The sequence below is a fragment of the Pseudoxanthomonas spadix genome (assembly GCF_003703395.1).
Taxonomy (GTDB): Bacteria; Pseudomonadota; Gammaproteobacteria; order Xanthomonadales; family Xanthomonadaceae; genus Pseudoxanthomonas_A; species Pseudoxanthomonas_A spadix.
The window spans coordinates 113,364-226,909 of the sequence record NZ_RDQN01000002.1 but is presented as its reverse complement, the minus strand read 5'-3'; the positions used below and the strand labels follow the sequence as shown (position 1 = coordinate 226,909).

Annotated in this window: 100 protein-coding genes, 1 tRNA gene, 2 pseudogenes and 1 riboswitch (2 of these 104 cut by a window edge); of the genes and pseudogenes, 69 read left to right on the top strand and 34 right to left on the bottom strand. The window is 66.9% G+C overall.

What is annotated here, in order from left to right; all coding sequences use genetic code 11:
• The 20 genes from D9R12_RS03640 to D9R12_RS03545 form a co-directional block, all read left to right on the top strand.
• On the top strand, positions 1–271 hold the 3' portion of the coding sequence (locus D9R12_RS03640; RefSeq protein WP_210538779.1) for a DMT family transporter. The gene continues 599 nt to the left of window position 1, outside the view; only the last 271 of its 870 coding nucleotides appear in the window; the start codon falls outside the window, past its left edge; its stop codon occupies positions 269–271.
• A 37-nt stretch (positions 272–308) separates the two neighbouring features.
• Positions 309–647: a non-heme iron oxygenase ferredoxin subunit gene (locus D9R12_RS03635; protein ID WP_122228131.1), complete on the top strand. Its 339-nt coding sequence runs from the start codon at positions 309–311 to the stop codon at positions 645–647.
• A 211-nt stretch (positions 648–858) separates the two neighbouring features.
• Positions 859–1,842, top strand: a complete 984-nt coding sequence (locus D9R12_RS03630; RefSeq protein ID WP_122228128.1) for an amidohydrolase family protein — start codon at positions 859–861, stop codon at positions 1,840–1,842.
• Between the two features lie 197 nt (positions 1,843–2,039).
• Positions 2,040–2,708, top strand: coding sequence for an NUDIX hydrolase (locus D9R12_RS03625; RefSeq protein WP_210538777.1), 669 nt, complete (start codon positions 2,040–2,042; stop codon positions 2,706–2,708).
• Positions 2,709–3,642: 934 nt separating this feature from the next.
• Positions 3,643–4,683, top strand: a complete 1,041-nt coding sequence (locus D9R12_RS03620; protein WP_122228122.1) for an SDR family oxidoreductase — start codon at positions 3,643–3,645, stop codon at positions 4,681–4,683.
• A gap of 38 nt (positions 4,684–4,721) precedes the next feature.
• A complete protein-coding gene (locus D9R12_RS03615) occupies positions 4,722–6,104 on the top strand; it encodes an aromatic ring-hydroxylating oxygenase subunit alpha (RefSeq protein WP_122228119.1) in 1,383 nt (460 codons plus the stop codon).
• A gap of 25 nt (positions 6,105–6,129) precedes the next feature.
• Positions 6,130–6,642: an aromatic-ring-hydroxylating dioxygenase subunit beta gene (locus D9R12_RS03610; protein ID WP_122228116.1), complete on the top strand. Its 513-nt coding sequence runs from the start codon at positions 6,130–6,132 to the stop codon at positions 6,640–6,642.
• Positions 6,643–6,704: 62 nt separating this feature from the next.
• Positions 6,705–7,667 (top strand): DODA-type extradiol aromatic ring-opening family dioxygenase, encoded by a 963-nt coding sequence (locus tag D9R12_RS03605; RefSeq protein ID WP_122228113.1) that lies wholly within the window; start codon positions 6,705–6,707, stop codon positions 7,665–7,667.
• A 268-nt stretch (positions 7,668–7,935) separates the two neighbouring features.
• Positions 7,936–8,814 (top strand): alpha/beta fold hydrolase, encoded by an 879-nt coding sequence (locus tag D9R12_RS03600; protein WP_122228110.1) that lies wholly within the window; start codon positions 7,936–7,938, stop codon positions 8,812–8,814.
• 133 nt (positions 8,815–8,947) lie between these two features.
• Positions 8,948–9,865, top strand: a complete 918-nt coding sequence (locus D9R12_RS03595) for a SphA family protein (protein WP_122228107.1) — start codon at positions 8,948–8,950, stop codon at positions 9,863–9,865.
• Between the two features lie 38 nt (positions 9,866–9,903).
• Positions 9,904–10,626 carry an SDR family NAD(P)-dependent oxidoreductase gene (locus D9R12_RS03590; RefSeq protein ID WP_170159129.1) on the top strand — a complete coding sequence of 241 codons (723 nt, stop codon included), beginning with the start codon at positions 9,904–9,906 and terminating at the stop codon, positions 10,624–10,626.
• A 13-nt stretch (positions 10,627–10,639) separates the two neighbouring features.
• On the top strand, positions 10,640–11,443 hold the full coding sequence (locus tag D9R12_RS03585; protein WP_170159128.1) for an SDR family NAD(P)-dependent oxidoreductase: 804 nt from the start codon (positions 10,640–10,642) through the stop codon (positions 11,441–11,443).
• A 426-nt stretch (positions 11,444–11,869) separates the two neighbouring features.
• The gene (locus tag D9R12_RS03580; protein WP_122228098.1) at positions 11,870–14,188 is read left to right on the top strand and encodes a S9 family peptidase; all 2,319 of its coding nucleotides are present in this window, start codon (positions 11,870–11,872) and stop codon (positions 14,186–14,188) included.
• Between the two features lie 368 nt (positions 14,189–14,556).
• A complete protein-coding gene (locus D9R12_RS03575) occupies positions 14,557–15,234 on the top strand; it encodes a TetR/AcrR family transcriptional regulator (protein ID WP_122228095.1) in 678 nt (225 codons plus the stop codon).
• 18 nt (positions 15,235–15,252) lie between these two features.
• The gene (locus tag D9R12_RS03570) at positions 15,253–15,840 is read left to right on the top strand and encodes a hypothetical protein (protein WP_122228785.1); all 588 of its coding nucleotides are present in this window, start codon (positions 15,253–15,255) and stop codon (positions 15,838–15,840) included.
• 108 nt (positions 15,841–15,948) lie between these two features.
• The gene (locus tag D9R12_RS03565) at positions 15,949–16,386 is read left to right on the top strand and encodes an ElaB/YgaM/YqjD family protein (protein ID WP_043290696.1); all 438 of its coding nucleotides are present in this window, start codon (positions 15,949–15,951) and stop codon (positions 16,384–16,386) included.
• A gap of 99 nt (positions 16,387–16,485) precedes the next feature.
• A complete protein-coding gene (locus tag D9R12_RS03560; RefSeq protein WP_244671759.1) occupies positions 16,486–17,583 on the top strand; it encodes a ferritin-like domain-containing protein in 1,098 nt (365 codons plus the stop codon).
• Between the two features lie 31 nt (positions 17,584–17,614).
• Positions 17,615–17,980, top strand: coding sequence for a hypothetical protein (locus D9R12_RS03555; protein ID WP_210538773.1), 366 nt, complete (start codon positions 17,615–17,617; stop codon positions 17,978–17,980).
• A gap of 20 nt (positions 17,981–18,000) precedes the next feature.
• Complete coding sequence (locus D9R12_RS03550; RefSeq protein WP_210538772.1) at positions 18,001–20,616, top strand: MGDG synthase family glycosyltransferase; 2,616 nt, start codon at positions 18,001–18,003, stop codon at positions 20,614–20,616.
• The gene (locus tag D9R12_RS03545) at positions 20,613–20,828 is read left to right on the top strand and encodes a patatin-like phospholipase family protein (protein ID WP_210538771.1); all 216 of its coding nucleotides are present in this window, start codon (positions 20,613–20,615) and stop codon (positions 20,826–20,828) included. Before D9R12_RS03550 ends, D9R12_RS03545 begins: the two co-directional genes overlap by 4 nt.
• Positions 20,829–21,123: 295 nt before the next feature.
• Here D9R12_RS03545 and D9R12_RS03540 read toward each other — a convergent pair whose 3' ends face one another.
• Together D9R12_RS03540 and D9R12_RS03535 are read right to left on the bottom strand one after the other, a co-directional pair.
• Positions 21,124–21,618 carry an aromatic-ring-hydroxylating dioxygenase subunit beta gene (locus D9R12_RS03540; RefSeq protein ID WP_170159127.1) on the bottom strand — a complete coding sequence of 165 codons (495 nt, stop codon included), beginning with the start codon at positions 21,616–21,618 and terminating at the stop codon, positions 21,124–21,126.
• On the bottom strand, positions 21,615–22,811 hold the full coding sequence (locus D9R12_RS03535; protein ID WP_244671758.1) for an aromatic ring-hydroxylating oxygenase subunit alpha: 1,197 nt from the start codon (positions 22,809–22,811) through the stop codon (positions 21,615–21,617). Before D9R12_RS03535 ends, D9R12_RS03540 begins: the two co-directional genes overlap by 4 nt.
• A 178-nt stretch (positions 22,812–22,989) precedes the next feature.
• Here D9R12_RS03535 and D9R12_RS03530 point away from each other — a divergent pair, with 178 nt between their 5' ends.
• The 10 genes from D9R12_RS03530 to glgX all read left to right on the top strand — a co-directional run bounded on the left by D9R12_RS03530 (position 22,990) and on the right by glgX (position 37,783).
• Complete coding sequence (locus tag D9R12_RS03530; protein ID WP_014161711.1) at positions 22,990–23,352, top strand: glycine zipper 2TM domain-containing protein; 363 nt, start codon at positions 22,990–22,992, stop codon at positions 23,350–23,352.
• A 298-nt stretch (positions 23,353–23,650) separates the two neighbouring features.
• Positions 23,651–24,565, top strand: coding sequence for a DUF808 domain-containing protein (locus tag D9R12_RS03525; protein WP_122228083.1), 915 nt, complete (start codon positions 23,651–23,653; stop codon positions 24,563–24,565).
• Between the two features lie 121 nt (positions 24,566–24,686).
• Entirely contained in the window at positions 24,687–24,812 is a 126-nt protein-coding gene (locus D9R12_RS16115) for a hypothetical protein (RefSeq protein WP_280518398.1), read from the top strand.
• A 467-nt stretch (positions 24,813–25,279) separates the two neighbouring features.
• On the top strand, positions 25,280–26,860 hold the full coding sequence (glgA, locus tag D9R12_RS03520) for a glycogen synthase GlgA (RefSeq protein ID WP_425479033.1): 1,581 nt from the start codon (positions 25,280–25,282) through the stop codon (positions 26,858–26,860).
• 26 nt (positions 26,861–26,886) lie between these two features.
• Positions 26,887–29,109 carry a 1,4-alpha-glucan branching protein GlgB gene (gene glgB, locus D9R12_RS03515; RefSeq protein WP_122228078.1) on the top strand — a complete coding sequence of 741 codons (2,223 nt, stop codon included), beginning with the start codon at positions 26,887–26,889 and terminating at the stop codon, positions 29,107–29,109.
• Complete coding sequence (gene treZ / locus D9R12_RS03510) at positions 29,109–30,875, top strand: malto-oligosyltrehalose trehalohydrolase (protein WP_122228075.1); 1,767 nt, start codon at positions 29,109–29,111, stop codon at positions 30,873–30,875. Before glgB ends, treZ begins: the two co-directional genes overlap by 1 nt.
• The gene (gene malQ / locus D9R12_RS03505) at positions 30,872–32,794 is read left to right on the top strand and encodes a 4-alpha-glucanotransferase (protein WP_122228072.1); all 1,923 of its coding nucleotides are present in this window, start codon (positions 30,872–30,874) and stop codon (positions 32,792–32,794) included. Before treZ ends, malQ begins: the two co-directional genes overlap by 4 nt.
• Positions 32,791–35,403: a malto-oligosyltrehalose synthase gene (gene treY / locus D9R12_RS03500; protein WP_014161705.1), complete on the top strand. Its 2,613-nt coding sequence runs from the start codon at positions 32,791–32,793 to the stop codon at positions 35,401–35,403. The genes malQ and treY overlap by 4 nt, the downstream gene beginning before the upstream one ends.
• 8 nt (positions 35,404–35,411) lie before the next feature.
• Positions 35,412–35,609 carry a DUF2934 domain-containing protein gene (locus tag D9R12_RS03495; protein ID WP_043291390.1) on the top strand — a complete coding sequence of 66 codons (198 nt, stop codon included), beginning with the start codon at positions 35,412–35,414 and terminating at the stop codon, positions 35,607–35,609.
• Positions 35,606–37,783 (top strand): glycogen debranching protein GlgX, encoded by a 2,178-nt coding sequence (glgX, locus tag D9R12_RS03490; protein ID WP_122228069.1) that lies wholly within the window; start codon positions 35,606–35,608, stop codon positions 37,781–37,783. The genes D9R12_RS03495 and glgX overlap by 4 nt, the downstream gene beginning before the upstream one ends.
• A 217-nt stretch (positions 37,784–38,000) precedes the next feature.
• Here the strand turns inward: glgX and D9R12_RS03485 are convergent, their stop codons facing one another.
• Positions 38,001–38,897, bottom strand: coding sequence for a TIGR01777 family oxidoreductase (locus D9R12_RS03485; RefSeq protein WP_122228066.1), 897 nt, complete (start codon positions 38,895–38,897; stop codon positions 38,001–38,003).
• A gap of 196 nt (positions 38,898–39,093) precedes the next feature.
• Between D9R12_RS03485 and D9R12_RS03480 the strand changes: the two genes are divergently transcribed.
• The 3 genes from D9R12_RS03480 to gnd all read left to right on the top strand — a co-directional run bounded on the left by D9R12_RS03480 (position 39,094) and on the right by gnd (position 41,616).
• Positions 39,094–39,873 (top strand): DUF2242 domain-containing protein, encoded by a 780-nt coding sequence (locus D9R12_RS03480; RefSeq protein WP_425479032.1) that lies wholly within the window; start codon positions 39,094–39,096, stop codon positions 39,871–39,873.
• 511 nt (positions 39,874–40,384) lie between these two features.
• The gene (locus tag D9R12_RS03475) at positions 40,385–40,588 is read left to right on the top strand and encodes a hypothetical protein (protein ID WP_014161700.1); all 204 of its coding nucleotides are present in this window, start codon (positions 40,385–40,387) and stop codon (positions 40,586–40,588) included.
• A 122-nt stretch (positions 40,589–40,710) separates the two neighbouring features.
• The gene (gene gnd / locus D9R12_RS03470; protein ID WP_122228781.1) at positions 40,711–41,616 is read left to right on the top strand and encodes a phosphogluconate dehydrogenase (NAD(+)-dependent, decarboxylating); all 906 of its coding nucleotides are present in this window, start codon (positions 40,711–40,713) and stop codon (positions 41,614–41,616) included.
• A gap of 126 nt (positions 41,617–41,742) precedes the next feature.
• Here the strand turns inward: gnd and D9R12_RS03465 are convergent, their stop codons facing one another.
• Together D9R12_RS03465 and D9R12_RS03460 are read right to left on the bottom strand one after the other, a co-directional pair.
• Positions 41,743–42,933, bottom strand: coding sequence for a PQQ-dependent sugar dehydrogenase (locus D9R12_RS03465; protein WP_122228060.1), 1,191 nt, complete (start codon positions 42,931–42,933; stop codon positions 41,743–41,745).
• A gap of 277 nt (positions 42,934–43,210) precedes the next feature.
• Positions 43,211–43,711 (bottom strand): hypothetical protein, encoded by a 501-nt coding sequence (locus D9R12_RS03460; RefSeq protein ID WP_170159125.1) that lies wholly within the window; start codon positions 43,709–43,711, stop codon positions 43,211–43,213.
• Between the two features lie 94 nt (positions 43,712–43,805).
• On the opposite strand from D9R12_RS03460, the gene D9R12_RS03455 reads away from it, so the two are divergent.
• The 8 genes from D9R12_RS03455 (at position 43,806) to gph (ending at position 48,997) form a co-directional block, all read left to right on the top strand.
• On the top strand, positions 43,806–43,994 hold the full coding sequence (locus tag D9R12_RS03455) for a CPXCG motif-containing cysteine-rich protein (protein ID WP_148268215.1): 189 nt from the start codon (positions 43,806–43,808) through the stop codon (positions 43,992–43,994).
• A gap of 72 nt (positions 43,995–44,066) precedes the next feature.
• Positions 44,067–44,468, top strand: a complete 402-nt coding sequence (locus tag D9R12_RS03450) for a hypothetical protein (protein ID WP_043290682.1) — start codon at positions 44,067–44,069, stop codon at positions 44,466–44,468.
• A gap of 214 nt (positions 44,469–44,682) precedes the next feature.
• A complete protein-coding gene (locus D9R12_RS03445) occupies positions 44,683–45,069 on the top strand; it encodes an EF-hand domain-containing protein (RefSeq protein WP_014161694.1) in 387 nt (128 codons plus the stop codon).
• A gap of 201 nt (positions 45,070–45,270) precedes the next feature.
• Positions 45,271–45,561: a hypothetical protein gene (locus D9R12_RS03440; protein ID WP_122228054.1), complete on the top strand. Its 291-nt coding sequence runs from the start codon at positions 45,271–45,273 to the stop codon at positions 45,559–45,561.
• 143 nt (positions 45,562–45,704) lie between these two features.
• Positions 45,705–46,430 (top strand): HAD family hydrolase, encoded by a 726-nt coding sequence (locus D9R12_RS03435; RefSeq protein ID WP_122228051.1) that lies wholly within the window; start codon positions 45,705–45,707, stop codon positions 46,428–46,430.
• Positions 46,427–46,912: a hypothetical protein gene (locus D9R12_RS03430; protein ID WP_244919623.1), complete on the top strand. Its 486-nt coding sequence runs from the start codon at positions 46,427–46,429 to the stop codon at positions 46,910–46,912. Before D9R12_RS03435 ends, D9R12_RS03430 begins: the two co-directional genes overlap by 4 nt.
• Before the next feature lie 215 nt (positions 46,913–47,127).
• A complete protein-coding gene (dinB, locus tag D9R12_RS03425) occupies positions 47,128–48,228 on the top strand; it encodes a DNA polymerase IV (RefSeq protein WP_122228048.1) in 1,101 nt (366 codons plus the stop codon).
• Positions 48,229–48,346: 118 nt separating this feature from the next.
• Positions 48,347–48,997, top strand: coding sequence for a phosphoglycolate phosphatase (gph, locus tag D9R12_RS03420; RefSeq protein WP_122228045.1), 651 nt, complete (start codon positions 48,347–48,349; stop codon positions 48,995–48,997).
• Positions 48,998–49,104: 107 nt separating this feature from the next.
• Here gph and btuB read toward each other — a convergent pair whose 3' ends face one another.
• From btuB to D9R12_RS03395, 5 genes are all read right to left on the bottom strand, one after another.
• Positions 49,105–50,991: a TonB-dependent vitamin B12 receptor gene (gene btuB, locus D9R12_RS03415; protein WP_122228042.1), complete on the bottom strand. Its 1,887-nt coding sequence runs from the start codon at positions 50,989–50,991 to the stop codon at positions 49,105–49,107.
• Positions 50,992–51,133: 142 nt separating this feature from the next.
• Positions 51,134–51,362, bottom strand: a riboswitch (cobalamin riboswitch).
• A 113-nt stretch (positions 51,363–51,475) separates the two neighbouring features.
• Positions 51,476–51,853: a TfoX/Sxy family protein gene (locus D9R12_RS03410; protein ID WP_122228038.1), complete on the bottom strand. Its 378-nt coding sequence runs from the start codon at positions 51,851–51,853 to the stop codon at positions 51,476–51,478.
• Positions 51,850–52,335, bottom strand: coding sequence for a GAF domain-containing protein (locus D9R12_RS03405; RefSeq protein WP_014161686.1), 486 nt, complete (start codon positions 52,333–52,335; stop codon positions 51,850–51,852). The genes D9R12_RS03410 and D9R12_RS03405 overlap by 4 nt, the downstream gene beginning before the upstream one ends.
• 334 nt (positions 52,336–52,669) lie before the next feature.
• Entirely contained in the window at positions 52,670–53,035 is a 366-nt protein-coding gene (gene queD, locus D9R12_RS03400; RefSeq protein WP_122228035.1) for a 6-carboxytetrahydropterin synthase QueD, read from the bottom strand.
• Between the two features lie 60 nt (positions 53,036–53,095).
• A complete protein-coding gene (locus D9R12_RS03395; protein WP_014161684.1) occupies positions 53,096–54,466 on the bottom strand; it encodes a DEAD/DEAH box helicase in 1,371 nt (456 codons plus the stop codon).
• Positions 54,467–54,849: 383 nt separating this feature from the next.
• Between D9R12_RS03395 and D9R12_RS03390 the strand changes: the two genes are divergently transcribed.
• A complete protein-coding gene (locus D9R12_RS03390) occupies positions 54,850–55,617 on the top strand; it encodes a Crp/Fnr family transcriptional regulator (RefSeq protein WP_122228032.1) in 768 nt (255 codons plus the stop codon).
• A 184-nt stretch (positions 55,618–55,801) separates the two neighbouring features.
• Here D9R12_RS03390 and cydC read toward each other — a convergent pair whose 3' ends face one another.
• On the bottom strand, positions 55,802–57,454 hold the full coding sequence (gene cydC, locus D9R12_RS03385; protein WP_170159124.1) for a thiol reductant ABC exporter subunit CydC: 1,653 nt from the start codon (positions 57,452–57,454) through the stop codon (positions 55,802–55,804).
• A complete protein-coding gene (gene cydD, locus D9R12_RS03380; protein ID WP_122228026.1) occupies positions 57,451–59,133 on the bottom strand; it encodes a thiol reductant ABC exporter subunit CydD in 1,683 nt (560 codons plus the stop codon). Before cydD ends, cydC begins: the two co-directional genes overlap by 4 nt.
• A gap of 126 nt (positions 59,134–59,259) precedes the next feature.
• Between cydD and D9R12_RS03375 the strand changes: the two genes are divergently transcribed.
• The 3 genes and pseudogenes from D9R12_RS03375 to cydX all read left to right on the top strand — a co-directional run.
• Entirely contained in the window at positions 59,260–60,840 is a 1,581-nt protein-coding gene (locus D9R12_RS03375) for a cytochrome ubiquinol oxidase subunit I (RefSeq protein ID WP_122228023.1), read from the top strand.
• A 19-nt stretch (positions 60,841–60,859) separates the two neighbouring features.
• On the top strand, positions 60,860–62,002 hold the full coding sequence (gene cydB, locus D9R12_RS03370) for a cytochrome d ubiquinol oxidase subunit II (RefSeq protein ID WP_122228021.1): 1,143 nt from the start codon (positions 60,860–60,862) through the stop codon (positions 62,000–62,002).
• 15 nt (positions 62,003–62,017) lie between these two features.
• A pseudogene (cydX, locus tag D9R12_RS15995) lies at positions 62,018–62,110 on the top strand (cytochrome bd-I oxidase subunit CydX); the annotation flags it as partial.
• Between the two features lie 215 nt (positions 62,111–62,325).
• Here the strand turns inward: cydX and D9R12_RS03360 are convergent.
• A tRNA-Met gene (locus D9R12_RS03360) sits at positions 62,326–62,402 on the bottom strand.
• Positions 62,403–62,522: 120 nt separating this feature from the next.
• On the opposite strand from D9R12_RS03360, the gene D9R12_RS03355 reads away from it, so the two are divergent.
• From D9R12_RS03355 to bfr, 3 genes are all read left to right on the top strand, one after another.
• The gene (locus tag D9R12_RS03355) at positions 62,523–63,134 is read left to right on the top strand and encodes an RNA pyrophosphohydrolase (protein ID WP_122228018.1); all 612 of its coding nucleotides are present in this window, start codon (positions 62,523–62,525) and stop codon (positions 63,132–63,134) included.
• Between the two features lie 66 nt (positions 63,135–63,200).
• Positions 63,201–63,410: a (2Fe-2S)-binding protein gene (locus D9R12_RS03350; RefSeq protein WP_122228015.1), complete on the top strand. Its 210-nt coding sequence runs from the start codon at positions 63,201–63,203 to the stop codon at positions 63,408–63,410.
• Between the two features lie 111 nt (positions 63,411–63,521).
• On the top strand, positions 63,522–63,992 hold the full coding sequence (bfr, locus tag D9R12_RS03345) for a bacterioferritin (RefSeq protein ID WP_014161675.1): 471 nt from the start codon (positions 63,522–63,524) through the stop codon (positions 63,990–63,992).
• On the opposite strand, the gene D9R12_RS03340 is transcribed toward bfr, so the two are convergent.
• From D9R12_RS03340 to D9R12_RS03330, 3 genes are all read right to left on the bottom strand, one after another.
• Positions 63,989–66,376, bottom strand: a complete 2,388-nt coding sequence (locus D9R12_RS03340) for a hybrid sensor histidine kinase/response regulator (RefSeq protein ID WP_122228012.1) — start codon at positions 66,374–66,376, stop codon at positions 63,989–63,991. The two genes, bfr and D9R12_RS03340, sit on opposite strands and share 4 nt — an antisense overlap.
• A 29-nt stretch (positions 66,377–66,405) precedes the next feature.
• A complete protein-coding gene (locus D9R12_RS03335; protein ID WP_122228009.1) occupies positions 66,406–68,298 on the bottom strand; it encodes an EAL domain-containing response regulator in 1,893 nt (630 codons plus the stop codon).
• Between the two features lie 64 nt (positions 68,299–68,362).
• Positions 68,363–68,962: a DUF4126 domain-containing protein gene (locus tag D9R12_RS03330; RefSeq protein ID WP_122228006.1), complete on the bottom strand. Its 600-nt coding sequence runs from the start codon at positions 68,960–68,962 to the stop codon at positions 68,363–68,365.
• A 227-nt stretch (positions 68,963–69,189) separates the two neighbouring features.
• On the opposite strand from D9R12_RS03330, the gene D9R12_RS03325 reads away from it, so the two are divergent.
• Genes D9R12_RS03325 through D9R12_RS03310 form a run of 4 tightly spaced genes read left to right on the top strand, consistent with a single transcriptional unit; the run spans position 69,190 to position 72,244 of the window.
• Positions 69,190–69,951, top strand: a complete 762-nt coding sequence (locus tag D9R12_RS03325; RefSeq protein ID WP_244671757.1) for a DUF6776 family protein — start codon at positions 69,190–69,192, stop codon at positions 69,949–69,951.
• A 31-nt stretch (positions 69,952–69,982) separates the two neighbouring features.
• Positions 69,983–70,369, top strand: coding sequence for an iron-sulfur cluster insertion protein ErpA (gene erpA / locus D9R12_RS03320; RefSeq protein WP_122228003.1), 387 nt, complete (start codon positions 69,983–69,985; stop codon positions 70,367–70,369).
• Complete coding sequence (gene nudC, locus D9R12_RS03315; RefSeq protein ID WP_122228000.1) at positions 70,369–71,292, top strand: NAD(+) diphosphatase; 924 nt, start codon at positions 70,369–70,371, stop codon at positions 71,290–71,292. Before erpA ends, nudC begins: the two co-directional genes overlap by 1 nt.
• Before the next feature lie 58 nt (positions 71,293–71,350).
• The gene (locus D9R12_RS03310) at positions 71,351–72,244 is read left to right on the top strand and encodes a hypothetical protein (RefSeq protein ID WP_122227997.1); all 894 of its coding nucleotides are present in this window, start codon (positions 71,351–71,353) and stop codon (positions 72,242–72,244) included.
• Between the two features lie 67 nt (positions 72,245–72,311).
• Here D9R12_RS03310 and D9R12_RS03305 read toward each other — a convergent pair whose 3' ends face one another.
• The 5 genes from D9R12_RS03305 to D9R12_RS03285 form a co-directional block, all read right to left on the bottom strand.
• Positions 72,312–72,734 carry a DUF2752 domain-containing protein gene (locus tag D9R12_RS03305; RefSeq protein ID WP_014161667.1) on the bottom strand — a complete coding sequence of 141 codons (423 nt, stop codon included), beginning with the start codon at positions 72,732–72,734 and terminating at the stop codon, positions 72,312–72,314.
• Entirely contained in the window at positions 72,731–73,120 is a 390-nt protein-coding gene (locus D9R12_RS03300; protein ID WP_014161666.1) for a CD225/dispanin family protein, read from the bottom strand. The genes D9R12_RS03305 and D9R12_RS03300 overlap by 4 nt, the downstream gene beginning before the upstream one ends.
• A 199-nt stretch (positions 73,121–73,319) precedes the next feature.
• Positions 73,320–73,601: a CD225/dispanin family protein gene (locus D9R12_RS03295; RefSeq protein ID WP_014161665.1), complete on the bottom strand. Its 282-nt coding sequence runs from the start codon at positions 73,599–73,601 to the stop codon at positions 73,320–73,322.
• 76 nt (positions 73,602–73,677) lie between these two features.
• The gene (locus tag D9R12_RS03290) at positions 73,678–75,564 is read right to left on the bottom strand and encodes an MFS transporter (RefSeq protein ID WP_122227994.1); all 1,887 of its coding nucleotides are present in this window, start codon (positions 75,562–75,564) and stop codon (positions 73,678–73,680) included.
• 164 nt (positions 75,565–75,728) lie between these two features.
• Positions 75,729–77,873: an alkaline phosphatase D family protein gene (locus D9R12_RS03285; protein ID WP_122227991.1), complete on the bottom strand. Its 2,145-nt coding sequence runs from the start codon at positions 77,871–77,873 to the stop codon at positions 75,729–75,731.
• A 194-nt stretch (positions 77,874–78,067) separates the two neighbouring features.
• Here D9R12_RS03285 and D9R12_RS03280 point away from each other — a divergent pair, with 194 nt between their 5' ends.
• Positions 78,068–80,377 (top strand): TonB-dependent receptor, encoded by a 2,310-nt coding sequence (locus D9R12_RS03280; RefSeq protein WP_122227988.1) that lies wholly within the window; start codon positions 78,068–78,070, stop codon positions 80,375–80,377.
• Between the two features lie 36 nt (positions 80,378–80,413).
• Here the strand turns inward: D9R12_RS03280 and D9R12_RS03275 are convergent, their stop codons facing one another.
• The 8 genes from D9R12_RS03275 to prmA form a co-directional block, all read right to left on the bottom strand.
• Entirely contained in the window at positions 80,414–81,208 is a 795-nt protein-coding gene (locus D9R12_RS03275) for an SDR family NAD(P)-dependent oxidoreductase (RefSeq protein ID WP_014161661.1), read from the bottom strand.
• 126 nt (positions 81,209–81,334) lie between these two features.
• Positions 81,335–83,566, bottom strand: coding sequence for a YccS family putative transporter (yccS, locus tag D9R12_RS03270; protein ID WP_122228773.1), 2,232 nt, complete (start codon positions 83,564–83,566; stop codon positions 81,335–81,337).
• Between the two features lie 134 nt (positions 83,567–83,700).
• Complete coding sequence (gene purD, locus D9R12_RS03265) at positions 83,701–84,990, bottom strand: phosphoribosylamine--glycine ligase (RefSeq protein WP_122227985.1); 1,290 nt, start codon at positions 84,988–84,990, stop codon at positions 83,701–83,703.
• A gap of 74 nt (positions 84,991–85,064) precedes the next feature.
• A complete protein-coding gene (locus D9R12_RS03260) occupies positions 85,065–86,138 on the bottom strand; it encodes a calcium/sodium antiporter (protein WP_122227982.1) in 1,074 nt (357 codons plus the stop codon).
• Between the two features lie 12 nt (positions 86,139–86,150).
• Positions 86,151–87,737, bottom strand: coding sequence for a bifunctional phosphoribosylaminoimidazolecarboxamide formyltransferase/IMP cyclohydrolase (gene purH, locus D9R12_RS03255; RefSeq protein ID WP_122227979.1), 1,587 nt, complete (start codon positions 87,735–87,737; stop codon positions 86,151–86,153).
• Positions 87,738–87,970: 233 nt separating this feature from the next.
• Positions 87,971–88,243: a DNA-binding transcriptional regulator Fis gene (gene fis / locus D9R12_RS03250; protein WP_014161656.1), complete on the bottom strand. Its 273-nt coding sequence runs from the start codon at positions 88,241–88,243 to the stop codon at positions 87,971–87,973.
• 138 nt (positions 88,244–88,381) lie between these two features.
• Positions 88,382–89,092, bottom strand: a complete 711-nt coding sequence (locus D9R12_RS03245) for a DUF3426 domain-containing protein (RefSeq protein ID WP_170159123.1) — start codon at positions 89,090–89,092, stop codon at positions 88,382–88,384.
• Positions 89,093–89,422: 330 nt separating this feature from the next.
• Complete coding sequence (gene prmA / locus D9R12_RS03240) at positions 89,423–90,346, bottom strand: 50S ribosomal protein L11 methyltransferase (protein ID WP_122227974.1); 924 nt, start codon at positions 90,344–90,346, stop codon at positions 89,423–89,425.
• 244 nt (positions 90,347–90,590) lie between these two features.
• Here prmA and D9R12_RS03235 point away from each other — a divergent pair, with 244 nt between their 5' ends.
• From D9R12_RS03235 to D9R12_RS03180, 12 genes and pseudogenes are all read left to right on the top strand, one after another.
• A complete protein-coding gene (locus tag D9R12_RS03235) occupies positions 90,591–91,235 on the top strand; it encodes a transporter (RefSeq protein WP_170159122.1) in 645 nt (214 codons plus the stop codon).
• Between the two features lie 102 nt (positions 91,236–91,337).
• Positions 91,338–92,024: an SDR family oxidoreductase gene (locus tag D9R12_RS03230; protein WP_244919622.1), complete on the top strand. Its 687-nt coding sequence runs from the start codon at positions 91,338–91,340 to the stop codon at positions 92,022–92,024.
• Positions 92,025–92,213: 189 nt separating this feature from the next.
• A pseudogene (locus tag D9R12_RS03225) lies at positions 92,214–92,397 on the top strand (3,4-dihydroxy-2-butanone-4-phosphate synthase); the annotation flags it as partial.
• Positions 92,398–92,521: 124 nt separating this feature from the next.
• The gene (locus D9R12_RS03220; protein ID WP_014161650.1) at positions 92,522–92,770 is read left to right on the top strand and encodes a type II toxin -antitoxin system TacA 1-like antitoxin; all 249 of its coding nucleotides are present in this window, start codon (positions 92,522–92,524) and stop codon (positions 92,768–92,770) included.
• Positions 92,760–93,200, top strand: a complete 441-nt coding sequence (locus D9R12_RS03215) for a type II toxin-antitoxin system VapC family toxin (protein WP_122227968.1) — start codon at positions 92,760–92,762, stop codon at positions 93,198–93,200. Before D9R12_RS03220 ends, D9R12_RS03215 begins: the two co-directional genes overlap by 11 nt.
• Positions 93,201–93,281: 81 nt before the next feature.
• The gene (locus tag D9R12_RS03210) at positions 93,282–93,524 is read left to right on the top strand and encodes a hypothetical protein (RefSeq protein ID WP_122227965.1); all 243 of its coding nucleotides are present in this window, start codon (positions 93,282–93,284) and stop codon (positions 93,522–93,524) included.
• Positions 93,525–93,669: 145 nt separating this feature from the next.
• Complete coding sequence (locus D9R12_RS03205) at positions 93,670–94,059, top strand: hypothetical protein (protein WP_122227962.1); 390 nt, start codon at positions 93,670–93,672, stop codon at positions 94,057–94,059.
• 730 nt (positions 94,060–94,789) lie between these two features.
• Positions 94,790–96,499 carry a potassium-transporting ATPase subunit KdpA gene (gene kdpA / locus D9R12_RS03200; RefSeq protein WP_122227959.1) on the top strand — a complete coding sequence of 570 codons (1,710 nt, stop codon included), beginning with the start codon at positions 94,790–94,792 and terminating at the stop codon, positions 96,497–96,499.
• A gap of 10 nt (positions 96,500–96,509) precedes the next feature.
• Positions 96,510–98,549: a potassium-transporting ATPase subunit KdpB gene (gene kdpB / locus D9R12_RS03195; RefSeq protein WP_122227957.1), complete on the top strand. Its 2,040-nt coding sequence runs from the start codon at positions 96,510–96,512 to the stop codon at positions 98,547–98,549.
• A 10-nt stretch (positions 98,550–98,559) separates the two neighbouring features.
• Positions 98,560–99,219, top strand: a complete 660-nt coding sequence (kdpC, locus tag D9R12_RS03190; RefSeq protein ID WP_122227954.1) for a potassium-transporting ATPase subunit KdpC — start codon at positions 98,560–98,562, stop codon at positions 99,217–99,219.
• A gap of 167 nt (positions 99,220–99,386) precedes the next feature.
• Complete coding sequence (locus D9R12_RS03185) at positions 99,387–102,128, top strand: sensor histidine kinase (RefSeq protein ID WP_122227951.1); 2,742 nt, start codon at positions 99,387–99,389, stop codon at positions 102,126–102,128.
• On the top strand, positions 102,112–102,843 hold the full coding sequence (locus tag D9R12_RS03180; protein ID WP_122227948.1) for a response regulator: 732 nt from the start codon (positions 102,112–102,114) through the stop codon (positions 102,841–102,843). Before D9R12_RS03185 ends, D9R12_RS03180 begins: the two co-directional genes overlap by 17 nt.
• A gap of 158 nt (positions 102,844–103,001) precedes the next feature.
• Here the strand turns inward: D9R12_RS03180 and accC are convergent, their stop codons facing one another.
• From accC to D9R12_RS03155, 5 genes are all read right to left on the bottom strand, one after another.
• Positions 103,002–104,369 carry an acetyl-CoA carboxylase biotin carboxylase subunit gene (gene accC, locus D9R12_RS03175; protein WP_122227945.1) on the bottom strand — a complete coding sequence of 456 codons (1,368 nt, stop codon included), beginning with the start codon at positions 104,367–104,369 and terminating at the stop codon, positions 103,002–103,004.
• Between the two features lie 138 nt (positions 104,370–104,507).
• Positions 104,508–105,017, bottom strand: a complete 510-nt coding sequence (gene accB, locus D9R12_RS03170; RefSeq protein ID WP_122227942.1) for an acetyl-CoA carboxylase biotin carboxyl carrier protein — start codon at positions 105,015–105,017, stop codon at positions 104,508–104,510.
• 246 nt (positions 105,018–105,263) lie between these two features.
• A complete protein-coding gene (locus D9R12_RS03165) occupies positions 105,264–105,878 on the bottom strand; it encodes a TlpA family protein disulfide reductase (RefSeq protein ID WP_122227938.1) in 615 nt (204 codons plus the stop codon).
• Complete coding sequence (locus D9R12_RS03160) at positions 105,875–108,163, bottom strand: protein-disulfide reductase DsbD family protein (RefSeq protein ID WP_122227935.1); 2,289 nt, start codon at positions 108,161–108,163, stop codon at positions 105,875–105,877. The genes D9R12_RS03165 and D9R12_RS03160 overlap by 4 nt, the downstream gene beginning before the upstream one ends.
• Before the next feature lie 98 nt (positions 108,164–108,261).
• Complete coding sequence (locus tag D9R12_RS03155) at positions 108,262–108,684, bottom strand: helix-turn-helix transcriptional regulator (RefSeq protein ID WP_170159120.1); 423 nt, start codon at positions 108,682–108,684, stop codon at positions 108,262–108,264.
• A 611-nt stretch (positions 108,685–109,295) separates the two neighbouring features.
• Between D9R12_RS03155 and groES the strand changes: the two genes are divergently transcribed.
• The 4 genes from groES to D9R12_RS03135 form a co-directional block, all read left to right on the top strand.
• Positions 109,296–109,583 (top strand): co-chaperone GroES, encoded by a 288-nt coding sequence (gene groES / locus D9R12_RS03150; RefSeq protein ID WP_014161640.1) that lies wholly within the window; start codon positions 109,296–109,298, stop codon positions 109,581–109,583.
• 64 nt (positions 109,584–109,647) lie between these two features.
• The gene (gene groL, locus D9R12_RS03145; protein ID WP_014161639.1) at positions 109,648–111,288 is read left to right on the top strand and encodes a chaperonin GroEL; all 1,641 of its coding nucleotides are present in this window, start codon (positions 109,648–109,650) and stop codon (positions 111,286–111,288) included.
• Between the two features lie 391 nt (positions 111,289–111,679).
• Positions 111,680–112,753: a 3-deoxy-7-phosphoheptulonate synthase gene (locus D9R12_RS03140; RefSeq protein ID WP_014161638.1), complete on the top strand. Its 1,074-nt coding sequence runs from the start codon at positions 111,680–111,682 to the stop codon at positions 112,751–112,753.
• A gap of 81 nt (positions 112,754–112,834) precedes the next feature.
• Positions 112,835–113,546: the start of a hypothetical protein gene (locus D9R12_RS03135; RefSeq protein ID WP_122227932.1), read on the top strand. Its footprint extends 1,505 nt past the window's final position; the window shows 712 of its 2,217 coding nt (coding positions 1–712); the start codon lies at positions 112,835–112,837; its stop codon lies beyond the right edge, outside the window.

The window sequence follows — 113,546 nt, the reverse complement described above, 5'->3', positions numbered from 1 at the left end:
GGCAAGGCAGATCCGCTGCAGTCGACGCGAGTTGGGCTTCTTCGTCCTCGCCGGGATCTTCTCGGGTCTCGGGCCGGTACTGCTGTACGCGGCTCTGCAGCGTGAAAGCCTGGTGGTCATCGCGCCGCTGGGCGCGACCACGCCGCTGTTCGTCCTGCTGGTCTCTTACCTGTTCATCCGCGCGGATGAAATCTTCACGCCCTTGGTCATCGCCGGAACAGTCGCCACCGTCACAGGGGTGATCCTGGTGACGGCCTACGGGCTGGCATGAAAATTCCTACAAAGAAGCCGATATGGAGGATCTTGTAATGGGCACGTCCCACTTCTACGTTTGCGACACCGATGCGATGGTCAACGGCGAGATTCGCCAGGTAACCCCGCCCGGTGCCGGCCCGGTGGCGGTGTACCGGGTTGCCGATGCCTTCTACGCCACCGATGACACCTGCAGCCACGGTCAGGCGCTGCTTTCCGAGGGCGAAGTCGACGAGGACTGCGTCGTGGAATGCCCTTGGCATGGCGGCACCTTCGATGTGCGTACTGGCCAGGCGCTGTCGTTTCCGTGCGTGCTGCCCATCAGGGCGTATCCGGTCGCAGTCGAAAGCAACAAGGTCTATCTCGACCTGGACGCTGGCACAATCAAGCCCTAGGAGCCTGTCGGACTTTGGCCGGCCGGGCTGCAAATCCGGCTGTGCGGTCCATATTTCCGTCGCTTCTTGCCCCATAGAACCACTATGGGGCGGCGAATCGGCGAAAGTCTGTCCTCGCGCAGCCGAATTTGACCAGCTTCGCTGTTGTGAAGCTCTTCGCCTCGACCGCCAAAGCCCGACAGACTCCTAGCCAGAGCGCAGGAAGCAAGACATGATCGACATGCATACCCATGTGGTGCCGGCAGATTTTCCTGCCTATCCGGGCCGGGAAAAGAACCACGGTTGGCCATGCATGCGCTGCGGGCAGGGGCACCACCGCACGGTGATGATCGGCGGGAAGCCGTTTCGTGAGGTGACCGATCAGTCCTGGGACGTCGGCCGGCGGCTGGAGGATATGGCCGCCGAAGGTGTGGATCGGCAGGTTCTGTCGCCGATGCCGGAGCTGCTGTCCTACTGGTTTGATCTCGATGATGCCCTGGCCTTCGGCGGCTACATCAACGGCTGTATCGCCGAGATGGTCGCCCAGGCGCCGCAGCACTTCCATGGCCTGGGCATGGTGCCGTTGCAGGATCCAGAGCGGGCCGCGCGCGAGGTCCGCGCGCTCAAGCATGAATATGGCCTGCTTGGGATCGAGGTGGGGTCGAACATCAACGGCATCGCCATGGGGGACCGGCGTTTCGACCCCGTCTTCGCCGCCCTGCAGGAAGAGGGCATGTGCCTGTTCGTGCATGCATTGCACCCGACCCGCGAGCGCCTCTACGGGCCGCCGCTGATGGAGGCAATGGTCGCCTTTCCCAACGAGAACGGCCTGGGGATCGCCGCTTTCATCGCCAACGGCGTGCTCGATCGCTTTCCACGCCTGCGCATCGCCTTCAGTCATGGCGGTGGTTCCTTCCCGATGATCCTGCCGCGGTTGCAGCACGGTTGGGAAACCAGCCCGCCCCTGCGCGAGGCGATTCCACGTTCGCCGCAGGAGGTCGCACGGCAGTTCTGGTACGACACCCTGGTCTACAGCGTGCCGGCGCTGACTTACCTGATGCAGGTCTATGGCACCAGCCAGCTGATGATTGGCACCGACTACCCGTTCGTCATTCGCGAAACCCACCCCGGCCGGCGCCTGCAGGAGCTGGCGCTCGATGCGGTTGAACGTGAGGCCTTGGTGGCCGGCAACTGCCGACGTTTTCTGGGCCTGTAGCGCGTCGCGCGTGGCGCCAGATCGATCATTCCAAAAAAAGCAAACGCCCGCGGGGCAGATCATTGAACGCAGGGAGGGTGATGACTGACTTGGGCGGTCGGCTTCATCCACGCATGACTGGCCAAGGGCGCGGCTGCATTGCGCGCAGCACCAGTGCGAATGGGCTGACCGCCACCGCGGGAAAAGCAAGCGCCGGGATGCTGCTGTTCGAGCAGGACCTGCCCACCGAACAGGTGCGTTCTGCCGGATTCTCCCAATGGCGCAGAACAAGACGCGGAGGACATTCAACGATGGAATCAAACCTTTTGGAATTGCTCACTCGCCTGGGGCCGGCGGGACAGGCGCCGCGCCTGGACGCCGGCGCCGAGCGAGTGGCGGCAGTACTGATCCCGCTGCTGGCGAGTGAACCGGGGCATCCGGTGCTGTTCACCCGACGGGCAGCCAGTATGCGTCGGCATGCCGGGGAGATCTGCCTGCCTGGTGGCCGGCTCGAGCCGGCGGACCAGGGCTCGGTCATACGCGCAGCATTGCGTGAGTCCTACGAGGAGATCGGTCTGCCACCGGCGAATGTGTCGTCGTGCTGGGCACTGCCGCCATGTCAGAACAGCCGGGGGGACCTGATTCATCCCGTCCTGGGGGTGGTGAATCGACCGCGGCGCTGGCGGCTGCAGGCCGAAGAGGTCGCCGGGCTGCTCGAGGTGCCCCTGGCGCATTTTCTCCAGCCACAACATTACAAATTGGAACGCCGCTGCTATGAAGGACAGGACAAGCAGAGCCTGGTGCTGGACTATGGGGGCGAACAGATATGGGGACTGACAGCGCGCATCATGGATGCGTTGCGGTTGCTTCTGCTGGCCGAAGGCTAGAGGCGTCATCCGAGCGCGTGCTTCAAGGCTGACCGCGCCACCAAGCGCCGGTGCGCACCGGCGTGCTGCACTGCAGCGGGAAGGCTGCGCGCGGTTGATGAGGACCCAAGTGCAACACCTGTCGCCCGCAATGCGCGTTCACTGTGCTGGCCAAGCTAAAGGCTTGGCTGGAAACCTGCTGATCCAAAGCCACTAAGGCTGAGCTAAAACGGCCGGTCCACCGACACCCCCGGCCAAAGGCACAGGCGCAGACGCCCAGCGACTAAAAACCGCCTTGCCGGCCTCAAGTCGCGATGGGCCGACGCCACCGATACGTCAGGACCGATTGCCAGCTGCGGACGCCATCGATTGCAGCGCTCCATCATTTTTTTCCCAGCTGGCAGCCCCTGACCAGGCTGAGCTCTCGCCACCGCCGACCCGGATTCGGCCCGCGAGACATCCGCCTGAGCCTTCACCCGGCCTGTTTTGGAGGAGGTGAAGTTTTGCTGCGATGCAACTTGACCCTCGGCTGAGGAGCTCTATATTCGCAACCAAACTTAGGCATCTAAGGAACCTCTGAACAACGCGCGCTCGACCCCCCGGCGCCACCACCAACAAAGGCACCGAAAGCCTCCAGAAGATACCAATCTGAGCCCCCCGACGCCGGAGTGTTCGGTGAACAAGAGCAGCCTCGCGGGCCGCGCTGTTTATGGACCAGTCCGAGCAGGTTGTGCCTTGCAACGCATTGCTTTTTTGTCGATTGAGCCGAACTACCCAAACCGGACCTGGCTGGAGCTTGCAGGATGGCATGAGGCCCAGGCCACCCTTTCACCCTCGCACAATTCGTCAGTGGAGAAATCTCGGCCACCACCTTGATCTTGCCGCACGTCAGATCAAACGAGAGACGCCTCGGTGCACGAAATTGTGGTTAACAGCAACAAGCAGGAGCAGCGATATGCAAAGAAAAGATATACAGGAGCGGCAAAAAATCTTGGTCGGGAACGCAATCGACCAATGGAAGAGTCAGGTCGAGAACAAAGTGGTGGTTGTGACTGGCGGTGCGCGGGGTATCGGAAAGACACTCGTCGAAAATCTTTTGAAAAGCGGCGCGAAAGTCGTCGCGGCAGACATAAACTGGAATAGCTCCCAGGATTTCAAGAAACATCTGGAAGGCACTGAGGAAGCGATGTCCGTACAGATGGACATCGCGGACGACGCGTCGCTGGATGCTGCCTATGAATCGGTCATGGAAAAGTTTGGCACGGTGGATGTGCTGATAAACAACGCCGCGCTTGTATCAGAAACACTTTTCTTCCCCAGAGGACAGGTCAAGACGCTGGACACCAAGGACAGTGACTGGGAAAAGATGTTCAGTGTCAATACCTTCGGCGTGCTGAAGACGATTCGACGGTTCATCCGGCCGATGCTCCAAAAGGGTAGTGGCAGCATCATCAACATGGTGAGCAGCGGAATATTGCCGATGCATCAGGGCGGCTCGCTCTTTTCGATGCGGCCCTGGACTGTGGAAATGCCTTATCAGGCATCCAAAGCAGCCACGATGGCAATGACGTTCTATCTCGCTGAAGAGGTCCGCGAAACAGGTGTGGCCGTCAACGGAATGATGCCGTTCCATACACGCGCATCATGGTTCGACGCCACCGAAAAGACCTGGCGTGACCAGGGCATGGTCTATTTCATGCGTCCTTCTGTGGCAGAGCACGTCGTGCCGGCGACCCTGTTCCTGTCTGGGCAGGACGGACATGGCGTGACCGGGCGACTTATCTATGTGCCTGAATGGAACTATGACCATGGCTTTGGAGATACCAAGGTCTGGGATGACTTTTCCCTGCCGCCCGAAATGGAAGAGATGTACAGCAAATTGGAAGCGGCGCTCCCCAAGTATGAGCGATCCGGCGTGTCTCACCTGCCGTTTGATGCGTGGGCGGCACTGTGGACGGCTGGCATGGAAAAACTTGCTGGAAAAGGCGAGAAATAACAGCGGCTGGCGTAATTTCAAAGACCCAGGAGAATAAAATGTTTAACGTCAATGAAGCGGTCAAGGACCGGGAAGGATATATCGACCCAAACATCTTTCTCGATGAAGATCTGTACCGACAGGAACTGAACAAGATTTTTAGAAAGACGTGGCTCTATGTGGGTCACGAATCCTCGATTCCGAAGCCAGGCAGCTACATTCTCAACTACATGGGTGAGGATGAAGTCATCGTCATTCGAGACCGCAACAGCCGGCTGCGGGTCTTCCTGAACCGGTGTCCACATCGAGGAAACAAGTTGTGCCTGTTCGACCGAGGGACGCAGAACGGATTTACCTGTTCTTTCCACGGCTGGAGCTTTGACACGGAAGGGCGTCTGAGGGGCGTCGCGGACAGCGAGGCATATGCAGACACCCTGCACCCCGAAAAGCTCGGGCTCAAGGAGGTTCCGCGTGTCAGCAGTTACGGCGGACTGATTTTTGCGAGCTGGGACGACGAAATCTCATCCCTGGATGACTATCTCGGAGATATACGCTGGTATCTCGATCGTTTGCTCATCAAGGACTTTCTCGGCGGCATCGAGGTATTGCCGGGCCGCGGAAAATACTTGATGCCGACAAACTGGAAGATGATGGCGGATAATTTCATGCACGATGGAACACACGTGCCGATTACCCATACATCATTCTTTCAGGCCGTGCAGGAGATGATGAAAACCCAGGGGATAGGGTGGTTTGGAGGCAATTTGTTCGATTCAGCACTGAATGTGCTGACCACTTCTCCAACCGGTGTTCCGCATGCTTGTGGATTCTTCGAATTCCTTGGCGATACCAGGCCCGATTCATCGGCGCAGGTGCAGCCAATCTTTGATCGGAGGATGGCTGAGCGCCTCGGTCAGGAAGCAGTGGATTGGCTGGATGATCGGACCAAGCGGCTGCAGAGCTTCGCCAAGGAGGACAAGTCCATGGTGCTGGGCAGCGCGAACTGGACCATTTTCCCAAATCTGAGCTTCATCATGTCGCCCAGCGCAATGCGGGCGAACGGAATTATCCAGTGGCACCCGCGCGGCCCCAAAATGCTGGAGGGTTGGCAATGGACCGCAGTGGAAAAGAATGCACCTGATGTAGTGAAGCGATTCGCAGCCGGCCTGCTGGCATCCGATCAGGCGCCGGCCGGAATGATCACGATCGACGACACAGAAAATTTTGACCGGATGGCCAGGAACTTCGGTTCAAGTACGGCTGAAGATCGTCCTTTTGACTATTCCATGCCAGGCATGGACAAGCAACGGTTCTTGGAAAAATTCAAGCAAGCGGGAATTGATCTGCAAGGCGTGCCCGGCTCCCTTGAGCCCTTGTTCACAGAAGAGATGGCGCGAGCCTATTACGGATACTACCGGCAGCTCATGACCGAAAGCCGCTGAAACCAGCGCCCAGGAGAGTAAATGTATGATTGACGCGTCAACGATTGAGACACAATGGCAGATCGAACAGTTCTTGTATCGAGAAGCCCGCTTGCTCGACACTTATAGGGTCCGCGATTGGTTTGCTCTTCTCACCGAGGACATCCGTTACCGTATCCCGGTCATAGAAAGGGTGTACGGGCGAGTCGAGCAGTACAGGGATGACACGCCTTCTGCGGTTTACGTTGACCATGACCGCATGTTTATCGAGATGAGGCTCACCCAGTTCGAGTCGGGCATCCAGCACAGCGAGACGCCCGTATCGGTGACCCAACGCATCGTTACCAATGTGCTTGTCGAGCCGGCGCCTGCCGAGAATGAGTTGCTGGCATATTCCCATATACAAACCACGCAGATACGCCATGGTGATATGGAGACCGTGTGGCGCGCCAGGCGTGAAGACAGGATGCGTCGGGTAGATGATCAATGGCTGTTGGCTGAGCGCAACGTCATTTTGCTCAGCTCGGTGCTCCCGCGCACATTGGGGATATTTCTCTAACGAGGAAGAAGGTGCAGTGCACCTTCTTTCCCGCCCAGTCATGTAACAGTACGGGAGGTCACATGGGCAAAATAGTTACGGCACTGGCATCATCGCATGCGTTCACGCTGGTGGAGCCGGATAAATGGGATGAGTTTCGGGAAAAAAATCGAGAGTATTACGCCCAGCTGTATGGTGAAAAGCCCCCGGTAAACCCAAGGATGGACAACGAAGACCCAGTCAGCAATGAGGTCAGGTATGGGCGAATTAGGGATGGGTTGAGCGCGATGCGACGGGCGCTGGTGGATTCGCGTCCCGATGTGCTCCTTGTCATTGGCGATGATCAGAACGAAAACTACACGGTTGAAAACATCCCGCAGTTCGCCATCTATACGGGCAAAGAGGTAAAGGTCTTCGACCGGGGAAGGAAAGAAGAGAAGCTCTACAAATGTGATCAGGCGGCTGCTCAAATACTGTTGGAAGGACTTCTGGAGAAAGACTTCGACGTATCCTTTTCCGAGCGCTTTGCCAACGATCAGTTGCGCTCTCACGCGCATGCTGAGCCGCTTAATCGCGTGCTGGTGCCGGATGCCGACATTCCGATCATCCCGCTGTTCGTCAATGGCATTCACTGGCCTGCGCCGAGCCCGGCGCGCTGCTATGCGTTTGGTCAGGCGCTATCCAATATCATCAGCGAACGAATGCAGGGAAAGCGGGTCGCGATATATGCATCTGGTGGGCTGTCGCATTTCTCTGCAGGGTACCCTTATGCCGCATATGAAGGGCCGTTTGGCTATGGGCACATCAGTGAGGAATTCGACCGCAAGATGCTTGAGTATCTGTCGGCAGGCGAGGGAAAGAAGCTCTCCGAATTCACCAATGATGATTTACTTGACAACGGCGATCTCGAATTGCGCACTTGGATAATTCTGCTTGGCGCTGTTCAAGGGGCGAAAGCCGACGTGCTGGCTTATGAGCCTTTCTACCGGGCAATAATGGCAATGTGTGTCGCCAGGTGGAACGAGCAGGACATCGTTTCTGCATGAAGCCTTGAATTAGTGTTCCGCCCATGCGCGGCGCTGATGATGCAGGGGCGATTGCACGTTACGCCGGCGGAGATTGTCCTCAGGTAATTATATTGGCGCTTGGCTCTCCTCGTCACCGCGCGTGGAAGTGGGCCTGCACGTGCAGATGCGCACGAGGGGCCGGCTCCCTAAAACAGGAAACGCAGGTGCGCTTGCCGACGGCGAGGAATCCGGCGTGTGCAGCTTAGCGCTGAGAAATTTTAACTATTTATGGCTCAAATGACAGGAGATGGCGATGAGACTGGGTGAAGGATATTATGATGGTTGGGTTTTGGCTAATGGAGTAAGGACGCATTATTCGTGGGCCGGGACCGAGGGGCCGGTAGTTATCCTCTGTCATGGCGGCGGCCCTGGTTCGTCAGGTGAAGCAGGATGGCGATTCATGCTGCCAGCGCTGGCGAAAGCCGGATTTCGTGTTTTTGCGCCAGATCAGATATCCATGGGTTTGACTGATGCCAGGCCGCACGCGTGGCCGGTGCTGGGCCATCAGAGCCTGGTCGACCATGTTCGGGACTTTATCGACGCCTTGTGTCTCGACGATGTGCATATGGTTGGTAACTCCCAGGGAGCCTATGTCGCCGCAAAATATGCGATAGACCATCCTGAAAAGGTGCGTAAATGCTTTTTCATTGGAAGTGCCACGATCGCCATGTCCATGGGGTTACCCCGGCCGGACGGTGGCAATAACGCGGCGTTTCAGGCCCTGGTGAGCTACGACTTCACTGAAGAGGCGATGCGCCGGTTCTTGGTTGCAATCATCAGTGATCCGTCCAAGGTCAGCGATAACTTGGTGAGGTCACGTCACGAAGCTGCCAATCGGCCTGGCATTCGGGAGTCCCTCCAGGCGTTTCACGCCTACCAGGAGCGCATGCGAAATGATCCCAAGTTGTGGGATCGCTTCAGTCTGATCGATTCACTGCCAAAGCTCAAAGTGCCTTCGAAGTTCATCTGGGGCGTTGATGACAGCTTTGCTCCAGTGCAGATGGGGCATGAACTGGAAAAGCTTCTTCCCAACATTCCTTTTGAATATATCGCTGGTGCCGGACACCAGTGCCAGACCGACCAGCCGGAGCTGGTCAACAACATGGTTATCGACTTCCTCCGCTGACGTTTCGTTGCGCGAGGACCGGCGGTCGAGCTTCGTTAGCCACTCGGGAGGGTGCCAATTCTTACTTTCTGGAAGAATTGATTAGATAGCGAAACGATGAAAGCCACATCAAATACAATACGGGGAGATAGCGATGAAAAGCAGCAGGAAACTTGCTCGTTCTATTTACTTTGCCTTGGCCGCCAGCTTTTCGCACGCGGCATGCGCCACCGAGCTGGGATTGACGAACTACCCGATTGGTGTCAACGGCATTCTGGATGGCATATTGCCCAGGCCAGGCGGTACCGTGTTGCTCAATTATTATTTCTATGACAAGTCAACCAAGTACATCAATGATAAGGGCGACAGCGGAATTCCGGACTTCGAGAACACGACGTTCGTCGGGGCATTTCGAACTATCCATACTTGGAATTATAGCAATGGGGGATGGACAATTTCCTCGGCCTTCAATGTGCCGATCGTCAGGTCGAAGACCTCGATCATGGGCATGTCGGACACCGATACAGGTATCGGTGCGATAGATCTGGAGCCGATCCACGTCAACTACGTGAATCCATCAAATACGTTCTTCTCCTCGTTCTTTGTCGATATTTTCATCAAGAGTGGCGGCTATGATTCTCGCCGGCTGGCTAATGTTCATCAGAACTACAACGCCATAACGCCGCTTTACAGCTATACGTGGTTCATAAACAGGAATTGGTCAACCTCGGCCACGACCGGCATTGAATTCCCTCTGGAGCGAAATGACGAGACGTTATATAAGAGTGGCGATGTATTCTTCATTCACCCGAGCGTGGAGTATACTCCCACCTCCAATCCGAAGCTGCATTTCGGATTTTCGCCATACTACATAAAGCAGCTGAGCGACGACAAGCTTCCCGGTGTGAGGATCGAAGGAGGTGGTCAAACCCGCGCTACCGGTCTGGGGGCCTCGGTTCGCTATGACTTCAGCGAGAAGGTTTCTGCCGTTCTTAAATACAACAACGAGGTGAGCGCGCGGAACAGAAGCGAGTCCGATCCGCTGTGGTTTCAGATTGGGTATATTTTCTAAGGATGCCGGCGAACCTTAATAACAATGGAGAGAGAAGAATGCCCGGTTTACTGGATGGTCATCGCGTCCTCGCATTCATAGGGGACGACGGCCTGGGACAGGCGGTGGTAGGACGTCTGACGAAGGAGGGTGCCCGTGTGTTCGTTGCCGGTCCTGGTGGGAACACTGCGTACCACTACAAACCCGCAGAAGTGGCCGGAATTTTTGATCAGGCGGCCGAGTACCTTGGCGGCATTGACGATGTGATCAATGCGGTCACTTACTGGTGGGTGGGTAAGCCTGAGGACGCTGACAAGGCGGTGTGGGATGAGTTGACCGCTGTTAATTCGACTGCGGCGGTGGTGATCGCCCAGGAGAGTGCGCGGCGAATCGCAGGAAAAGGGAGTCTCTGTAGCCTGGGGTGTCTGTGGGCGATGGCAACCAGCCCCGAGGTGGGCTTGACCGGTGCGTCCAAGGCGATCTTGGGGCCGCTCACCAAGGCACTGGCACTGAGTGGGGCCAAGCGGGGGTTTCGCGCAAACTTGGCGTGTGTGGGGCTGATCGATACGCCCCATATGCGTGACATTGCGGCAAGGCGGGCCACGGTGGTGGGTACCGATGATCCCTCGGCCGCGTTCGATCGCGCGGTCGGACGGGTGGCCCTGCGACGTGGTGGGAGCCCCGATGAAGTAGGCAAGGTGGTCGCGTTCCTGGCCTCTGATCACGCCCGTACGATAACCGGCGCCACTGTTCTGGTCGATGGCGGCCTTTTGTGGACTTAATGAGGGGGACACCATGGGTTTATTGGATGGAAAACGCGCATTGGTCATTGGCGCCGCTTCGGGAATCGGCCGGGAAACCGCCAAGCTCTTTGCCCGCGAGGGAGCCAAGGTCGCCGTTGCTGACATCGACACCAGTGGCGCCGAGGCAACGGCAGCCCAGATTTCGGCGTTGGGTGGGGGCAGTTGCTTTGTTGGCGTTGATGTGACCAAGAAGGCGTCCGTGAGCGGAGCCGTTGATGAAGTCGCAGGAAAACTTGGAGGTATCGATGTCCTGGTGGTCACGCCCTTCGTGAGTACCGGAATGACGGTCATGGAGATGACCCAGTCCGATTGGGAGCGGCAGTATGCCGTGATGGCGACCGGCACGCTGTTTGCGTTTCAGGCGGTCATTCCCTACATGCAGAAGCAAGGAGCTGGAAGCCTGATTGCCACCTCGTCCTCGCATTTTGGAGATTATGGATCAATGACGCATCCGGCAATGATGCCTGCCTATGGTTCGGCGAAGGCTGCGGTGGAGCTGCTGGTTCGGTCAACCGCAACCCTTCACTCCCCCCAGGGCATTCGCGTCAACGCGGTGGCGCCAGGATTTACTGTCACCCAGGGCTCGCTCAATACCCTGGAGGAACATGGGGTCAAGGATATGGCCATGATCGAGGGCATGCTTGGCCCTGGAATGCCCATGGGCTTGGGCAAGCCTGAGGATGTGGCCGAGGGCTTTCTCTTTCTCGCTTCAGATTATTCTTCTTACATCACAGGTTATTCGCTGCCAGTGGATGGCGGTTCCCTGGCGAATGCGGGTGGCAAATTGGCGCCCTGATCCTGAGCGGCCGTCGGGCTTTCAGCCCCGTACCAGTGGGTTTCGAGAATGAAAGGTGGCCACCGATCCAACGGTGGCCGGCTGGGCACGCGCTCTGACAGCGCCATGCTTGAGAACAGCGGCCCGGCGCCAGCAGCATTGCGAAGCGGTAGAGCTCGGTGACCGTGGCGGGATCCAGCGGTTCCAGGGCAGGCATGCAGCAGTAAGCAAACGCGCCGGCGTCACCCGACGACGCAGGACGCCATGCTGATCACCAGTGGCGACGCTGCCGGCTGTCGTCTGGAGCCAGACCCGTGCGCCCAGGCGTTGCGCAACCCCGAGCGGGACCTCTGGCAGGGGAAGCCGGGACGCGGCGGCGGTACGATCGGCCGTTCGCAAACGCGCTGGTCCACGCCGGCGTGTCCCATCTTCGCCTGGGGAATCTCCATGCTCCTGAATACCCGCACGCCGCGCCTGTTGTGCGCCCTGTTGCTGGCCGCGCTGTCGCTCGGCGTCTACGCGCAGACGCCGACCGTGAGCCAGGCCGACTATGCCCGGGCCGACAGGCTGCTGTTCGCCCAGCCGCTGGTCGACCACGCCGTGACCCGGGTGACCTGGCTGGATGCAAGCCACTTTGTCTACACCGACCACGACGCCAGCGGCGACCGCCTGCTGCAGACCGACGTGGCCACCGGCAGGACCGCGCCGTTGTTCGACGCGCAGGCGCTGGCGGCTGCGCTGAACACCCTGCTGGCCACAGGCGACAAGCCGATCAAGGCCGAGAAGCTGGGCCTGGGCAAGATCGCGCTGACCGCCGATCGCCGTTACCGCTTCACCGTGCGTGACACCCAGGTGGTCTGCGATGCCAATGCCCGCTGCGCCAAGGTCTACGCCAAGGCCAATCCGGAGCCCGGCGCGCTGTCCCCGGACAAGCGGTCCGAGGCGTTCGTTCGCGACTGGAACCTGTGGGTGCGCGAGCTGGCCACCGGCGCCGAGACCCAGCTGACCACCGACGGGGTCCAGGATTACGGCTACGCCACCGACAACGCCGGCTGGAAGCACACCGATAAGGCGATCGTGGAGTGGTCGCCGGATTCGAACAGGATCGCCACCTTCCAGCAGGACCAGCGCAAGACCGGGCAGATGTATCTGGTCAACACCCAGGTGGGCCACCCGAAGCTGGAGTCATGGAAATATCCGTTGCCCGGCGACAAGGAGGTGACCATGATCGAGCGGGTGGTGATCGAGGTGCCCACCAGAAAGGTCATCCGGCTGAAGATGGCCCCGGACCAGCATCGTTCCACGCTGTGCGATGACATCAGTTGCGGCCCGGATGGCGGCTGGGACGATGTGAAGTGGGCACCGGACAGCAAGACGCTGGCCTTCGTCTCCACCTCGCGCTTCCACAAGGATGCCTGGTTCCGGATCGCCGATGCGGCCACCGGCCAGGTGCGCACGGTGTTCTCCGAGCACGTCAAGACCCAGTACGAAAGCGGCAACGGCACGGCCAGCTGGGCCTACCTGCCGCAGACCAACGAGGCGGTCTGGTTTTCCGAACGCTCCGACTGGGGCCAGCTCTACCTGTACGACCTGACCACCGGCCAGCTCAAGCACGCCATCACCACCGGCGAAGGCAACGTCACCGAGTTGCTCAAGGTCGATCCGGTTTCGCGCACCGTGTGGTTCCGCGGCGTCGGCCATACCCCCGGCATCAACCCGTACTACCAGCAGTTCTGGAAAGCCAGCCTGGACGGTGGCGCGCCGATCCTGCTCACGCCTGAACCCAGTGACCACACCGTGTCGCTGTCCCCGGACGGCAAGCTGTTCGTCGATGCCTATTCGACCACCACCGTGCCGCCGGTGACGCTGCTGCGCAGCGCGGCCGACGGGACCGGGGTCTCCGAAGTCGCCCGCGCCGACATCACCCGCCTCAAGGCTGCCGGCTGGGTGCCGCCGGTGCCGTTCACGGTCAAGGCGCGCGACGGCAGGACCGAGCTGTACGGGGTGATGTTCAAGCCCTCCAACTTCGATCCGTCCAAAAAGTACCCGATCGTCAACTACATCTACCCCGGCCCGCAGACCGGCTCGGTGCGCGGCCGCAGCTTTTTGGCCACCCATGTCGACAATCAGTCGCTGGCCGAACTGGGCTTCATCGTGGTGGCCATTGACGGCATGGGTACGCCGTGGCGCTCCAAGTCCTTCCACGATGCCTGGTATGGCGACATGGCCGACAACACGCTGCCCGACCAGGTGGCGGGTATGAAGGAACTGGCCGCGCGCCATCCGTGGATCGACCTCTCACGCGCCGGCATCTGGGGCCACTCCGGCGGCGGCAATGCCTCCACCGCGGCCATCCTGCGCTATCCGGAGTTCTTCAAGGTGGCCTGGTCGGAAAGCGGCAACCACGACAACCGCGGCTACGAGGATGACTGGGCCGAGCGCTACCAGGGCGAACTGATCGAAAAGGACGGCAAGAGCAACTACGACAGCCAGGCCAACCAGTCCCTGGCCGGCAACCTCAAGGGCCACCTGATGCTGGTCCACGGCACCCTGGACGATAACGTGCCGCCGTACCTGTCGCTGCTGGTGGCCGAGGCGCTGATCAAGGCCAACAAGGACTTCGACATGCTGATGATCCCCAATGCGCGCCACGGCTATGGCTCGCTGACTGCCTACGTGGCGCGCCGTCGCTGGGACTATTTCGTGCGCCACCTGGCAGGTGGGACGCCGCCGGCCCAGTACGATCTGAAGATGCCGCAGGATTGATGGCCCTCGGCTGACGGCGGTCATGCCTGCAATGCCGGGCCCGCTGTGGGCCCGGCTGTTTGCCCTGCTTGTGGCCCGACCCAAGCAACCCGCACCCGTTGGGTGCCTGCCGATCGAGCAGGCAAGCGCGCGGCCACCGGGGTTCAGCGCAAAGGCGCAGGCCCGGTATCAGAAGGGGTAGACGACGTACCGCGGCAGAATCCGGGTGAACTGCACTTGGAAGTTGAGTCTGCCAGTTCCCCACCGGACATTCCAAAATCTGGCGGCGCGGACACCGAAACAAGGCTTTCCGTCGGCAGCTTGCCAATCAATAGCACAACGGCGTATAGTTACTGAACGTTCGTTAAGTTCATTGTTGGAGCCTGTCCATGGGCAGTCAGATGATTAAAGGCATCCCCAAAAGGAAAACGCGGGAAGAGATTCTCGAGCTATCGGCGCCTCTATTTGCCCAATACGGCTATGACGGCGTTTCGATGCGCGATGTCGCTGCCGTCGCCGGCCTCACCCAAGCGGCGCTTTACTACTACTTCTCCGACAAGGATCAGCTCTATCTGGATGCGGTCGGCTGTGCCTTTGAAGAAAAAATGGAGCCCTTGAAGGCCCTTTTTGACGGCGCAGGAAATCCTTGGGACCGGCTCGAATCCTTCGTTTTCCAGTTCGCGCGCCTGCTCGCCAAGGAAGAGAACTTTAGACGCCTGATCCAGTGGGTACTGCTGGACAGCGATGAGCAGCGCCTGCAAAGCCTGGCCGATCAAGTCTTTCGAGACCTATTCAGCGCACTGCGTCATCTCGCCGGTGAGGTCGCTCCGGGCCATGACCCCCAGTCTTTCGTCATTTCACTGATCGGTCTGGTGATCTATCCCTTTGAAACCCGGTCGGTGCGACGTTTCCTGCCGGGCTACCAGCGACAGCATGAAGACCCCGAGGCCATCGCGCGGCATGTCGTGGGCTTGATGCGTAACGGTCTTGGCACAAACAGCGAGGGAAAATCACAACAAACCCCCGGCCCAGGGCAAACGTGCGGAGCAGACGTCTCTGCTCCATGACTGCAAGGAGAAGCAATGATGAAATGGAAAACATGGTTGATCCTGTCGGCGCTGGTCGTGGGCACAAGTGCACGGGCTGCGCAAGAACCCGCGGCAAAGACGGGCGAGACGGCCAAGGCGCCCATGCTTCAGAAAGCGGAGGAAGGCGCGAAGAAAGCGGCCGAGGAAGCCAGGGAAGCGACGCACAAGGCCGCAGAGGCCGCCAAGCGGGCTGCAGAGAAGGCTGAACAAGCCGTCAGTGAAGCCTCGCAGGAAACCGCCGAAGCAGCCCATCAGGCCGCGCAAGATGCTGATCAAGCTGCCAAATTGGCAGTCCGCAAGACTGCGCAAGCCACCCGGAAAGCGACCCCAGCGACCAAGCAGGCTGCACAGAAGGCCGAGGAAGCCGCCAAAAAGGCCGCCGCAGCGACCAAGGAAGCCGCTCAGAAGGCCGGGGAAGCGGCGGAAAAGGCGGCCAGATCTGGCAAAGAGGCTGCGCAGAAAGCGGCCGAAGCCGCCAGAGACGCCGCACAGAAAGCCACGCAAGCCACCCAAGAGGCAGCCGACAAAGCGCTTGAGGTAACCAAGGAAACGGTCAAAGACGTCAAAGATGCCGTGACGAAGTAACCCTTGGAAGGCGGCTGCTTCGAACGGGTTAGGCCGCCGTGAGCGTGCTTACCGACCTGAGAATTGTTACACCGATATTTTTTTCTTAATCACTGATGGAGGTTTTCCATGTCTGAATCCAACGGTTCTATGAACAAAGAAAAACTGATCGCCGACATGAAGCAGATTGTTGCCGATGCCGATGCGCTTTTGCAGGCCACTGCCGACCAAACCAGCGAGAAGATCGCCGGCTTGCGCACCCGTCTTCAGGATAACCTGAAGACGGCCCGGAGCCGGCTGGCCGAGGCTGAAACAACGCTGGTCGACAAAACCGCGCAAGCCACCCGGGACGCGCTGCAAAAAATCTCGGACGCGGCCGATCAAGCAGCGGATGCCGCCAGCGATGCGGCGCAGAAGGCCGAGGAATCGGTCAAAAACGCGGCCGAATCCGGTAAGGAAGCGGCCCAGCGTGCAGCAGAAGTCGCCAGGGATGCTGCCAACAAGGCTCTGGATGCAATAACGGAAATGGCCCGGAAGGCCAAAGACGCCATCAGCAAGTCGTTTTAGGCCACGCTGAACAAGCCCCCAGCGTGTGCTGCATCCCGCAACGGCGGGTCTGCGGCGTTGCATCCGTGCCATGGCTTGGGCTGTGGCGCGGTTTGTGCCTTGCACCCTATCGCCGATGCGGAGCACAGCCCATCGCCAGAACTTGTTGAGCATCACCTGAGGCAAGCATGGCCCGCGGTCGCATTGGCGGCGGGTCGTGCGGATGCCATGTGCCCTGAAGGCGCTTTCCAGGCCTTGCTGTTCGTGCGTACACGGATGGTGGCAATGATGCGCCTGATTGCGCGGCAACTGTGGCTATATTTGCAACAAAACCGCCTGATTCATGATCAAAAGGCTACGAATCTCTTCCATGAGGGGAAAATGGCAATGCACAGCGATCAACGTGCAACAGATTTGCGCTGGCATCTGGAAGATATCGATTTCTCCTCCATCGACACCGCGCGCATGCGCATGCGCGACGACATCTTTCTTCTGGTGTGCAGCGCCTCGTTCGTCGAAAGTGGCGCAGAAACCTACGCTCATAACCTGGCGGACTATTTCACGGGCGATACGGAGGTCGGAGAATGGCTGAACGAGCACTGGAAAGTCGAGGAACTGCAGCACGGCCGCGCGCTGAAGACCTATGTGCAGCATGTCTGGCCTGAGTTCGACTGGGACAGCGCTTATGGCGACTTTTTCGCGGAATATGTCAAGCTATGCACCTGCGACGAACTGGAACCCACGCGGGGTCAGGAGTTGGTGGCGCGCTGCATCGTCGAAATGGGCACGACCACCTATTATCAGGCGATCAATGCCATGTTCGATGAGCCTGTGCTGCGGGATATCACCTGGCGCATCCGCACCGACGAGGTGCTGCATTACAAGCATTTCTACAAATACTTTCTCCGGTATCGGCAGCAGGAAAATCTACGCAGGTGGCATGTAATCGCCACACTTTGGCGTCGCATGGCTGAACTGCGCAAGAGCGACGCCGACATCGCGCTGCGACATGCCGTGGCCTGGCGCTTTCGGGGGAGGGGCGGTGAAGCACCTGCGTACGCGGTCATCCACAAGCAGGTGTGCGAACTGATGTTTAAGCAGTACCCCATGGATATGGTTGTGCGCATGGCGCTCAAACCTTTGCAATTAAACGCACGGCTGCAGCGCTGGGCAGAGCGCCCAATCGCTTCGCTGGCACGACGGGTCTTGCTGCGTTGACGAGCCAGTTTGCGGCCAGGAAATTGCGGCCTTGGTTGCCGTAAGACAGTCACCATGGTCGCTGGGCGCGGTGACGGCAATCGTGCGCAACGCCATGGGCTGCGAGCTCGACCCCGACTTCCGGCTGCTGCGTGCCGCGCGGCGTGGGCGGCTGGAAATCCACATCGATGTCACGCACCTGAAGCGCGTCGGCAACCAGCTCGACAGTGCCGCCGACCGGCGGGTGATCGGCATCGTCGTCGCCGCCCTCATCGTCGGCTCGTCCATCGTCATGACCGTGCCCGGCGGCCCCACCTTGCCGGGGCTGCCCTTCTTTGGCCTGCTCGGCTTCGTCGGTGCCGTCATCGGCAGTCTCTGGCTGCTGCTGTCGATCTGGCGCAGCGGGGGCAAGGAATGAGCGGACCGCAGACCTGGGGCATGGACCCGCTCATCGCGCTGGCGCTGGTGTTCGCATTCACCCTGCTGGCGGCCCTGGCATGGCGGGCGCTGGTGCGGCGACGCAACCGGGTGCGGCAACTGGCTGCGCACCCGCCGGCGGCGGGCGATGCCGGGGCCGCCCAGAGCCGAAAGATCGTCATTTTTTATTCGTCCATCGGCCATGGCCACATCAGCGCCGCGCAGGCCATCGAGCAGGAGATCGGCCGGCTGGCGCCGGGCGCGCGCGTGGTGCTGCAGGACATCCGCGAGTTCATGCACCCGCTCTGGCGCTGGGTGGACGAGCGGCTCTACTGGTTCATCGCCGGCAATCTCCCGGAAAGCTTCGACGCGCTGTTCCATGCCCTGCAGGCGCGCGGCAAGCGGGTGCCTTCGCTGGCATGGCTGTCCAACGACTACCCGGAAGACAAGGTGCGCAGCTTCCTGGAGGCACAGGCCCCCGACACGGTGCTCGCCACGCATTACGGATCGGCGCAGGTGCTCGGGACCCTGCGCGAGCGCGGGCTGCTGGTGCAGGTGAACATCGGCTGGCTGCACACGGACTTCTTCGAGGGCTATTTTCCGCGCATCTCGAAACGCATCGACCGCACTTTTCTCGCCCACCCCGAGCTGGAATCGCGCTGGCTGGCGGCGGGTGTTCCGCCCGACAAGGTCACCACCAGCGGCATGCCGGTGCGCGCCCCGGCCGCCGACGGCGCAACCCGGGAGACGGCGCTCATGGCGCTGGGTCTGGCCGCGGATGCGCCCACCGTGCTCATCACCTCCGGCAAGGAGGGCATCGGCGACTACGCGCTCGTGGTGGAGAGCCTCGCGCGCCACCACGCCGGCCCGCTGCAGATCATTGCCGTCTGCGGCGCCAACGCCCGGCAGCAGGCGCAGCTGACAGCACTGCAAAAGCGCCTGCCCGAGGCGGTGGCGCTGAAGGTCTGCGGCCTGGTGCCGCACGCCGACCTGCTGGCCTGGATGGGCGCGGCGGACCTGCTGATCACCAAGGCCGGAGGGATGACGCCGGCCGAGGCCTTTGCCATCGGCATTCCGACCCTCTTGCTCGATGTGGTGAGCGGCCATGAACGGGAAAATGCCGCCTTGTTCGTGCGGCTGGGGGTGGCCGATCTGGCTGACACCCTGGCGCAGGCGGGCGAGCTGGCGGCCGCGGTGCTGGCCAGCCCGCAGCGGCAGGCGGCAATGCGCCGCGCCCAGCTCGCCTTTCACGACCGTGCCGGCCTCGGGCGCATCGCCCGCTTCGCGCTCGACCCGGCCCTGCCTGCGCCGGGTCTGCCGGTGGACTTCGGCGCCGAGCACGGCAGCGCCGTCGCCGACATCGACGCGGCGCTGGCGCGGCTCCAGGCCGAGGTGCCCTGCGACATCGAACTGCTGCTGTCCTACTCGACCGCCAAAACACCGCAGCGCGTGGTGCTGGAAAACCCGTTCGGGCACATTGCCATTCGCGTGGACGACACCGTCTACAGCGCCAACCATGTGGCCGTGCCGGGACAGGACCCCAACCTGTTGCAGCATGTGACGCTGGCCGACTACCTGTACGGCGTGCAGCCGCCGTCGCCGTCGCAGGTGCATACCAACACCTACGGCATGGCCTATGGCCGCGAAACGCTTGGCTTGCGGGTGGCGGGCGTGGCGGCAGGGCGCAAGGCGGCCATGGTGGCCGAGGCGCACCGGATCGAGGCGGCGTTTCGGCAAGGCCGCCTGCTGTGGGACCGCAGCGAGTTCAATTGCGCCGATGTGGTGGTGCGCATCCTGCGCGCGGGCGGCTATGACCGCTCGCCACCGCTGGCGCGGCAGTGGCTGCCGGCCATGCCGCTCGATATTTTTGAAGAAGCCCGGCAGGTTTGCGAGGAAGACGCTTCCCTGCGCATGGAACTGGTGGCCTACCGGCAGGTGCCGGGCGCCCACGCGGTCTATCGCTTTTCGCGTTTTCCGCTGTCGCTCGGGCAACCGCTGCGCTCAGTGGCGCGGGCGCTGCGCGAGGCGCCGCGGGAGCCTCTCGAAGCGGCCGCGACCAAACAGCTGACCGGCTATTTCGGCGACCACCAGCTTTATTTTGAGGACCTGCGTGGCCACGGGGCTGGCGCCCTGGCCGACGATGCGGCGCATTTCAGCCGCGTGCAGCGCAGCCTGGCCAGCGCCCTGGCGACCGACCTGCAGCGCTTGCTGGCGGCCCAGGCCAGACGGCCTCTGCGGGAGATCGGGCGCCTTGGTGAGCTTGACGGCGCACAGGACATCCGGCGCCTGCTGGAGCGCAGCCTGGCGCTGGCGCGCATCGCCACTGAGCGGGCCGACGAGGTGCTGCAAGACCGGGGGGCGCGGCGCATGCGGGTGCTGTTCACCGAACTCGTGAACGAGTACGGCCGGATCGACGCCTGGCGCCTGCGGCGCCAGGAGATCGAGGCCTATCTCAAGCGCTTTCAGGTCTTCGAGGCCGCCGTGGGGCGTGAATTCCCGGTCCGCCAGGGCGCGCGACCCGCGCGGGCCACGACGCTGCGGCGGTCACTGCGCGACGGTATCCGGCGTCTGCGCCGGCGCGCCGGTGGGCGCCACCGGCCTGCGGGGCAGGGGCCAGACCAGGACAAAAGCCAATGAACGCGCCACCAACCAAGCAGGCCCCGGCGGCGGATCTGACGCCGCCCAGGCGACCCCGGATCGGCCTGGCGCTGGGCAGCGGCTCGGCGCGCGGTCTGGCGCACATCGGCGTGCTGCGCGCCCTGAAAGAGGCCAACATCACGGTCGACCTGGTGGCCGGCACCAGCATGGGGGCGGTCATCGGTGCCGTCTTTGCCTCGGGCAGACCGTAAGCGTCCGGCGAGGTCACCTTGTCGACTCCTCGGCCGTGCCTGCGTCGTCGCTGGGACTATTTCGTGCGCCACCTGGCAGGTGGGACGCCGCCGGCCCAGTACGATCTGAAGATGCCGCAGGATTGATGGCCCTCGGCTGACGGCGGTCATGCCTGCAATGCCGGGCCCGCTGTGGGCCCGGCTGTTTTGCCCTGGTTGTGGCCCGACCCAAGCAACCCGCACCCGTTGGGTGCCTGCCGATCGAGCAGGCAAACGCGCGGCCACCGGGGTTCAGCGCAAAGGCGCAGGCCCGGTATCAGAAGGGGTAGACGACGTACCGCGGCAGAATCCGGGTGTCGTAGATGGCGCGTTTTTCCCGAAACACCGCCTTGCCATCCTCCAGGGCCACAAGGTCGTGGTAACGCCCGGTCGCCAGCACAGAGCTCGAACCCATCTCCGGGGAAATCATGATGGAGAAGTTGCCAACCTGACGATACGTGTCCGCGGCGATCTTCTCCACGCCCAGGCGCTGCACGAAATGGGTCGTGTGGTACGGCTCGAAGGTCCCCGCCCAGATCTTGGTCACGAACGAGACCCGGTCCTTGATCCGCTCGCGGCAGTCGTCCAGCATCAACGCGATCGGCAGGCCTCGCTTCTCGTTTTCGTCGGAGATGCAGACATACGAGGCCTGTTGCTGCGAGAAGCAATTGAGCCAGTCCTCCATGTTCGCCGAGTCCAGCGCCTGCACGTAGGCCTGCTGCAACGAATCAATCTGCTCCAGCACCTCAAAACGCTCCAATGCAGCGCTCATGCTTGCGGCCTCCTTTCGAAGTCCATGACCTTTCGGTAGTGCTCCCATTTCAGCAGAAAACTGGCCTCGTCATTCTGCTTGAAATCGGACCAGAACTCGTCAGTGCGCTTGACACCCTTCTGGAACTCCACGTTGCCCGGCGTAAAGGTCCCCAGATGAACGCGCTGGAAGATGGAAGCATCCTCCATCGAGATCATGCCGCACGGGCCCAGCAGATTCGAACTCTGCCGCACGCGATGGCGAAGCATCTCCTCCGAATCCGACTCCAGGCCGAAGTAGGCGTAATGCACCTCTGTCGCGTCCACGCTACGCGGGATCGCAAACCGCAGGTTGATCGTGTCCAGGTGCTTGGTGGCCACGGTCAAGGGGAAAAGCTGCACCACCCGTGAGCCCTGCCTGGGGTCGGCGCCCTTGAACTCGATCAGCGAAGGATCATTCAAGAAGCGGTTGCCCTTCGGCAGCGAAAGTTCTGCCTCGATCGCGTTATGTCCGCTCTGCGTCGCAATCTGGCGGCCCTTTCCTCCCTGCCAGTTCAGCATGCGGAAGGCGCTGTGCAGCAAAGGCGCGTGATAGCCATCGTTGTCGTTGTACGCCTTCCAGTTCGAGGCGTAAATCACCTTGTGGTAGCCCAGCAGCCTGAGTTTCCCTTCCCCGCCCAGGATGTCCGTCAGCGGCGCTGCGATCTCCCCCAGCCACTCTTCCAATGGCGGCGCTTCGCTGGAAGAAGTCACAAAGATCAATCCAAGAAATTGCTCCATGCGCAACTCCCGCAGGCCGTAGTTCGCCTTGTCGAAGCCTGGAGTGAATTCCTTTTCTCCCGGACAGCCAACGAGCGCGCCCTCGGTGTTGAAACTCCATTGATGGTAGGGGCACTCGAAACTCTTCCGATTGCCGCAGGTCGAAGTTTCGACCTGGGTGCCACGATGCGTGCACGCGTTGTAAAAAATTCGTACCCGGTCGTCCTCGCCTCGCGCGATCAGAATCGGACGCCGACCCAGGTCGAATGTCTTGAAATCGCCCTTGTTCGGCAACTCCGCCACATGCCCTACCAGATGCCACTCCGGACCGTAGAAGATCCGCTCGAGCTCCATTTCGAAAATTGCCGGATCCCCGAAGATTTCCTTGGGAATCTTGTTTATGTGATTTGGCCACATCAACTCTTTGGAGATCGTTCCGCCACTTTTCGCGTTCATGTCGTCCCTCCCGGGGATTCGCCTCGCTGTTTCGACCTTACAGCCGGGCGATCATTCAGGTCAAACGGATCTGCGGAGTCTGAACGGCGGCGGCGCGGCAGGCAAAGGGTGATGCCTCTTCACCGGGAGTTCGGGCGACGCGTGGCCTCATGACGACCTCTTACAAGCGAGGTGCGCCATGAACATCAAGGCAAGCAAATGGGTGCTGTGCGCCGGCCTGCTGACGATCGCGTCTGCCGCTTCTGCCCAGCATGGTTACGGGCCGGAGGATGAGGGCCGCCGTTTCGACGACGGGACCCGCGTGGTCTGCGAGAACGTCGAGGTCCAGAGGAACAGCAAGGATCCCAATCGCATCGCCGGCACCGCGACGGGCGCGGTGGTCGGCGGCCTGCTGGGCAACCAGATCGGTGGCGGCACAGGCAAGAAGCTGGCCACAGTGGGCGGTGCGGTGGCGGGCGGCGCTGCAGGTCGGGCGATCCAGGGCAACCACCAGGTCGACAACGGCGACCGGGTGGTGGAGAAGCGGTGCGTGCGTCGCTGAAGCTTCAACGTATTGCGCAGCCACGTGAAAAAGCCAGGCCTGTGCCTGGCTTTTCCAGTATTGCAGGGCCGGGGCCTGGCGCCCGCGAGGTCAGCTGCGCCGATGGTCCGGCACGCCGGATGAAGATGTGGTGCGGCGCAGCGGCGTGCAGCGGCGTGCCGCGGCGTTGCTGTCAGGTCTGTCATGCACAGACCGGGCTGATACGCCGCTGATGGCGCATACGGGCGCGGTGTCGCCATCTCGTGGCGACATCGGCCGTGCACAATGGGGCCTTCCATTCATCAGGACCTATCACCGCATGGCCGGAGCCAGCCTGTTCACCCTGCTTGACGATATTGCCAGCCTGCTCGACGACGTGGCGGCGATGACCAAGGTTGCCGCCACGAAGACCGCCGGTGTGCTGGGCGATGACCTGGCCCTCAATGCCCAGCAGGTCACCGGCGTCAAGGCCGACCGCGAGCTGCCGGTGGTGTGGGGCGTGGCCAAGGGCTCGCTGGTCAACAAGGCGATCCTGGTGCCGGCCGCGCTGGTGATCAGTGTGTGGCTGCCGGTCGCCATCCCTTACCTGATGATGATCGGCGGGGCCTACCTGTGCTTCGAGGGGGTGGAGAAGCTGGCGCACAAGTTCCTGCATTCCAGTGAAGAGGACGCCGCGCGCCATGCGGCGCAGGTGCGGGCGCTGTCGGACGAGCGCGTGGACGTGGTCGCCTTCGAGAAGGACAAGATCAAGGGCGCCATTCGCACCGACTTCATCCTGTCGGCCGAGATCATCGTGCTGTCGCTGGGCGTGTTCGGCCCGGATACCCCTCTCACCCAGAAAGTAATGGTCATGGTGGCCATCGCGCTGGCGATGACCGTCGGCGTCTACGGGCTGGTCGGGGCGATCGTGAAGCTGGATGATCTGGGCCTGGTACTGACCAGGAAGGGTGCCAGTCTGGCCCTGATCGGCCGCGGGTTGCTGCAGGCCGCGCCGCTGCTGATGAGGTTCCTGTCCATCGCCGGCACCATCGCGATGTTCCTGGTCGGTGGCGGGATCCTGGTCCACAACATCGGGCCACTGCACCACTTCATCGAAGGCGTCCTGCCGCAGGGCATGGTCGGCACCATCGCCGGTGGACTGTTCAATGCGGTGGTGGGCATGGCCGCCGGCGCGCTGGTGCTGGGCGTGGTGACCCTGGTGAACAAGTTGCGCAGCACGCCGGCTGCCCATTGAAGTCGTTGTAGCGGGAGGCTGGCGCCTCCGTCGGAGGGCGCACGCCTGGGCAGATGCTGTTCGACGCCTCCGCGCGTCTGCACAACTGTGGTGGACGCCGGAGGACTTCAAGAAGCCTGGGATGCCGCCAGCGCCGGTGGTCCGGTTCGGCCCGTACAAGCCATTCGACGATCCGGCCGACACCGGCAAGCTGACCGTGGGCGAGAACCTGCTGACGTGGCCGGCCCCGGCCGCTATCGCGCGCTGACCGTGCGCAGCCTGGGTGTCTGGTCTGCGGCCTTCGAGGTGAAGCACGGACAGGTGCGGTATCTGGCGCCCGCCAAGCGGGTCAGGGTCAAACCGACCGGCGCCGCAGGGCGCGCTGCTTGTCCTGGCCCCACACGGTGTCGCGGCCATGTCCGCTGCGCTTCCTCCAGATGCCGGTGGTGCCTCATTGGTCTGCTTTTTGGCCTGTTCAGTTGCGTCCTGCCAATTGCACCAAAGCGGCATGGCTTGCGAGGCGTCACGGGAATGTTGTAGGCGTTTCACATGTTTTTTATTGAGGCGTTCGTAGATTCGACTTGAGAGGCGCCGCCGGAACGCTCCAGTCCACGCGCACTACCCCTCTACCAGCGTCACGCTGCCTGCCTTCGCGCCAGGCGGTGGTTTGTGCTCCGCGTCGTTCCGCTTTTTTTGCTGTTCCGTCCTTCCCGCCGCTGACGGATAAACCCTGCCATGATCGCGCCCGCGAGTCCCGATGTCGTTGTCCCGACGCCTGCACAGGGTGCATCGATGGCATCGCCCCTTCCCCTGCCGACGGCCAGGGCGCGCGATGCACGTGGTCCTTTTGCGCCAGCGGCGGCGAACGATCCGGACACCCTGCGCGTCGGCACCACGCCACGCCGGACTTCGTTGTTCGTCACCTCGGAGATGGCCGACTTCATCAAGGCCGGCGGCCTGGGCGATGTCGCCGCGGCCCTGCCGCGTGCCCTGCGCAGCCGCTACGACGCGCGCGTACTGATCCCCGGCTATCGCGCGGTGCTGGCACGCACCGGCGTGCTTGAGATCGTCGGCCACATTCCCGCCCGTGCCGGCCTGCCGGCGTGCCAACTGGGCTATACCACCCTGGCCGATGGCCTGCCGGTCTACGTGCTGGTGTGCCCGGAGCTGTTCGAACGCGAGGGTTCGCCCTACGTCTCCAGCGTGGGCGCCGAATGGGAAGACAACGCGATCCGCTTCGCCACGCTGTCCCATGCCGCGGCGGAAATCGCCGGCGGCCGTGCCGGCCTGGCCTGGACGCCGGACCTGCTGCATCTCAACGACTGGCCGTGCGCGCTGGCTTCGGCCTACGTCAAGTGGTCCGGTGGCACCACGCCGTGCCTGCTGACCATCCACAACCTGGCCTACCAGGGGCTGTTCCCGCATGCGGTGGCTCCGCTGCTGGGCATCCCCGAAGCCGGCCGCGAAGACCTGGAGTTCTACGGTCAGATGTCCTTCCTGCGCGGCGGCATCATCCACGCCGCGCACGTGAATACCGTCAGCGTCAGCTACGCGGCGCAGATCACCCTGCCGGCGCTGGGCTGCGGCCTGGACCGCCTGCTGGCGCGCCGCGCCGCGGCCGGCGACCTGACCGGCATCCTCAATGGCATCGACGCCAGCTGGGACCCGCGCACCGACCGTCACCTGCAGGCGCATTTCAGCGTCAACGACTGGGCCGGCCGCAATGCCAATGCACACCAGGTGCGCCGTGAGTTTGGCCTGCCCGAGCGCGAGGGCCCGCTGTTCGCGGTGGTCTCGCGCCTGGTCCACCAGAAGGGCCTGGACCTGATCTGCGAGGTCGCCCCGCAGATCGTGGCCGCCGGCGGCCAGATCGTGATCATCGGTGGCGGCGAGCCGCAGATCGAACAGGCCGTGGCGCGCCTGACCCACCGCTATCCGGGTCATGTCGGCGCCTATATCGGGTTCGAGGAACAGCTGGCGCGGCGCATGTTCGCCGGCTCGGATTTCCTGTTGATGCCTTCGCGCTTCGAACCCTGCGGCCTGAGTCAGATGTATGCGCAGCGCTTCGGCAGCCTGCCGATCGCGCACGCCACCGGCGGACTGATCGATACCGTGGACGATGGCGTGACCGGCTTTCTGTTCCAGGATCCATCGGCCGATGCGCTGCGCCGTTGCCTGCAGCGGGCGTTCCGCACCTTCCAGTTGCCCGGCCTGATGCATGCGATGCGGCGTGCAGCCATGCTCAAGCCCAGCGGCTGGGATGTGGCTGGAAGTAAATACCTGGCGCTGTACGACCGGACCACGGCGCTGGCATGAATGAAACGACGTCAACGACGCAGGCGATGAGTCAGGCCACGGGAGCACAGGAAACGAACGACCAGTACGAGACGGTGCCAGCGGATCCGATGCTGGAGGCGCTGGTCCATGGACACGGCGGTGATCCCTTCGCATTGCTGGGCCCACATGCCACCGAGCAGGGGACCGTGCGAGTGCGCGCGATGGCGCAGGGTGCCGAAGCCATGGCCCTGCTCAATGCCGAGGGCAGGGTGGTAGCACTGATGCGCTGCCTGGATCCGGCCGGGTTGTTCGAGGCCGAACTCGGTGCGGCCATGCCCTACCGCCTGCGCATCGCCTGGCCGGGCGCCATACAGGAAATGCAGGATCCGTACGCGTTCGGCCCGGTCCTGGAGGACGCCTGGCTGCAGGGCATCCTGTCCGGCGACGGCGAAGCGGCGCGGCTGGCCCTGGGCGCGCATCGGATGACCCACGAAGGCGTCGATGGTGTGCGTTTTGCCGTGTGGGCGCCCAATGCGCGCCGCGTGTCGCTGGTGGGCGATTTCAACAGCTGGGACGGGCGTCGCAATCCGATGCGCCTGCGCCACAACGGTGGGGTATGGGAATTGTTTGTCCCCGGCATCGGCGCCGGCATGCGCTACAAGTTCGAGATCACCGCCTTCGATGGCCAGCGCCTGCCGCACAAGGCCGATCCGATGGCCCGCCAGTGCGAGCTGCCGCCGGCCACCGCCTCGGTGGTGCCGCAGGCCGAGCAATTCGCCTGGACCGACGCGCAGTGGATGGCCCGGCGCAGCGCACGTGCGAGCACACCCGAGCCGATCTCCATCTATGAGTTGCACGCCGGTTCCTGGCGTCGCACCGCCAGCGGCGGACTGATGGACTGGCACCAGCTGGCGGCCGAGCTGATTCCCTACGTGCGCTGGCTGGGGTTCACTCACATCGAACTGATGCCGATCACCGAATATCCGTTTGGCGGTTCGTGGGGCTACCAGCCACTGGGCATGTATGCGCCGACCGCGCGGCACGGCACGCCGGAAGGCTTTGCCCGCTTCGTCGATGCCTGCCACGAGGCCGGCATCGGCGTGATTCTGGACTGGGTCAGCGCGCACTTTCCCAATGACGAACATGGCCTGCAGCGCTTCGACGGCACCGCGCTGTACGAGCACGCCGACCCGAAGGAAGGTTTCCACCGCGACTGGAACACGCTCATCTACAACTATGGCCGGCATGAAGTGTCGGCCTACCTGGTGGGCAGCGCGCTGGAGTGGATCGAGCGTTACCACATCGATGGGCTGCGGGTGGACGCGGTGGCCTCGATGCTCTACCGCGACTACAGCCGCAGCGAAGGCGAGTGGGTGCCCAACCAGCACGGCGGACGCGAGAACCTGGAGGCGGTGGCCTTCCTCAAGCGGCTCAACAGCGAAGTCGGTCACCGCTTCCCCGGGGTGATGATGATCGCCGAGGAGTCCACCGCCTGGGGCGGGGTGACGCTGCCGCCGGAACATGGCGGCCTGGGTTTCACCCACAAGTGGAACATGGGCTGGATGCACGACACGCTGGAGTACATGAAGCGTGACCCCGTGCATCGCAGGTACCACCACAGCGAAATGACCTTCGGCATGTTGTACGCGTTCTCCGAGCGCTTCGTGCTGCCGCTCTCGCATGATGAAGTGGTGCACGGCAAGGGCTCGCTGCTGGCCAAGATGCCAGGCGATGCCTGGCAGAAACTGGCCAACCTGCGTGCGTACTTCGGCTTCATGTGGGCGCACCCGGGACGCAAACTGCTGTTCATGGGTGGCGAGTTCGGACAGCTGGGTGAGTGGAACCACGACGCGACGCTGGAATGGCCGCTGATGCAGCAACACGAGCACCACGGCCTGGCGCAGCTGGTGGGCGACCTCAACGCACGCCTGAAGCAAGAGCCGGCGCTGTATCGCAACGACCATACCAGCGAGGGCTTCGAATGGTCGGTGGGCGATGACTCCGCCAACAGCGTGTTCGCCTTCGTCCGCCATGACCGCGACACTGGCGCCGCGCCGGTGCTGACGGTGAGCAACTTCACCCCGATGCCGCGCTACGAATATCGCGTCGGCGTGCCGCGCGCCGGCCAGTGGCATGAGATCCTCAATACCGACAGCAGCCACTACGGCGGCTCCAACGTGGGCAATGCCGGTGTGGTCAGCACCCAGCCGGTGCCGATGCACGGCCATGCGCAATCGGTGGCCCTGACCTTGCCGCCGCTGGCGACGATCTGGCTGAAACCGGACTGATGGCCGCCCTTGGGGAGTTGGCCGGTCGCCCATGGTTGGGCGCGATGCCGGACGCGCAGGAGCGCACGCGCTTCCGCATCTGGGCACCGGACGCGCAGGAAGTCCTGCTGGAACTGGCCCAGGGCGGGGCCCATCGCATGCACCGGCACGACGATGGCAGCTTTGACCTGATCCTCCCGGTGGCGCCGGGCGCGCGCTACCGCTACCGCATCGACGGCCGCGACCCGGTGCCCGATCCTGCCTCGCGCTGGCAGCCCGATGGCGTGCACGGCGACAGCGTGGTGGTCGATCCCCACGCCTACGCCTGGCAGCATACCGCCTGGCACGGCCGGCCCTGGCGCGAGGCGGTGATCTACGAACTGCACGTGGGCCTCTGCGGCGGCTATCCGGGCACCATCGCGCAGCTGCCACGGCTGGTGGAACTGGGCATCACCGCCATCGAGCTGATGCCGCTGGGCGAATTTCCCGGACGCCGCAACTGGGGCTACGACGGGGTGCTGCCCTATGCTCCGGAATCGGCCTACGGCACCCCCGAACAGCTCAAGGCGCTGATCGACGCCGCCCACGGCCACGGCCTGATGGTGCTGCTGGACGTGGTGTACAACCACTTCGGCCCGGAAGGCAATTACCTGCACCAGTACGCGGAAAGCTTCTTCAACGCCGATGCGCCCACCCCGTGGGGCCCGGCCATCGATTTCCGCCAGCCGCCGGTACAGCGCTATTTCATCGACAACGCGCTGATGTGGCTGCATGAGTACCGCTTCGATGGCCTGCGTCTGGATGCGGTGCACGCGATCGTGCCCAATGATTTCCTGGAGACCTTGCGAACGGCGATCGTCGACAGCCTGCCCGACGAGCGCCACGTGCACCTGGTGCTGGAGAACGAGGCCAACCAGGCCTCGCGCCTGGCCGACGGCTACACCGGGCAGTGGGACGACGACTTCCACAACGCACTGCACGTGCTGCTGACCGGCGAGGACGAAGGCTATTACGCCGGTTTCGCCGACGACCCGACCGCGCATCTGGCGCGCGTGCTGGCCGAGGGCTTTGCCTACCAGGGCCAGGCCGACCATCGCGGCCATCGCCGCGGCGAGCCGTCCGCACACCTGCCGCCGACCAGGTTCGTGGTGTTCGCGCAGAACCATGACCAGATCGGCAACCGCGCCAAGGGCGATCGGCTCGCCGCGCTGGTCTCGCCAGAAGCATTGCGCGCGGCGCTGGCATTGACCGCGCTGACGCCGATGATTCCGCTGTTCTTCATGGGCGAACCGTGGGGCGCGCGCCAGCCGTTCCTGTTCTTCACCGACTACGCGCCACCGCTGGACGAGGCGGTGCGCGAGGGCCGGCGCAGGGAATTTGCGCACTTTGCTGCATTCGCCGACGAGGCCGCGCGCGCCAGCATTCCCGATCCCAACCAGCCGGGCACCTTCGAGGCATCCAAGGTCGACATTGCCGATTCCACCCACGGTGAAGGCGCGGTGTTTGCGCAGTGGTTTGCCGCGCTGCTGGCGGTGCGCCAGGCACACCTGGCGCCGCACCTGGACCAGGCGCGTGCGCTTGGCGCGCAGGTGCTGGCACCTGCCGCGATCGCCGCGCGCTGGTCGCTCGGACCGCGGGTGCTGCATGTGGAATTCAACTTCGGCCGCGCTGCGGTCCGTGCGCCAGCGGCGTCGGGCGTGCTGCTGCATGCGGAAAATGCGCAGGCCGACCAGGAGACACTGGCATCGAACGCATTGCGCGTATGGCTGCGGGATGCAGCCGCATGAGTTCGCCTGCGCTCAATGCGCTGGCCGATGCGGCGGGCCTGCTGGTGGACTGGGTCGACATGTCCGGCCGCCCGCAGACCGTGGCGCCTGCCACGCTGGGCGCGGTGCTCGAGGCGATGGGGTTGCCCTGCGCCAGCGATGCCCAGTGTCGCCAGAGCCAGGACCGGCTCGCCTGGCTGCATCGGGCGCCGGCGATGATCACCGCCACGATCGGCGAGCCGCTGGCGGTCAACGCCACGCCAGGCCTGCGGTACCAGCTGCTGGATGAAACCGGCCGCGCGTGTGAGGGCACGTTCGATGCCCAGGGCCGCGCCGCAGGTGTGTCGGCGCCGGGTTATTACCAGTTGCTGCAGGCTGGCGCGGGCGAGCAGGTGCTGCAGGTGGCGGTCGCGCCTGCGCGCTGCTGGTCGGTGGGCGATGCGTGCGACGATCCGGCCGCGCGTGCCTGGGGCGTGGGCCTGCAGGTGTATTCGGCGCCGAGCCGGCACGATGCATCCATCGGCGATGCCGACGGCGTGCTGGACTGGGTGCGGCGGGTGGCCGCCGCCGGTGGTGATGCGCTGGCGCTGAGCCCGGTGCACGCGGCGCGGCCGGTGGGGCGCCATTACAGCCCGTATTCGCCCAGCGACCGGCGTTATTTCGACCCGCTGCATGCTGCGCCGGTGCAGGTGCTGGGCCAGGCCGCGGCCGATGCCGCATTGCAGGCGGCCGGACTGGCGCAGCGCTTCGCCCAGCTGCATGCCGCGGCGCTGGTCGACTGGCCCGGCGGCGCGCAGGCAAAGTGGGCCTGGCTGCGCAGACTGCATCAGGACCTGCGCGACGATGCGCATCGGAGCGACCTGGACGCCTTCGTGCGCGAAGGCGGCGACGCGCTGGCGGCCTATGCAGCCTTTGCCGCGCGCGATGCAGGCGATGACGATGTGGCATTCCAGCTGTTCGCCCAGTGGCTGGCCGCGCGCAGCTGGTCGAACGTGCAGCAGTGTGCGCGTGACGGTGGCATGCGGATCGGCCTGATCAGCGACCTGGCGGTGGGCTTCGATCCACACGGCGCCGAAGCGGCCGCTTGGCCCGATGCGGTGCTGCCCGGACTGGTGCTGGGCGCACCCCCGGATGCCTTCAATGCCGACGGCCAGGCCTGGGGCATCAGCAGCTATTCTCCGACCGCCTTGAAGGCGACCGGGTTTGCGCCGTTCATCGGGTTGCTGCGCGCGGTGATGCACGGCCGCGGCGGGGTGCGCATCGACCATATCCTGGGCCTGCTGCGGCTGTGGGTGCTGCCCGCTGGCGGCAGCGCCAGTGACGGGGTGTACCTGCGTTATCCCTTCGATGATCTGCTGCGGCTGCTGGCGCTGGAGTCCTGGCGCAACCGCTGCATCGTGATCGGGGAGGACTTGGGCGTGGTGCCCGACGGCCTGCGCGAACGGCTCGCCGCGCGCGGGGTGCTGGGCATCGATGTGCTGATGTTCACCCGCGATGCCGATGGGGCGTTCCTGCCACCGGCGCGCTGGCGCACCTCGGCCGTGGCCACCACCACCACCCACGACCTGCCGACGCTGGCCGGGTGGAAATGCGGCCGCGACCTGGACTGGCGCCAGCGCCTGGGCACGGGCGGGCAGATCGATCGCCAGGCTGAAGATGCACGACGTGCCGAGGATGTTGCGCGCCTGGCCGCGCAGGTACAGGCAGACGGCGGCGATGGCGCGCAGCTGCAGGACTGGCTGGCCTTCGTCGCGCACAGTCCTGCGCCGCTGGCCCTGCTGCCGGCCGAGGACGCACTGGGGCTGGAGGAACAACCCAACCTGCCGGGCGTGGTGGAGGGCCATCCCAACTGGCGTCGGCGCCTGCCTGCGGCCGCGCCCGGCTTGGAGTCCACCCTGGCCGGGTTCGCCCAGGCCCGTCAACGGCGCACCCCGGCATGACCGAACTGCGCGCCACCGCCCGCCTGCAGCTGCATGCCGGCTTCACCCTGGGCGATGCCGCCGCGCAGGTGCCGTACTTCGCCCGGCTCGGGGTGAGCCATCTGTATCTCTCGCCGATCGGCACTGCAGTGCCGGGCTCGACCCACGGCTACGACGTCACCGATCCGGGCCAGGTCAATCCCGAACTCGGCGGCGAGGCGGCGCTGATGGACTTGCACGCGGCGGCGCAGGCGCGCGGCATGGGCCTGATCCTGGACATCGTGCCCAATCACATGGCCGCCCACGCGCACAACCCGTGGTGGTGGGACGTGCTCAGGCACGGCCGCCGCAGCAGGCACGCGGACTGGTTCGACATCGACTGGCGCAGTCCGGGCCATGACGGAAAACTGTGGCTGCCGGTGCTGGACCGTCCCTACGCGCAGGCGCTGGCCGAAGGCGCGCTGAAGCTGGGCCTGAGCGAGGCCGGCGAACTGCAGCTGGAACACCACCAGGCCTGTTTCCCGGTGCGCGTGGATGGGGCCTCGCTGCCGCAGGACCTCGAGCTGCGTCGCGACTGGGCGCGCCAGATCAGCCAGGGCGCGGTGCGCGGCGAAGACACCCTGCATCGACTGCTGGAGCGCCAGGCCTACCGGTTGGCGTGGTGGCGGGTCGGCAACGACATGGTCAACTACCGCCGCTTCTTCGACATCACCTCGCTGGCGGCCATCCGCGTCGAGCGGCCAGACGTATTCAACGCCGTGCACGCCCTGCCGCTGCGGCTGATCGGCGAGGGCGTGCTCGATGGGCTGCGCCTGGACCACGTGGACGGCCTGGCCGATCCGCGCGGCTACCTGCGCCGGCTGCGTGCGCAGGTGGACCGGGCCGGACGCAGGCGCGGTCTGCGGCCGGGCACGGTGGTGCTGCTGGTCGAAAAGATCCTGGCTCCCGGCGAGCGCCTGCCACGCGACTGGCCGGTGCAGGGCACGACCGGCTACGACTTCATGGACCAGGTCTCCGGGGTGCTGCACGACCCGCACGGACAGGCCCCGCTGACCCGGCTGTGGGTGGCGCACAGCGGTCGCAGTGGCGATTTTTCGCAGGAAGAATTCCAGGCCCGCGGCGAGCTGCTGGAAGGCTCGCTGCAGGCCGAGTTCAACCGCGCCCTGCAGGCTGCCACCGCCACCGCGCGCCTGGACCTGGCCTGCCGCGAGTTCAGCCCGCAGATGCTGGCTGCGGCGCTGGCCGCGGTGATGCGGCGCTTCCCTGTCTACCGCACCTATGCCGGCAACGATGGCCTGGATGCGCGGGACGCGGACTTGTTCGACACTGCCGCCCAGGCCGCGCGCGAAGGCGCCCACCCGGGCGTGCAGGCCGCCATCGACGCGCTGCGGCGCTGGATGCGCGACGCCCCCCAGACGCCCACCGTCCAGCGCAGCCTGCGCCGGGTGCTGCGCCGGCGCATGGAGCAGCTCTCGGCGCCGCTCAACGCCAAGTCGGTGGAGGACACCAGCTTCTATCGCCATGGCGTGCTGCTCTCGCGCAACGAAGTCGGCTCGCATCCGCTCCACCTGGCCCTGGATACCCATGCCTTCCATCGGGCCTGCCAGGCGCGCGCCGCCGGCCACCAGCGGGCGATGCTGGCCACCGCCACCCACGACCACAAGCGTGGCGAGGACCTGCGCATGCGCCTGGCCGTGCTCAGCGCGCAGCCGGCGTGGTGGGTGCAGCAGGTGGAGGCCTTCACCACGCTGGCCAGGCAGCTGGGACTGGCGCCTGGTGCTGGCGGTCCCGATGCCGGCGATGCACTGATGCTGTGGCAGATGCTGGTTGGCGCGTGGCCACTGGCCCTGGAACCGGACGACGCGCACGGCCTTGCCGCGTTCGCCGAGCGCATGGCCGGCTGGCAGGCCAAGGCCCTGCGCGAGGCGAAACTGCGCAGCACCTGGACCGAGCCGGACGAGCGCTACGAAGCGGCCGCGCGCGCGCTGCTGGACGCCGCGCTCGTCCAGGACGCCGGCAAGACCTTGCGCCATGCCGTGCACGCCGCCGCGCAGGCGCTGGGGCCGCTGGGTGCGATCAACGGCCTGGCCCAGGCCACGTTGCGCCTGACTACGCCAGGGGTGCCCGACCTGTACCAGGGCACCGAAGGCTGGGACCTGTCGCTGGTCGATCCGGACAACCGCCGCCCTGTGGATTTCGCCCTGCGCCAGCAGTGGCTGGACGATCCGGCGCCCTGGCCGGCGCTGTTGCAACAATGGCGCAGCGGCCAGTGCAAGGCGCGGCTGGTGGCCCAGCTGCTGCAGCTGCGGGCAAGCGTGCCCGAGCTGTTCGCGCGCGGCGACTACAAGCCGCTGCGCGCCGAGGGCCACGCCTGCGCCCAGGTGCTGGCCTTTCGTCGCCAGCACGGCGACACCGCGCTGGTGGTGGCCGTGCCACGCCTGCTGGGTGGCGTCGACATCGCCGTGCCATCGCTGCCGGCAGACTATTGGCAGGACGGTGCGCTGGTCCTGCCCGATGGCCGTTATCGCCACCTGCCCGATGGGCGCGTGCTGGAGGTCCAGGGCAGACACATGGCGCTGGCCGAGCTGTTCCTCCATTCCCCAGTGGCCGTGCTGGCCACCTTGCAGTGAATTTCGCCATGGACCCGACCGCGCGCACCCGACGCATCGAACAGCTGGCCCATGAAATCTGGGAAGCCGAGGGCCGGCCCGATGGCCAGTCCGCCCGGCACTGGGCCATGGCCGAGCGCCTGGTCGATGCCGAACTGCGCGCAGCCGCACAATCCGAGGGCAGCGGCACCCCCCCATTCCCCCATCAGGAGCAGGATCCGTCGTGACGTCCCCCCCGCCCAAGCCACGCCCGCCGCGCACGCCACCCCCTTCGCGCCGACTTGTCCGCCGCTCGCGCATCCGCGAGGGCCGGCCATTTCCGCTGGGCGCCACCTGGGATGGCCTGGGGGTGAACTTCGCCCTGTACTCGGCCAATGCCACCCAGGTGGAGCTGTGCCTGTTCGACGAGCGCGGCCGCGAGACCGAGCGGATCGCCCTGCCCGAATACACCGACGAGGTCTTTCACGGCTACCTGCCCGATGCGCGCCCCGGCCAGCTCTATGGCTACCGCGTGCATGGCCCGTACGCGCCTGACGCCGGGCACCGTTTCAACCCCAACAAGCTGCTGCTGGATCCGTACGCCAAGCGGATCGTGGGCGAACCCAAATGGGCGCCGCACCTGTTTGGCTACACCGTCGGCCACAAGGACAAGGATCTGTCCTTCGACAAGCGCGACAGCGCCGGCTACATGCCCAAGTGCGCGGTGATCGATCCGGCCTTCACCTGGGGCAACGACAAGCGCCTGCTGACCCCGTTGCAGCGCACGGTGATCTACGAGGCGCACGTGCGCGGCCTGAGCATGACCCACCCCGGCGTGCCCGAGAACCTGCGCGGCACCTTCTCGGGCCTGAAGAGCGATGAGCTGGTCGAGCACATCCGCGGCCTGGGCGTGACCGCGGTCGAGCTGCTGCCCATCCACGCCTACGCCGATGACCAGCACCTGTTGGAGCAGGACCTGTCCAACTACTGGGGCTACAACACCCTGGCGTTCTTCGCGCCGCATTCGCGCTACATGGCCACCGGTTCGGTGTCCGAGTTCAAGCAGCTGGTCGCGCGCCTGCACCACAGCGGGCTGGAAGTGATCCTGGACGTGGTCTACAACCACACCGCCGAAGGCAACGAGCTCGGTCCGACGTTCTCGTTCAGGGGCATCGACAACGCCAGCTACTACCGCCTGGCCGACGATCGCCGTTTCTACATCAACGACACCGGCACCGGCAACACCTTCGACCTGACCAATGCCGGCGCGCTGCGCATGGTGATGGACTCGCTGCGCTACTGGGTGGCCGAGATGCACGTGGACGGGTTCCGTTTCGACCTGGCCACCATCCTGGGGCGCGAAGGCCATGGTTTCGATCCCTCGGGCGGCTTCCTGGACGCGTGTCGGCAGGACCCGCTGCTGAGCCAGGTCAAGCTGATTGCCGAGCCATGGGACGTCGGCCCGGGCGGCTATCAGGTCGGCAATTTCCCGCCGGGCTGGCTGGAGTGGAACGACAAGTTCCGCGACACCGTGCGCGCATTCTGGCGCGGCGACGAAGGCAAGCTCCCGGAACTGGCCACCCGCCTGACCGGCAGCGCGGATCTGTTCAATCGCCGCGGCCGCCGGCCCAGCGCCTCGGTCAACTTCGTCACCGCCCACGATGGCTTCACCCTGCGCGACCTGGTCAGCTACAACCACAAGCACAACGAGGCCAACGGCGAGGACAACCGCGACGGCACCGACAACAACATCTCCTACAACCATGGTGTCGAAGGCGCGACCGATGACCCGGGCATCAATGCACTGCGCGCGCGCCAGCAGCGCAACCTGCTGGCCACCCTGTTGCTGTCGCAGGGCACGCCCATGCTGCAGGCCGGCGACGAATTCGGCCGCACTCAGCACGGCAACAACAACGCCTACTGCCAGGACAATGCGCTGAGCTGGCTGGACTGGGAGGCGGCCGCCCTGCCCGAAGGCAGCGAGCTGACCCGCTTCGTCCAGCGTCTGACCGCGCTGCGTCAGCGCTATCCGCTGCTGCAGCGCGCGCGCTTCTTCGACGGCAAGTTTGATGAGGAGCTGGGCATCAAGGACGTCACCTGGCTCTCGCCGACCGGCGAGGAGATGACCGAAGAGGACTGGCACAACCCGCATGCGCGCGCGCTGATGATGCGCCTCGATGGCCGTGCCCCGGCCAGCGGCCTGCGCCAGGCCGGCGCCAGCGTGACCCTGCTGATGCTGCTCAATGCCAGTGCCGACGAAGTGGTGTTCCAGCTGCCAGCGGTCGAAGGCGAGCACTGGCACGTGCAGATCGACACTGCCGAGCGCCACGCCGAACGCGCGGTACCTGCTGGCGCTCAATGGACGGCCGTGGGCCGCTCTCTGGCGTTGATGGCGGTCGAGCAGGACCGCATGTCAACCTGAGCGACCCCGAAACGTTGCCGCCGTGGCGCGCCTCCTCCGGGTGACGCGCCACTGGGCGGCCAACGGATGCAGGGTGCGTCGGGCTGGCAGCGCTTGCCACCGCCGTTGCGACGTGGGGCTCGGCCGCTCCATCGGCAACGTCCAGCGCGTGCAATAGCTGGCCCGAGGATCCGCCTTCGCCCTTTGCCCGCGGCCGCAGCGACGGGCCCAGCGGCCCTCAGGCCTGGGACTGGAGGATCTGCGCCAGCGCGCCGTCGATGTCCGGATACAGGAACTGGAAGCCCTGGCCCTGCGCGCGCGCCGGGATCACCCGCTGGCCCTCGATCAGCATCTGGGCCATTTCGCCGAATGCGGCCTTCAACGCGAGCCCGGGCGTGGGCATGAGCGCCGGACGGTGCAGGGCGCGGCCCAGCGCGGCGGCAAAGTCCTTCTGTCGTACCGGTTCGGGCGCGGTGCCGTTGACCGGGCCGTCCAGCGTGCTCTGGTCCAGCAACCAGATCACCAACCGGACGAGGTCGTCCCGATGGATCCAGCTGAACCACTGTTGGCCATCGCCGATCGGCCCGCCCAGGCCCATGCGGTAGGGCGTAAGCAGCTGCTGCTGGGCGCCACCGCCGGCACCCAGCACCACGCCGGTGCGCAGCAAGAGGGTGCGCACGCCCAGCGCGCGGGCGGGCAGGGCGGCCGCTTCCCAGTCCGCGGCCAGGCGCGCGCCGAAGTCATCGCCCGCTGGCGCGGTCTCGGCCAGCGGGGTGTCGTCGCTGGGCCCGTAGTAGCCGATCGCCGAGCCGGAAACCAGCACCGCCGGACGCACGGTCAGGCTTTCCATCCAGGCCAGCAGCGCTTCGGTGGTGCGCAATCGGGACTCACGCAGGGTCTGCTTGTAGGCCTCGTTCCAGCGGCGCCCGGCCAGCGGTGCGCCGGCCAGGTTGATCACCGCATCGGCGCCGCCGGCGCCGTCGATGTCGGCCAGCACCCGGACCGCCGCGGGCAGCTTGCGCGCGGCGGCCCGGGTGTCGCGCGAGACCACCGAAACCTGCCAGCCAGCGGCCAGCAGCGCCGGGCACAGGGCCTGGCCGATGAAGCCGCTGCCGCCGGTGATCAGTACCTGCATGGGAGGCTCTTGCCGCGGAGGAAAGGGTAGCCTAGGCGCCGGTCCGTGATGGCGCCGTGGGCCGAAGCGTGCGCTGCGTTCATCGAATTGCCAGTTCAGCCAGAACAAAAACTGAGCAGCCTGCGGAGGTCGGTGAAACCGTTTTCGTGGCACGGGTTATGCTTTCGCGGCTCCCGCTCCGTGACTGCCATCCTCCATGCGAATCTCCCTGTTGCGCTGTGCTCCCCTGGCCGCGGCCGCGGTCCTTTTGTCCGGCTGCAGTCACTCGCCCTTTTCCAAGAAGGGCGAAATGCTGGCAGCGGAGACCTTTGACTCCGATGGCACCTACTCGCGCACCTTCGACCGCGCTCCGGACCAGGTGTGCGAGGGCTCGCGCCGCGCACTGCTGAGCCAGGGCTATGTGGTCAGCCGTTCGGATGCGGCGATGGTGGAAGCCAACAAGAATTTCCAGCCCGAGCCGGAAGTCCACGAGCAGGTCGCCATTCGGGTGTCCTGCGTGGGTCTGGCTTCGGGCGAGGCCTGGGTGTTCGCCAGCGCCACCCAGGACCGTTACAACCTGCGCAAGTCCAATACCTCGGCCAGCGTCGGCACCGCGCTGGGATCGCTGTCGCTGCCCTTCGGCAGCAGCGATGACTCGCTGGTGCGGGTGGCCAGCCTGACCGTGCAGGACCCCGACTTCTACCGCTCGTTCTTCCGCCTGGTCGACCGCTATCTGCCACCGCAGGTCAAGAAGCCCGTGCTGGCACCCAAGCGGGCCGAGGAAGCCATGGCGCCGCCGGCGCCTGCACCGCTGCAGCCGCACCCGGCAGGCGAAGCCGTGCCGATGCCGGTGGAAAGCCCGGCCGCCGGTACCCTCGTGCCCGCACCCGCACCCGCACCCGCACCGGACGCGGCACCGGCACCGGCACCGGCACCCACACCGGCACCGGACCCGGCCGCGCCCAGGGACGATGCCGGCAGCACCGACACGCCCTGACTCCACGCGTTCCAAAGGCATGCAAGAAACCGGACCGGCAGGGCCGGCCTTCTGGTTCGGTTTCGTGGGGCCTTGCCCCGAGACCGGTTTTCTGCGCCTCGACGGCCGCGGCGGCGGTCGCTTCCGGCCCTGGCCGGGCACCACGCCCAGCGCGACCGGTGAGGTGGCGTCAGCGCTCCCACCGGCTAGGAGTCTGTCGGGCTTTGGCGGTCGAGGCGAAAATTCGTCTGCGCGAGGACAGATTTTCGGCGATTCGCCGCCCCATAGTGGTTCTATGGGGCAAGAAGCGACGGAAATATGGACCGCACAGCCGGATTTGCAGCCCGGCCGGCCAAAGTCCGACAGGCTCCTAGGGCGAGGCGCTGCCCTCGTCCGCGCCGGCCTTGCCCATTGGCAGGCAGACATCGTCCAGCTCGCAATGGAACGGCCGGGCAGTGGCGCGTGCAGGTGGTTTTAATGTCTCTGCACCTAGGCTTGGCGCCACATTCGCAGCCTCGCGAGGGACATCACGATGGAAACCCGCTACTTCGTTGCCCAGGACAGCACTGGCGAGCGTCGCCGGGTGCGGATCCTGCCCTCTGACCACGATGCCGGCGCGGCTGGCCACCCCGCACATCTGTATGCGCTGGATGACGGCACCCCGGTACGCCGGGTGGACAACGACACCTTTCAGATCGTCAGCAGTGGCGCCTATGTCACCCTGGTGCGCGACTGACGGCACCGGCATGGGTCGTCGCGTAATGCGACACCGATCGGGTCAGGCCCACCACTGCCCGCTCACGCCGCTTGCGTGAAGCTTGCCGGTGCGCAATTGGCGCGCGTCAGAGGAGCCGGATGATGGAACTGGGCATGGTGGGGCTGGGGCGGATGGGCGCGAACATGGCCCAGCGCCTGGCGCAGGGCGGCCACGCGGTCACCGGATTCGATCCTTCGGCGCAGGCGCGCCAGCGTGCCGCCGACCACGGAGTCACCCCGGCCGGCTCGCTGGCCGCGCTGGTGTCCGAACTGTCCGCCCCGCGCGCGGTCTGGCTGATGGTGCCGGCCGGCACCATCGTCGATGACACGCTCGACGCACTGCTGCCGCTGCTGTGGCCGGGCGACATCGTCATCGATGGTGGCAACTCGCACTACAAGGACAGCATCCGCCGCGCCGCGCGGCTGGAGCAGGCCGGCATCGCCCTCGTCGACTGCGGCACCAGCGGCGGCGTGTGGGGCCTGACCGAGGGCTACAGCATGATGGTCGGCGGCAGCGATGCCGCCCTGGCCACGCTCAAGCCGGTGTTCGAGACCCTGGCGCCATCGCCGACCACCGGCTGGGGCCACGTAGGTCCCGTGGGCGCGGGCCACTTCACCAAGATGGTCCACAACGGCATCGAGTACGGAATGATGCAGGCCTACGCCGAGGGCTTTGCGATCCTGGAGCGCAAGGCCGACTTCAAGCTCGATCTGCACCAAGTGGCGCAGGTGTGGCAGCACGGCAGCGTGGTGCGCTCGTGGCTGCTGGACATCGCCACCGATGCGCTGAAGGAAAATCCCACCCTGGCCGGCATCGCGCCGTATGTGGAGGATTCGGGCGAAGGTCGCTGGACGGTGGCCGAATCGCTGGACCTCAACGTGTCCGCGCCGGTGATCACCCTGTCGCTGCTCGAACGCCTGCGCTCGCGCGAGAAGGATTCCTACGCCGACAAGCTGCTGGCGGCGATGCGCAATGGCTTCGGCGGGCACAGGATCACCAGGGAATGAGCGTCACCCTGCAAGCGTCGGACATGCCCATGCCGGAAAACAACAGGCGTCGTTGGAGCCGGATGGCGATGGGCAGTGTGCCGCTGCCCCGGTCGATGCCGAGCCTGGCATGCCGCCCAACCGCGGTCAGGCTGCCGGCGTGAGCCTGAGCAGGCGGCCGCCGCCGTCCTTGCCGTCTTCCAGCAACCACAGCGCACCGTCCGGGCCCTGTTCGACCTCGCGGATGCGCTGGCCCATGTCGTAGCGGGCCGCTTCCTTTGCGTTGCTTCCGTCAAACTCGATCCGCACCAGGCTGCGCGAGGACAACCCGCCGATGAAGGCGTTGCCCTTCCAGTCCGGGAACAGGCTGCCCGAATAGATCATCAGTCCCGCCGGGGAGATCACCGGGTTCCAGCTGACCTTGGGCGCGGTGAACTCCGGGGCGGTGGCATGGTCGGGGATGTCGCGGCCGTCGTAATGGTCGCCATTGGAGACGATCGGCCAACCATAGTTGGCGCCGCGCTCGATCAGGTTGAGTTCGTCGCCGCCCCTGGGACCCATCTCCTGCGCCCACAACCGGCCCTGTGCATCGAAGGCAATGCCCAGCACGTTGCGATGGCCGAGCGACCAGATCTGGCTGGCGACCCCGCCTCGGGCTGCAAACGGGTTGTCGGCCGGCACGCTGCCATCGTCGTTGAGTCGCACGATCTTGCCCAGGTTGCTGGTCATGTCCTGGGCCGGATCGAACTTCTGCCGTTCGCTGGAGCTGATCCACAGCTTGCCGGCGCGGTCGAAGGCGATGCGATGGCCGTAATGGCCTTGCCCGCTGACCTTGGGCAGCTGGCGCCAGATCACCTTCAGGTCCTGCAGCGTGCCGCCACCGGCGGCGTCCAGGGCCAGCGTCGCGCGGGCCACTGCAGCACCGCGCATGTCGCCATCGCCCGGCTCGGCATAGCTCAGGTACACCACCTTGTTGTTGGCGAAGTCCGGATGCAGGACCACATCGCCCAATCCGCCCTGGCCGCCATAGGCGACGGTCGGCACGCCGGCGATCTCGGTGGCCTTGCCGGCCCTGAAGTCGTACAGCTGCAGCTGGCCGCGCTTCTCGGTGACCAGCAGGCGTCCATCGGGCAGGAAGGTCATGGCCCAGGGTTCGGCGAAGGCGTGCACCGGGGTCACCGCGAATGGCCGGCCGGCTTCGGCTGCGGGCGCGGAAGCCGAGGCGGATGCGGAGGCAGACGTCGTGGCGTACTGCGGCGCAGCCACACCGCTGCAGGCGGCTGCCGACAGCAGCGCCGGCAACACGGCGACGAGCAGAGGGCGATGGGGATGGGGCATGGAAGGCTCCTGGTGCGGGCCAGCTGGGAACGCGGCGTCGTGTGGCGTTGTACTCGCTGGCGGGGCGTCAGTTGTTCAGGGCGCGTCGGTGATGACCGCTTGGTCAGCGGTCCATCCCCGGTACCCGACCCTGGAAGGTCAACTGCGGTCCCCTGGCATCTTGTACGCGGGCCGGCGCGGTTTCGCTGTGCGCCGGTCGCCTGCCCGCGAGCGCCAAGTCCGCCCGCGTGGCTGTGCCTGTCCGTGCCTGGGCCCTGGCGATGGAACCAAGTGCCGGTCAGGTGAGCGCGCTGGGCTGTTCGTAGGGCAACAGGCGCGCGCCGGTGGCCTGGACCGCGGCATCGGCGCGGCGCAGGGATTGTTCCTCGGCATCGACCACCACCAGCACGCGCCCTGCCTGGATCTCCTCCTCGAACGTGCGTCGCACCGTGTCGGGCACCGACGAACCGACCAGCGCCGCCGACCAGGTGCCGACCGCGGCGCCGGCCAAGGCCAGCGCGCCTGCACCGGCCAGGGTCAGGCCCAGCGGCGGCACTGTCACGCCGACGATGCCAGCCACCAGGCCCGCCGCGCCGCCGCCCAGCGCACCGCGCAGCGCGGCCGGTTTGAAGTCGGTCTGCGCTTCCTTCAGGCCGTCGGGGATCTGCTCCATCTCCACTTCGCCCTTGGCGATCAGCGAGACATCGTTGCGGTCGATCCCGGCCCGGGCGGTGGCAGCGTGCACGGCGGCGCGTGCGCCGGCCAGGTCGGTGGTGGCATACACATGTCGGGTCTTCATGGCGTGCTCCCTTGGGGGATGCACGCAGGCTCGATGTGGCCCGGTTATCGGGATGTGACCGTCCCGTCACGGTGGCGCGGCGATGCTTGGACGCATGCTCGATTTCCGCACCATCCATTGCCCCTACTGCGGCCAGGCGCTGGACATCGCCGTGGACGTCTCGGCTGGCGACCAGGACTACATCGAGGACTGCCAGGTGTGCTGTCGTCCGATCAGCATCGCGCTGGCGGTGGACGACCAGGGCCGGGCGCATCTGTCGGCACGCGCGGAAAACGATGCCTGAGCGCCTCGCGCACGCTGGTACAGTAGCCAGCTTCTTCCCCTGCCAACGGCACGCCCTGCGTGCCCGGACCCCATGAATCTTCCGTTGCACTTTGGCCTGCTCGGCGCACTGGAAGCCGGCGCGATCGCGCTGCTGATCGGCCTGCTGGTGTACGCGGTGTGGCATTGGATCGCCGCGCGTGCCGGCCTGCACCATTCCCATGCCATCGGCTGGAGCTGCGTGATGGCCGTGGTCATCGGCGCAGGCATTGATGGCTGGCACCTGTTCTACCTGGGCGTGGTCAAGCTGGAGTCGCCGGTCTATGCACGCATGGCCCTGCAGAAAATCCACGATCCGGATTCCCTGGGCGCGCGCGTGGCCCTGGAAGCCATCGGCGCAGTGGTGGGTGTGGTGCTGTCAAGGCTTGCATTCAGCGCCCGTTCCCGGGATGACGACGCCACGCCGCCAGCGGTATCGCCGGATCGCGAGCACTGAAACCGGCCAGTGCGTCACGGCCAAAACGTATTGCTGACAAACGCGCCACGCGCCGCTCACGGCGGCGCTAGCCGGTCTGGTGTGCCAGCGGGTTAAAGCCCTGTTCAAAGCAATGCTGCGCAGGCGCGGGGGTTCAGATGCGCACGTCCAAGGTGCTGTCGTGCGCTGACTTTCGCGCATTGACCCCGCACGGACCCCACAGGAGCAGACACCCATGAAGACCTCCCGTCGCAAGCCATTGCTGGGCTTGATTGCCCTTGGTGCGGCGTTCTCCGCGCCGGCCTTCGCCCAGCAGGCGCAGCACCACGCGCAGGACGCGGCCGTGCAGGAACAGCAGCACCTTCAGGCGCAGTCCGCGGCCGCCGCGGACGCTCAGCCGCAGGCGGCCGATCCGTCCGACCAAAGCCAGCAGGGGTGGAACAGCCTGGATACTGACAAGGACGGCGCGATCAGCAAGGTCGAGTCCAGCGCCAATCCGGGGCTTTCGCAGATCTTTGGCCAGGCCGACGGCGACAGTGACGGCACCCTGACCCAGGAGGAATACAAGGCCTTCGTGGTCAAGCACTATGGCGGTGGCGCAGGCCAGGCGTCCGGGCAGTAGGCAGGTGCGACTGCCGGGACGCGGCAAGACCGCGGCGGGGCCGATCCCTGATCCATGCCTCACTTGACCGCGACCCCAGGACATCGTTACATGCGGACAGGGCATGCCGGTTGCGGTGCCTTGCGTTGCGACCACCCACGGCAATATTCCATGTCACCTCTGCGCCTTTGGGCGCTGACCACCCATAACAGGAGCATCTGAATGAAGATTCGCAGCACGTTGATGGCGCCGGCCACCCTGGCCGTCGTTCTGGCTGGCTCGCTGATGTTGTCGGCTTGCGGCCCGAAGGCCGACGAAACCGCAGCTCCAGCCGACAGCACCCCGCCGGAATCTTCGGCGCCGGCCGAGTCGACCCCGCCGCCGGCCGACACCATGCCGCCGGAATCGACTCCGCCGGCGGACACCATGCCGACCGAGTCCACCCCGCCGTCGATGGAAACCCCGCCGGAATCTTCGGCTCCGGCCGAGTCCACCCCGCCGGCCCAGTCCTAATCGGCTTGCCAGGACGGCACCGCTACGGGCCTGTCCCGTGGCGGTGGCAGGAAACGAAAACGGGCGGCCTTCGGGCTGCCCGTTCTTTTTTGCACCGCGGCGCTGTCGGTATGCTGGGCAGCGGGTGAGAAGCAGGACGGGCCATGGCACAGATCGAGTGGGTGGGCTTCGACGGCGATGACACGCTGTGGAAGAGCGAGGACTACTACCGCGCCGCCGAGGCTGCGTTCGAACAGATCGTGGGCCACTACATCGACCTGTCCGACCGCCGCACCCTGGCGCACCTGCTGGCGGTGGAACGGCGCAACCTGCGCATCTTCGGCTATGGCGCCAAGGGCATGATGCTGTCGATGATCGAGTCGGCCATCGAGCTGACCGGCGAGCGCATCAGCGCCCGCCACGTGCAGGACATCATCGCCATCGGCCGGGCGACCCTGGACCATCCGGTCGAACTGATCGAGGGCATCGTCGCGGCAGTGCAGGCCATCGCCGCCGACCACCGCATCGTGCTGATCACCAAGGGCGACCTGTTCCACCAGGAGGCCAAGATCGTGCAGTCCGGCTTGTCCGACCTGTTCCACCGGATCGAGGTCGTCTCGGAAAAGGACGCGCCCACCTACCAGCGGGTGCTGCGCGAGCTGGACGTGGCGCCCGGGCGCTTTGCCATGATCGGCAATTCGCTGCGCTCGGACATCGCGCCGGTCGTGGGCCTGGGCGGCTGGGGCATCCACATGCCCTATCATCTGACCTGGGCACACGAGGCCGAACACGACCTGGCCGAGGACACCCCGCGCTTGCTGCAGGTCGATGCCGCCTGGGCGCTGCCGCAGGCGCTGGCCCGGATCGAAGCGACGGTGGCGGAGCCGTGAGCCGGCATGCGCACGGCGCGATGGCGCTGGCCGTGCTGCTGGCACTGGCCGCACCGCTGCATGCGCAGGCCCCGGCGCCGGCAAGCTCCACACCTGCCGCGCCTGCGCCGCCGCCTTACGACGCCGACACCGGCGATGCCTGGATCGATGCGCGCCTGGAGGACCTCAACGCCTATGCACTGCGCTACCCGGATGCGTTCGCCGATGAGATCGCGCGCTATCTGGACGTTCCGCGCGGCTACGTGGTCGCGCTGGGTCAGCAGCCGGGCTGGGCGCCGGGTGATGTGTACTTCGCTTGTGCGCTGGGTAAGGTGCTCGCGCAACCCTGCCGTGCCGTGGTACGGGCGCGTGCGCGTGATGCTGACGGCGGCTGGCAGGGCGTGGCCAGGCGCGTGGCCGGCGCCGGCAAGCCGGTGCCGACCCGGGCCTTGCGTGAGTTGCTGCGGACCAGCTATGCACACTGGGAACGGCCGCTGGACTGAGCGCGCACGCGGCGCGATGGGGCATGCGCGCAGGACCTGTGCAGCCACGGACTCGGCTTGAACCGCGGTTGGCACCCACCGGCTCGCGCGCCTGCAGAAGTTCGGCGCGTCGCGCGAAAGATCAACCTTGCCTGGAAAGGCAGGCTCCGGCAGACCCACCACGAACAGGCGCCGTCTCGCGCGAGCAGACCTGCGCGCGCGATACTGCAGCTGCGATGCGCAAGATCCTCCACATCGACATGGACGCCTTCTATGCGTCGGTCGAGCAACGTGACGACCCGGCGCTGCGCGGCAAGCCGGTCGTGGTCGGCGGCAGCGCGCCGCGTGGCGTGGTCTGTGCGGCCAGCTACGAGGCGCGCAAGTACGGGGTGCGCTCGGCCATGCCCGGGGTGACGGCACGGCGGCTGTGCCCGCAGGCGATCTTCGTGGCGCCGGATTTTCCGCGCTACCGCGCCGTGTCGCGGCAGATCCGCGAGATCTTCCTGGCCCACACCGATCTGGTCGAGCCGCTGTCGCTGGACGAGGCCTATCTGGACGTGACCGCGCCCAGGATCGCCTCGTCCAGCGCCACGGCCACCGCCCAGGCGATCCGCGCGCAGATCTTCGAGACGACCGGACTCACCGCCTCGGCCGGGATCGCGCCCAACAAGTTCCTGGCCAAGATCGCCTCGGACTGGAACAAGCCCAACGGCCAATACGTGATCAAGCCGGCGCAGGTCGAGGCCTTCCTCACCCCGCTCAAGGTCGGCCGCATCCCCGGCGTGGGCAAGGTGGCCGAACGCAAACTTGCCGAACTGGGCGTGGCCACCGTCGGCGACCTGCGCCGCTTCACCCTGGACGAGCTGCAGCTGCGCTTCGGCCGCTTCGGTGCGGCGCTGTACCGGCGCGCGCGCGGCATTGACGAGCGCCCGGTCCAACCAGACCAGCAGGTGCAGTCGATCTCGGCCGAGGACACCTTCGAGGTGGACCTGCCGCTGGCCGAGCTGGGCCCGGCCATCGCGCGCATGGCCGACAAGGCCTGGCGGGCGACCGGCAAGACCGCGCGGATCGGCCACACCGTGGTGCTCAAGCTCAAGACCGCGCAGTTCCGCATCCTCACCCGCAGCTTCACGCCCGAGGCGCCGCCGTCTTCGCTGGCCGCGTTCACCGCCATCGCGCTGGCCCTGCGCGATCGGGTGGAGCTGCCGGTCGATACGCGCTATCGGCTGGTGGGCGTGGGCCTGGCTGGGTTCCGCGAGCGCGAGGAGGTGGCCGTGCAGGGCGCACTTTTCGGTGGGGACAGGCCAGCGGGCGGTCATGAGGCGTCAGGCGCGTGATGGTTCCAGCGCGCGCATTGGCATCGGCGCCCGGCTGGCGCCGGTGCGGCGCCGGCGCAACAGGACGGACGGGAGCCGACGCTAGAATGCCGGCCCCGATGCTGCCTGGAGTGCGCCGTTGTCCTTCCCTTATCCGCTGGTGATCTTCGACCTGGATGGCACCCTGGTCGATAGCGCGCCGGCCATCGCACGGGCGGTCAACCGCACCCTCACCGACTGGAAGCTGCGCAACTACGATCTGGCCCAGATCACCGGCTGGATCGGCGAAGGCTCGCGCCAGCTGATTACCTACGCCATGCGCGCCGCCGGCAGCGAGGTGGACATCGACGCGGTGATGCCCGGCTTCCTCAAGCACTACGGTGAGACCGCGCCCGATGGCCAGGCCTATCCCGGGGTGGAAGACACGCTGGCCACGCTGCACGGGCAGGGCGTCCAGCTGGCGGTGTGCACCAACAAGCCCGAGCAGTTCGTGCGCCCTCTGCTGCAGGCGCGCGGGCTGCTGCAGTACTTCGACGGCATCGTCGGCGGCGATACGCTGCCCGAGCGCAAGCCCAGTGGCGTGCCGCTGCTGCACCTGTGTGCGCAGGCCGGCGTGGAGCCAAGGGACGCGCTGATGGTGGGTGATTCGGAAATCGACGCCCTGTCGGCGCACAACGCCGGCGTGCCGCTGGTGCTGGTGCGCTACGGCTATCACAAGTCGCTGGACCTGGATGCGGTCGGGGCAGTGGCGGTGATCGAGACAATGCCGGAGTTGCTGCAGCTGCATTGACCTGGGCCTGGTTTCAGTCGCCCCGGCAAGGAGCGTGCATGGTCCAGGGGAAAGCGCAGCCCCAGCGCTGGCGCTCGAGGCCGGCTTTTTTTCACCCAGCAAGGACCCTATTGCCGCCTGGCCTGCCAGCGGATGCTGACGGTGTATTCGCGGCCGGGCTGGTTGTACCACTGGATGGTTTGGTAATCCTTGTCGAACACGTTGGCGGCCTTGGCCTGCAGGGTCCAGTCGCCGGACAGCGCGTATTCCAGGCGCACGTCCAGGGTGCCGTAGCCGGCCAGGCGCGCGGTGTTGGCTGCGTCATCGTAGCGATGGCCGTAGCCGTTGCCGGTCAGCCCCAGGCGGAAGTCGCCGATGGCGTAGTCCAGGTCCAGGCGGGCGGTGTCGCGTGCGCGGCGGGCCAGCCAGTTGTCGTGATTGATGCTGCCATCGCTGTCGTTGCGCGGATCGGTGTGGCTGATCTGCGCGTTGATGACCAGGCCATGCAGCGTCATGAAACCGGTGAGTTCGGCGCCGCGGATCCTGGCCTTGTCGACGTTGACCAGGTTGAAGGCGGTGTCGTAACCGATCAGGTCCTCGATGCGGGTTTCATACGCATTGAAGGTCCAGTTCCAGCCCTGGCCGTACTGGGCCAGGCCCAGGTTGAGCGACTTGCTCTTCTCCGGCTTGAGGTCCGGATTGCCGAAGCCGCCCGGGTAGTACAGGTCGTTGAAGGTCGGTGCCTTGAAGCCGGTGCCGGCGCTGGCGGTGAACCTGAAGCCGTTGCCGAAGCCGAACCCATAGCCCAGGCTGCCGGTGGCGTGCGAGCCGAACTGTTCGTTGTCGTCATTGCGCACCGAGGCCTGCAGCGAATGCGCGCCCAAGCGGCCCTGGTACTCGGCGAACACGCCGGTGTTGTCGCGGCTGTCCACGTCGAAGGGTGTGTTGCTGGTGACCTGGTCGTCCTGCCAGTCGCCGCCGAGGGTGACGATCTGGCCCGGCGCGAAGCTGTAATCGGCCTGGGCCGATGCGGTGTCGCGACGGGTGTCGAAGGTGCTGACGTAGCTGCGCGTGCCGGCGTCGGCATCGGCGTAGTCGTTGTCGGACTGGTCCTCGGCGCGGCCGGCCTGCACGGTCAGGGTGAAGGCATCGGACGGCGTCCAGCGCAGGGTGCCGCCGGCCACGCGCTGCAGGTTGTCGGCTTCGTTGCCACCAAAGGCGCTGCCGTCGTATTGGTTGCGGCTGTCGGCGTTGAGGAAGTTGCCTTCCAGGCTGAGTGTGTCGGTGACATTGATGCCGCCGCGCACCCCGATGGAGGTGTTGCGGTAGCCGTCGCGGTCGGGTTGGTCGACATAGCAGCCGGCGCCAAACGGCGCCTCGGCGTTGCCGGCGGTCCCGCGGCAGGCGTTGATGCCGTCGGTTTGCTGGTAGCCGGCGTTGGCCGAGAGCCAGCCGCGCGCGCCGCGGTAGCTGAAGCCGGCACTGTGGTTGCGCAGGTCGTGGCTGCCGAAGCCGGCCTGGGCATGGGTGGTCAGGCCCTGGCCGCCGGTGCGGGTGAAGATCTGGATGACCCCGCCGATGGCTTCGGAGCCGTACAGGCTCGAGCGCGGGCCGCGCACGATCTCGATTCGCTCGATCTGCGCCACCGGCAGGTCCTGAAACGCGGCCAGGCCGGCGCTGGCCGAGCCGATGCGCACACCGTCGAGCAGCACCAGGACCTTGTCGGACTCGGTGCCGCGGATGTTGAGCGTGGTGTTCTTGCCCGGGCCGCCCTGGTTGCTGAAGCCAATGCCGGCACGCCCGGCCAGCAGGTCGGTCAGCGAGCTGGCCTGGCTGCGGTCGATCTCTTCGCGCGAGATAACCTGCACCGGCACCAGGCTGTCCTGGAGGGCCACTTGCGTGCGGGTGGCGGTGACCGTGACCTGTTCCAGGACGGTGGCATCCTCGCCGGTCTGGGCCGAGCCGATGGTGGGAAGCCCCAGCGCGATGGCCAGGGAAAGCAGGGTGGATTTCATGGGCAAGACTCCGTCGCGCGCCCCGCGCGCATGCAAGGCAAGGAAGCCGCGGACGGAGGTAATGCAGGCGGACAGCGCACGCGAAACACGCGCGGCGCGGCACGCGCGACGCCCTCCGCATCGCAACCGGTGATGGATTCGTGGCGAATCCGCGCTCCAGGCCGGTCTCCGGGCTTGCGAGTTGGAAGTGCCGGCACTTCCGCCGCCGCGCCTTCCCGTGCGTGTCGCGCACAGTGGCCGATGCGTTGGCATGACTCGCTTACCGTTGCGGGGGCAGCGCCGGAATCGCCTGGTTCAAGGCTCACCGGCTTCCCGTTTCAACCCGCGGCGCGTGCAGCTGCGCGTGGGGTCACCTGAAAGCGGCGCAGAGTGTACGCGATCAGGCGCTGGGCCGTGACCGCTGCGCGTGGGAGCCGCTTCAGCGGCGAAAGCTTCCCGGTACAGCCCATCGCCGCTGAAGCGGCTCCCACAGGCTCTCGCAGGTTCAGTCGTCGTCGCGACCGGGACTGTCGAGGAAATCGAATGACGGCGCATGTCCGCCTTCGTCGCTGCCGTGGTTGGTGGTGGTCACCGGCGCGGCGGCCGGGCGTCCGCGCGGCGGCGGCAGGGCGGCCGCGGCCGCTTCCACCGCGGCCACCATCTCCTGGCGGCGCGCCTGGTTCACCTCCTGCCAGTGGCAGCCCTGCAGCGCGCCTTCCAGCGCATAGAGCAGGTTGAGGCTGGGCCGGAAACCGGCGCGTTTGACCCGCATGAAGGCTTCGACCGAGCCGGCCGCGCGCAGGTCTTCCTCGGTGCGCAGACCGACCTGGCGCAGCCACGCAGCGGACTTGGGACCGATGTTGCGCAGCTGCGTGGTGCTCATTGCAGGGCCTGGACCCAGGCCGCGGCAATGGCTTCGATGCCGCGCTGGTCGTCCTCGTCGAAGCGACCGACCCGCGGACTGTCGATATCCAGCACGCCGATCAGCGCGCCGTCCTTCACCAATGGCACCACCAGTTCCGAGCGCGAAGCCGCGTCGCAGGCGATGTGGCCGGGGAAGGCCTCCACGTCATGCACGCGCTGGGTCTGGCGGGTACTGGCTGCGGCGCCGCAGACCCCCTTGTCCAGCTTGATCCGCACGCAGGCCGGCAAGCCCTGGAACGGGCCGACCACCAGCTCGGTTCCATCAAAGAAATAGAATCCGGCCCAGTTGCAGTCCGGCAGGGCGTTGAACAGCAGCGCCGAGAGGTTGGCCGCGTTGGCGATGCGGTCGGTTTCCCCTTGCATCAGGCCGCGCGCCTGTTCCAGCAGCTGCGCATACTGCTCGGACTTGGTCCCGGAAAGGGTCTGGCTGGCAAATGACATGGGCCGATTCTACGTGCACATGCGGGGCCGGCGCCGGGGCGGGCGGCGCCGGCAGCGTTTGACAAAAAAAAGCCCGACAGGGGGAGGGACCTGTCGGGCCAGATTTGTGTGGGGGGAGGGACCCACACAAACGACGGAGCGTGGCGCAAGGCGCCGGCGCGATGTGCTGTGTCATCAATTCCGCGAAACCAGCATTACGGGTTGATGTTGCGACGCAGCATACCCCCGGTTTTGTGGCAATGCAAGGCCAGCGCAGGGCGACCGACGAACGGTTGCTGAAACACTCAGGTCCAGGAATGAAAAGCGCTTTGCGGCTCCCGTTGCAGCGTTTGGCTCAGCCTGCGGCAGGCCCGCGGTAGCGGCTGCCGGCGGTGCAGGTCTCGTGCACCACCACCTGGCTCAGCAGCGGCAGCGCGGGCTTGAGGTGATCCCAGATCCACTCGGCGATGCGCTCGCTGGTGGGGTTGTCCAGGCCCTGGATGTCGTTGAGGTAGTGGTGGTCCAGGCGCTGGAAGATCGGCCTGAAGGCTGCCTTGACGTCGGCGAAGTCCATCACCCAGCCAGTGTGCGGATCCAGCGGGCCAGACAGGTGGATCTCGATACGGAACGAGTGTCCGTGCAGGCGGGCGCACTTGTGCCCATCGGGCACGTTGGGCAGCCGGTGCGCGGCTTCGATGCTGAAGACCTTGAAGATATCCATGGCGCAATCTTCGGCGGCCGGCGCGGGGCGTGCAAACCCCGCGCCGGCAACCTGTGCCCCTCAGTCGGCGCGACGCGGCTGGCTGGAGCGCTGGCCACCGGCACCGCCGCCACCTGCGCGACGCCCGTTGCCGCTGCCGCCCGGACGCGGCGCGCCGTGCTGCCTGGGGCCGGCGTGGGCGCGGCGCGGGGCTTCGCCATGCGGACGGCGGTCGTGGCGACGCGGCGGGCGCTCGCCGCCCGGCAGGTCGGCCCGGCCCGGTGCGCTGTTGCCCCAGCGGATCGGGGTCTGCGGCACGAAGCCCGGCACGTCCTTGATCTCCAGGTCGCGGTCGAGCAGGCGCACGATTGCGCGCAGCAGCTTGGCATCTTCCTGCGAGACCAGCGACACGGCCTGGCCGGTGGAACCGTTGCGGCCGGTGCGGCCGATGCGGTGCACGTAGTCCTCGGCCACCATCGGCAGGTCGAAGTTGATGACCTTGGGCAGCTGGTCGATGTCGATGCCGCGCGCGGCGATGTCGGTGGCCACCAGCACGGTGACCTTGCCGGCCTTGAAGTCACGCAGCGCGCGCAGGCGCTGGGATTGGCTCTTGTTGCCGTGGATCGCGGCGGTCTGGATGCCGGCCTTCTCCAGGAACAGCGCCAGCTTGTCGCTGCCGTGCTTGGTCTTGGCGAACACCAGGGTCTGCTCGCGCGAGTCCTCGGCCAGCAGGTGCAGCAGCAGGTCGCGCTTGCGGGCGCTGTCGACCGGATGCACGCGGTGGGTGATGTTCTCGTGCACGGTGTTCTTGGGCGTGGCCTGGATCTCCAGCGGATCGTGCATGAACTCGCGCGCCAGCAACTTGATGTTGTCGTCGAAGGTGGCCGAGAACAGCAGGGTCTGGCGGTTCTGCTTGGGCAGCTTGGCCAGGATCCGCTTGATCGACGGCAAAAAGCCCATGTCCAGCATGCGGTCGGCCTCGTCCAGGACCAGCACCTCGATGCCCGACAGGTCGACGCTGCGACGCTCCAGGTGGTCGATCAGGCGGCCCGGGCAGGCGATTACCAGGTCCACGCCACGACGCAGCGTGTCCAGCTGCGGGCCCATGCCCACGCCGCCGTAGATGGTGGCCGACGGAATGCGCAGGTACTTGCTGTAGTCGCGCAGGCTCTCGTGCACCTGGGTGGCCAGCTCGCGGGTCGGGGTCAGGACCAGGGCGCGCGGACGACGCGGGCCACGGGTGACTGCCTGCGGGTGGGTGCCCAGGTGCTGCAGCAGCGGCAGGCCGAACGCAGCGGTCTTGCCGGTGCCGGTCTGTGCGCCGGCCATCAGGTCGCGGCCGGCCAGGGCCAGCGGGATGGCCTGTTCCTGGATCGGGGTCGGGGTTTCATAGCCCTGCTCGGCCAGCGCACGCAGCAGGAACGGGGCAAGCCCCAGGGTTTCAAATGACATTGGTAAAGCTCCGGATGCACGCCCGGTTCGCGCGGAAAACGCCACACGCGCAGCGCAAACAAGCGCTACGTGCCACGAAAGCCGTTGGAAGAGCGTGTGTTGCCCGAAGCGTTCCCTAACCGCGCTGCGAGTAACTGTTGGGCGACCATGCCGACAGTGGCAGGGCCGTCTTTGCGAAGCGAGAAGGCGTCGGAGGATGGGGGGCGAAGCGGGCCGGTAGCCCATTCAACGCCGGTGTCCCTTCAGGGGAAACACGACTGCCGCTAAAGCGAAGCCCGCGTATGGTACCCGATCTGCGCCGTCCACGCCGGCCGGTGCAGCGACGGTTTACCTGCGGACCGGGCGTATCATGGCCTGGTCACGCGCACAGGAGGCGCACACCGATGAGCAGCCTGCGTATCCACCGCAATACCTCCGAGCCGCCAGCGGACGATGTGGGCGAGGAGCGCGAGCCGGTTGCCGGCCACGGCTGCCGGGTCTGCCTGGTGCGCCACCTGGCGGTGTGCTCTGCGCTGCCAGCCGAACAGGCCAGGGCCCTGGAGCAACTCACCGGTGATCTGCAGCTGCGCGCCGGCGAGCTGCTGGCCCGCGAAGGCGAGCAGCGTCGCTACGTGTTCACCGTGCAGACCGGCGCCCTGCGCCGCACCCGGACCCTGGCCGACGGCCGCCGGCTGGTGGCCGGCTTCCTGATGCCGGGCGACTACATCGGCTTCAGTGGCTCGGATCATTACCGGTACACCATCGAGGCGATCACCGACAGCACCCTGTGCGCGGTCCCTCACCAAGGCATGCGCACGCTGTGCCAGACCCACCCCGGTCTGGAACACGAGCTGATGCAGCGCGCCTGCATCGAGCTGGACGCCACCCGCGACAAGCTGATGGCACTGGCCCGGATGACACCACCGGAGCGTCTGGCTGGCTTCCTGCAGGACATGGCCCAGCGCCGCGCCCGCCAGGGGCTGGACCCTGCGGTCATCGCCCTGCCGATGACCCGCACCGACATCGCCGACTACCTGGGCCTGACCATCGAGACGGTGAGCCGCTGCTTTACCAAGCTGCGCGGTGAAGGCCTGATCGCCACCCCCGATCCGCACACGGTGCGCCTGCTGGACCGCCGCAGGCTGGATCTTCTGGCCGCCGCGGGCGGGTGATGCGGGACTGCAAGCCAACAGCCCGCTGCGGTGGTGGTCGCGCCACCTGGCCGGGTGGCGCAGGTTGACAAGGATGCAGCTGGCGTGGATTGGAAATCGGCGAGCGGTATCGCGCCGGCGAAGTTGGGTGGGCCGACAAACCAGTCTGCCCAGCACCGGCGCCTGCTGAAGACGCGCGCAACAGCTAGGCACTGATCGCTTCCTGCAGGCGACCATCGGCCAGATGCCAGGTGGCCTGGGCCCAGCCGACGGGCAGTGCGTCATGGGTGATCACGATGACGGTGCGGCCCTGGCTGGCCTCGGCCAGGTCGGCCAGCAGTGCCTGGGCGGTGTCCACGTCCAGGCCTTCGGTGGGTTCGTCCAGCAGCAGGATCGGGGCATCGCGCAGCAGGGCGCGGGCCAGGGCGATGCGGCGGGCCTGGCCGGCGGAGAGCGTGCGGCCGTGTTCGCCGATCCAGGCGTCGAGCTGGCCGGGCAGGCCGCGCACCAGCGCGTCCAGCCGCACCTGTTCGAGCACCTGCCACAGGCGCATGTCATTGGCCTGCGCATCGCCCAGGCGCAGGTTGTCGCGCACGCTGCCGGCGAACACCGGCGCCTCCTGCGGCAGCCAGGCGATCTGGCGATGCCAGTCGTCCTGGGCGAAGCAGCGCAGGTCGATGCCGGCGTAGCGCACGCTGCCGGCATCCGGATCGCACAGGCGCAGCAGCAGCGCCAGCAGCGAGCTCTTGCCGGCGCCGCTGTCGCCGGTGATGGCGATGCGCTGGCCGGGGGCGATGCGCAGGCTGGCACCGTCCAGCACCGGCTGGCTGCTGCCGGCCCAGTGGAAACCGACCTGCACCAGTTCCAGGCTGCCCTGCGCGGGCACGGGGCTGGGCGTTGCCGGATCGCGCACCGGCGGGGCGGCGCTGACGGTGCCCTGCAGGCGCTGCCAGGCGCCGCGCGCGGCATGCAGTTCGCGCCAGGCCAGGGCCGCGCCGGCGCAGGCCTCCAGCGTGGCCACGGTCATGAAGAACAGGCCCGCCGCGGCCGGCGCCGACACCGCACCGGTCGATGCGGCCGCCAGGACAAGCCCCAACATCGCGGTCAGCGCGATCGCCGTGATCGCGCCGTGGCCGAAGGTAGCCAGGGCCAGTCGTTGCTTGCGCCGGCGTTCGCAGCGCGCCAGCGTCTGGCTGGCCGCCTCGATACGGACCAGCCAGCCGTCGCCGGCCTGCAGCGCGGCCAGGTCGGTGGCGCCCTGCACCGCATCGAGCACGTCGGCGCGCACGGTGGCGCGGGCCTGTTCGCGGGCAGCCTCGTGCGCGCGCGCGCCACGCGCAGCCGCCCATGGCAGCACCACGCCCAGCAGCAGGCAGGTCACCAGCAGCACCAGCCCGGCCAGCGGCAAGGCGATCGCGGCGACCGCGCAGGCCACCAGCACCAGCAGGCCCAACGCCAGCAGCGGGCCGAACGCGCGCACCAGCCCGCCTTCGACCCGTTCGATGTCGGCGACCAGCTGGCTGAGCAAATCCCCGGTGCGCAGCCGTCCCAGGCCCAGCGGTGCCAACGGCAGCGCGCGGCGGAAGAAGTCCAGCCGCAGGTCGCGGCCGATCCGCAGGGTGACATCGTGGCCGACCAGTTTTTCGCCGTAGCGCGAGAGGATGCGCACGAAGGTCAGGCCGCGGATGCCGGCCGAGGGGCCGAACAGGTTGAACCCGAGCGCGCCCGTCCCGGCCAGCGCTGCGGCGGTGAGAAAGTGCCCGGCGACCCCCAGCAGCGCGGTACCGGCCAGCAGGGTCAGGCTGAGCAGCGCCAGGGTCAGCGCAATGCCGCGGCGATGGGCGGCGAACGGGTTCACGCGGCCTTCCGCAAGCGGCGCATCTGCCCGTCCGGCAGCCACAGCACCTGGCCAAGACGTTCCATCACCGCCTCGCTGTGGGTGGCGATGACCAGGGTACGGTCGCGGGCGAACTGCAGCAGCGCCTCGAGCAGGCGCGCTTCGGTCTGCGCATCCAGGAACGCGGTCGGCTCGTCCAGTAGCAACAGCTGCGGATCCTGCAGCAGCACACGCGCCAGGGCGACGCGGCGGGCCTGGCCGCCGGACAGGCCGAAGCCGCCTTCACCGATGCGCGTGTCCAGCCCCTGCGGCAGCTGCCGGACGAAGTCCATCACCTGCGCCGCGTCGGCCGCCGCGTGCAGCTGCGCCTGACTGGCCTGCGGCGCGGCAATGCGCAGGTTGTCGGCGATCGAGCCACAGAACAGGTGCGGCCGCTGCGCCGCGTAGCCGATGCGCAGGTGTTGGCTGCGCAGCAACTGGCCGGCATCGGCCGGCAGCCAGCCGGCGAGGGCTTCCAGCAAGGTGCTCTTGCCGCAGCCGCTGGGCCCGGCCAGCGCGATGTGCTGACCGCTGTGCAGATCGAAGGACAGCTGCTCCAGGACCGGATGCGAGGCGCCGGCGTGGCGCAGGCTCAGGTCGCGCACCTGCACGCAGACCTGGGGTGGCAATGTCCCTGCGGCATCGGCCCCGGGCGCCACCTCGCGGGGGGCCTGCTCGGCTTGATCCAGCGCCGCATCGATCCGGGTGATTGCGGCCAGCGCGTTGGCGCGATCGTGGTAGTGCGCGGCCAGCCGGCGCAGCGGCGCGTAGACCTCCGGTGCCAGCAGCAGGCAAAACAGTCCGGCGGCCAGGTCCAGCGGCGCGCTGCGGATGTGCAACATGCCCAGGTAGGTCAGGCCCAGATACAGCGCCACCATCGCCACCCCGATCGAGGCGAAGAACTCCAGCACCGCCGAGGACAGGAAGGCGATGCGCAGTACCTTCAGGCTGCCTTCGCGCACCGCGTCTGCGGCCGCGCGCACGCCTTCCAGTTCACTCTGCGCGCGGCCGTACAGGCGGATCAGGCCCAGCCCACGCAGGCGGTCGGCAAAGTGCGCGCCCATCCGGGTCAGCGCATCGAGCTGGCGCTCGCTGGCGGCCTGTGCGCCCCAGCCCACCAGGGCCATGAACACCGGGATCAGCGGCAGGGTCAGCAACAGGATGCCGCCGACCACCGGATCGACCCAGAACACCGCCACCAGCAGCACCAGCGGCACCCAGGTGACTTCCATCCGTGCCAGCAGGAAGCCGCCGACGTAGCCGTCCAGCGCATCGACATGGGCGCCGGGCAGCTCGGCCAGGGCGCCGGCGCGCTGGTGGCGCAGCCACAGCGGCCCGCGTGCCTGCAGGCGCCGCACCACGGAAAGACGCAGCTGGTGGCGCAGGGTTTCCACCGCCGCATCGGCGCAATGGCGCGCAGACCAGGCCAGGCCGGCGCGGACCAGGCCGACCGCGCACAGCGCCAGCAGCAGCGGCAGCACCTGGTCCAGCGGCAGGTGCTGGACCAGCACCCGCTGCGCGGCCAGCGCGATCAGCCCGGCCTGGGCCGCCAGTCCTATGCCGGCCAGCACCGTGGCCACGCCTGCCACGCGCAACCGCCTGCGCACCGGCGCGGTAAGGGCCTGCAGCTGCTGGCGGGCATCGGGCGAAGGCTGGGGCATGACCGGTGGCGAGCAACGAAGGCCTGATTGTGCACCCTGGCCGCCTGTCGGGACGTTGATGCAGATCAAGGCCGGCAGCCCGATTGCAGGGCATCCTGCAGGCAACTCCAAGGGGCCACAGCTGCCATGCCGGACATGACCATCGTCGAACTCAGTCGTCTGCAGTTCGCGCTCACTGCGCTCTATCACTTCCTGTTCGTCCCGCTGACGCTGGGCCTGTCCTTCCTCCTGGCCATCATGGAAAGCATTTACGTGATGACCGGTCGTGATGTGTGGCGACGCATGACCCTGTTCTGGGGCTCGCTGTTCGGCCTGAACTTCGCCATGGGCGTGGGCACCGGGGTGGTCATGGAGTTCCAGTTCGGCACCAACTGGTCCTATTACAGCCAATATGTCGGTGACATCTTCGGCGCGCCGCTGGCGATCGAAGGGCTGATGGCGTTCTTCCTGGAAGCCAGCTTCATCGGCCTGTTCTTCTTCGGCTGGAACAAGCTGAGCAGGGTCCAGCACCTGATGGTGACCTGGCTGGTGGCGCTGGGCTCCAACCTGTCGGCGCTGTGGATCCTGATCGCCAATGGCTGGATGCAGTTCCCGACCGGTGCCAGCTTCAACCCGGACACCATGCGCATGGAGGTGACCGACTTCGCCGCGGTGCTGTTCAACCCGGTGGCGCAGGCCAAGTTCGTGCATACCGTCAGTGCCGGCTACGTGTGCGGCGCGGTGTTCGTGGCCGCGATCAGTGCGCTGTACCTGCTGCGCGGCAAGCATGTCGAGCTGGCCAAGCGCTCGCTGGCGGTGGCCGCCAGTTTCGGGCTGGCCGCCTCGCTGAGCGTGGTGGTGCTCGGTGACGAGAGCGGCTACACGGTCGGCGAGAACCAGAAGATGAAGCTGGCGGTGATGGAAGGCATGTGGGAAACCGAGCCTGCCCCGGCCGGGTTCAACCTGTTCGCCATCCCCGACCAGGCCAACCAGCGCAACCGGGCCGAAGTCCACATTCCCTGGGTCATGGGCCTGATCGGCACCCGTTCGCTGAACACCCAGATGCCGGGCATCAAGGACCTGGTCGCCCGCGCCGAGCAGCGTATCCGCAACGGCCAGGATGCCTACGCCGCGCTGCAGGCGCTGCGCGCCGACCGCGGCGATGCGCAGGCCCGGTCAACCTTCGAGGCCAAGTGGCAGGACATGGGCCATGCCCTACTACTGAAGAAGTACCGCGATGACATCGGCAACGCCACCGACGGCGAGATCGCCAGGGCGGCCCTGGACACGGTGCCCAACGTGCTGCCGATGTTCTGGACCTTCCGCATCATGGTGGCCTTGGGCCTGTATTTCATCGTGTTCTTCGCAGTGGCCTTCTGGTACGTGACCACCAACAAGATCGAGCAAAAACGTGGCTTCCTGAAACTGGCGCTATGGAGCCTGCTGCTGCCCTGGGTGGCCATCGAGGCCGGCTGGATCATCGCTGAGTACGGCCGCCAGCCGTGGATCATCGATGGCGTCCTGCCGACCTTCTTCGCCGCCTCGGGCCTGAAGCTCTACGAGGTCGTGCTCTCGCTGTGCGGTTTCGCGGCGCTTTACACCACCCTGGCGGTGGTCGAGATCTGGCTGATGCGCAAGTTGATCAGGAAGGGCCCGACCGACTACATCGGCGGCGGCGCCCCCTCCCAACCCTCCGCCAGTGCGCTGGCCACCTCGCCCACCGTCTGACGGCCACGGAGCACGCAACATGCACGCCATTCCCCTCGACTACGACACCCTGCGCCTGATCTGGTGGCTGCTGCTGGGCATTTTGCTGATCGGCTTTGCCATCGCCGACGGCTTCGACCTGGGCGTGGGCACGCTGCTGCCCGCCGTGGCACGCACCGATGCCGAGCGCCGCCTGACCCTCAACGTGATCGGCCCGGTCTGGGAGGGCAACCAGGTGTGGCTGATCACCGGCGGTGGTGCGATCTTCGCTGCGTTCCCGATCCTCTACGCGGTCAGCTTCTCCGGCTTCTACCTGGCCATGTTCCTGATCCTGGTGGCGCTGATCCTGCGTCCGGTGGGCTTCAAGTTTCGCAGCAAGGTCGAAAATCCGACCTGGCGCGCGGTCTGGGACTGGGCGTTGTTCGTGGGCGGCTTCGTGCCGGCACTGGTGTTCGGGGTGGCCATGGGCAACGTCGTGGTCGGCGTGCCGTTCCATTTCGACGACGGCCTGCGGGTGATCTACGAAGGCAACCTGTTCGGCCTGCTGATGCCGTTCCAGCTGGTCTGCGGCCTGGTCAGTGTGACCATGCTGGCCGCGCACGGCGCCGGCATGCTGGTGCTCAAGACCGATGGCCCGGTTGCAGTGCGCGCGGGCAAGCTCGGTGCACTGGCCGCCTTTGCCGCAGCGGTGCTGTTCGTGCTGGCCGGGGTGTGGATGGCCCTGGGCGTCGACGGCTACCGGGTGACCAGCGGCCTGGACCTCACCGGCGCGTCCAACCCTGCGCTCAAGCAGGTGGCGCATGCCTCCTGGATGGCCAGCTACCAGGCCATGCCGTGGACCTGGATCTTCCCGGTGCTGGGGGTGGCGGGCATGTTGCTCAGTGGCGTGCTGCTGCTGCGCGGCAAGGGGGGGCGAGCGTTCCTGGCCTCCAGCCTGGGCATCGCCAGCATCATCCTGACCGAGGGCCTGGCGGTGTTCCCCTTCCTGCTGCCGTCCTCCTCCGACCCGAGCCACGGCCTGACCCTGTGGGATGCGTCCTCCAGCCACACCACGCTGTTCATCATGCTGATCGCGGTGGTGCTGTTGCTGCCGATCGTGCTGCTCTACACCGCCTGGGTCTACCGTGTGCTGCGCGGCAAGGTCGGCGCCGACAGCATCGGCCAGAACCCGAACGCCTACTGACATAGGAGCTGCACCATGTGGTACTTCGCTTGGATCCTGGGCGTGAGCCTTGCCTGCTTCTTCGCCATCCTCAACGGCATGTGGTTCGAAATGCGCCAGGACGCGCGCAAGGGCGTCGCGCCGGACCCGCAGACGCAGGGCAATCCGCCGCCTGACGCCGCGCCTGACGAACTGTAGTTGGATCCTTGCCAGGTCTGCCGCCCATTTGCCGTGCCAGCGGACGAGGTGCAGGGTGGCGTGCCTCGGAAGGTCCGTATCCCGGATACGAAAAAGCCCGCTCAGGAAGCGGGCCTTTTTTGCCTGTACTGCAGGTTCGCGCGAAGTGGTGGCTATGGGTGGACTCGAACCACCGACCCCAGCATTATGAGTGCTGTGCTCTAACCGGCTGAGCTACATAGCCGCGCGAGAACCGGCAATTCTGGATATCTGAAGGGCGTCTGTCAATCTTCTGATTGTCTGGTTGAGGCGCCGGCGCAGGCATGGCACATTCGGCTCCAGTAGATTCTCAGGAGTCCGCGTCGTGATCGATCCGGACGGTTACCGACCCAACGTCGGCATCGTGTTGATGCATCCGCAAGGCAAAGTGTTCTGGGCGCGCCGGGTGCGCCGGGATGGCTGGCAGTTCCCGCAGGGTGGCATGAACACGGACGAGACCCCGGTCGAGGCCATGTACCGCGAACTGCGCGAGGAAACCGGCCTGCTGCCCGAGCACGTCGAGTTACTGGGCGCGACCCCGGGCTGGCTGCGCTATCGGCTGCCGCAACGCGCCGTGCGCCGCCACGAACGCCATGTGTGCATCGGGCAGAAGCAGGTCTGGTTCCTGCTGCGAATGGTCTGCGAGGAGCACCACGTGCGTCTGGACCTGACCGAGACCCCCGAGTTCGACCATTGGCGCTGGGTGGATTTCTGGTATCCGATGGAGCACGTGGTGATGTTCAAGCGCGGCGTCTACGCCCGTGCACTGGACCATCTGGCGCCGTTGGCACGGCTGGCGGCCGGGCTGCAGGCGGTGCCGCAGCCGCGCCAGGACCGGGGCGTCATCGAGTCCGCGGCGGCGCGCGGCGCCCAGCGCCCACGCATCCGCTCCGGTGGTCGGCGGAAGGGTTCAGGTCCGCTGCCTTCTGGAAATTGACAACCATTCGCATTCGCGTTTGAATAGGCCCCGGGCCATTCCGGTCCGTCGCGCCCAGCCACTGCCGTGTACGTCTGTCTCTGCAACGGGGTCACCCACCTCCAGATCCGCGAAGCCGCCGCCAACGGCTGCAAGACTGTTTCCGAACTGACCATGCGCACCGGCTGCGGCAGCACCTGCGGCAGTTGTCTGGACATGGCCGCCGGTCTGCTGGCCGAACAGCACGCCGCGATGGCCCTTCCGCTGCCGGTCGTGAGCGACGCGGCGGCCGCCTGAACCTAGCGCGGCGCCGGGCGCACGCACAGGCGATCACGATCGGGGTTTCAGCATCGTCCGGCCTGGCACGGTATCCTGCGGCGCATTCCATCACCTGCATAGGCCATGACGATGAAGGGCGACGCCAAGGTCATCGAGTTCCTCAACAAGGTCCTCTACAACGAGCTGACTGCCATCAACCAGTACTTCCTGCACGCCAAGATGCTGAAGAACTGGGGCCTGAAGGAACTGGCCGAGCACGAGTACAACGAGTCCATCGACGAGATGAAGCATGCGGACAAGCTGGCCGACCGCATCCTGTTCCTCGAAGGGCTTCCCAATTTCCAGGCGTTGGGCAAGCTGCGCGTGGGTGAAAACCCGCGCGAGCTGCTCGAGTGCGACCTGGCGCTGGAGATGGACGCGCTGCCGGTGCTGCGCGAAGGGGTGGCCTACTGCGAGACGGTCGGCGACTACGTCAGCCGCCAGCTGCTGGTGGAGATCCTCGATTCGGAGGAAGAACACGTGGACTGGCTGGAAACCCAGCTGGACCTGATCGGCCGGATCGGCGAGCCGAACTACTTGTTGAGCAAGCTCGACGGCTAAGTCGCCGCGCCGGCGCCCTGCAGGCGCACCAGATATCCCTGCAGCGCGACCCGGGCCCGGGCAAATTCCGCGATCACCAGCGCCACCGCCACGGCCGGGCGATCCAGGCGCTGTTCGCGTGCGCCCAGTTCGATGCGCCTGGCCGCCGCCGACAGGGCCAGGGCGCCCATGTTGGCGCTGGAGGACTTGAGCGAATGGGCCGCCGCGCGCATGGCGTCCAGGTCGGGCACGGTCGAGGCGGTTTCCAGTTCGCGGATCAGGCGCGGGGCATCTTCCAGGAATACCTGGATGATGCTGGCCAGGCCCGGTCCGGTGACTTCTGCCAGCTCGTCCAGGACGCTGGTGTCCAGCGCGGCCACGGCGCCATCGATGGCCGAAGCACCCGGGGGCGGCATGGTTTCTTCCACGAACGGCCACGGCTCGGCCGGTGCAGGTTGTACAACCGGGACCGCGGCCGTGGGCCCGGTCGCCACGCTGGCCTGCGCGCCGGTGCCGTCGTCCAGCGGTGGCAACCATCGGTGCAGGCATTTTTCCAGTTGGGTGCGCGAAACCGGCTTGGACAGGTAATCGTCCATGCCGGCATCCAGACAGCGCTGGCGGTCGCCGGCCATCGCATTGGCGGTCATGGCCACGATCGGCAGCCGCGCTTGGCCGCGCTCGGCCTCGCGTTCGCGCCAGCGGCGGGTGGCGGTGTAGCCGTCCAGCAGCGGCATCTGGCAGTCCATCAGCACCAGCGGATAGCGGGTGCGGCCCATCTTCTCCAGCGCCACCACGCCGTTGCCGGCGTGATCGGCAGTAAAGCCCAGTGATTCGAGCATCTTCTCGGCCACGGCCAGGTTGACCGGGTTGTCCTCGACCAGCAGCAGCCGGCGTCCGTCCACGGGCGCCGGCTGGGCCGGCGGCGGTTCGGCGCCGGGGACCGTGACAGATGGTGAAGTGAAGAACTGTTCTGGTTCGGACAGGGGCAGCGGCTGGACGGTCGGGCCCGGCCTGGCCGTGTCGGGCGCGCGCGGGACCACGCTGAGCAGGGCGCGCAGGTCTGATTCGTGGGCCAGCCGTGGCAGCAGGGTCGCGCCGGCGCGCTGTTCGTCCGGCACCGGCTCATCGCCGTAGAGCCACACCAGCTGGGTGCCGAACTCGCTAGTGGCCCGGCCCACGGCGCGGTGCAAGGCGCGGGCACTGCTGCGCAGGCGGCTGATGTCGGCCACCACGGTGGTGAAGCCAGCACTGGAGCTGCGCAGGCGCTCCAGCGCTTCCTGGGTGTTTTCCACGCACTGCAGCGACACGCTCCACTGGGTCATCAGGCTGGACAGGCGCGAGCGCAGCAACGGATCGGGGGTGACCAGCAGGACCCGGGCCTGGCCAGGCACGGTGTCGGGCGTGGGCAGGTCGCCCAATGCCTTGAGCAGCGGAATCTCGAACCAGAACGTCGATCCGCGGCCGGCTTCGGACACCACCGCGATGCGCCCGCCCATCAGCTCGACGATGCGCTTGCAGATGGCCAGGCCCAGGCCGGTGCCACCGAACAGGCGCGTGGTCGAGGCATCGGCCTGGCTGAAGGACTGGAACAGCCGCGCCTGCGCATCGGCATCGATGCCGATGCCGGTATCGCGCACCTCGAAGCGCAGCAGGTGCTGGGCGCCGGTTTCGCCCAGGCGGCGCGCGACCAGGGTGACCGAGCCGCGCTCGGTGAACTTGATCGCGTTGCCGATCAGGTTGGTCAGCACCTGGCGCAGGCGCAGCGGATCGCCGCGCACCGACAGGCGCACGGTGGGGTCCAGTTGCAGGCCCAGGCGCAGGCCGCGGTTCTCGGCCGGGCGCTGCATCAGGTGCATCACCTGCTCGAGCACTTCGCGCAGGTTGAAGGCGGTGGTCTCCAGCTCGAGCTTGTTCGCCTCCAGCTTGGAGTAGTCCAGGATGTCATCGACGATCCGCAGCAGGGCCTGCGAGGAGCTGGCCGCCGCCTCCACCAGCTGGCGCTGGTCCGGTGCCAGGGCCGAGCGCGCAAGCAGGTCCAGCATCGGCACGATGCCGTTGAGCGGGGTGCGGATCTCGTGGCTCATCGTGGCCAGGAACTCGCCCTTGGCCAGCACCGCCGATTCGGCCGCCTGCCTGGCTTGGGTGATCTCGGTTTCCATCCGGCCCAGGCGTTCAACCTCGCGCTGGGTCATCTGGCGCTCGGATTCGGCGATGGCTGCGCGCGCCTCGGCGGCCTCGGCATGGCGGGCCACGCCGTGCAACACCACCAGCGTGGCCACCGTGGCCAGCAGCGTGGCCACCCCGGAGGAAAAGGCCACCAGCAGCCATGGGCCGGGGACCATCGACAGGTCCAGCCACAGCGCCACCAGCACGACCGCCGCTGCGGCCGCGGCCAGCCCCGACATCAACGCCGCACGTCCCGGTGCGGACACGATCAGAGGACCGCGTTGTGGAAATCGAAGCCCAGGTCTTCGCCGACGCCCTGCACCAGGTTGCCCTGGATGAAGTCCACGCCGCCCATCCACATCGCCGCCGCCGCCTGCGGGTCCTCGATCTGCTGGCCGATCACCAGCAGGTTCTGGCGATGGGCCAGGTCGATGGTGGTGCGCAGCTGGCCGCGCAGGGCGGCGTCGGTGTGCGCGCCAGCGAAGCGGCTGGACACGCGCAGGTAACTCAGCGGCAGCAGTGACAGCAGCGCCTCGGCTTCGGCGCCGGGCTCGAACTGGCTCAGGCAGAACTGCACCCCGGCCTGCATCGGCGCCTGGGCGAAGTCGCGCAGGGCCATGGTGTGGATCAAGGCGTCTGACAGGCGGATGTCGATCACCAGCGAGGAGGGCTCGATCCCGCGCCGGCTGATCTCGCCCAGCAGCCAGTCGGCCGCGTCCGGGCGGGTCAGGGTGCGCGGGGACTGGGACACGAACAGCCGCAGGCCGCCGGCACCTTCGACCTGGCGCCGAGCGATCAGGTCCAGCGCACGGCCGACGATCTGGCGATCCAGGTCGATGATGTCGCCGGACAGCTCGGCCGCCGGGACCACCTGCGCGGCCGACAGCAGCGTGCCATCGGCCTGGCGCAGGCGCATCAGCACCTGGAACTGGGCCTGGTCGCCGCCGGCCACCGACACGATCGGCTGGAACAGCAGCTCCAGCGTGGTCCCGTCCAGCGAGGCGCGGGCCTGCTCGCTGGCCGAAGGTGCCGGCACGTGCGCGGCGACGTGGCCGGGCAGGCTGCGCGCGCGGATCGTGGCCTGTTCGGCCGCCTCGATGGCCGCCTCGCGACTGGCGAAGCCCAGGTTGAGTTCGGTATAGCCGATGATCGCGCGCAGCTGGATGGTCTCGGTGCCGCGCACCGGCAGCAGGACCTTGGCCAGTTGGTCGTGCAGCAGGCGGGCGAAGCCTTCCAGCGCCTCGCGCGGCAGGCCGCGGGCCACGACCAGGAAGCTGTTGTCGTTCAATCGCGCCAGCGGCTGCGGCGCGGCCAAGGCCGACAGCTGGCGCGCGGCCTGGACCAGAAGCTGTTCGTAGTTGGCGTAGCCATAGCGCTCGCGCAGGCCCAGCGCGCCGGCGATCTCGATGAAGAACAGGCCGCCCTCGGCGTGTTCCTCCAGGGCCGAGGCCAGCTGCTGCTGCACATAGCTGCGGGTGTGCAGGCCGGTGTCGGTGTTGAGGTCCTGCGGGGTCTGCACCGCGTCGGGCGCGGTGCTGGCGATCACCTGCACCGGGCTGCGCTGGCGCATGCGGCGGATGCGGTTGGACACCGCGGCGATCAGGTGGCGTGGGCGGACCGGCTTGCTCAGGAAATCATCGGCACCGTTGTCGAGCACCTCGTACTGCTTCTCCGGATCCGGATCACCGGTCAGGAACACGATCGGCAGGTCCAGGTATTCAGGCCGCTCGCGGATGGCCTTGGTCAGCGCCATGCCATCGCGCCCGGGCAGGTGCAGGTCCATCAGCAGCAGGTCCGGGACGAAGCGCTGGATGCTGTCGATGACCTTTTCCGCGTCCATCTCCACCTCGGCCAGCATGCCGGCGCCGTGCAGGACGCTCTGCGCGAACAGGGCCTGCGGCCGGTCGTCCTCGACGATCAGCACCCGGTAGGGCGATTCCAGCGGGGGCTGGTCGCTGCCGCTGCCGGGTGCGGCCGGGGCACCCGGCGCACCGGGCGAAGGGGGTGGCGCCGGTGGGTCGCCTTCAAGCGTGCTGGCTGCCTGCAGGTCCGGTGCATCTTCGGTCCAGCGACGCCAGTAATGCGGCGGCGGGGTCTCGGCGCGCAGCACCGGGCGCGCGGGCGAGGAGGACGAGGGGTGGGGCGGCAGCGGTGCGGACATCGGGCTTCCCGGCTTGACTTGGCCCATTATGCGACGGGCGGCAACATTGCGGTCGGTGCGGTCTTCAGGAGCGTGGCACGGCCGCCCGGTCCGGGCCGGGCCGCAAGCGCCGCCAGAGCGCACGTGCGATCCACACCAGCAGCAACGTCATGGCCAGGCTCAGCAGGACGACCACCGCCAGCGCCAGCCAGGGGTGCACCAGCGCCAGGGCCAGACCGCCGGTGACCAGGGCGTCCTCGGTCAGCGAGGCGGTCCAGTTGCTGACCGGTTCGGGCGAGGTATTGAGCAGGGCGCGTGCGCCGGACTTGAGCAGGTGGCTGGTCAGGGCCACGCCGGCGCCGGCGGCCAGCGCGCCGGTGCCCAGCTGGCCATCGGGCGAAAGCGTGGCCGCAGCCAGGAACGCGCCGGCCGGTACCCGCGCCAGGGTCTGCAGCAGGTCCCAGACCGAATCCACGCCGGGAATCTTGTCGGCGAAGAATTCGGTCAGCGCCAGTGCCCCGGAGGTGCCCAGCACCCACCAGGACTGCGTGGCCTGCAGGGCGGGCGGCAGTTCGACCCAGCCCAGCAGCCCGGCCAGGCCAACGCCGAACACGGTCAGGTACACGCGGATGCCGGCCATCCAGGCCAGCAGGATGCCGATGACGAACAGGTGCGCTTCGGTCACGGTGCCAGATCCCTGAACTCGGGGGGCGACGGGGAACAGCAGAGGCCCCCCAACGAGCCGCCAGTATAGGCGTGGCCGTCTTCCCGCCGGCGCGGCAATCGGCGGCAGCATGTGCACCTGGGCCCTCTTGCGCAAGGCCCCAGCCGTGCCGAAGCGCCAGGGCCGGGCGGCTGAACGCGCGTGCGGCGTTCAGAACGCCCTCAAGTGGCGCTGGCTATGCTGCGCCGATGTCCCCGACCGAGCCTGCCGACCCCTCCAAACCTGGCGCTCCCCACCTGCTGCCGGTGAGCCGCGGTGCGCGCGCAGTGGTGCATGCGCTGGGCGGGGTGTGCGTGCTGGCGCTGGTGTTCGGCCTGTGGGGTGCCTGGAAGGTGTTTGCGCCGGCCGCCGGTGTCCCGAGCGCGGCCCAGTGGCGCCAGGCCCAGGCGCGCATCCAGCAGCTGGAACAGCGGGTGGCCACGCTTTCGCGCTCGGACCAGATCAGTCGCCAGGCCAATGGCGACCTGCAGAACGCGCTGGGCGAGCGCGATGAAGAGATTTCCGGCCTGCGCGCGGACGTGGCGTTCTACGAGCGCTTCGTCGGCGCCACCGCCCAGCGCCGCGGCCTGGCCGTGCATGAGCTGAAGCTGCAGCCACGGACCGACCAGGCCTGGCACTTCACCGCCACCCTCACCCAGAACCTCAACCGCGGCGCGGTCAACCGCGGTCGCCTGCAGCTGAGCGTGGAAGGTACCCGCGAGGGCCGCCTGGAAACCCTGGACTGGCCGCGCCTGCGCCAGCAGCCCAATGCCGACGGCATGGCATTCTCGTTCAAGTACTTCCAGCAGCTGGAAGGCGAGGTGGTGCTGCCGCCGCAGTTCAAGCCGCTGCGGGTGACGGCCCGGCTGCAGCCCGATGGCGGCAGCCGCGTGGACCAGTCCTTCACCTGGGCCGAAGCCACCGCCACCGGGCCGGCGGTTGCGCCCGCGGCCGCCGGCGGCGCGGGTTGAACTGGCAGCGTCCTGGCCCCATCCTGCACCCATGAGCACCCTCGTCTCCCTGCCTACTGCCGCCCCGGCGCCGGACTATCAGTCGCTGGACCGGCCACTCACCTTCACCCGCGCCGCCGCCGCCAAGGTGCGCGCACTGATCACCGAGGAAGGCAACGCCGACCTGGCGCTGCGGGTCTACATCGAGGGCGGCGGCTGTTCTGGTTTTCAGTACGGCTTCGAGTTCGACGAGAATCGCGCCGAGGACGACCTGGCCGTGCGCACCGATGAAGTCACCCTGCTGGTCGATCCGCTGAGCCTGCAGTACCTGATGGGTGCCGAGGTCGACTACACCGAGAGCCTGCACGGTGCCCAGTTCGTGATCCGCAATCCCAACGCCAAGACCACTTGCGGTTGCGGCAGCAGTTTCAGCATGTGATGCCGGCCGACGCGCATCGAACTCCCACGCCGTACCCGATCGAAACCGGACCCTTGTCCGGTTTTTCGTTCGTGGCCGAACCACTGGACCGCGCCGATGCCTTGCGCGACGACCCCCAGGCGCTGGCCGCGCTGTGGCCGCAGGCGCGGGTCCTGGTCATCGATGCCGAGGGGCTGTGCTTCGCCGATGCCGATGGCAATCTGCTGGCGCCGACCGGCGAGGAGATCGGTGGCGGGCCGGGCAGTGCGATCTTCCTCGGGCTGCGCGGCGCGGTGGCCTGGTTTGCCGTGTCATCGGATGTGATCGCGCTGGAGGTGCCCGGGCGCATGGAGCTGCGCCAGGCCGCCTTCCAATGGGCCCATGCCGATTCCACCGCCTTCGCCCAGGCGCGCGCGCTGCTGCACTGGCAGCGCAGCACGCGCCACTGCAGCGTGTGCGGGGGCAAGCTGGACTTCCACCGCGCCGGCTACACCGGGCGCTGCAGCCAGTGCCGCACCGAGCATTACCCGCGGGTGGACCCGGCGGTGATCGTGGCGGTCAGCGACGGGTCGCGGCTGCTGCTGGGGCGCCAGGCCGCGTGGCCGCAGCACCGCTATTCGGTGGTGGCCGGCTTCGTTGAACCCGGCGAGACGCTGGAGCAGACCGTGGCCCGCGAAGTGATGGAGGAAACCCGGGTGCGGGTGCGTTCGGCCCGCTACCTGGGCGCGCAGCCGTGGCCGTTTCCCGGCGCGCTGATGCTGGGCTTCGAGGCCGATGCCGAGGCAGACACGCCCACGGTCAACGGCGAGCTGGAACACGCGCGCTGGTTCACCGCGGACGAGGTCGGCGCCAGCCTGCGCGGCGAAGGCACGCTGCTGCTGTCGCCGGCGCTGTCGATCGCGCGGGCGCTGATCGAACACTGGTACCGGAAGATGACCGCATGACCCAGGCCTGCGCCAACACATCCCCGGGCCGGCCCTAGACGGCCGGCGGAGAACCTCCATGTCGATCACTCTGGTCGCGGTCGTGGTGACGGTGCTGCTGGGCCAGCTGGCTCCGCGTGCGGTGGCCGCCTGGCGCCGCCATGACCTGTTCGCGCGCTGGCAGCTGTGGCTGGACCGGCATCTGCATGAGCAGCCGCTGTGGACCGGCGTGGCCGGGGCAGGCGTGGCGATCGTGCCGTGGCTGGTGCCGGTGGCGCTGCTGCAAGGGTGGCTGCACGGGCCGCTGGCGGGCGTGCTGGGACTGGTGTTTGGCATCGCGGTGCTGGTCTGGGCCTGGGGCCCGCGCGACCTGGATGCCGACGTGCGCGCGGTGCTCGATGCCGAAGACGGGGTCAGCCAGCGCATTGCGATCTCGCAGCTGGGGGCGCAAACCGGCAGCGGCGGTGGCCAGGGGCCGGTCCTGGTTGAAGCGGTCTTCCGCAGCGCGCTGACCCGCTGGTTCTCGGTGGTGTTCTGGTTTCTGCTGCTGGGCCCGGCCGGCGCGGTGCTGTACCGGCTGTGCGCGTTGTCGGCAGTCGGGGTCACCGCCGCGCGCCTGCCCCTGGCCCATCGCGCCGGTGCGCAGCGCCTGCTGGCGCTGATGGAGTGGCCGGTGGCGCAGCTGCTGACCCTGTCAATGGCGCTGATGAGCAATTTCGACGCGGTGTTCAACGCCTGGCGCGCGGCCGGTGGAATGCGGCCGCAGCTGGAGACCGATTTTCTCGGCGCCGCCGCGCGCGCCAGCGTCAACGCCGAACTGGCCGAGCACGCACAGGACTACGTTGCCGATGGCCTGGCCCCGCCGCTGCAGGACATGCCCGAACTGCGCGATGCGATGAGCCTGGTCTGGCGCATCCTGCTGCTGTGGCTGGCGTTGATGGCCTTGTTTGTGATTGCCGGGTGGGTGAGCTAGTTGAAACAGGTGCGCAGCGCGCAACGCGCGGTGTGCCCCGCGCCGGCGCCGCTGCGTGGCTGCTGCCTCAACCCGCCGGCGGCGCCAGCAACGTGAACGGGAACCACGGCAGGTTGCGCAGGATCCAGTAGGCGGGCAGCGCGATCAGCCACAGCTTCGGTTCGGACACCCAGCGGGCCAGCGGCTGCAGCCAGCGCGGCGGCACCCAGCCACGCGAAACCGCCAGCAGCAGCGGCAGGGTCGGCAGCGCCAGCATGGCCAGCGGATTCATCGACAAGGCCGCCAGCAGCTGGCCGTGGACCAGGGCATGCATCGCGCGGGTCATGCCGCAGCCGATGCACCAGTAACCAGTCAGCTCATGAAAGAGGCAGCCCGGGAACGGGTTGTTGGCGGCGTTGGGATCGAACCTGCGCAGCGCCCAGACCCCGGCCGATGCCGCGACCGCGGCACCGGCCAGGGCCAGCCTGTCCAGGGCGCCCAGCCGGATCACAGGCTTTGCGAATGCCACAGCTGCTGGATCTGCTGGTACTGGATCTGGCTGCGGCCGCTGATCAGGCCATAGCTGATCCACAACAGGCCGATGATCGCCAGCGCGGTGGCGACCCAGCACCAGGTCTTGGCGGTGGCCGAAGCACGCTGGGCGCCGGCGAAGTCGCCTGCGGCCAGCAACGTGTTGACCCGCGCGGCATAGACGATGCCGACGATGCCCAGCAGTCCCAGCGGACAGCACAGACACGTTCCCAGGATGGTGGCGATGATCGCCCACGCCAGATGGTTGGGCACGGGACCCGGCGCGGCGGCCATCGGCGGCGGCATGTACGGCGGCGGCTCGGGCGGCGGCACCGGCGAGCCGGGTGGCGGCGGAATGGTGTTCATGCAGTTTTTCTCCCAGCGTCCAGATGCAGTGAGGACTAGCAGCCTGTCGGGCTTTGGTGGTCGAGGCGAGAATTCGGCTGTGCGAGGTCAGATTTTCGACGGTTCGCCGGCCCATAGTGGTGCTATGGGCCAAGAAGCGGCGGAAAGATGGACCGCACAGGCGGATTCGCAGCCCGGCCGACCAAAGTCCGACAGACTGCTAGCGCATGCCCCCTGAAGCCAGCGATCCCAGCGTTGCCAGGCCGCCGAAGAACACAAACCACAGGATGATCAATACCGGCAGCGAGATGGCCGAATAGATGGCCCACATCTTCGCCTTGTGGGACAGCTCGCGGGCGCCGTTCAGATCACCGGCCAGACGACGGCCATCGACCTGGGTCGCATAGACAATCGACACGATGCCCAGAGGCAGGCAGCAGAACAGCGTGGACAGGATTGCCCACACCAGATAGTTCGGTACGTGTTCGGCACTTGCATTCATGGCCTTCCCCAGAGCGATCGTAATCCCCGCCGACGCGGGCCCCTGCAAAAGATTAACAGCAAGTGAGCGCGAATCCTCAGGCCGCCTCGCCGCGCAGCGCGCGCACCCTGGCCTCGAGCTGCGCGGCGCTGCTGTCGGCGGGCATCGGCGCGCCGGCGAGCACTTCGATGTGGGCGCGGAACCTGCGCGGCACGCGCATGCGGCCCAGGCGCGAGTCGCGTCTGGACCACATGCTGGACCACATGCCCTTGAGCGCCATCGGCACCACCGGCACCGGGCGACGGGCCAGGATCTTCTCAACACCGGACTTGAACGCGCCGATAGTGCCGTCGCGGGTCAGCGCGCCTTCGGGGAAGATGCACACCAGCTCGCCCTCGGCCAGCGCCCGATCGACTGCCTCGAAGGCCGCGCGCATCAGCGCAGGATCTTCGCGCGCACCGGCGATGGGAATCGCCCTGGCGGTGCGGAAGATCCAGCGCATCACCGGGATGTTGAAGATCCTGTAGTACATGACAAAGCGCACCGGCCGCGGGATCGTCGCCGACAGGATCAGCGCATCCATGTAGCTGACGTGGTTGCAGACGATCAGTGCCGGGCCCTCGTCGGGCACGTTGTCCTCGATGCCGTGCAGGCGCAGGCGGTACAGCGCACGCACCATCACCCAGCTGAGGAAACGCATCAGGAATTCGGGGACGATGGTGAAGATCCAGATCGCCACCAGCGCATTGGCGATGGCCAGCGCCAGGAACACCTGCGGAATGGTCCAGCCCAGCAGGCGCTGGGCGAGCAGGCCGAGCACGGCCGCAGCGACGATGAAGCCGGAGTTCTGGATGTTCAGCGCGGCGAACACGCGCGACATCTGCGATTTGGGCGTGCGGCTCTGGATCAGCGCGAACAGCGGCACCACGAAGAACCCGGCGAACAGGCCGATGCCGAGCAGGTCGATGATGATGCGCACGCTGCCGGCCTGGTGTACGAACTCGGTCACCGACAGGCCCTGGGCGCTGGCCTCTCCAGCGCGTGCGAAGTACAGGTCCAGCAGGAACGCGGTCATGCCGAAGGCGCCCAGCGGCACCAGGCCGATCTCGACCGTGCGCGCCGACAGCTTTTCGCACAGCAGCGAACCGACGCCGGTGCCCACCGAGAACAGCGCCAGCGCGAAGATGTACAGGGTGGGCTCGCCGCCGAGGTTGGTGACCGCATAGGACGGCAGCTGCGCGGTCAGGATGGTGCCGACGAACCAGAACCAGGACACGCCGAGGATGGCGTTGCGCACCGATGTCTGCTTCCTGGCCATGCGCAGCACGGCCAGCGATTCGGGCAGCGGATTCCAGTTGATCTTCAGCTCCGGCGCGCCGGCATCCACCCGCGGCACCAGCCGCGCGATGGTGTTGCCGGCCACCGCCAGCACGATCACGGCAGCGGCCGCGGTGACCGGGCCGTGACTGCCGGCCAGCTGGAAGATCAGCCCGCCGAAGATCATGCCGACCAGGATCGAGATGGAGGTGCCCATCTCCACCAGGCCGTTGCCGCCGGTGAGTTCCTCCGGCCTGAGCACCGAGGGCAGGATCGAGTACTTCACCGGCCCGAACAGGGTCGACTGGACGCCGGTGCTGAACAGCGCGATCAGCAGGATCGTCATGTTCTGGCTCAAAAAGCCGACTGCGGCCAGGGTCATGATCGCGATCTCCATCGCGGTGGTGATCACGATCAGCCGCTGCTTCTCCAGCTTCTCGGCGATCTGCCCGGCGATGGAGGAGAACAGGAAGTACGGCAGGATGAACAGCGCCGGCGCCAGGTTGGTGTAGAGCGTACGTTCGGCGTCGCTGACGCCCAGGAAGAACAGCAGGCCGATGATCGCCTGGCGATAGACGTTGTCGTTGAGGGCGCCCAGGCACTGGACGGCGAAAAATGGCAGGAAGCGACGCTGCTTGAGCAGGGCGAACTGGCTATGGCGGGGCATGCGCGATCCTTCGACCAGCGCGCAGCCTAGCAAATCCGTTTCGGAGGTGACCGGACGGGCCGGTTCGATGCGCCTTTGCAGGGGTGAGGTACGCAGCGAAGGGTTTCCGATGAAGTCTCATCGCCGCTTGCGCGGTTCCTGCGCCATTGCGCACCCCATGGCGATCAGGCCTCGCGCAGGCGCATGTCGCCGCGCGCGAAGGCGAAGCGTTTTTCGCCCAGCTGCGAGCCGATCGCCTCCGGCGCGTCGTAGTGGCGCTGGCGGCAGACACTGTCGGGCAGTTCCAGGAAGCGGGCCTGCGCATGTTCGCCGTCCAGCCGCAGCAGGCCCACGCCGTGGCGGCGGGTCTGCGCATAGCGCAGCGACCGGTTGCCGTCGATGACCAGTGCATCCAGCGCTGCGGCGACGCGGGCGGTGGCCTGCTGCTGGGCGCCTTCACCCTCGCCGCTGCGGGCCAGGATGCTGCCGAGGGTCTCGGAGGAAACGGCGGGCGTGGTGAATTCCACCGTGGCCGCACTGTGCTGGGTGGCAAAGCCGGCGTGGATGTCGCCGGAGAGCACGATGACCCCGCCGGCGCGGTCGAACACCTGATCGATCAGGCGGCGGCGTTCGGCCGGGAAGCCGTCCCACTGGTCCAGGTTGAGGTAGAAGCGCCGCCGCATCGGTTCCGGCGCCTGCAACTCGGGACGCGACAGGTCCAGCACCAGCGAGGTGAAGGACACCGAGCTGGCGACCACCTTGAAGCGCGCATCGCTGTCCAGCAACGCCTGCTCCAGCCATTGCCGCTGCGCCGGCGCGTACGGCGAGGGCGCCCCGTCGAGCGCACCCAGCGCGGCGAACAGGTCGAAACCCTCCTTGACCGCGACATAGCGCGCGCCGATGTCCCCGAACAGCGTGGTCTTGCCCAGCGCCAGCCACGGCAGGCCGCGCGCCAGCCCGGCCGCATCCGGCACCGCGACCTGCGCGCTGGCCGGGGCGGTGGCGTTCCAGGCCTGCAGGAACTGCGCCAGTACCGGCAGTGCGATCGCACTGGCGGTGGCCTGCGTGGCGCGGCGTTCGGCTTGGGCCGGTGATTGCCCGGCGGCCAGATACGCCTGGGCGATGGCGTGCTGCGCGGCCCGGCGTTGCGCCTGCAACATGGGGGCGGCGAGGTCGACATAGGGGATCAGCGTGGGCAGCACCGCCGCCGGCTCCAGGCCCAGGCGCGGCAGCAGCGCTTGCAGTTGCGGCTGGTCGTAAGCCAGTGCACCGGGGAAGGCGTCCTCGGGGATGGCGTGGTCCGGGCGTTGGCTGCGGTAGTCGGTCAGCAGCAGGTCCAGCGCCTTGCCGAAGCGCAACCGCCGCCACAGCTGCACGTTGGGGAACAGCCGCTCGCGCTGCACCGGCAGCTGCGCGGCCTGCCCGGCGCCGGTGGCGTCGGCCAGCTCCAGGTCGACCGGCAGGTATTCGAAATAGGCCTGCTCGGCATTGCGGCGGCGCTGGCGGTCGCGCTCGTCAGCGGCGCCGTCGTGATAGGTGCCCACGTCCTGCCAGCAGTCATCGGAGAACTCGTGGTCGTCCCAGATCGCCACCAGTGGTGTGCGCTCCAGCAGCGCCTGCAGCACCGGATCGCTGCGGAAAGTGCGATGCAGCTGGCGATAGTTGGCCAGGCTGCGCGCAGCGTAGTAGCGCCGGCCGCCGCGCTCCAGGGCGATGGCGCCGTCGATGTCGTCGAAGGCGATGGCGCGCTCGCCGGCCTGGTCCTGGAACTGCGGGTCGCCGGTGGTCTCGTAGATGAAGTCGCCCAGGTGCAGCACCAGGTCCAGCTCGCGTTCCAGCAGCGGCAGCAGCGTGTTGTACCAGCGCCCGCCGTAGTCCTGGCAGCTGACGAAGGCCAGTTCCACCGGCACGTCGGTGTCCGGCGCCGGCGCGGTGCGGGTGCGGCCGATCGGCGAGGAGACCTGGCCGCCGTGGCCGTCGTCGAGCAGGAAGCGGTAGTGGTAGGCGGTGGCCGGTTGCAGGTTCTCCACGCGCACCTTGAGGCAGCCGTCGCTGTCGCGCGGCGGTTGCAGCATGCGGTCCACACGCAGGCGCGCGAAGCCTGTGTCCTCGGCCACCTGCAGGCGCAGCTGCGCGGCCGGAGCGGCCAGCCGCGTCCACAGCAGCACCCGGTCCGGGCGCGGGTCGCCGGAAGCCACCGACTGCGGGAAGTGCGCGCGCGAGACCGGCACCGAGCCGGAGGCGGCGCCGGCCGGACGCAAGGGCAGGACCCCGGCTGCGGCGGCCACGGCGATGGTCGACAGGAAGCGGCGACGTGCGGGCGAATGCATCTTGGCGGGTCTCTTTGCGGCTCGTGGAAAGCAGGCCCGTCACGCTAGAGGCGGCCGATGACGGTTCGTGGTCAGGCGCGCGCCGTCATCGGCCGGTCATCGGGACTTCACCGCGCTGCAACGGCACTGCAACGGCACTGCAACGGCGCGCGCCGAGCCTGCGGGCACGTCCACGCCCCAGGGGAAGCCTGCGCATGTCCTGTCGTTTCCACCCGCTGGTCCTGGCGCTGCACGCCGGCCTGGCCGCCGCGTTGGCGCCGCTCGCCTCGGCCCAGACCGCCCAAGCCGACCCGGAGCAGCTGGACACCATCGTGGTCACCGCGCAGAAGCGCGAACAACAGGTCTCCGAGGTCCCGATCGCGATCAGCGCCTACTCCGGCCAGTTCCTCAGGGACTATGGCGTCAACGACTTTTCCGACATCGGCAACCTGGTGCCGGGCCTGGAAGTGCAGGAGCAAAGCCCGAACAACCCTGGCTTCGTGATCCGCGGCATCACCTCCGACAGCGGCGAGGCGAACGTCGAGCCGCGCGTGTCGGTGTTCCAGGACGGGGTGTCGATCTCCAAGTCGCGCGGTTCGGTGGTGCAGCCCTTCGACCTGGAGCGGGTGGAGGTGCTGCGCGGCCCGCAGGGCACGCTGTTCGGGCGCGGCGCGCAGATCGGGGCGATCCACCTGATCCAGAACAAGGCCTGGAACGGCACCGAGGCCGGCTTCACCGTGGGCGCGGGCAATGACGGAGAACACCTGCTCACCGGCTACTTCAACACGCCGCTGGCGGCCGAGGTGCTGTCCGCGCGCGTGGCGGTGTTCGACCAGAAGCGCGACGGCTTCGTGGACAACCTCTCCGGCGGCGACCTCAACGGCAAGGACACCCGCGCGGTGCGCGCCAGCCTGCATCTGGACCTGCGCCAGACCGATTCGATGGACCTGATCCTCAACTGGCAGAAGGACACCCCGCCGGGCACTGCCTTCCGCACCAATACCATCCCCACCCGCACCGGCAGCACCGACGTGTTCGACCGCACCGCCGACCTCAACCGGGGCACCGGGCTGGGCCTGGACCGCACCGTGCGCGGGGCGACCCTGCTGGGCAGTTTCGCCCTGGGACCGGCGTGGACGCTGTCGAGCATCAGCGGCTGGCGCGACTTCGACTCGCACGAGGAATTCGACGCCGATGGCTCGCAGCTGTACGCGGCCGAGTTTGCCGAGATCTCCAAGGGCCGCCAGGTCAGCCAGGAATTGCGGTTCAACTACGATGACGGCGGCCGTTTCACCGGCTTTGCCGGCGTGTCCTACTTTCACGAGTCCGGCACCCAGACAGTGCCCTTTTCCACCAACGAGCGCAGCCTGATCACGCTGCCGGCGGTCGGCCTGGGCATCCCGCCGCTGCTGCCGGACGGCAGCCCGAACACGCTGGTGACGGCGCTGCCGATCGCCCCGGGGGTGGTGCTGCCGCTCAAGCCCTTCCATCAGGAGCAGTACGCCAACTCCGGGCGCACCACCGCCTGGGAGCTGTTCGCCGACGGCACCCTGGCGCTGAGCGAGCGCCTGGACCTGACCCTGGGCCTGCGCGGCACCCACGAGAAGGCCGAGGGCGGCTATCGCTCGGACTTCTTCGGGGTGCCCAGCGCGCTGGGCGTGCTCGGCCTGGGCGGCAGCCCGGACCCTTCCAGGCCGACCAACATCCTGTTCGCCCCGACCGATGGCTGGCGCACGCGCGAGGAATCCTTCGACAGCGCGGTCGGCCGGGCGGTGCTGGGCTACCACTTCAACACCCACCACAATGGCTACGTGTCGGTCTCGCGCGGACGGCGGCCGGCGGTGGTGCAGGTCGACGCCGATTCCTCCCAGGTGGTGCCGGCGGAGCTGGTGTGGAGCTACGAGATCGGCCTGAAAGGCGACTTCGGCGGCGGCCGGCTGGTCTACGACCTGGCCGCTTACCACTACGACTACAGCGACTTCCAGACCACCATCCAGGACCCGGACACGCTGCGTTACATCGCCGGCAACGGCGGCAATGCCAGCGCCGACGGCGCCGAGCTGTCGCTGACCTGGCGCCCGAACCGCGACTTCTCCGGCTTCCTGACCTACGGCTTCATCGATGCCGGCTTCGATGAGCAAGATGACGATGGCAACCGGCAGGAACTGGCCGGCAACCGCTTCCGGCTCACGCCCAAGCATAGCGCCTCGGCCGGCTTCGACCTGGGCCGGGATGTCTCCGGCGGTGCGCGGATCTATCTGCGGCCGAGCTGGAACTGGCGCTCGCAGGTGTATTTCGAGGACGACAACACCCCGGGCATCGAGCAGGCCGGCTACGCGCTGTACAACCTGCGGCTGGGCTTCACCCTGGAGGGCGGGCGCTGGGATTTTGGCCTGTACGGCAACAACCTGACCGACAAGGACTACCTGATCGACGCCGGCAACACCGGTCGCCTGTTCGGTACGCCGACCTTCATCCAGGGCCTGCCGCGCACCTACGGCGTCAGCGTCAGCGGCAGGTTCTGACCACAGGCGCGTGGGTGGCTGGCGCCGGCACGAGGTTCAAACGATGTCGTCGATCACCCCGCCATCCACGCGCAGCGCCGCGCCGGAGGTGGCCGAGGCCTGCGGCGAGCAGACGTAGACCACCAGGTTGGCGACCTCATCGACGCTGGCCATGCGCTGGATCACCGAGGAAGCCCGGTGGGCCATGACGAATTCCTTGCCGAGGGCTTCCAGCGACTTGCCGGTGCGCTTGACCTCCTCGGCCATCATCGTGGCAAAGCCGTCGGACAGGGTGGGCCCGGGCAGCACCGCGTTGACGGTCACCCCACTGCCGGCCACGCGCTTGGCCAGGCCGCGCGAGAGCGCCAGCTGGGCCGTCTTGGAGACCCCGTAATGGATCATGTCGGCCGGGATGTTGCGCGCCGACTCGGACGAGATGAACACCACCCGGCCCCAGCCCCGCTCGACCATGCCCGGCAGCAGCGCGCGGGACAGGCGCACGCCGGAGAGCACGTTGGTCTGCCAGTAGTGGTCCCACTGGGCATCGTCGGTCTGGAAGAAATCGACCAGGCCGAAGATGCCGGCGTTGTTGACCAGGATGTCGATGGCCGGGAGCGCATCGACCAGCGCCTGGGTCTGTGCCGGATCGGACAGGTCGGCCGGAATGCCGGTGAAGCGCGCGGTCGGCAGCTGTCTGGCCAGCGCGTCCAGGGCCTTGTCCACGCTGGCCTGGCTGCGGCCATTGATCACCACGTGCGCGCCGGCGCCGGCCAGGCCACGGGCGATGGCGTGGCCGATGCCAGCGGTCGAGGCGGTCACCAGCGCGGTCTTGCCGGACAGATCGATCTTCATGGACAGCTCCTCGGGAGGCGGACAAGGGAAGGGCTGGCGAACACGCGCAGCCGCAGCCACGCAGTGTGCGCGCCAGCCTGTTGCGATCCGGTACAGCGCCCGGACCGGGTGGCGGAAAACAACGTTTCAGCCGGCGCCGGCGGGTGAGGGGGCAAGGGTGGGGGCATCGTGGGCCGGGCCTGCGATCACTTCATCGGCCGCCGCGCGCAGCCTGGGCAGCAGGCGCAGCAGCAGCGCCAGCTGGGTGCGCAGCAGGCGCTGCTTGTCGTCGATCCGGTCGGGCACCTGTTCCAGCGTGTCGGCCAGTGCGCCGACGCCGGCGTCCAGCTCCGGCGGCAGCGGCTTGCGCGCCGAGAGCGCCTGCGCGATCGCCTGCAGCGCCGCGCGCAGGCGCGCGCCGGCCTGGTCCACAAGTGCATCGTCTGCATGCGCCGGCAGCGGCGCCCGATGCGCACCCAGCGCGGACAGATAGCCCAGCAGGGTGTTGGACAAGGCCAGGAAGCGAAACCCCGCCTCCAGGTTGCGGCGCAGGAATCCCGGCTCGCGCATCATGTTGCCCAGGGCTGCCGACAGTGCCGCGTCGGCGTTGTGCATGTCGCGCCGGGCGATCCGGTAGCTGAGGTCGTCGCCGCCGCGAGCGCGGTAATGATCGAGCACTTCGTCCAGATAGCGTGCGCAGGCCTGAACCACCGTGGCCATCACCAGGTGCAGGCGCCGGCCCTGCCAGTCGGGCAGGATCAGCAAGGAGGCAGCGGCGGCGATCGCGCAGCCGATCAGGGTATCCAACAGGCGCGGCCACAGCAGCACGAAGCCGTTGCCCAGCAGGTTGAAGCACAGCAGGGCCATCACCGTGATCGCCGCGGTGGCCACCAGGTAGCGGTCGGTGCGGGTGATGAAGAACGCCAGCGCGGCGGCCAGGGCGATCAGCAGCTGCAGCTCGGTGGCCGGGAACAGCTGCATCAGCGCCCAGGCCAGGCCCAGCCCGACCAGGGTGCCGGCGATGCGCTGGACCAGCCGCAGGCGCGTGGCGCCGTAGCTGGGCCGGCACACGAACGCGGTGGTCAGCAGGATCCAGTAGCCATGTTCGGGATGGACCAGGCGCAGCACCCCATAGCCCACCGCCAGGGCGATGGCCATGCGCAGGCCGTGACGGAACAGCAGCGACTTGGGAGTCAGCTGGGCCCGCAGGCGCATGGCCATCTCGCCCAGGGTGTGCGGCGCCGAATCGCGCAGGCGCGTGTCCAGCCCCTCGCTGGTGGTGTCCGAGAGCGCGATTTCGCTCAGCTGGCGCTCGATGGCCTGCAGGTTGGTGGCCAGCAGTTCCAGCGAGCCCAGCAGCCGGTTCCAGCGCAGGTTGTGCTGGTCGCGCAGGAAATCCAGCGACTGGCGCAGGTCGGCGGTGGCGATCCGGGTCTGCTCGCCGTATTCGAACGGCGTGCGCATGCCGATGGCCAGGCCCAGCGCCGCGCAGGCCTTGCCCTGCAGGGCCAGCAGGCGCATGCAGCGGTACAGCACGTCGCTGTGGAAGAACGCTTCGGTCAGCGCCTCGTACGGGTAGTGCGAGGAGCTGGCGCGCTCGTGCAGGTCCTGGGCCATGTAGTACAGGCGGAAGTACAGGCCCGACTGCACCCCGGGCCGGCCGGAACGGCCGAAGCGCGCCAGGATCGCGGTCTTGGCCGCGTTCAGTGCCTCGACCACGCGTGCGTTCTGCTGGGCCAGCGCCAGCCGGCGCGCGTGCTGGTCGAGCTGGCGTACCGGCTCGAACAGCTCGGCCTTCAGGCGCAGGAACCTGCCCAACTCCCAGAACAGCCGCGCCAGCCGCTCGCGCACCGGGCGGTTGGCGAACAGCGCCGTCCACAGGATCGACAGCGCTCCGTACCAGGCCGCCCCCAGCAACAGCAGGCCGGTGTCGCGCCAGCTGTCCAGGGTCCCCGGCGCGGCACTGCCGGTGCCGTGCTCCATGCCGATCATCGCGTAGATCGACAGGCTGATCGTGCCGGTGGCGATGGAGGCATAGCGCTCGCCCAGCGCCCCCAGCAGGGTCAGGCAGAAGGTCGCCAGCGCCAGACTGCACACGAACACCAGCGGGGTGGCAAACAGCAGCTTCACCGCGGCAGCGGCCAGGGCAAAGCACAGCAGCGACAGCAGCACCGACTTGGTCCGGCCCAGCCAGTTGTCGTCGGTCTCGGCCAGCGCGCTGGCGATGATGCCCAGGAACAGGGTCGGGATCGCCGGCAGCGCGTTGCGATGCCAGCACAGGCCCATCACCACGGCCAGGGCGATGAACACCCGCAGGCCGTAGCTGGCCTTCTCGTGGGCCCAGAGCCGGCTCAGGCGGGATTCGAACGCGGACGACATGCGCGGGGCGATGGGACCTGCGGAAAGCCGGTGCCAGTGTGCCGCAACCCCATGCAGGCCGGTGTCGCCGGGCCTGGTTTCCAGGTGGATCGGGCCGGCGCCAATGGAACGCTGCTCAGCGTCCCGGCCGTCGCTCACCGGCCCTGCTCGCGGGCGATGGCGCGCCAGCCGATGTCGCGGCGGTGGAAGGCGTGTTCCCAGGCGATCACATCGACCCCGGCATAGGCGTTGGCCTGCGCCTGGGCCACGCTGTCACCCAGCGCCGTCACGCACAGCACGCGGCCGCCGGCGCTGATGACCTCGCCGCGGGCGTTCAAGGCCGTGCCGGCGTGGAAGACCTTGGCCGTCTCCGGGACCTGGTCCAGGCCGGTGATGACCTCGCCGGTGACCGGCGTGTCCGGGTACGGCGCCGCGGCGATCACCACGCCCAGCGCCGGACGCGGATCCCACCGGGCCTGTACCGCGTCGAGCCTGCCGTCGATCGCCGCCTCGAGCAGCTCGACCAGGTCCGACTGCAGGCGCAGCATCACCGGCTGGGTTTCCGGATCGCCGAAGCGCACGTTGAACTCGATCACCTTCGGCGCGCCGCTGGCATCGATCATCAGCCCGGCGTAGAGGAAGCCGGTGAACGGCACGCCGTCGGCAAGCATGCCCTGCACGGTCGGATCGACCACCTCGCGCATGATCCGCGCATGCACCTCGGGGCTGACCACCGGCGCCGGCGAATAGGCGCCCATTCCGCCGGTATTGGGTCCGGTGTCGCCATCGCCGACGCGCTTGTGGTCCTGGCTGGTGGCCATCGGCAGCGCGTGGTGGCCATCGACCATCGAGATGAAGCTGGCCTCCTCGCCTTGCAGGAATTCCTCGATCACCACCCGCGCGCCGGCATCGCCGAAGGCATTGCCCGAGAGCATGTCGCGCACCGCCGCTTCGGCTTCGGCCAGGGTCATCGCCACGATCACGCCCTTGCCCGCGGCCAGGCCGTCGGCCTTGACCACGATCGGCGCGCCCTTGTCGCGAAGGTAGGCCAGCGCGGCATCGACCTCGGTGTGGACCTGGTAGAACGCGGTCGGGATGCGGTGGCGGCTGAGGAACTCCTTGGCGAAGGCCTTGCTGCCTTCCAGCCGTGCCGCGGCGGCGCTCGGTCCGAAGATGCGCAGGCCGGCGGCGCGAAAGGCATCGACCACGCCCAGCACCAGCGGCACTTCCGGGCCGACCACGGTCAGCTCCACGCCTTCGTCCTGGGCAAGCTTGAGCAGTCCGGCGATGTCGGTGATCTGGACCGGGACGTTGCGGCAGTTCGCCTCGGTCGCGGTACCGGCATTGCCGGGCGCGACCAGCACTTCGGTCACGCGCCGGGACTGGGCCAGCTTCCAGGCCAGCGCGTGCTCGCGGCCGCCGGCACCGATGACGAGGATTTTCAAAGGATCGCTTCCGCCGAGGTGGCTGATGATTCTAGCGGCCGCCGGCCGCACCGGACCGCCAAGGGTGCCGACTCCTAGCGCCGGCCTGCACGACGTTCTGCGCGCAGCGCGCGAATGGCCGCCAGGCCAAGGGTCAGCGCTGTCAGCGGCACCACGAACAGCATCATGACGCTGCTGAGGGCCGGCAGCGCCGGGTGCCCGATTGCGCTCAGCACCAGGAAGGCGATGTAGGCGATGTAGTAACCCAGAAACAGCGCGCCCTCGCGGCGGCCGATGCGGTGGCCGGTAAAGAAAATCGGCAGGCATGCCACGGCCACGGCGGTCATTACCGGCAGGTCGAAATGCACTGCAGCCTCGCTCACCGCAAGCCCCCCCGGAGAGATCGCCACCACGCTTCCCAGGACCAGCATGAGATTGAACAGGTTGCTGCCGACGATGTTGCCCACCGCCATGTCGCTTTGGCCGCGGCGCACCGCGGCCAGGGTGGCCGCGATCTCCGGCAGTGAGGTGCCCACGGCCACCACGGTCAAGCCAATCACCAGTTCACTCACGCCCAGGGCCTGGGCGATGCTCACCGCGCCATCCACCAGCCACTGCGCCCCCAGCGCCAGCAGACAAAGCCCCAGCAGCAGCCACAGGACATTGCGCCAGCGCGGCGAAGACGCCGGTTCGGGGGCCTCGACGGACCGGGCCATGGCCGCTCCTTCACGGCGTCCCAGCACGACCTGCAGGCAGGTATAGGTCAGGCTTCCCAGCAGCAGGGCGGCGCCCAGCCACCGCTCCAGATGTCCATCCAGCGCCAGCAGCGTGACCAGCAGCGATAGCGCCACCATGACCGGGACATCCAGCCATACCAGCCGGCGGGTCACCACCAGCGGCGCGACCAGCGCCGCCAGCCCCAGGATCAGCAGCACGTTGGCGATGTTGCTGCCCATGACGTTGCCGAGCACGATGTCCGGCTGACCATCCAGCGCCGCGCCGATACCGATGGCCAGCTCCGGCGCGCTGGTACCGTAGGACACCACGGTCAGGCCGACCACCAGCGGCGAGATCCCCAGGGACACGGCCAGCTGCGAGGCGCCCCTCACCAGCAATTCGGCACCGGCCAGCAGCAGGACCAGGCCGGCGATCAGCAGCACCAAGGTCATCGGGACCGCCGATCAGTGCCGGAAATGACGCACGCCGGTGAACACCATCGCAATGCCGTGCTCGTCCGCAGCAGCGATCACCTCGCCGTCGCGCATCGAGCCGCCCGGCTGGATCACCGCGGTGATGCCGGCCGCAGCCGCCGCATCGATGCCATCGCGGAACGGGAAGAACGCATCGGAGGCCATCACCGAACCGGGCACCTGCAGGTGCGCGTCGGCGGCCTTGATCCCGGCGATGCGGGCCGAGTACACCCGGCTCATCTGGCCGGCGCCCACCCCGATCGTGCGGCTGTCCCTGGCGTAGACGATCGCGTTGGACTTGACGAACTTGGCCACCTTCCAGGCGAACAGCAGGTCGGCAAACTGTGCCTCGGTTGGCGCCAGCTTCGTGGCGACCTTCAGTTCCTCGCGCGTGACCACGCGGTCATCGGCGGTCTGCATCAGCAGGCCCGAGTTGATGCGCTTGCTGTCGATGAAATGCGGTGAGGGCGGCGCCAGCGGGATACGCAGCACGCGCACGTTGGCCTTCTTCTTCGCGTATTGGAGCGCGCCTTGGTCATAGTCCGGGGCGATCAGCACCTCGACGAACTGGCGATCCAGGATCACCTTGGCCGTGGCCGCATCCAGGGTGCGGTTGAAGGCGATGATGCCGCCGAAGGCGCTGGTCGGATCGGTCGCATACGCCAGCTCATAGGCATCGCCGCAGGCCACCGCGACCGCCACCCCGCACGGGTTGGCGTGCTTGACGATCACGCAGGCCGGCGCCTCGAACTGGCGCACGCATTCCCAGGCTGCATCGGCGTCGGCGATGTTGTTGTAGCTCAGTTCCTTGCCCTGCAGCTGGGTGAAGGTGGCCAGCGAACCGGGGGCGGGGTGGAGGTCTCGGTAGAACGCGGCCTGCTGGTGCGGGTTCTCGCCATAGCGCAGGTCCATGACCTTGATGAAGCTGCCGTTGGCCTGCGCCGGGAACGTGCTGCGCACCGGTACGCCTTGCGTGGTGTCGATCACCGCCGACAGGTAGTTGCTGATCGCCGCGTCGTACTGGGCCACGCGGTTGAACGCAGCCACCGACAGCGCAAAGCGGCTGGCCGCCGAGAGCTGGCCGTCGTTGGCGTCCAGTTCGGCCAGCAGTGCAGGGTACTGGTCCGGCGAGGTGGCCACCGCCACCCGGGCGAAGTTCTTGGCCGCGCTGCGCAGCATCGCCGGGCCACCGATGTCGATGTTTTCCACGGCGTCTTCCAGCGTGCAGTCGGCCCTGGCGGTGACCGACTCGAACGGATACAGGTTCAGCACCAGCAGGTCGATCGGGGCGATGCCGTGCCGGGCCATCACCGCATCATCGGTGCCGGCGCGGCCGAGCAGGCCGCCGTGCACCAGCGGATGCAGGGTCTTGACCCGGCCATCCATCATTTCCGGAAAGCCGGTGACCTCGGAGACGTCCTTCACCGCCAGGCCCGCCTCGCGAATCGCCCTGGCGGTGCCGCCGGTGGAGAGCAGCTCGACGTTGCGCGCGGCCAGGGCGCGGGCCAGCTCGATCAGGCCGGTCTTGTCGGAAACGGACAGCAGAGCCCGGCGCACGGGCAGAAAGTCGGAGGACATCGGTGTGGGCTGGCTGGGAAGCGACGCGGGGGCGGTATTGTAGGCCCCAGTGCCCGCAAGACGGGCTGGAGAGGTTGCAGCGAGCCGATCAGCGCATTGGAAGGGGTCGGCGCGCGCTGCCGCGCCCGGCCCTGCGCGAGCGTTGCCGGGTGAGGCCAGGCTGCTGCGTGGGTGACGCGACGCCGGTGCTGCCGGGCGATGCGAAGTGCCGATCGCTGATGGCCGAACCAGGCTCAGACCAGCCCGTAATCCTTGAGCTTCTTGCGCAGTGTGGCGCGATGGATCCCCAGCAGGGCCGCGGCGCGGCTCTGGTTGCCTTCGCAGTGGTTCAACACTTCGACGAACAAGGGGATTTCCATCTCGCGCAGGACGATCTCGTACACGTCATTGGTAGCGCAGCCGTTGAGGTCGCGCAGATAGCGGCGCACGGACTGGGCAACGTGTTCGCGCAGCGGCGACTTGGGCGTACCACGACTGGCGTCCTGGCGGGTCGATGCTGCGTTCAAGGCGTCCCCGGGGTGTCGATGCGGCGAGAAGAAGCCCCCGGCCGCTGATCGAACGCGCGGGGGCCGATCGTGGCGGGGGGGAGCGAGTCTAGCGCGTGGCAGGCAGCCGCGCATCCTCCGAAGGCAGATGCGCCGCGTTCAGCGAAAATCGAAGGCAAACGCCACCGCCCCGCCCGGCGGCTCGCGCACCTGCACCGTCATCTGTGCGCTCTGGCCCGGCGCCAGGGTGGTCTGGCGCAGGTCAGGCTCCAGATAGTCCTTTGGCAGCAGCACCCGCCCCCCCAGGGTGCGGCCATCGGCATCGGACAGGGACACCGCGATCGCCGGCCACTGCTGCGGCCACCGCGCATCATTGCGGAAGCTGGCGTGCACCTGCAGCACGCCGGCCGCGCCCGGCAGCGGGCGCACCTCGCGCGCCAGCATCGTGTAGGCCTGCGGCTGGTGCCATGCCGGCAGGCTGCAGCGCAGCACTGCGCAGGTGCGTTCCAGCAGCGGGCGCCAGCGTGCATCCTGGGCCAGGCGCGCGCGATCGGCGACGAGCATCTGCACGCCCAGCGCGGCCACCAGCAGCGCCAGCACGGTCCACTGCCAGCCCGGCACGCGCCGTGCCTGCGATCTTGGCACGACGCCGATGAAGCTGGGCGTGCGGTCTTCGGCGTGTGGGTCGAGGTCGGCTTCGGTCGATGCGGCCGCCCGGGCATCGGCAGCGGCGTGCGCGGCTTGACCCGGCACGGTCGCTGCAGACGATGCACCTGCATCGTGCAGGACGTGCGTGCCGTCGGTGCGTGCCGGCGCGGCGGCATCGCGTGGCGGTGGCAGTGCCGGCGCCTGCGACCGGTCCGGTTCCATCGTCGAAGTGGTCTGTGGCACACAAGCCCCGTTGGCTGTCTTGGGTTGCGCCTGCGGCCCGGGGGACGCCGCAGCAGGGTCGATCAATATCGGGTTGTAACGGGCCGCTGGCGCCGCCTGAGTTGCGCCCGGCGCGCCGGGCCGCAGGAAACTGGCCAGGCTCGGTCCGCCCGGGCGGGGATCGCCGCTGGCCGCGCCGCAATGCGGACACCGCGCCGGGGGCAACCCGCTGGCCGGGTCGCTCGGCAGCGCATGCTGGCAATGCGGGCAGTCGGGCATCGGCGTATTCAAGCATGAACGCGCACGTGCGCGCTGCCGGCCGCGGCCGATTCAGTCGGCGCGGCGCACGCCGTCGATCCGGATCCAGTCCTCCTGGCCGGTGGCAACCAGTTCATCGAACCAGGCCGCGTAGCGTTGCAGAAGCGCATCTTCCTGCCCGTGCAGGATGCCGCTCAGGGCGATGCGTCCGCCCGGGGCCACGCGCGCGGCCAGGGTCTGGGCCAGCGCATCCAGGGCCGAGGCCAGGATGTTGGCCACCACCACCGGATAGGTGCGCACTGGCTCGGCGGCCGGCAGGAACACCTGCAGGCGGTCTTCCACGCCATTGCGCGCGGCGTTGTCGCTGGTGGCCAGCAGCGCCTGCGGATCGTTGTCCACGCCAACCGCCTGCGCCGCGCCCAGCTTCAGTGCAGCCAGGGCCAGGATCCCCGAGCCGCAGCCGAAATCCAGCACGGCTTGGCCTTGCAGAACGCCGGTTTCGGCCAGGCCGTCCAGCCAGGTCAGGCACAGGGCGGTGGTCGGATGGGTGCCCGAGCCGAACGCCAGGCCCGGGTCCAGCCGCACCACCGCGGCCTGCGCGGTCCGGGCCTCGGCCGGGATGTCGTGGTTCCAGGGCACGATGAAGGTGCGCGCGCCGAACCGCATCGGTGCGAACTGGTCGATCCAGGCCCGTTCCCAGTCCTGGTCCTGCACGCCGCGGAAGCTCGCGCCGGTCCAGTCCAGCTCCGGGTCGAAGGCCTCCAGCGCGGCCAGCAATACCAGCGCATCGGCCTGGGCCGGGAACAGCGCGCTCAGCACCAGCGCGTTCCACAACGGGGTCTGGCCCACGCCCGGCTCCAGGATCGCGCGTTCGTTGCTGCTCTGGGCATCGGCATCGACCAGGGTCACCGCCAGCGCGCCGACGTCCTCCAGCGCGCGTTCGTAGCGGGGCTGCTGGGCCTGGCTGCAGGCAATGGACAGTTCAAGGAAGGGCATGGCGCACTCGGGCCCGGCACGAAGATCGCCGGCATCAGGGCGCGCCACCTTACTCAAAGCCTTGCCGCCCTGCCAGCGCAAGTCGCTGCCGGATTGCGCGCGGAATTGGCGGCGCCGCGATAGCGGCCCATCGATTCGACGCGCCGCGCCATGCAGCCTGCACGCAGACGACGATCCGGGCCGGGTGTGGTGGCGGGCGCTGATGGCAGGCCCTGTCCGCAAGCAGTTCTCTGGTATCTGCCCGGTGAACATCGACAACTTTCCAGCCTTCACGCGCGTGCGAGCCCGAGCGCCGAGCGCAGCGCAGGCCGGGTCTTGCCCACCAGCCGGCGGTGGATGGAAACCGGCGCTGTACGCTCACGCTCCTGTTGGTGGCAGCGCTGGGGCCGCTGGCGCGGCGCTGGCTGCCGATGGGCAGCCGCGCGATTTCTTTCCCGCCCCGGCGGGGACACATGTGGGGATGCTCTACTATCTCCACGGTTCGTCCGACACCTTTTTGGACTCCAACGGCGACAAGGTTCCCGGATCCGGGCTTGACACCAATATCGGCATCGCTCGTTACGTTTATTTTTTCGATGTCGGGGACGCGCGCGCGGACATCAACGTGGTGCAGCCCTTCGGCGGTCTCAGCAACAGGTCGATCGGAGGCCAGCGCCTTGCCAGCGATGACTTCAGTCTGGGCGATACCTCGATCGTCGCCACGTCCTGGCCGATCAACGATCCGGAGCGCAACCGCTACTTCGCGGTGGCCACCTGGCTGACGCGGCCCACCGGCCACGACGACGCCAACGTGTCCGGCCTGGGCACAAACCGCTGGTCGGTGTCGGTGCAGCCTGCCTACTACTTCAACCTCGCCCCGCGATGGTATTTGTGGATCCCCGAAATCTAATATCGGGTGCGAGGGGCGCGGTGGATTACACCCAGCCAACAGGAGGCAGCAATGCTTGAACAAGAGACAGCAAGCCACGAAAGACATGGCGGCAGGATTGCCGTGGTGACGGCGGCAAGTTCGGGCATCGGGCTCGGCGCCGCCCGTGCCCTGGCCGCACGCGGTTGGTCGCTGGTGCTGATGTCGCGTTCGGAGAAGATCGAGGCGGTGGCGGCGGAACTGGGTGCGACTGGGCTGCGCGGTGACGTGACGAGCGAGAACGACATGGCGCGGCTGGTGGCAACGGCGCTGGAGCGCCACGGCCGGATCGATGGCGCAGTGATCAACACCGGCCATCCGCCCAAGGGCGAGATCCTTGAGATTGTCGATGAGGACTGGCACAAGGCGATGGAGATCATCCTGATGCCCACGGTCAGGGCGATGCGGCGCCTCGCGCCGGTTTTTGCCCGCCAGAAGTCGGGCGCGGCCGTGTCGATATCGACCTACGCAGCGCGCGAGCCCGAACTGACCTATCCGTTGTCGGCGGTGTTTCGGGCGGCACTGTCCGCTTTTCTCAAGCTCTGCGTGGCCCGTCACGGCGGCGAGGGCTGGCGAATCAATGCGGTGCTTCCCGGCTTCGTGGACAACTATCCGGCCAGTCCCGAAGTGCTGGCGAGGATTCCCCTGGGCCGTTACGCAGCAGTCGAGGCCGAGCTGGGCGCCACGATCGCGTTCCTGCTCTCCGAAGAAGCCGGATACATCACCGGCCAGGGCCTGCTTGTGGATGGCGGCCTGGTGCGGGCGCTCTGACAGGCACGGTGCGGTGGATGTCGCGAGCAACGCCGACAGACAGACCGCTATCGCGCCGGAATTGCCGAGGTGACTCGATGAGCACAATGATGAAAACTGCCTTGCCTGGACCTGCCAGAGTGCGAGCGCGTCCCGCCCACCACGCTTGACCGGGTGAAGGACGCGATCGCGGCGATCGCGCGGGGCGAGATGGTGATCGTGGTGGACGACGCCGACCGCGAGAACGAGGGGTGACCTGATCATGGCCGCTGACGCGGTCACTCCGGCCGACATCAACTTCATGGCCACGCAGGGGCGCGGGCTGGTCTGCGTATCGCTCTCGGCCGAGAGGCTGGAGCGGCTGGACCTGCCTCAGATGGTTCCCGGGAACACCGAGTACAGTGTGGACGATGACCCCGGCGGAGCGCCAAGCCTGCTCGCTGGCCTTCCGTCAACGCTTTACCCCGGCTGGCGATCCAGCTTCCGGTACGGTACGCTACCGTACAAGGAGGCCCGACATGACTGCCATTGCCGACCGTCTCGACCTGCGCCTGAGCGTCGAGGACAAGAACCGCCTGCGCCGCGCCGCCGAGCTGCACGGCCTGCCGGTGGCCACCTTTGTCCGCGAAGCCGCCCTGCGCGAGGCCGAGGCCACCATCGCCCATCCGCCCAAGGCCCGCCGAGGCAGCCTGGCTTCCCGTCTGCGCGGACGCGCGACGGCGCAGATGGGCACCGACGAGATCATGAAGCTGACCCGTGGCGCCTGATGCGCCCGCCGCGACGCCGGCCGCAGGCAGGCGCGTACTGGTGGACGCCAATGTCCTGCTGGACGTGCTGACGGACGATCCGGACTGGTACGAATGGTCGGCGGCGCAGCTCGATGCCTGCGCCGACGGGGCCGAGCTGTGCATCAACCCCATCATCTACGCCGAGGTTTCGGTCGGCTTCGAGCGCATCGAGGAGCTGGACGCCGCCCTGCCGGCCGATGCCTTCACCCGGCTGGAGCTGCCATGGGAAGCCGGCTTCCTTGCCGGCAAGGTCTTCCTGCAATACCGCCGCGCCAAGGGCGCACGGAGCTCGCCGCTGCCTGATTTCTACATCGGTGCGCATGCCGCCATCGACGACATGGCGCTGCTGACGCGGGACGCGAAGCGGTATCGCACCTACTATTCCAAGCTGGAAATTATCTGCCCGTGAGCCGGCTACCACGTCGCGCCACCGCACCAGGAATGAACCCGTGACCGATTTAAGCAAGCCCGAACGCAATTCGTCGAGCTGATGGCCGACCTGTTCCAGCTCGACGAGGCGCAGGCGCTGGACTTTGGCATCTACCGTGTGATCGGCTACCGCAACAACGCGGTGCGCGCCTTTCTTGGCGAAGTGCAAGCCAAGGGCGATCACAAGACACTGGTCGGCGGCAAGCTGCAGAAGATCCTGGACGCCACTTTCTCCACCAAGGATGCCGAACAGTCGGCGCAAATCGACGATCGCCTGCGTGAGCTGGAAGCGGACCTGGTCTGAGTCGCCATCTGACCGACGTGCAGCGAGAAGAAGCCCTTGCCGATGCCTACACGCGTCCCAAGCTGCGCGGCGACGTGGACGAGTACCGAAGCTTGCAGCAGCAACGCGACGCCTCCCAGCACGGTTCCGCTGGGCCACCGAGGACATGTACTACATCAAGTCAGGCGACATCTTCACCGACTTCCCGGTGCGGCTGGCGAACGGCGTACACATCGTGTTTGCGGTGGACGCCGACACCCTCAACGCCACACGCGCCGCGCTCAAGCCCAACGACAAGGCGCACTACCAGCTCAAGTCCGCGAAGAAGGACGGCGACGCCGTGCGCGTACTGCTGGAATACGCCAAGGGCGCGCGCACCAAGGCCCACGATAAGGCCATCGTCGCCAAAACCGGCGCGCAGGTCGAGACTGCGCGCGGCGCTGCGTCCAATCCTGGGCGGAACCGCCGGCGCCGCGAGCGGCAGAGCGCCTCGCCGGCACCCGGCTGGTGGTGGGTAGGCCACACCACAGGATGCGATGGAGAAGGAAATCGCTGAGTTCAAATCACGCGCCGCACTTGATTCTTGAGTCGATCGTGACCTGGACCATGCGCTGCTCGAAGTTTACGCATAATTTATGCACGCAGCATTTTCTAGAATGGAGAATTTACGGCTCATCACTGAATACTTGAGCACGGCTATTCGGGCATTCATTGGCCAAGCAAGAAATCATGCCTCTCAAGTTTATTCAGCCGACCGGAAAGGTCGTTGCAGCGGCTATCAGCAGTGGCCATCAGTGGGCTGCTGCTGGGAGTGGAACCAGCGTCCAGGTACAAGTCTTCGCCCGTGCGATGTTGACGTCGGGCCACCTCTGGCGCGGTTCTGCCCAGACGCGGGAAAAACCTGCCACCGCACTTGGTGCGACAGCTTCTGGATTGGGGTGGCAACTGCCCCTGCGTCAGACCAATGCGATGGTCAGCAAGACCGCGGGAGCCTGTGCGCTCGTTGGCGCGCCCTTCCCCTCGATGATCAGTGGCGTATCGAAAACACGTGGCGCTTTGTGTTCCGGACAGTGCGTATGCCGCTATGCGCACGGCTCGGTCGGCGCGCTCTGGGCCTTCCAGGTGCCCTTCCAGACCCGTTTGACGCTGCATGGTACCGACGCTAGCCAGGCGGCTATTTTCCCCCGGCATGGGAGACTCGCACGTCGAGTTCGCCGTCCAGACTTCTTTTTGACGGCGGGCGCGATGGCCGCAAGCCCCCTTGCACCAAGTGATGGAGTCCGATCATGACTGAGTTTTTTCTCGTATTCGCCCTGGCGATCGGCCTGGGCTGGCCGCTCGGTCGCTATCTGGCTGCGGTGATGCGCGGCGAGCCGATGCGTGGCGATGGGCTGTTCCTGTGGTTGGAACGGCCACTGTATGCACTGCTCGGCACCAACCCCCACAGGGGCATGAGCTGGCGCGGGTATGCGGGCGCCTTTTTGCTGAGCAATGGGGTGCTGGCCCTGGTCGTCTGGTTGATCCTGATGACCCAGGCGTGGCTGCCGCTCAATCCCAACGGTGCACCCAACATGAGCTGGGACCTGGCGCTGCACACCATGGTTTCCTTCCTGACCAACACCAACCAGCAGCACTACTCCGGGCAGGCCCAGCTTTCCTACCTCGCCCACATGATGGGCATCGTGACGCTGCAGGTCATCACGCCGATGATGGGACTGGCGCTTGTCGTGGCGACGCTGCGGGGGCTGTTCGGTGGGCGCAATGCGCAGGCGCGCAAGGCCGAGGGCCAGGATCAGACCCCGGTGGACGTTGGTAACTACTGGGCCGACGTGATCCGCCCCACGCTGCGCTTCATGCTGCCGCTGTGCCTGCTGTGGTCGGTACTGCTGACCAGCCAGGGAGTGCCGGCGACGTTGGATGGTGGGCCGGTGCTCGCGCCCGTCGATGCGACGGTTCAGATGAAGGAGCAGAAGATTCCGCTCGGGCCGGTGTCGCCCATGGTCGCCATCAAGCAACTCGGCACCAACGGCGGCGGATGGTACGGCCCCAACAGTTCGGTGCCACTGGAGAACCCGACGCCGCTGTCGAATCTGCTGGAAACGCTGGCGGTCATTCTGGTTCCGGTCGCTGTGATCTTCATGATCGGAGGCCTGACCGGACGCCGCAAGTTCGCCGCGCTCGTGCTCGGCACGATGCTGGTCATGTCGGTGGCGTCAGCAGGATTGGCCATCTGGTCCGAAGGGTTCTCCTCGACATCGCAGGACATCGCGTTGATGGAAGGCAAGGAGGTCCGCTTCGGCGCCGAGCCCTCCGCGTTGTGGGCCGCACTGACGACGCAGACATCCAATGGCTCTGTCAACGCCATGCACGATTCGCTCGCGCCGTTGACCGGCCTGGTCACAATCAGCGACATGCTGATCAACGCCATCTGGGGGGGCATCGGCAGTGGCTTGCAGCAGTTCATCGTCTATCTGCTGCTCGGCGTGTTCCTGGCCGGCTTGATGACCGGGCGCACCCCCGAACTGTTCGGTCGCAAGATCGAGGCGCCTGAAGTCAAGCTGCTCGCGGTCCTGGTGCTGTTGCAGCCGGTGATCCTGCTGAGCCTGACCGCCATCACGCTGTCGGTACCGAGCCTGACGGGGAACTCGAACCCTGGGTTCCATGCCATCAGCCAGGTGTTCTATGAATACGCATCGGCCTTTGCCAACAATGGCTCCGGCTTCGAGGGGCTGGGCGATGCCACCGTGTGGTGGAACCTGACCTGCAGCTTCGTCCTGGCCGCTGGCCGTTACCCTGCCCTCATCATTCCGCTGGCGATCGCAGCCATGCTCGCGCGCAAGCGGCAAGCACCGGAAAGCACGGGCAGCCTGCAGATCGAAACCCCCACCTTTGCGCTCACGCTGATCGCCGTCATCGTCATCCTGACGCTGCTTCAGTTCATGCCCGTGCTGGTGCTCGGCCCCGTGGCCGATCACCTGACCCTGGTCTCGCCTTGAGGAATAGACCATGAGCAATACGACCTCTCAAAAGTCTGCAGCTCGCGCCTCGCGCCCGGACGAGCACGGCTTTGTGCCCGCGCTGCTCAACGCCTTCATCAAACTGGCGCCGCAGCACATCATCAACAATCCGGTCATGGCCGTGGTCTGGCTGGGTACCTTGCTGACCGCGGCTGCCACCCTCGCAGGCTGGGCGCGGCCGGGCTTTGGCTGGGCCGTGACCGCAACCCTGCTGATCACCGTGCTGTTCAGCAACTTCGCCGAGGCGGTGGCCGAGTCGCGAGGACGTGGCCAGGCGGCCTCGCTGCGCCGTGCCCGCAAGGACTTGATGGCACGCCGGCTCGACAAATCGGTGGGCGAAAAGACCGTGCCCGCCGCAGAACTGCGTCCCGGCGATCTCGTTGTGGTTGAAGAAGGACAACTGATACCGGCCGATGGCGAGATCGTCGAAGGTTTGGCCACCATCAACGAAGCTGCCGTAACAGGCGAATCCGCACCCGTGCTGCGCGAGGCCGGCACCGACCGATCCGGCGTGATCGGCGGCACCAAGGTGCTGTCCGACCGCATCGTCGTTCGCATCACCGCCGAGCCCGGCAACAGCTTCCTCGATCGCATGATTGCCCTGGTGGAGGGCTCCAACCGGCAGAAGACGCCCAATGAGATCGCCCTGGGCATCCTGCTGGGTGTGATGACGCTGACCTTCCTGCTCGTGGTTGTGACCTTGCCCTTCATCGGTGGATTCGTCGGTGTCGAGATCAACGTGGTGTTGCTGGTCGCCCTGCTGGTGTGTCTGATCCCGACCACCATCGGCGGGCTGCTGCCGGCGATCGGCATCGCCGGCATGAACCGCGCGCTGCAGGCCAACATACTGGCCAAGTCCGGCAAGGCGGTGGAGGTGGCCGGCGACGTGGACGTCCTGCTGCTGGACAAGACTGGGACCATCACCTACGGCGACCGGCAGGCCACCGCGTTCCACCCACTGGCCGGAGTAGACGCTGCGCAATTGCGTCAGGCGGTCTTGCTGGCTTCGCTGGCGGATCCGACGCCGGAAGGAAAGTCCATCGTCAAGCTCGCGCGCGGCAAGGACGAGAAGCTGGATGAACCCGAGGGCGCGCACTTCGTGCCGTTCTCGGCGCACTCGCGCATGTCGGGGGTGGACCTTCCCGGAGGACGCATCATCCGCAAGGGGGCAATGGATGCGATTGTGCGGCACGTGCAAACGCTCGGTGGCGTCATCCCCGCGGAGCTGCAGGTGCGTGTCGCGGACGTGGCCCGCAAGGGCGCCACGCCGCTGGTGGTCAGCGACGGGGCGCACGCGCTGGGTGTCATCGAGTTGTCCGATGTCGTCAAGCATGGGCTCAAGGAGCGTTTCGCCCGCTTGCGTGCGATGGGTGTCAAGACTGTGATGATCACCGGCGACAACCCGCTCACGGCCGCGAACATCGCCGCCGAGGCCGGCGTCGATGATTACATCGCCGAGGCCCGGCCCGAAGACAAGCTCGCGCGCATCCGCGCCGAGCAGGCCGGTGGCCGGCTGGTGGCGATGGTGGGTGACGGCACCAATGATGCGCCAGCACTCGCCCAAGCCGATGTGGGGCTGGCGATGAACTCCGGCACCCAGGCGGCCAAGGAAGCCGGCAACATGGTCGATCTGGACAGTGATCCGGCCAAGTTGCTTGCGGTGGTGGAAATTGGCAAGCAACAGCTCATCACGCGCGGCGCGCTGACCACCTTCTCGCTGGCCAATGACGTTTCCAAGTATTTCGCCATCCTGCCGGCGCTGTTTGCCGCCACGATCCCGCAGATGGCAGCACTCAACGTCATGAGGCTGGCCAGCCCGACCAGCGCGGTGCTGTCGGCGTTGATCTTCAATGCCATCATCATTCCGCTGCTGATTCCTCTGGCGCTGCGCGGCGTGCGTTTCAAGCCATCGAGCGCGACGCAGCTGCTGCGCAACAACATGCTGGTCTACGGCGTCGGTGGCGTGGTGCTGCCCTTCGTCGCGATCAAGGCGATCGACGTCGTGATTTCCGCCCTGTTCTCTGTCTGAGGATTCGATCATGTCGATTCAAAACGCAAACACGATCGCCCCACCGCCTGACAGCGCGTCCCAGGGCATCTCCGACAAGGGTCTGCTGCGTGGCGCCATCGGCCTGGCGGCCATCTCGCTGGTCGGCTTCGGCCTGCTGTATTCGCTGGCCGGAGTCGGCCTGGGTCAGGCGCTGTTCCCGAGCAAGGCCAATGGCAGCCTGATCGAGCGCGATGGCAAGGTCGTGGGTTCGTCGCTGGTTGCACAGCCGTTTGCGGATGCGCGCTACTTCCAGCCGCGCCCGTCCGCGGCCGGTTACGATCCGATGGCGGTCGCCGGCAGCAATCAGGCTCGCACCAATCCCGACATGCGCAAGCGCATCGACCAAGCGCTCACGGGCGCGGCGCAGCGCAATGGCGTCGATCCCTCTGCCGTTGCGGGTGATCTGGTCACCCAATCCGGTGGCGGCATCGACCCGCACATCAGCCCGCAGGCGGCAGCCCTGCAGGCCGATCGCGTGGCGCGCGCCCGTGGGTTCGGGCGCGACCAGATCCAAGGTTTGATCGCCCGGCACACGGAAAACAAGCAGTTGGGTCTGCTGGGCCAGCCCCGGGTGAACGTGCTCGAACTGAATCTGGCACTGGATGACCTGGCTTCACCGGCCTCCGGGGCGCCTGCAGCCAAGCCGTGAGCACACACTTACTGTATATGAAGGCCGAGGGGGTTCTGCTCGACCGCCGGTCGCCGACAGGCTCCTGAAGGGCCCGCCGTGGCGCTGCGCTCATCGCGGCAGGAAACAAGACAAAGGGAGGAAGACAACGCCATGCGAACGACTGACGTCTGAGGATCCGGCCTGCCATGGGAGCCGAACGGACTGAACAAGCCGATGCCCTGCTGGGCGGACTCAAGCGCCAGGGCGCTGGGCGGCTGACGGTATTTCTGGGCGCTGCGCCCGGCGTGGGCAAGACCTACGCCATGCTGGCACGGGCGCGCGAGCTCCACCGCCAAGGGGTGGATGTGGTCATCGGCATCGTGGAAACCCATGGCCGTGGCGAGACCCAGACCATGGTCGAGGGATTGCCGGTGCTGCCGCGCAAGAAGGTGGACTACCAGGGCCGTCAGTTGGAGGAGATGGACCTGGATGCCTTGCTGGCGCGCAAGCCGGCCGTCGCCCTGGTCGATGAACTGGCCCATCGAAACGCCCCTGGAAGCCGCCATGAGCGGCGCTGGCAGGACGTGGAGGAATTGCTCGACGCCGGGATCGACGTCTATACGACGGTCAATATCCAGCACCTGGAAAGCGTGAACGACGTAGTGCATCAGATCACCGGCGTTCGGGTGAGCGAAACGGTGCCCGATGCCCTGTTCGAGCGACTGCGCGATATACGCCTGGTCGATCTGCCCGCACGCGAGCTGATCGAACGCCTGAACCAGGGCAAGGTGTATTTACCGGAGCAGGCCGCCCAGGCACTGCAGGCGTTCTTCTCGCCCTCCAATCTCACCGCGCTGCGCGAACTGGCGATGCAGACCGTCGCCGAACATGTCGATGTCGACTTGCGCGAGGAGCGCGCGGCCCGTGGGCTCGAAGGTATTTCCATCCAGCGTCATGTACTGATCGCCATCGACGGTCGGGGGCACTCGGAATATCTGGTGAGGGCCGGCGCCATGATCGCCAGGCGCCGCGGAGCGCCGTGGTCAGTGGTCACGGTGGAGACCGGGCGCCGGGCCGATGCCGCCTTGCATGCGGACGAGACGGATCGCGCGGCTCCAACGCTCAACAAAATGGCACGCGACGAACAGCGGCGTTTGATTGAGATTGACAGGGCGTTTGCATTGACGCGCAACCTGGGCGGCGAGACCGAAGTAATGCACAACACCGACGTCGCGCAGGCCCTGCTCGATGCAGCTGCAGCGCGTGGCGCCAGGTCGATCGTGATCGGCCGCACACGAGAGCGGCCCATCGCCCGCATCCTCAATCGCACGCTGACGCAGCAACTGCTGCAGCGAGGCGCACGCTACGAACTCACCATCATCGGCACACCGCAGGCTCGGCAACGCTTGCCGAGACTGCTCGACATCACGGGAGAACGCCCCACGTGGCGAGAGCTTGTGCTGATCCTGGTGGCCAGCCTCGGAGCCGTCGGTATGGCGGCGCTGGCTGAGCGCACCCTGGGTTTGCAGGATCTGTCGATGGTCTTTCTGGTGGCCGTCATGCTGGTGGCTTCGCGCACGCGCATGGCTTCGGCTGTCATTACCGCGATACTGTGTTTTCTCGCCTACAACTTCTTCTTCATCGAGCCACGGTACACGTTCCTGATCAGTGCCCATCGTGGGGTGGCCACCGTCGTGCTGTTTCTTGCTGCGGCCCTGATCGCTGGACGACTGGCCTCGCGGCTGCGCATGCAGGTGGTGGCATTGCGTGCGGCGAATACTCACGCTATGGCCATGCAGAATCTGGGGCGCCGCCTGGCCAAGGCTGCCGATCTCGGGCAGGTCATCGCGGCGGGGGCATCTGTCCTGCAATCGACCCTGCATGCCGAGGCATGGATCCGCATCAATGATCAATCCGGCCCCGCCACTTCTGCGGGCCATCTTGGCGAGAAGGATTTGACGGCTGCCGATTGGACGCAACAGCACGGCCAAGCCAGCGGTCGCTACACCGACACCTTGACTGGCTCTGCCTGGTGGTTCCTGCCCGTGTCATCGGACAAGGACACGCTGGGGGTGGTCGGGCTCAGATTCTCGCCGAACATGGGGCGCCTGTCGTTCGAGCAACGCCGCCTTGCCGAGAACATGGTGGAAGACATCGGCCAAGCCGCCTTGCGCACCCGCCTGGTATCCGAACTGGAGGTGGCGCGCGTCACCGGGGAGACAGAGCGACTGCGTTCAGCGTTGTTGTCTTCCGTATCGCACGACCTTCGCTCGCCCCTGTCGTCGATGATCGGTGCAGCGGACAGCCTGGCGCGCTATGGCAAGGACATGGGGCCAGAAGACCGGCAAAGCCTGCTGGAAACCATCCATGTGGAAGGCGAGCGCCTGGACCGTTACATCCAGAATCTCCTCGACATGACCCGGCTCGGACAGCAAGGACTGACGCTGACGCGCGACTGGATCGGTATCGACGAGCTGGTGGGCTCGGCGTCTCGCCGCTTGCAGCGCTATGAACCCGGCGTCCGCATCGAGTACGAGATCCCGCCGGACTTGCCGCCGATCCACGTTCACCCCGCGCTCATCGAGCAGGCTTTGTTCAATGTCATGGAGAACGCAGCGAAGTTCTCGCCCCCCGGAGAGCCCGTCCGGGTGCAGGTGCGGCGCACCGAGGACAATCGATTGCAGATCGACATTTCGGACCGTGGGCCGGGCATTCCAGAGCAGGAGCGGCGGCGTATTTTCGACATGTTCTACAGCGTGGAGCGCGGCGACCGGGGCAAGCAGGGAACCGGCCTGGGACTGACGATCGTCCAGGGCATCGTCGGCGCCCACATGGGCAGCGTCGAGGCGCTACCAGGCCCGCAAGGCCATGGAACCACCATTCGTCTGACCTTGCCCTGGAGCGAATACACAAATCAGGAGGCGAAAGAGAATGGGACTTCCCACTGAAACGACTCCGGGCGCAGCGGCCGCCCGCATCCTCATCATTGATGACGAACCCCAGATTCGCAAGTTCATCGACATTAGCCTGCGCTCGCAAGGCTATGCGACCCTGTTGGCCGCAACAGGCCAGCAGGGGCTGACGCTACTGGCCAGCAAGGGGGCCGACCTGGTCGTTCTTGATCTCGGGTTGCCGGATGAGGATGGAAAGGACGTGCTCAAGGAGCTTCGCCAGTGGTCGCGCGTGCCTGTCATCGTGCTGACCGTTCGCTCCAATGAGGACGAAAAGGTGGCAGTGCTCGACGCGGGGGCCAACGACTACGTGACCAAGCCCTTCGGCGTCGAGGAATTGATGGCGCGCATTCGCGCATTCCTGCGCACAGCAGCACGCGGTGCCGAGGATGGTCCGGTCTTCGACGATGGCGTGCTCAGGATTGACCTGGTGCGACGCGAGGTGCGTGTGCATGGACAGAGTGTCACGCTAGGGCGCAAGGAGTTTTCCCTATTGTCTCTGCTGGTCCAGCAACCGGGGCGATTGGTGACGCAGACGCAGATACTGCGGGAACTCTGGGGGCCAACGCATGAGGAGGACGCTCACTATTTGCGCATTCTTGTTGGCAAGTTGCGACACAAGCTCGGGGACGATGCGTCGGCGCCTCGTTATATTGCGACCGAACCAGGAGTTGGATTGAGGTTTGTCGCGAAGGAACGGCAAGTCGTCTAACCACAGCTGGCGCATCACCCGATCAAGCGAGCGAGTGCGGGCAAGTCCGTAAAAGTTGACCCTGACGCCCAGGTCACCCGGGTGGCCACACAGGGCACCAGGAAGCAGCGCGCTCCCCCCGCCTTTTCTTCTTCAACGCCCCTGACGCTTTGGAGACGTCAGCTCAGCGAGATGGCCTTGGTCTTGCGTTCGGCCAGGCGCTTTTCCAGGTAATGGATGTTCTGGCCGCCGGCCTGGAAGCCCTTGTCGCGCATGATGCGCTGCTGCAGCGGCACGTTGGTCTTGATGCCTTCGATCACCGTCTCGTTGAGCGCCACCTGCATGCGCGCGATCGCCGTTGCCCGGTCCGGGCCGTGCACGATCAGCTTGCCGATCATCGAGTCGTAGTTCGGCGGCACCCGATAGCCTTCGTAGATGTGGGTATCCACGCGCACGCCGGGGCCGCCGGGCGGGTGGAAATGCTGAATCAGGCCCGGATGCGGCATGAAGGTCTCCGGATCCTCGGCATTGATGCGGCACTCGATCGCGTGGCCGGTCAGCACGATGTCGCGCTGTTTGATCGACAGCTTCTGGCCGGCGGCGATCCGCAGCTGCTCGCAGACCAGGTCGATGCCGGTCACCAGCTCGGTCACCGGGTGCTCGACCTGGATGCGGGTGTTCATTTCGATGAAGTAGAAGCGGCCGGCTTCGTAGAGGAACTCGAAGGTGCCCGCACCGCGGTAGCCGATGCGCAGGCAGGCCTCCACGCAGACCTTGCCGATCTCGTTGCGCTGCTCGATGGTGATGCCCGGGGCCGGGGCTTCCTCGACCACCTTCTGGTGGCGGCGCTGCATCGAGCAGTCGCGCTCGCCCAGGTGGATGGCGTTGCCCTGGCCGTCGGCCAGGACCTGGATCTCCACGTGGCGCGGGTTCTCCAGGAATTTCTCCATGTAGACCTGGTCGTTGCCGAAAGCGGCCTTGGCCTCGGACTTGGTGGTCTCGATGGCGGCCTTGAGCGCACCTTCGGCGTGGACCACGCGCATGCCGCGCCCGCCACCGCCGCCAGCGGCCTTGATGATCACCGGATAGCCGATCTCGCGGGCGATCTTGGTGTTGGTGACGATCTCATCGCCCAATGGGCCGCCCGAGCCGGGTACGCACGGCACCCCGGCCGCGCTCATCGCGCGGATGGCCTCGACCTTGTCGCCCATCAGACGGATGGTCTCGGCCCTGGGGCCGATGAAGATGAAACCGGATTCCTCCACGCGCTCGGCGAAGTCGGCGTTTTCCGACAGGAAGCCGTAACCGGGGTGGATGGCCTGGGCGTCGGTGACCTCGGCCGCGGCGATCAGCGCCGGGATGTTGAGGTAGCTCCCGCTCGAGGGGGCCGGGCCGATGCAGACCGACTCGTCGGCCATGGCCACGTGCTTGAGATTGCGGTCGACGGTGGAATGCACCGCGACCGTGCGGATGCCCAGGGTCTGGCACGCGCGCAGGATGCGCAGCGCGATCTCGCCGCGGTTGGCGATGACAACTTTATCTAGCATGGGGAGGTTCCGAGGCACGGGGTGTTTTCGGGACCCGGGACCCGGGACCGGGGACCCGGAAAAGAAAAGGCCGAAAAAGCGCTTGCGCCTGGCCCCTGCTCTTCCGGGTCCCCGGTCCCGGGTCCCGGGTCCCCGCTTTCAGCCGATCACGAACAGCGGCTGGTCGAACTCGACCGGCTGGCCGGTTTCGGCCAGGATCGCCACGATCGTGCCGGAGGCGTCGGCTTCGATCGGGTTGAACATCTTCATCGCCTCGATGATGGCCAGGGTGTCGCCGGCCTTGACCTGCTGGCCGACGGTGACGAACACCGGCTTGTCCGGCGCCGGCGCCGTGTAGAACGTGCCGACCATCGGCGAACGCACCACGTGGCCGTCGGGCAGCGCCTGCCCCGGACTTGATCCGGGGGCGTTGCCCGGCCTGGCGCTGCCGCCGGTGGAGGCTTCGGTGGGCGAGCCCATCGGCATCGGCCTGGGCTCGGCGGGCGCGGCAGCGGGCAGGGCGTGCTGCATCGGCGCGGCCGCGGCGGCGTAGTGGCCCTGCGGCACGCGCGCCAAGCGGACCGACTCTTCGCCCTCCTTGATCTCGATCTCGGCGAGATTGGATTCTTCCAGCAGGTCGATGAGCTTCTTGATCTTGCGCAGGTCCATGAAAGGCCTCTGGGGTTGCGTCAGTGACAAAGGGAAAGGGGCGGCCGGGGCGCGTCAGCGGGTGGTGGTGCCAGTGACGGCCGGCGCGACGATGCGGGTGGCGGGTCGGCGCGGCGGGCTGACGGCCAGGACAGGAGCCAGCGGCGCGTTCGGCTGCAGCAGGTTGGCCATCGGGCGCTCCACGACGAAGGCGGCAGTCTGGAGGAAGCCGGCAATGCTGTCCAGTTCGCCGAACTTTCAGGTGATTTAATCGCGCGTTTGAATTCCGGCCGGTGCCGCGACCGGCGCCTCGGCCCAGCCGTCGATTTCGTCCGGCGCGAACGGGCCGGTCTTCTGCCGCAGCACGCGCCCGTCGGCCCCGACCAGCACGCTGTAGGGCAGCACGCCGGCGCGGTTGCCCAGCCGGACGCTGGCATCGGACGGCCCGGGCTGTTCCAGCACCAGCCGATAGCGCACCGGGGTGCGTTGGAGGAAGGCGCGCACGCCTTCGGGCGTGTCCAGGGCCAGGCCGAGCACCTGCACGCCTTCGGCGCCCTGCGCGGCGGCAAAGCGGTCCAGCGCCGGCATTTCCTCCACGCACGGCCCGCACCAGCTGGCCCAGACGTTGATCAGCAGCGGGCGGCCCTGGGCCAGGCTGCGCAGGTTGACGGGGTTGCCCTCCAGATCGGGCAGGGTCAGTGCCGGCAGCAGGTCGCCAGGCGCGGCCGGCCTCAAGCCACTGGGAACCGGTGGGTCTGGCGCGGTGATGGCTTCGACCGCGGGCATGTGGCCAGGCCGTGCTTGCCACCACAGGCCCGCCAGCACCCCGAGCACGCCGGCGGCCAGCGCAGCCAACAGCAAGGCGATGCCGCTGCGGTTCATTGCCGGGCGGCGCGCTGCAGGGCGTCGCTGACCATCTGCTGGGTCAGGATCGTGGGTAGCACCTCACCTTCGCCGCCACTGCCGGGAAACACCACGTACAGCGGCACGCCGACCGCGTTGTAGCGGGTCAGGAAGGCGGTGATGGTCGGATCGACGTTGGTCCAGTCGCCGCGCATGCGCACGGCATTGGCGCTGCGCAGCGCGGCGCGAAACGCCTCGCGGTCCAGGACTGCGTTCTCGTTGGCCTTGCACGACACGCACCAGGCCGCGCCCATGTCCACGAACACCACCCGGCCCTGTTTGCGCAGCTGCGCCAGGCGCGCAGGCGAGTAGGGCTCGCTGCCGTCGGCCGGGGCGGTCGTCGCGGCAACGGAAGGCGCCGGCAATCGCGGCAGCAGGACCAGTGGCACGATCGACAACACCAGCAGCGCCAGCGCCAGCGTGCGGCGCAGCGGCGCGGCCTGGAACCGCACCCGCTGCAGGGCCCACAGTCCCAGCGCCAGCACCACCAGCCCGGCCAGGGCCAGCGCGACCGCATCGATGCCGCGCTGCTTGCCCAGCACCCACAGCAGCCACACCGCGGTCAGGTACATCGGGAAGGCCAGCACCTGCTTGAGCGTGTCCATCCACGCGCCCGGGCGCGGCAGGCGCCTGGCCAGCCCCGGCACCAGCCCGATCAGCAGGAACGGCAGCGCCATGCCCACCCCGAGCAGGGCGAACACCGCCAGTGCCAATGGCAGCGGCGCGGCGAAGGCAAACGCCAGCGCGGTGCCCATGAACGGCGTCGTGCACGGCGCGGCCACCACCACCGCCAGCACGCCGGTGAAGAAGTCGCCGCTCAGGCCGCCGCGTGCGGCCAGTCCGCGGCCCGCTCCGGCCAGCCCATAGCCGACCGCGAACACGCCCGACAGGCTCAGGCCCACGGCGAACATCACGTACACCAGCGCCGCGACCATCAATGGCTGCTGCAGCTGGAAGCCCCAGCCCAGTGCCTGCCCGGTCGCACGAAGCCCCAGCGCAACGGCACCGACCACCAGGAAGCTCAGCATCACCCCGGCCGCATAGGACAGCGCACTGGCGCGCGCGTGTTGGCTGCCGCGCCCGCCTTCGGCCAACGACAGCGCCTTGAGCGAGAGCACCGGCAGCACGCACGGCATCACGTTGAGGATCAGTCCGCCCAGCAGCGCGCCCAGCAGCGCCAGCAGCCAGGTCCCGCCGCCGCTGCGCTGCGCGCGGGCCAGCAGCTCCGGCGGCGGGGTCGAGCGCGGCACCTGCGCCGCTGCGCTGGCAGCGGCCGACGGCACGGCGCGGTCGTTCTCCAGCGCGATCGGCGCGGCGGCCTGCGCAGCGGCGGCGACACGCTCGGCTGCAGGCGTGCGCGTGCCGGCGGGAATCGACAGCGCCACCTCACGGGTCATCGGCGGATAGCAGATGCCATCGGTCTGGCAGCCCTGGAAGGTCACCTGCAGGGTCGCCCTGGCTGCTTCGGGACGGTCACGCAGCACCGGCACCGGCACCTCGACCTGGTCGAAGTACACCGTGACCTCGCCGAAATGCGCGTCGCGATGGGACTGGCCCGGCGGCCACTGCGGATTGCCCAGCGACAGCCCGTCGGCCCCGGTCAGGGTCATGTGGGTGCGATCGCGGTACAGGTAGTAGCCCCTGGCCGGGGTGAAGCGCAGCAGCAGCTGGTTGCCATGGCCGGCAATGGCCTCAAAGCCGAAGGCCTGCTCCTGCGCCAGCGGCACAGCATCGGTCGTGCCGGCGCCGGTGGCTGGCGGGCCGAACAACGCCAGGCTGCTGCGCGCGGCCGGGGCAACGCCCAGGCCGCCGGGCGACGTTGCGCTGGCCGGTGCCGCGGCCACCGCCACCTGCAGGGTCCGACTTTGCGGCGGGTAGCACACGCCCGCGTCGGCACAGCCCTGGTAACGCACCTTCAACGTGACCTGGCCGGCAGCGGCGGCCGTGCCTGGCAACAGCGCGTCCAGGCGGCCGCGGTAGGTTTCCACCGGGCCAAAATACGGGTCGGTGTGCTTTTCCCCGTCCGGCATCTGCAGCTCGCCCGCCTTGAAACCGGCGCCTTCGGCGGTCACCGCGGTGCGGTGCCGGTACAGGTAATAGCCGTCGGCAATCTTCCAGCGCAGGGCGATGCCCTGGCCGGTGGCCTCGGCGGTCGGCACGAAGGCCTGATCCACCGGCAGCAGGCTGGATTCGTCGACGGCTGCGGCGGGCAGGGCAAGGCAGAGCAGGACCAGCACACTGGCCAGACGGGCGATCAGCGACATGGCGCATAGCTTAGCCGAACCCATCGTTCGACCGGTCCGGGCGGGTCCCATGTGCGCTTCCGGTAGCAGAATTCCCCCGCAGGCCGAGTCCGCCGGCGTCAGCTGCGGCGGGACCCGGTCGTCCGCGCAGTACCGTGCGGGCGGGTCCGCCCGGTGCGCTGGGAAGCCAGGGTCTCCATCACTTCCAGCAGCGACAGCCGCGCCTTCAGCGGCGCCTCCCTGAATGCGCGGACCAGGCGGAACTCCAGCGGATCCTCGACCAGGATCGCCTCGGCGGTGGCGATCGAATCCAGCTCCGCGTCGCGCGAAAGCGTCATCGCCCCGCGCCCGGTGGCAAGCCATTCGAACTGGGTGCCGGTCGCCAGGGCGACCTCGCGCAGGTGCGACACGCTGGGGCTTTTGCCCTTCGGTGACTCCCAGTGACTGACCGCGCTTCGTTGCACCCCAACCGCTTCTGCCAACTGACTTTGCGAAAGACCCGCCAGGCGTCGTGCCATGCGGACTCGCTCGGGTGCATCCATCAAACCTCTCCGTGGCGACCGCCATGCTGAACTTCTGTGACCATAGCCAAACATTCCACGGAGCGGAATGGAAAGCGACACCATTACTAACGTGTTGACCGAAAATAGGCAGAGATTGCCCGCTTTTGGTAACTGATTTGCTGAGAGTTCAGGGCAGGCATGATTTTTTCAAGGCGCAGGTTACCTGTGCTCACTGTGTTTCCATTATTTTGGAGCAGTTCAGGCTTTGCCTCGCCGCTGCTTCGCTGGTATCCCTGTGCCCGTTGGCAGGGACGTCGACAGACAGGACGTCGCCGGGGAGTTGGCGCAGGTCACGGCCTACGGATCAGGACTTCTTCACCATCCCCTGGAAGGGCACGCATGCCGCACATGCGTGCTCTTCTTTTTTATGTGCTTTCTGCAGCGCCGCGGCCCGCGCGCGCTATCGTGTCGGGGCAAAAAATGTCGCGGCCGCCCTTGAAAGCCCGCCCCCATGCCCCCACCTGCCGTGTCAGCCCACCGCATCTTGTGATGCACGGGTTCTTTGTCGCCGCCGCGCTGGCACTCGTCATGGGCGAGTGCTAACATGGCCGGCCCTTTCCTAGTCCAATCAATCACTTAAGAGGATTGACATGAGCAATATCAAGCCGCTGTTCGACCGCGTGGTCATCAAGCGTATGGAAGAAGAAAAGCTGTCCGCGGGCGGCATCGTGATCCCCGACTCGGCTGCTGAGAAGCCGATCAAGGGCGAAGTCGTCGCCGTGGGTCCCGGCAAGGTCCTGGACAACGGCACCGTACGCGCTCCGCAGGTCAAGGTTGGCGACAAGGTCCTGTTCGGCAAGTACAGCGGCACGGAAGTGAAGCTGGACGGCACCGACTACCTGGTGGTGAAGGAAGAGGACATCTTCGCGACGCTCTGAGCCCGCGCGGTGTCTGTCTGACTTCTTCATTCCCTACACATCAAGACAACTGAGGTAATACCCAATGGCTGCCAAGGACATTCGTTTCGGTGAAGACGCCCGCGCCCGCATGGTGCGCGGTGTCAACGTACTCGCCAATGCCGTCAAGGCCACCCTCGGCCCGAAGGGCCGCAACGTCGTGCTCGAGAAGAGCTACGGCGCCCCGACCATCACCAAGGATGGCGTCTCGGTCGCCAAGGAAATCGAGCTGGCCGATAAGTTCGAGAACATGGGCGCGCAGATGGTCAAGGAAGTCGCCTCGCGCACCTCCGACAATGCCGGTGACGGCACCACCACCGCGACCGTGCTGGCCCAGGCCTTCATCCGCGAAGGCATGAAGGCCGTCGCTGCCGGCATGAACCCGATGGATCTCAAGCGTGGCATCGACAAGGCCGTGACCGCTGCGGTGGCCGAGCTGAAGAACATCTCCAAGCCCACCGCCGACGACAAGGCCATCGCCCAGGTCGGCACGATCTCGGCCAACTCGGACGAGTCGATCGGCAACATCATTGCCGAGGCCATGAAGAAGGTCGGCAAGGAAGGCGTGATCACCGTCGAGGAAGGTTCGGGCCTGGACAACGAGCTGGACGTGGTGGAGGGCATGCAGTTCGACCGCGGCTACCTCTCGCCGTACTTCATCAACAACCAGCAGAGCCAGTCGGCCGACCTGGAAGACCCGTTCATCCTGCTGCACGACAAGAAGATCTCCAATGTCCGTGACCTGCTGCCCGTGCTGGAAGGCGTGGCCAAGGCCGGCAAGCCGCTGCTGATCGTGGCCGAGGAAGTCGAAGGCGAAGCACTGGCCACGTTGGTGGTCAACACCATCCGCGGCATCGTCAAGGTCGTGGCCGTCAAGGCCCCGGGCTTCGGCGACCGTCGCAAGGCGATGCTGGAAGACATGGCCGTGCTGACCGGCGGCACCGTGATCTCCGAAGAAGTGGGCCTGTCGCTGGAGAAGGCCACCATCAAGGATCTGGGCCGGGCCAAGAAGGTGCAGGTCTCCAAGGAGAACACCACCATCATCGATGGCGCCGGCGATACCGGCAGCATCGAGTCGCGGATCAAGCAGATCAAGGCGCAGATCGAGGAGACCTCTTCGGACTACGACCGCGAGAAGCTGCAGGAACGCGTGGCCAAGCTGGCCGGCGGCGTGGCGGTGATCAAGGTCGGGGCCTCCACCGAGATCGAGATGAAGGAAAAGAAGGCCCGCGTCGAAGACGCCCTGCACGCCACCCGCGCGGCAGTGGAAGAAGGCGTGGTCCCGGGCGGTGGCGTTGCGCTGATCCGCGCCAAGGCCAACCTGGGCCAGATCCGGGGCATCAACGAAGACCAGAACCACGGCATCGAGATCGCCCTGCGCGCGATGGAAGCCCCGCTGCGTGAGATCGTGACCAACGCCGGTGAAGAGCCGTCGGTGATCCTCAACCGGGTCAAGGAAGGCACGGGCAACTTCGGCTACAACGCCGCTACCGGTGAGTTTGGCGACATGGTCCAGTTCGGCATCCTGGATCCGACCAAGGTCACCCGCACTGCGCTGCAGAACGCCGCGTCGATTGCCGGCCTGATGATCACCACCGAGGCGATGGTGGCCGAGTCGCCGAAGAAGGACGAGCCGGCGATGCCGGCCGGCGGTGGCATGGGCGACATGGGCGGCATGGGCTTCTAAGCCAGCCACACACGCGCTACCCGAGTCAGGAGAACCCCGCCGCATGGCGGGGTTCTCTGTTGTGGGCCTGTGCATCGCACGGGTTGCACATGAAACATTCGCAAGCTCGCAAAAGTCGTGTTATCAATTGCCGCTCAATGAACACCGACCGCGCCCGCTATTACTTTTGGTTTCCAAAGCCCACGGCGGAGGAAGGAGCGCGTTCACCCTGAAGAAACCCTTCAGACGCATCCGGAAAGCCGCCAGCGACCCTGGCGGCTTTTTTTGTAGCTGGCCATCCCTGGCCGCCACTGTTCGGCCCTTCGCTGCGCGACGTCAAAAAATGCCTCCCTGCAATCTTTTGTTGCCAGCCTGCTTCAACTTCCACTCAAAGACACCAGAGACTCTCAAGATGGCCCCGCTGACCTCAGACCTGCGCATCCGCAAGATCGAACCGCTCACCACACCGGCCGAGCTGATCGAGGAGTTCCCCTGCGACGAGGCGGTCTCCGCCACCGTCTCCCAAGCGCGCAGCGCGCTGCACCGGATCCTGCACGGGCGCGATGACCGCCTCGCGGTGGTGATCGGCCCGTGCTCGATCCACGACCCCGAGGCCGCGATCGAATACGCCCGGCGCCTGCGCCCGCTGCGCGATGTCCTCGGCGGCGAGCTGGAAATCATCATGCGCGTGTACTTCGAAAAGCCGCGCACCACCGTGGGCTGGAAGGGCCTGATCAACGACCCGCACCTGGACGGTAGCTTCCGTATCAACGAGGGCCTGGCGCTGGCGCGCGGGCTGCTGCGCGACATCAACGCGCTGGGCCTGCCGGCCGGCTGCGAGTACCTGGACGTGATCTCGCCGCAGTACATCTCCGACCTGGTGGCCTGGGGCGCGATCGGCGCGCGTACCACCGAGAGCCAGATCCATCGCGAGATGGCCAGTGGCCTGTCGTGCCCGGTGGGCTTCAAGAACGGCACCAGCGGCGATGTCAAGATTGCAGTGGACGCAGTCGGGGCGGCTTCGCACCCGCATCATTTCCTGGCCGTCACCAAGGACGGCCAGTCGGCGATTGCCTCGACCACCGGCAACCCGGACTGCCACGTGATCCTGCGCGGCGGCAAGACGCCCAATTTCGACGCGGCCAGCGTCCAGGCCGCCAGCGAAGTGCTGGAAAAAAATGGCCTGACGCCCCGGCTGATGGTCGACGCCAGCCACGCCAACAGCAGCAAGAAGCCGGAAAACCAGCCGGCCGTGATCGAGGACATCGCCACCCAGCTGGAGGCCGGCCAGTCGCGCATCATGGGGGTGATGGTCGAAAGCCATCTGGTCGCCGGCCGGCAGGACCTGGTCCAGGGCCAGCCGCTGACCTATGGCCAGAGCATCACCGACGGTTGCCTTGGCTGGGACGCATCGGTGGCCGTGCTTGAGCGTCTGGCCGCGGCGGTACGCGCCCGTCGTCTGCGCGCGGTGTCGCAGGCGGCCTGATTCATCGACCGGGACCGGATCGCCAGGCAGGTCAGGTCCCGGTCAGGTCTCGGTCACACGCCCTGATCACCCCGATCGGGCATGCTGGTGCGGATGGAGGACGCCACTTCGCAACCGGCCCGACCCGCGCGCCTGTCGCCGCGACATCGTCGTTGGCTGCGCCGTACCGCCTGGACGTTGCTGGCCTGCTACCTGGGCTACCTGGCGCTGGGCAATGTGTACCTCAACACCGCCCTGGGGCCGTGGAGCATCAACCGCAAGCCCGAGAAGTTCACCATGCAATGGGGGCGCGGGTTGACCTGGTGGCCGGGCGAAGTGGTGCTGTGGGATGTGTCGATGCGCGGCCACGTCGGACGCACGGTGTGGTCGCTGCAGTCCAGGCGCACCAGCGGACACATTTCGGTGTTCGGGGTGCTGGGCAAGCAGCTCTATGTGCCGCGCGTGCGTGCCACCGATGTCACAGGCAGCGTTGAACGGGTTGCCGATGAGATTCCGCCACCGCCACAGCGCCCCGGCGCCTGGCTGCTGAACTTCCCTTCGATCACCAGCGACAGCGTGCGTGGGGGACGTTTCAACAGGCTGGTGCTGACCGGGCAGGGCAAGGCCAGGGTCGGCTTCAGCAAGCGCCTGCGCGGCGGACCGGCGGAACTGCTGGAATCGACCGCCCACTTCGATGCGGCGCGCCTGGCCCAGGGTGACACCGCTTTTTTGCAGGATGCGGCGCTGGACGCGCGGTTTGCGATGACGCCGGTCACCTATGCCCAGGCCAGGGGCGTGGAGAAACTGCGCTACA

What these genes read in the sequence shown, in the direction of transcription:
- yccS (WP_122228773.1), bottom strand. Translation starts at nt 83,566, where the DNA reads ATGTCGTCCGCGTTCGAATCCCGCCTGAGCCGGCTCTGGGCCCACGAG.
- erpA (WP_122228003.1), top strand. Translation starts at nt 69,983, where the DNA reads ATGAGCACCCTCGTCTCCCTGCCTACTGCCGCCCCGGCGCCGGACTAT.
- D9R12_RS03285 (WP_122227991.1), bottom strand. Translation starts at nt 77,873, where the DNA reads ATGCATTCGCCCGCACGTCGCCGCTTCCTGTCGACCATCGCCGTGGCC.
- D9R12_RS03295 (WP_014161665.1), bottom strand. Translation starts at nt 73,601, where the DNA reads ATGAATGCAAGTGCCGAACACGTACCGAACTATCTGGTGTGGGCAATC.
- D9R12_RS03450 (WP_043290682.1), top strand. Translation starts at nt 44,067, where the DNA reads ATGAATCTTCCGTTGCACTTTGGCCTGCTCGGCGCACTGGAAGCCGGC.
- D9R12_RS03550 (WP_210538772.1), top strand. Translation starts at nt 18,001, where the DNA reads ATGGACCCGCTCATCGCGCTGGCGCTGGTGTTCGCATTCACCCTGCTG.
- D9R12_RS03180 (WP_122227948.1), top strand. Translation starts at nt 102,112, where the DNA reads ATGGGACTTCCCACTGAAACGACTCCGGGCGCAGCGGCCGCCCGCATC.
- D9R12_RS16115 (WP_280518398.1), top strand. Translation starts at nt 24,687, where the DNA reads ATGCCGCCAGCGCCGGTGGTCCGGTTCGGCCCGTACAAGCCATTCGAC.
- D9R12_RS03595 (WP_122228107.1), top strand. Translation starts at nt 8,948, where the DNA reads ATGAAAAGCAGCAGGAAACTTGCTCGTTCTATTTACTTTGCCTTGGCC.
- D9R12_RS03585 (WP_170159128.1), top strand. Translation starts at nt 10,640, where the DNA reads ATGGGTTTATTGGATGGAAAACGCGCATTGGTCATTGGCGCCGCTTCG.
- D9R12_RS03465 (WP_122228060.1), bottom strand. Translation starts at nt 42,933, where the DNA reads ATGCCCCATCCCCATCGCCCTCTGCTCGTCGCCGTGTTGCCGGCGCTG.
- D9R12_RS03590 (WP_170159129.1), top strand. Translation starts at nt 9,904, where the DNA reads ATGCCCGGTTTACTGGATGGTCATCGCGTCCTCGCATTCATAGGGGAC.
- glgA (WP_425479033.1), top strand. Translation starts at nt 25,280, where the DNA reads ATGATCGCGCCCGCGAGTCCCGATGTCGTTGTCCCGACGCCTGCACAG.
- bfr (WP_014161675.1), top strand. Translation starts at nt 63,522, where the DNA reads ATGAAGGGCGACGCCAAGGTCATCGAGTTCCTCAACAAGGTCCTCTAC.
- purH (WP_122227979.1), bottom strand. Translation starts at nt 87,737, where the DNA reads ATGTCCTCCGACTTTCTGCCCGTGCGCCGGGCTCTGCTGTCCGTTTCC.
- malQ (WP_122228072.1), top strand. Translation starts at nt 30,872, where the DNA reads ATGAGTTCGCCTGCGCTCAATGCGCTGGCCGATGCGGCGGGCCTGCTG.
- D9R12_RS03440 (WP_122228054.1), top strand. Translation starts at nt 45,271, where the DNA reads ATGAAGATTCGCAGCACGTTGATGGCGCCGGCCACCCTGGCCGTCGTT.
- D9R12_RS03160 (WP_122227935.1), bottom strand. Translation starts at nt 108,163, where the DNA reads ATGTCGCTGATCGCCCGTCTGGCCAGTGTGCTGGTCCTGCTCTGCCTT.
- D9R12_RS03290 (WP_122227994.1), bottom strand. Translation starts at nt 75,564, where the DNA reads ATGCCCCGCCATAGCCAGTTCGCCCTGCTCAAGCAGCGTCGCTTCCTG.
- D9R12_RS03545 (WP_210538771.1), top strand. Translation starts at nt 20,613, where the DNA reads ATGAACGCGCCACCAACCAAGCAGGCCCCGGCGGCGGATCTGACGCCG.
- kdpB (WP_122227957.1), top strand. Translation starts at nt 96,510, where the DNA reads ATGAGCAATACGACCTCTCAAAAGTCTGCAGCTCGCGCCTCGCGCCCG.
- prmA (WP_122227974.1), bottom strand. Translation starts at nt 90,346, where the DNA reads ATGCCCTTCCTTGAACTGTCCATTGCCTGCAGCCAGGCCCAGCAGCCC.
- dinB (WP_122228048.1), top strand. Translation starts at nt 47,128, where the DNA reads ATGCGCAAGATCCTCCACATCGACATGGACGCCTTCTATGCGTCGGTC.
- accC (WP_122227945.1), bottom strand. Translation starts at nt 104,369, where the DNA reads ATGCTAGATAAAGTTGTCATCGCCAACCGCGGCGAGATCGCGCTGCGC.
- D9R12_RS03475 (WP_014161700.1), top strand. Translation starts at nt 40,385, where the DNA reads ATGGAAACCCGCTACTTCGTTGCCCAGGACAGCACTGGCGAGCGTCGC.
- D9R12_RS03565 (WP_043290696.1), top strand. Translation starts at nt 15,949, where the DNA reads ATGTCTGAATCCAACGGTTCTATGAACAAAGAAAAACTGATCGCCGAC.
- treY (WP_014161705.1), top strand. Translation starts at nt 32,791, where the DNA reads ATGACCGAACTGCGCGCCACCGCCCGCCTGCAGCTGCATGCCGGCTTC.
- D9R12_RS03570 (WP_122228785.1), top strand. Translation starts at nt 15,253, where the DNA reads ATGAAATGGAAAACATGGTTGATCCTGTCGGCGCTGGTCGTGGGCACA.
- D9R12_RS03615 (WP_122228119.1), top strand. Translation starts at nt 4,722, where the DNA reads ATGTTTAACGTCAATGAAGCGGTCAAGGACCGGGAAGGATATATCGAC.
- D9R12_RS03445 (WP_014161694.1), top strand. Translation starts at nt 44,683, where the DNA reads ATGAAGACCTCCCGTCGCAAGCCATTGCTGGGCTTGATTGCCCTTGGT.
- D9R12_RS03280 (WP_122227988.1), top strand. Translation starts at nt 78,068, where the DNA reads ATGTCCTGTCGTTTCCACCCGCTGGTCCTGGCGCTGCACGCCGGCCTG.
- D9R12_RS03165 (WP_122227938.1), bottom strand. Translation starts at nt 105,878, where the DNA reads ATGAACCGCAGCGGCATCGCCTTGCTGTTGGCTGCGCTGGCCGCCGGC.
- queD (WP_122228035.1), bottom strand. Translation starts at nt 53,035, where the DNA reads ATGGATATCTTCAAGGTCTTCAGCATCGAAGCCGCGCACCGGCTGCCC.
- gnd (WP_122228781.1), top strand. Translation starts at nt 40,711, where the DNA reads ATGGAACTGGGCATGGTGGGGCTGGGGCGGATGGGCGCGAACATGGCC.
- D9R12_RS03410 (WP_122228038.1), bottom strand. Translation starts at nt 51,853, where the DNA reads ATGAGCACCACGCAGCTGCGCAACATCGGTCCCAAGTCCGCTGCGTGG.
- btuB (WP_122228042.1), bottom strand. Translation starts at nt 50,991, where the DNA reads ATGAAATCCACCCTGCTTTCCCTGGCCATCGCGCTGGGGCTTCCCACC.
- D9R12_RS03300 (WP_014161666.1), bottom strand. Translation starts at nt 73,120, where the DNA reads ATGAACACCATTCCGCCGCCACCCGGCTCGCCGGTGCCGCCGCCCGAG.
- D9R12_RS03275 (WP_014161661.1), bottom strand. Translation starts at nt 81,208, where the DNA reads ATGAAGATCGATCTGTCCGGCAAGACCGCGCTGGTGACCGCCTCGACC.
- D9R12_RS03480 (WP_425479032.1), top strand. Translation starts at nt 39,094, where the DNA reads ATGCGAATCTCCCTGTTGCGCTGTGCTCCCCTGGCCGCGGCCGCGGTC.
- D9R12_RS03495 (WP_043291390.1), top strand. Translation starts at nt 35,412, where the DNA reads ATGGACCCGACCGCGCGCACCCGACGCATCGAACAGCTGGCCCATGAA.
- D9R12_RS03220 (WP_014161650.1), top strand. Translation starts at nt 92,522, where the DNA reads ATGACTGCCATTGCCGACCGTCTCGACCTGCGCCTGAGCGTCGAGGAC.
- D9R12_RS03205 (WP_122227962.1), top strand. Translation starts at nt 93,670, where the DNA reads ATGTACTACATCAAGTCAGGCGACATCTTCACCGACTTCCCGGTGCGG.
- D9R12_RS03610 (WP_122228116.1), top strand. Translation starts at nt 6,130, where the DNA reads ATGATTGACGCGTCAACGATTGAGACACAATGGCAGATCGAACAGTTC.
- D9R12_RS03435 (WP_122228051.1), top strand. Translation starts at nt 45,705, where the DNA reads ATGGCACAGATCGAGTGGGTGGGCTTCGACGGCGATGACACGCTGTGG.
- cydB (WP_122228021.1), top strand. Translation starts at nt 60,860, where the DNA reads ATGCACGCCATTCCCCTCGACTACGACACCCTGCGCCTGATCTGGTGG.
- D9R12_RS03140 (WP_014161638.1), top strand. Translation starts at nt 111,680, where the DNA reads ATGGCCCCGCTGACCTCAGACCTGCGCATCCGCAAGATCGAACCGCTC.
- D9R12_RS03310 (WP_122227997.1), top strand. Translation starts at nt 71,351, where the DNA reads ATGTCGATCACTCTGGTCGCGGTCGTGGTGACGGTGCTGCTGGGCCAG.
- D9R12_RS03535 (WP_244671758.1), bottom strand. Translation starts at nt 22,811, where the DNA reads ATGAACGCGAAAAGTGGCGGAACGATCTCCAAAGAGTTGATGTGGCCA.
- D9R12_RS03405 (WP_014161686.1), bottom strand. Translation starts at nt 52,335, where the DNA reads ATGTCATTTGCCAGCCAGACCCTTTCCGGGACCAAGTCCGAGCAGTAT.
- D9R12_RS03530 (WP_014161711.1), top strand. Translation starts at nt 22,990, where the DNA reads ATGAACATCAAGGCAAGCAAATGGGTGCTGTGCGCCGGCCTGCTGACG.
- D9R12_RS03620 (WP_122228122.1), top strand. Translation starts at nt 3,643, where the DNA reads ATGCAAAGAAAAGATATACAGGAGCGGCAAAAAATCTTGGTCGGGAAC.
- D9R12_RS03395 (WP_014161684.1), bottom strand. Translation starts at nt 54,466, where the DNA reads ATGTCATTTGAAACCCTGGGGCTTGCCCCGTTCCTGCTGCGTGCGCTG.
- D9R12_RS03155 (WP_170159120.1), bottom strand. Translation starts at nt 108,684, where the DNA reads ATGGATGCACCCGAGCGAGTCCGCATGGCACGACGCCTGGCGGGTCTT.
- D9R12_RS03635 (WP_122228131.1), top strand. Translation starts at nt 309, where the DNA reads ATGGGCACGTCCCACTTCTACGTTTGCGACACCGATGCGATGGTCAAC.
- treZ (WP_122228075.1), top strand. Translation starts at nt 29,109, where the DNA reads ATGGCCGCCCTTGGGGAGTTGGCCGGTCGCCCATGGTTGGGCGCGATG.
- cydD (WP_122228026.1), bottom strand. Translation starts at nt 59,133, where the DNA reads ATGCCCCAGCCTTCGCCCGATGCCCGCCAGCAGCTGCAGGCCCTTACC.
- D9R12_RS03630 (WP_122228128.1), top strand. Translation starts at nt 859, where the DNA reads ATGATCGACATGCATACCCATGTGGTGCCGGCAGATTTTCCTGCCTAT.
- D9R12_RS03525 (WP_122228083.1), top strand. Translation starts at nt 23,651, where the DNA reads ATGGCCGGAGCCAGCCTGTTCACCCTGCTTGACGATATTGCCAGCCTG.
- D9R12_RS03375 (WP_122228023.1), top strand. Translation starts at nt 59,260, where the DNA reads ATGCCGGACATGACCATCGTCGAACTCAGTCGTCTGCAGTTCGCGCTC.
- nudC (WP_122228000.1), top strand. Translation starts at nt 70,369, where the DNA reads ATGCCGGCCGACGCGCATCGAACTCCCACGCCGTACCCGATCGAAACC.
- D9R12_RS03325 (WP_244671757.1), top strand. Translation starts at nt 69,190, where the DNA reads ATGTCCCCGACCGAGCCTGCCGACCCCTCCAAACCTGGCGCTCCCCAC.
- D9R12_RS03390 (WP_122228032.1), top strand. Translation starts at nt 54,850, where the DNA reads ATGAGCAGCCTGCGTATCCACCGCAATACCTCCGAGCCGCCAGCGGAC.
- D9R12_RS03580 (WP_122228098.1), top strand. Translation starts at nt 11,870, where the DNA reads ATGCTCCTGAATACCCGCACGCCGCGCCTGTTGTGCGCCCTGTTGCTG.
- D9R12_RS03460 (WP_170159125.1), bottom strand. Translation starts at nt 43,711, where the DNA reads ATGAAGACCCGACATGTGTATGCCACCACCGACCTGGCCGGCGCACGC.
- groL (WP_014161639.1), top strand. Translation starts at nt 109,648, where the DNA reads ATGGCTGCCAAGGACATTCGTTTCGGTGAAGACGCCCGCGCCCGCATG.
- D9R12_RS03600 (WP_122228110.1), top strand. Translation starts at nt 7,936, where the DNA reads ATGGCGATGAGACTGGGTGAAGGATATTATGATGGTTGGGTTTTGGCT.
- kdpC (WP_122227954.1), top strand. Translation starts at nt 98,560, where the DNA reads ATGTCGATTCAAAACGCAAACACGATCGCCCCACCGCCTGACAGCGCG.
- D9R12_RS03625 (WP_210538777.1), top strand. Translation starts at nt 2,040, where the DNA reads ATGCTGCTGTTCGAGCAGGACCTGCCCACCGAACAGGTGCGTTCTGCC.
- D9R12_RS03605 (WP_122228113.1), top strand. Translation starts at nt 6,705, where the DNA reads ATGGGCAAAATAGTTACGGCACTGGCATCATCGCATGCGTTCACGCTG.
- kdpA (WP_122227959.1), top strand. Translation starts at nt 94,790, where the DNA reads ATGACTGAGTTTTTTCTCGTATTCGCCCTGGCGATCGGCCTGGGCTGG.
- D9R12_RS03540 (WP_170159127.1), bottom strand. Translation starts at nt 21,618, where the DNA reads ATGAGCGCTGCATTGGAGCGTTTTGAGGTGCTGGAGCAGATTGATTCG.
- D9R12_RS03485 (WP_122228066.1), bottom strand. Translation starts at nt 38,897, where the DNA reads ATGCAGGTACTGATCACCGGCGGCAGCGGCTTCATCGGCCAGGCCCTG.
- D9R12_RS03210 (WP_122227965.1), top strand. Translation starts at nt 93,282, where the DNA reads ATGGCCGACCTGTTCCAGCTCGACGAGGCGCAGGCGCTGGACTTTGGC.
- D9R12_RS03340 (WP_122228012.1), bottom strand. Translation starts at nt 66,376, where the DNA reads ATGTCGGGGCTGGCCGCGGCCGCAGCGGCGGTCGTGCTGGTGGCGCTG.
- D9R12_RS03185 (WP_122227951.1), top strand. Translation starts at nt 99,387, where the DNA reads ATGGGAGCCGAACGGACTGAACAAGCCGATGCCCTGCTGGGCGGACTC.
- D9R12_RS03335 (WP_122228009.1), bottom strand. Translation starts at nt 68,298, where the DNA reads ATGTCCGCACCGCTGCCGCCCCACCCCTCGTCCTCCTCGCCCGCGCGC.
- glgB (WP_122228078.1), top strand. Translation starts at nt 26,887, where the DNA reads ATGAGTCAGGCCACGGGAGCACAGGAAACGAACGACCAGTACGAGACG.
- D9R12_RS03575 (WP_122228095.1), top strand. Translation starts at nt 14,557, where the DNA reads ATGGGCAGTCAGATGATTAAAGGCATCCCCAAAAGGAAAACGCGGGAA.
- groES (WP_014161640.1), top strand. Translation starts at nt 109,296, where the DNA reads ATGAGCAATATCAAGCCGCTGTTCGACCGCGTGGTCATCAAGCGTATG.
- D9R12_RS03260 (WP_122227982.1), bottom strand. Translation starts at nt 86,138, where the DNA reads ATGACCTTGGTGCTGCTGATCGCCGGCCTGGTCCTGCTGCTGGCCGGT.
- accB (WP_122227942.1), bottom strand. Translation starts at nt 105,017, where the DNA reads ATGGACCTGCGCAAGATCAAGAAGCTCATCGACCTGCTGGAAGAATCC.
- D9R12_RS03455 (WP_148268215.1), top strand. Translation starts at nt 43,806, where the DNA reads ATGCTCGATTTCCGCACCATCCATTGCCCCTACTGCGGCCAGGCGCTG.
- D9R12_RS03245 (WP_170159123.1), bottom strand. Translation starts at nt 89,092, where the DNA reads ATGGAACCGGACCGGTCGCAGGCGCCGGCACTGCCACCGCCACGCGAT.